This is a genomic window from Paenibacillus sp. FSL H7-0690, assembly GCF_037980415.1.
In the GTDB taxonomy this organism is placed as follows: domain Bacteria; phylum Bacillota; class Bacilli; order Paenibacillales; family Paenibacillaceae; genus Paenibacillus_AQ; species Paenibacillus_AQ odorifer.
On record NZ_CP150281.1, the window covers coordinates 922747 to 1038089 of the forward strand.

The following is a 115343-nucleotide window of genomic DNA, read 5'->3' on the forward strand; positions in this document are numbered from 1 at the left end:
CAGCCTCTATGTTCATGCACATTGTAGAGAATAAAACGTATGGCAACATCGCTTATACGAACCTTAGTGAGCAACTGTCGAAAATCTTGCGGATGGGTGCAAACGATGAAACGGTCGTTGCCCGTTTGATCTGGATGAGAGATGTGCTTGGACCGATGCTGCGTGAGGCGATGAAGTTCTCTGAGAACGGCATTGATCTACGGCTCATGTTATCACAGGCGCTCCATATGGGAGATGAATGCCATAACCGCAACAACGCTGGAACGACTCTTTTGATTCAGGCATTAACGCCGCTTATCCTGAGAACGGATTTTACTAATGAGCAGAAAATCGAAGTGTTCGATTTTGTGGCAATGAGTGATTATTTCTCCGGACCAACCTGGATGGCTCTTTGTAAATGTGCGCTTGATGCTGCCCATGGCATCGAGCATAGCACCATCGTAACAACGATGGCCCGCAATGGCGTGGAATTCGGTATTCGTGTCAGTGGAATGCCAGGCAATACCTGGTTTACCGGCCCTGCGCAAAAGGTTGTCGGACCGATGTTTGCAGGGTATAAGCCGGAAGATTCGGGACTCGATATCGGTGACAGTGCGATTACCGAAACGTATGGTATAGGTGGCTTCGCCATGGCAACCGCGCCGGCGATTGTAGCATTAGTTGGGGGAACCGTAGATGATGCCATGAACTATTCTGTGAAAATGAAGGAAATTACTACGACGGAGAATCCAAATGTGACGATTCCTTTGTTGAACTTCCGCGGAATTCCTACTGGAATCGATATTCGTAAAGTGGGTCAAACCAGCATTATGCCAGTGATCAACACGGCTATTGCCCATAAGGATCCAGGCATCGGAATGATTGGAGCCGGAATCACTCATCCTCCAATCGAGTGTTTCGAGCAAGCCATTCTCGCTTTTAGCCAGAGCATGCATTCATAGAACCACCCGCCCTTCAGGCCTATTCAAGGGCCTGAGGGCTTCATAAGCCATTGGTATGTAAGCGCTAACGATCTAGGGGGAGATTTATTATGGATCAAGTATTTATGAAGATGTTCTGGAAAAAGGGAGATTGGGCCGCGTTTTTCGGGCTGCTTGCTAACAATTTAACCAATCTGCTTACGATGATTTCATTGTTAATTTTTGTAGTAGGATTTCCGGAAGGTATGGTTTACGGCAGAGTCGTTCCTGCGTTTGGACTCGCGATTTTTATCGCAAGTATTGCTTATGGCTGGTTTGGATATCAGCTAGCCAAAAAAACAGGCCGAACGGATATAACCGCATTACCTTCAGGACCTAGTGCTCCATCGATTTTTACGGTAACTTTTCTAGTGTTAATTCCCGTATTTAGAGAAACCAATGATGCATCATTTGCGCTGCAAATTGGTCTCGTATGGTGCCTGTTCGAAGCTTTGATCCTTATTGTCGGCTCATTTCTGGGAGATGTGCTGCGCAAGGTTATTCCAAGAACCGTACTTTTATCTTGTTTATCTGGACTTGGATTGTTATTGCTGGCTATGAACCCGATGCTGCAATCCTTCGAAACACCAGTTGTTGCCTTTGTTGTACTTGTGATCATCTTTATTAACTGGTTTGGCAAATCGCCGATATTTAAAAAAATTCCTACAGGATTTCTGCTGCTGATTGCTGGAACCGCGCTGGCTTGGATATTCGGCTTGCAGAATCCAGAAGCGATCACAACGGCTCTTTCAACACTGGGGTTTAATCCACCTGAGGTGCATATTACCAGCTTAATTCAAGGGATTCCGCATGCCTTGCCATACCTGGCTTCTGCAATTCCATTGGGACTGGCGAATTATATTTTTGACCTTGAAAATATTGAGAGCGCACATGCTGCGGGAGATCCTTATAACACTCGTAACGTCATGCTAACGAACGGGGTTGCTTCAAGTATTGGTGCTTTTACAGGTAATCCGTTCCCGGTAACTGTGTACATTGGTCATGCAGGCTGGAAATCTATTGGGGCTGGACTTGGTTATACCATAGCTTCTGGTTTCTCCATGTTAATTATTTGTCTCTTTGGTATAGGAGCACTGCTGTTGTCTATCATACCTGTTGTGGCGATTGTTCCGATTCTGGTCTATGTCGGGGTCGTTACGGCGAATCAGGTGGTTCGAGAGACACCTAAAAATGAAGTGCCCGTTATCTTTATCACCTTGTTCCCATGGATTGCTAACTGGGCTTTAACGCTTGCGAACAACATTTTTAATGCGGCTGAAACTTCGGCTTCTAAGGTGGGGATTGATCTCTTATTAAGTAAAGGGGTTTATTACAACGGGCTGATGCATTTAGGAAATGGTGCACCGCTTAGCAGCTTGATTTGGGGCTCCATCACTATTTTCTCTATCCTGAATAAACCACTGCGGGCTGCTGTCTTTGCTGTAATCGCGTCTGGCCTATCTTTATTTGGGATCATTCACGCGCCGACTGTTGGATTTGCTCAAGCTTCACTTATGCCATTCGTATACGCCTATTTGATGGTTGCAGGATTATTTGTTTATAAGCATTTTTCAGACCTTCGTGACCCAGCGAACAAGCTGCAATCCGAATAAATAATTGATAAAAAGAAATAGGAGAGCTAAAGCCATGACTAATCAAACTCTGTCAGAAGATTTAATTCAAGCAGCGGATCGCGGGGATTTAGCTGCCGTAGAACAGCTTTTAGCTCGTGGTGCCGATGTTCATCATAAGGATGCCAGTGGTCGTACTGCGCTGATGGCGGCAACGCAAAAAAATCATATTCCTCTCGCTCAAAAGCTGATTGAAGCAGGCAGTGACGTGAATGCAAGAGATATCACTATGTTATCACCCTACCTGTGTGCCGGTGCCAATGGATTCCATGAGATTCTGTCTTTAACTCTTGCCGCAGGTGCGGATACAACCAGTGTAAATCGTTTTGGGGGAACTACACTGCTTCCTTCCAGCGAGAAGGGGTATCTAAGAACTGTTCAGAAATGCTTGGAAGCAGGCGTTGCAGTTAACCATATGAACAATCTGGGATGGTCTGCCTTGTTGGAGGCAGTAATTCTCGGGAATGGTGGCCGTTTATACTCCGATATTATTCAGTTGTTGGTGGATGCTGGAGCGGATGTTCAATTGCCGGATCGTGACGGCAAATCATCGTTGCAGCATGCAGAAGAGCTGGGACAGGAGAGGGTCATCCGTATTCTCAATAAAGAAAAGCTAACGATTCATCCAAGTATTCAAAGCGCTCAAGAGCTAGCTCGGGCAGAGGATTTCCTGAAAGCGAGTTTGGTTATGGAACATGCAATGCAAGAGGACAGTAATAATTCAGACTTCTATTACTATAAAGGATACTTCTTAGGGGAACTCGGGAGATATGAGGAAGCTCTGGCAGCCTATCAACAGGCACTTACTATCGATCCGGATGACCTTGATTTCTATTTCTACACCGCAAATGCCTACCGAATGATGAAGCGATCCGAGCAAGCGTTAGCAGAGTATGATAAAGCGATAGAACGCGATCCTGGCGAAAGCTTCTTCCGCTATCATAAATCCAATTATTTAAGAGAGTTGGGCAGGCATGAGGAAGCGGTTAAAGTTATGGATCAGCTTCTGGAACAGCAGCCTGAACGGTATGATTTCTCGTTTCATAAGGCGAACAGCTTGAGATCACTTGGCCGGCATCAAGAGGCAGTTGAGGCGATTGAGAACGCAATTGCTAACGATCCGAGCAATCCTTTATATCATCATCATAAGGCACAGTCACTTGGTTTACTTGGTGATCATGAAATGGCCATTCAAGAAATAGATATTGCTATCAGCTATAATCCTGCCAATCCGGATTTTCACTTCGCGAAGGAACAATTTCAGCTGGCCCTTAAACGCTAATAAATGAGGATCAACTGATCCGTCAGGAGGAATGGAATGAGTAAATTTATAGTTGTAGCCATTGGCGGTAATTCATTGGTGAAAGACAATGGCCGCGATTCTATAGAGGATCAATCTGAGGCAGTACGTGAAATTGCTGTCAATATCGCTGATCTGGTGCAAGCAGACAACGATGTGGTGGTTACTCACGGCAACGGTCCACAGGTTGGATTCGAGCTGAGACGAAGCGAGGTGGCTTCGGAAGTCACTGGAATGGATGTTACTCCGCTGGTCAATTGCGTGGCGGGCACGCAAGGGGGCATAGGCTATTTAATTCAGCAGGCCTTAACAAATGAATTCATTCATCGCAGATTAGACAAAAAGGTTGCCACAGTCATTACTCAGGTCGAGGTTAGCAAAAATGATCCGAATTTTCAGTCTCCCTCGAAACCAGTGGGCTCCTTCTTCACGCTTGAGCAAGCAGAGGAGATGAAGCGTGCCAAGCCAGATTGGGTCATCATTGAGGATTCAGGACGAGGTTACCGCCGTGTTGTTCCATCGCCTAAGCCGATTGATATCGTTGAAAAAGACGTCATTAAATCACTCATTGAGACGGGTTATGTGGTAATCGCTGTTGGCGGAGGCGGGATTCCTGTGATCAAAACCGAAAATAATACCTACGAAGGTATCGATGCAGTCATTGACAAAGACTTTGCTACAAGTCTGCTGGCCGAACAGATCGATGCAGAATCTCTTATCATTACAACAGGAGTTCCTCAGGTATGTGTGAATTTCGGTACGCCTGAGCAGAAGGCTCTTGAAGAAGTTACAGCGGCAGAAATGTTGGTATATGCGGAGCAGGGTCATTTTCCTGCTGGCAGTATGCAGCCTAAAATTGAAGCAAGTCTTAGTTTTTTGAAAAAAGAGGGACGCAGAGTTATCATTACCAATCCGGAAAATATGAAAGCTGCGATGAGCCAACAGGCTGGCACACATATTGTAAATTAATAAGATCTAATTTATCTCATCATTTCATGGAGACCGCCACTGATCTAAATCAGGGCGGTTTTTTGACATATTCATGAATTGTTATCTAACTGTTGCTTTCAGATGGCCATATTCTGGTGAATAAAAGGAAGATAAGAGGTAAAACTATGTCCACTATAGAGAAAAAAATACATTAAAATGCGGGGGTAAAAGATGATATCGAATAAAGGAACAACACAACGTTTTTCTAGGGCTACAATTCTTTGTTGTATTTGTGCATGTACGGTATTGCTAAGTGGTTGCACTAAAGCAGCGGATGAGACTCAAGTGCCTACTCCAACAGCTCAAGTAGAAACTGCAGCACCTTCTGCAGAAGCAACTACACCTGTACCTACAAATAACGCAACAGAACAACCTCTAACATCTGCGTCACCCGGCTCAAATACTGGGAAACTTCCAGAGGGGGTTAGCGTTCAGAGAGTTATCAAGGAGGTTTCGTTAAAAGATAACTATCATAAAAAGGTTGAGCTGCTAACTGACGGAGGCAAGCGGGTCACCATTACAGATCCGAATCAAAAGATTGTTTTGCAGCAGATTGAATATGACGGAAGGATCACTGCGGTTAAGGGTAAACAGGTTACCGTTCAAGTGGAGGGCGGTAAAGAGCAAACCTTAACGATTCCTGATCATATAGTCATTGAAGATGAAGACAAGCTCGGATTGAATAATGGCGTTGAAATCGAGTGGACGGTAAATGCAGATGGACAAATCGAAAGTGTGGAATTGGACGATTAAAAATTTACCGAGGTGAGCTGGATGAAATTTCTAATCGTACTTGGTAGTATTCTTGTTCCCATTGTTATGCTGATGTTACAGGGGAAATCGATAAAGTGGCGTATGGTTTTTAATGTTGTTTCGGTCTTAAGTGCGATTATCTTTGGAAATATTTCCGCCTTGGCGATTTACGAGATATTAAGAGATCGCGCTGTGTTTATGACCTCGATCCATGCGATATTTTTGAATCCAATGTTTCTTATTACCGGAGCCTATCTTGGCGTATATTTAATTTATCGGTTGATGATAATTTCGTATGACGAGGTTTATATGTGATCGGTACAATACAAATAGGGATGTTCCTGCGAAGGACACCCCTATTTGTGTTGTTAACAGGACCGATGCTTAAGAGGACTTTCCTACAACGTTTGTTCCGCTCTTCGTGATCTTGTAGGTGATAATATCCCCATTCCAGAAGTGGAACTTCAGGATAACCTCGCCGTCTTTAACATCTTTAAAGAACGCGGGAAGCAGCTTGATTTCTTTAGTGTTATAAGAAGGTGAGAAGGTATTGCCGAATTCCTTAAATGGAGTCCAGTCCTGCGGACCTGCATTGCCACCAGCGGTATACACAGCTTCCATTGTGGCAAGCTGGTTACCATTAAAGGTGGTCGGAATGGCAAAGGATTCAGTCGTGCCTTTTGCATCGCTTAATTTAGCTGTGTCATACACAATCACCTTAAGTCTCCACGCAACACCCTTGTTGAATTTCAGAGTCAGCACGGCATTTTCACCGTATTTTTGGTCAGCTGTGAGCTTTTTAAGTTGGCTGGCTTTGAGGATGAGCTCCTCACCATTTAAGGTGTAATCTTTACCTTTGGTCAGATACTTTCCGTTGGCACTAATGGTGGTTAGCTTATTGCCGTTCAGGTTCAGCTTAACCTTGGTATCTTTGATTTGTGCACCTTTTTTTAGGTAGACCAAATCGCTTTCGGTGCTGGAGGAACGCTCCTTCAGACCAGACATTAATACATTGTGGAGTTCAGGATCAGACCACTTATAAGTTTTACGGTTGAAATGCTGCCCGTTATCCCAGAGCATGGAAGTCATTTTCTTTTCTTTCAAATAATAAGTCAGATACTCGAAGAATTTAAGCTTCTCGCCCTGTTCAATCACACCCGTGTCTTTATCGAAACCTAATAAACCAAATTCGCCGACGATGACAGGGATGCCTTTAGCTACAAATGTATTGTAAACGTTATCAAAAGTTTGAGTGATATCGTTTTTTGTATCTTTTTCAAACGTGGTGTAGCCGGCAATGTTCACACTAAAAGGCCAGAAGCCATAGAAGTGAACGGTCGCAATAATATTTGGATCGTTCAGAGCCGTAATCGTCTTATAGAGATGATCCATTCTTGTTTGCGTAGGTGAAGACTCTAATGAAGGTAATACAAGTGGGCGGAGGTCGTTTTTCCCACCGGATTTCCGCACGATTTGATAGAAAGAGTTATTAAGTTCAGTAAGCATTTGCTCCATTTTTGCTTCGTCTGTGCTTCCACCATCGGTGAATCGAGGTTCATTTATGCTCTCGAACATCAGCTTATCGGAGTTGTCCTTGAAGCGATCGGCAATTTGAGTCCAAGCTGCATTATAACGTGCCAGCGTTTCATCGTGTTTTTCTTCCATATGGCTTACCCATAGCCAGGAATCATGATGGACATTAATCATGACATAAAGCTTGGCGTCCAGTGCCCAGCCGACAACTTCTTCCACACGATCGAGGTAGGCCTTTTCTAGGGTATAGTCTGGTGCCGCACCCATGTGAGTATCCCAGGTCACAGGAATCCGAATGCTTTTATAGCCTTGAGCGGCGATCTTTTTAATAAGATCTTGGGTCACACGTGGATTGCCCCAGGAGGTTTCATCCTCACCTGTAGCATCTAAAGTATTGCCAAGGTTCCATCCGGGCTGCATTTCGTCTACATAGGATTGGATCTTACTCTTTGGCGCTGCCTTAGCTTGTTGCTCGTCCTTAGTTGCAGCTGCGGCCATGGATGAGAACAGAGAGAGCAGAAGAGCGGTGACAAGTGTCAATGATAAGAAGGATTTCTGGATTCGCGTAGTCATTGAATTCTCCTTTGTGAGATAAATTTAGGATGCTTGGACCTGGCTTTGACGCTGTACTCGGTGGTTAGATGAATACAAACACCTCCAGTTTTATTTTGTAAACGCTTTCTGAATATACCCTAACATAGAATACACTTAGCGAGTACCTTACTAATTTGTGGTAAATTCATATAAGAATTAGTGATTTAAATTAATTTACCCCACACTTGGATAAAGAAATTATTTGAATAACCCTACTCGTAGAAATTGGTTATTCAATAGGATTATCTCTAGCTGCCCGTTATACAAAAAAGAAATATAACATGACAAAAGCATATATATTAGATATGATGAAGCATGAAAATTTAAAATTAGAAATAGGTGCCAACTATGAATGTTGCGGAAGTACAATCATAGATTGGTTAAATGGAAAGCGGGTGTGAATCCCGCGCGGTCCCGCCGCTGTGAAAGAGGAGTCCTTGCAAAATGCCACTGGGAAACTGGGAAGGCAGCAAGGGTGATGATACTTGAGCCAGAATATCTGCCTTTTTCTGTTACACCATCAAACTCTACGATCGATAGAGAGGTGCTTGAATAGTGTTTGCCAGCTATTACTGTGGTTCACTATCTTAACCTCTTGACGTTTATGTTGAGTGGTTTTTTTGTGGTTATGAGAAAGTTTATTCTGTTTTTTATCATAGGTATGAAGGGAAGGGTTATGGAAAAATGAAGAAAAATAAGTTTTTAGCGTGGTTACTTATTGTAGCTGTATTTATTACGACATTCTCTACAAGTGTAATCCCGGCTCAAGCAGATGGAGCAAGCTCTACCCTTAAAGGGTATGTATCTGTATCCGTAGAGAAATTCACCTTAGGCCAAGGGTATATTAAGGAACCTATTAAAGTTCCGATTTATGAAGGCGATAATGGCGCATCTTTAATAACACGTGCGCTAGGTGATGGGAATTATAGATATTTAGGAAATATAGATAGTGGTTTTTATTTATCAGAAGTTAAAGATAGTGGCAGAAGCGAAGTCAATATTCCACAATATATTTTAGATATGATTTCAGCCGATGGGAATACAGTCAGCACTAAAGCAGACCCCGAGTGGTTAAGTCAGTTTGACTACACCTCCATGTCGGGTTGGATGTATGCAGTAAATAATGTGTTTCCTCCGTTTGGGATGACCGATTATAAGCCTCAAGACGGTGACATCATTCGAACTCAGTTCACCACTTATGGCTATGGTTCTGATCTTGGCGGCTGGGGGGAAATCCCAGTTCAACTTGCCAATAAGGATGCTTTAACTGCGGAAATCGCCGAGATTAACAGTGCCCCTAATAAAGAAACTATTTTGGACAGACCAGTAGTGCAATCGGCAGTTTATGAAGCCTATTCCGTGCTCGAAAACATGGCAAGCTCTCAAATAAGTGTAGATCATGCGCTTGTCGGTCTTAATAATGCATTAGACATAGAACCCCCTGTTATTACAGTAAGTGGCATACAAGATAAACAGGAAGTATCCAATAAAGAAATAAGCTTCAAAGTAGCTGTCACAGACAATGTATATAGTGACATTACTCCAGAAGTGAAGCTGAATGGAGTTACTTTATCACCTGCAAATGGGGAGTATAAAGCTACTCTGAATTCAGGCAGTAATGCAATTACTGTAACGGCTCTTGACGGAGCTGGAAACAAAACAAATGTAACTTATCAGGTTACTTACAAACTGGAAACTTCAGTTGCCGTCAAACAACAGTTAGATAAAAACCTTGCTTATATTTTAAATACTGTAAAGAATCCAACGTTTGGAACAGGCAGCGGAGAATGGTCGATCCTTTCTCTGGCCCGGGCGAACTATACAGTACCTAACGGTTATTACGATCTTTATTACAACAATGTAGCAACGAAAATAGCATCAATCATTAAAGAGGATGGAAAACTCGACGCCAATAAAAGCACAGAGAATTCCAGAGCAATATTAGGACTTACCTCTATCGGAAAAGATATCACAAATGTTGCGGGATATGATCTGAGAAAAGCACTCGCTGATTATCAATATATCCAAAAGCAAGGCAATAATGGTCCGATTTTTGCTCTGATTGCGCTAGATAGCCATAACTATGAGATTCCTGTAGTTGATGGAGTTACAGAACAGACCACAAGAGAAAAACTAGTTCAGTACATTTTAGATAAAGAGGTTAAAAAAGGTACAGCAGAAGCTGGTGGCTGGGAATTAGGCGTAACCAAAGCCGATGTCGATATGACTGCGATGGCGATGCAAGCTCTTGCACCTTATTATGCATCCCGTGATGATGTAAAAGCTGCCGTGGATCGGGCCATCCAATGGCTGTCCGATAACCAAAACAATCAAGGCGGATTTACAAGCTGGGGAAGCACTAGCAGCGAGAGTATCTCGCAGGTAATTGTAGCCTTAACTGGTGTAGGCGTAGATCCGCACACTGACGCTAGATTTGTTAAAAGTGGAAATTCGCTTATTGATGCATTACTTAGCTTTGCTGCACCTGAGGGTGGATTTAAGCATATCCTCACAGACAAAGTGGACAATATGGCGACGGACCAAGGTACGTATGCTCTTGTGTCCTATGATCGTCTGATCAATCATAGCAACCGTCTCTTTGATATGAATGATGTGCAACTGGAACAACCAGAAGAACCGGGGCCTGGGCAACCAGAGGGTCCGAAAGAACTTCCGTTACCTTCTGGGGAGAACCCGAAAGTTGAAATCCCAAATGACGCTAATGATTATATCGTTCCGATCAGCGCTGGAGATAGCAACAAAGAAATCACAGTAGCTATTTCAGAAGAAAATCAATCAAAGGTTAGTGTCAATTTACCAAGTAACAGCGACCTTCCTCAGATAGAGGCCATAAAAGGTAACGTATCTGTAGTCATTCCTAAGGGTGCAAAAGTTACGAGTGGGGATGCCTCAACGATTGAACTGATTTCAGCTTTAACCGGTGCAGAATCTGCACTAAAAGATAGTGTGAATCAGATTATTCCTGGGGACAAGAAGCTTGATAACATTCTTCAAGCATTTTCCATGGGTGGTAGTGCAAGAGTAGAATTTAGTCAATTTATTACGTTAACCTTTAAGGACCTTAAAGGAAAAGAAGCTGCTTATATTCAAAATGGCACCCCTCATGCCATTCAAAAATTTGCAAGTGATGACTTAGGTTTTGCAAGCGGTAAGTCTGAGTATGCCTATGATAGTGGAAATGACTTAATTGTAAAAACCAATCACTTCACTGACTACATTGCGTATGCTTCCAGTGCAGTACAAACACCTGGCGGCGACGGTGGTAACGGTAATGGTAGCGGAAATGGTGAAGGAAATGGCGGCAACAATGGTGGCAACAATGGTGGCGGAACCACTCCATCGAAACCATATGTAATCCTGTCCGTGGATAAGCTTACGATTAATAAGGGATATGTTGTTCCATCTGTACAGGTAGAGCTACAATCTGGTGACACAGTGTGGTCTGTACTAAAAAGAGTGCTGGATAGCCGCGGTATCGACTATAGAGATTCCTGGAACAGTGACTTTGGAAGTGTATATGTTGAATCCATAGCTGGTGATGGGGAATTTGACCATGGCAGCGGCAGTGGATGGATGTATAATGTGAATGGGAAATATCCTAATTATGGAGCATCTTCATATGACCTAAGTTCCGGGGACAGAATTCAGTGGCGTTATACTACGAATTTGGGTGTGGATCTAAATGCACCGATACCAACTACAAGCCCTACTCCAACCCCAACGCCTAAGCCTGGTGCTACTCCTGCTCCTGGTGGGGGAGCTAATCCGGAAGCCGGCGTTGATCCAAATGTGAGTCCATCTCCAACAGTGACTCCTAAGGATCCTACCCAGAACACGAATGATATTAAACAACTGTATACAGATGCTGATAAGATCTCTTCCTGGGCCTATTCAGCGATTGAAACAGCTACAGTAAAAGGATATATCCAAGGTAATAATGGCCAGGTGAATCCGAAAGCTTATATCACAAGAGCGGAGTTCACTAAGATTCTCGTTTCTGCATTAGAACTTGATATTAAGAGTGATAAAGGCATTACCTATAAGGATGTCGCTCTAGGTGATTGGTTCTATCCATATGTGAATGCTGCGCATAAGGCAGGTCTAATCACAGGCTTTAATAATGAATTTAAGCCAAATGACAAGATTACTCGTGAGCAGATGGCAGCAATTATCGTCAGAGCATTGGCCATCCCGGCGACGAAGCCAGGAACAGCGATTAAAGATATCAACACCGTATCGGCATGGGCCAAAGCAGATGTAGAGACCGTTGTTGCGACTGGTTTGATGTTAGGTGATGATAATCAATTTAAACCTAAAGAGCTTGTAACTAGAGAAATGGCGGCTGTTGTAGCTACTAGAACCCATGATTATAAGAGTGGGAACAAAGTGGTTAGTCCGACTATTCAGAATAAAGCAGTTAGTTCTTATATTCAGAACACAGCTGCCTTTTTGCAAAAAACAGTAACAAACCCGGTTATCTCCTCGGTTGGCGGGGACTGGACAGTGTTCGGGCTGGCTCGTTCAGGCGTGAAGGTTCCAGATAGTTATTACACTAAGTACTACGCGAATGTAGAAGCAACTCTTAAAGAAAAAGCTGGGAAGCTGCATAGCGTAAAATATACGGAATATGATAGAGTTATTTTGGCATTAACTTCAATCAACAAAAATATTGATAAAGTGGCGGGTTATAACCTACTGGAACCGCTCGCGGATTTTGATACTGTAATTAAGCAAGGTATTAACGGACCTGTGTTTGCTCTCATTGCACTGGACAGTAATCATTACGACATTCCAGTGGTTAAGGATGTAAAGACGCAGACGACTAGAGAGAGGCTCATTGATTATATTTTGGGCAGAGAGATCAGCGGTGGTGGATGGGCACTAGGCAGTAATGCTACAGCGGCTGATCCAGATATCACGGGGATGGTCATTCAAGGCTTAACGCCTTATTACAAAACCAACGCCAAAGTAACAGCTGCTGTGGACCGGGGGATTGCTTGGTTATCCAAAACACAGACAGCAGACGGTGGTTTTGCAAGCTGGGAATCTACAAATTCCGAAAGCATCGCTCAGGTGATTGTAGCTTTAACTGGCCTTGGTATTGACCCGCATAAGGATTCCAGATTTATTAAAAATGGACATTCCGCAGTAGACGCATTGCTTAGTTTTGCTGCACCTGAAGGTGGTTTTTATCACGTGAAGCAGGGTGGAGTAGGCAATGGAGGCGCGCAACCAGGAGAAGTAGATCTTATGGCTACGGATCAGGCGATGTATGCACTGGTTTCCTATGATCGGCTCGTTAATGGCCAGACCCGTCTTTATGATATGACAGACGTCAAATAGAATTATATTTAGAGAGATAAGCAAGGGTAGCGTGTATACCCTTGCTTATTATTTAAGGTGGGACTAGAGAAATGAACAAGAAGAAATGGTTAACCGTGATACTAATCATAGGTGTATTGGCTATCGCCTTCTTTTGGGGCGGGGATTACCAGAAGAGCCCAAACAAGGTCGCAAATAGTAGCGTTGAGACACAGGTTATAGAGCCAGAGAACACTGCTTCCGCAACAAATGATGATGTTGAACCCACTGAGGCCATCGCTACCGAGACAACAGAGATAACACCGTCAGCTACGCCAAGTGAAACAGCTAAGCCCATTGAAACCCTAAAACCAAATGAATCGGCAACACCAACGGAAGCTGTAACACCAACAGGAACTGCAGCACCAACAGAAGTTGTAACACCGGTCGCAACAACAAAACCTGCTGCAACGAAGCAACCGACCGCAACGCCGAAAGCGGCTAAAACGTCCGTGCCGGAAACGAAAGCGACGGCAAAACCCGTAACAAAACCTGATTCAAAAGTAGCGACAACAGAAACCAAGCAGGAACCGAAAAAGGATAAATTTCTTACCGATCCAGTGCCAAGCGGGAAACCTAAACCAGTGGAATGGCAAGATGCAACGGTAGATAAGAAGAAGCAATTAACGGCTACCTTGTCCGTCTCAGCAGCAACAATTTTAGATAACATGGATATTTTTAATCAGGATAAGCTTGAAGTATTGCCGGCAGATGGTATCATTTATAAAGCGCAGAAGGTAACCTTTTATGAAGGTGAGTCTGTGTTTGATGTTTTACTAAGAGAAATGAAAAAGAATAAAATCCATATGGAATTTAGCATGACGCCGATCTATAACAGTAATTATATTGAAGGCATAAATAATCTGTATGAATTCGATGCTGGAGAGCTCAGTGGATGGATGTACAAAGTAAATGGCTGGTTCCCTAACTACGGCAGTAGCCGTTATGTTCTCAAAGATGGAGATGTCATTGATTGGGTATACACTTGTGATCTAGGTCGAGATGTGGGTGGTTATGTAGCCACAGGAGGAGCTCAGAAATAATGAAGGATAGCTTTTCTACCTTTCATCCGTTTGTGAATTTTCTATATTTTGTTGTTGTATTGCTGTTTAGCATGGTGTTCATGCATCCTATATTTCAAGTGATTGCCCTTATTAGTGCTGTAGCCTACTCAATTATGTTAAAAGGAAAAAAGGGCATCCGATTTAATCTGCTTTACATGATTCCTTTTCTGCTGTTTATGGCAGTGATGAATCCTGTTTTTAATCACCAAGGGGTAACGATCTTGTTCTATTTAAACAACGGGAACCCTATTACGAAGGAATCGATTCTTTATGGCGTGGCAGCGGCGTGTATGTTTGTGACGGTAATTATTTGGTTCTCCTGTTATAACGTCGTGATGACCTCGGATAAGTTTATTTATATATTCGGAAAAATACTGCCGGCACTGTCGTTGATTTTTTCGATGGTGCTTCGTTTTGTTCCTAGATATTTAGCGCAAATCAAGGTGATTTCGAATGCTCAAAAATGTATAGGCCGGGATGTCTCACAGGGAAATCTCCTCGCGCGTGCGCGGAATGGCATTACGATCCTCTCCATTATGACCACCTGGGCTTTGGAAAATGCGATTGAGACAGCAGATTCCATGAGATCGAGAGGGTATGGATTGCCGGGCCGTACAAGCTTTTCTATCTTTCGGTTAGATGCCCGAGACAAAGTAGCCCTCTTGATCATGACAGGCTTAATTGCGCTGGTAGCCGTAGGGGCAGTGATGGGTGAGAACACCATGAGATTCCATCCGTCGATTAAAGCGAGCGCAATTACGTCCTTTAGTATTCTTATATATATCGCTTATTTTGCGTTATGTATGATCCCAGTGCTCATCAATATGGTGGAGGCAATGAAATGGAAATCTATCGAATCGAAGAATTAAGCTTTACTTTTCCTGAACAAGAGCAAGCGGCTCTTTCGAATATTAATCTTACGATTGAAAGTGGAGACTTCATTACTATTTGTGGAAAGTCAGGCTGTGGCAAAAGCACTCTGCTTAGACAACTGAAAACAATTCTAACCCCACATGGCAATCGCCAAGGGGCAATTTATTATAAGGGTCAACCTGTAGAGGAGATTGATCAAAGAACGCAGGCAGCGGAAATTGGTTATGTACTCCAAAGTCCGGACAATCAAATAGTGACAGATAAAGTATGGCATGAGCTTGCCTTTGGGCTGGAGAGTTTGGGGTATGATCATTCTACTATTCGTCTGCGTGTGGCGGAAATGGCCAGTTTTTTTGGGATCCAGACCTGGTTTCATAAAAGTGTGACTGAGTTATCAGGCGGCCAGAAGCAGCTGCTTAACTTAGCCTCCATAATGGCTATGCATCCCTCGGTTCTAATCCTCGATGAGCCTACCTCCCAGCTAGATCCTATTGCGGCTTCCGATTTTCTGGAGACGGTCAAAAAAATAAATCGTGAGCTGGGAACAACCGTGATCATGACCGAGCATCGTCTAGAGGATGTTCTTCCGCTTACAGATCGGTTGATTGTGCTGAATGAGGGAGTTGTGATCGCCGATGATACCCCGCAAAAGGTGGGCGAGGCTTTAAGTAAGCTGAACCATCCGATGTTTCTGTCCATGCCCTCACCGATGCAGATTGTTGCAGGAGTAGATCATGACTTAGCGTGGCCTGTGACTGTGAAGGAAGGGCGCCAATGGTTGGATGCTTTTCTAAAGGGTAAGACTCCTGCAACGATGGCAGAAACTCAGCCTAGCACGAAAGAGGCCGGCCCTGTAGTCATAAAGTTTAAGGACGTATGGTTTAAATATGATAAAAATGGACCGGATATCATTAAAGATTTGTCGTTTGAAGTGAAGCAAGGGCAATTTTATTGTATTGTTGGCGGGAATGGAACAGGGAAGACATCGACGCTGTCGCTGATGAGCGGGATCCTTCAGCCATACAGAGGGAAGGTTCTTATCGGCGGGAGCAACCCTGCGAAGATGAATGCCAAAGCGTTGTTTACTAACAATCTGGGCATCCTCCCGCAAAATCCGCAAACCTTATTTGTGAAAAAAACAGTCGAGCTAGATTTATATGAAATGTTATCCCAGCTCTCTTTGACGAAGGAAGAAAAAACCGCCAGAGTTGAAGCTGTGGTAAAGTTCGCAGAACTGGAACATCTCCTCTCCATGCATCCGTATGATCTCAGCGGGGGAGAACAACAGCGTGCAGCGTTGGCGAAGGTGCTTTTGTTAGAACCGAAGATTCTGCTGTTGGATGAACCGACCAAAGGACTGGATGGACCCTTCAAAGAGAAGCTAGCCGTATTCCTGCAAAAGCTCAATGCCGAAGGCGTTACTATTGTAATGGTCTCGCATGATGTTGAATTTTGTGCCAAATACGCTGAGGTCTGCGCCATGTTTTTTGATGGAAGTATCATCACTACGAATGAAGCACAGAAGTTTTTTGCGGGAAACAGCTTCTATACAACGGCCGCCAACCGTATGGCGCGTCATGTATGGAATGAGGGAGTAACGATAGAGGGTGTGATTGATTTATGTCAAAGAAGCAGATAACGGATCGTCGTTTGAGTCGTCGAACTTTATTAGCGGCACTACTAATCCTCATAGTCATTCCAGCTACGATTTTATTAGGCATCTTTGTGCTAAATGATCGGAAGTATTATTTTATCAGTCTATTAATTGTTATCTATACGATGATTCCTTTTGCGATGGTATTCGAGAACCGGAAGCCGCAGGCGAGGGAGCTGATCGTTATAGCGGTGTTAGCAGCCATTGCCGTGGCGGGACGCGCAGCCTTTTTTATGTTGCCGCAGTTTAAGCCAGTGGTTGCTATTGTCATCATCGCAGGGGTAAGCTTGGGTGCGGAGGCAGGGTTTCTGGTTGGCGCTGTTGCAGGCTTTGTCTCGAATTTCTTCTTTGGGCAGGGGCCTTGGACGCCTTGGCAAATGTTTTGTTTTGGCATCATTGGCTTCCTGGCGGGCATTTTCTTCAAGAAGGGTCTGCTTAAAAAGAATAAGCTGTCGCTGTGTATATTCGGAGGCTTAGCGACGTTTTTCGTATACGGAGGCATTATCAATATAGGCTCGCTGATGATGTTCACTTCAGAGTTCTCATGGCCGGCTTTAATGACCACTTATATTTCAGGTTTTTGGTTTGATATGGTGCATGCGATCTCGACGGTGGTGTTTTTGTTTTTTATTGCTAATCCTATGATTGAGAAGTTGGATCGGATAAAAACGAAATATGGGTTGATTGAGCCTTAGGTTCTTGGTATTAGCTTTTGGAGGTTTGTGCGCTTTTTACGCTGGCGGACGCTCCGCTTTTCCACAATCAGTCCGTTCTCTCCGCTGCTATCAGCGCGAATTCCAAAACACAAACACACAAACACAAATACAAACTAAAGGCTCAACGCCTCCCGCTTCGGTTTTTACCGGAAGGGGGAGGGGAACTAGTGGCTACGAATCAAGCCACTGTGACAAACCACTGAAAAGAGAATATACCTAGTAGCGATGCTCTTAGGTGAAGACTTATAAAAACAGGCGATGTTCCGGTATCCGGTATCGCCTGTTTTTGTCGATTCTGTGGAGTATCTCATTCATTATGCCAAACGTCCTAGAAGTTCATATCCCTATTTTTTTATTTAATGTATAATTCAGAGTGGTTTTTAACATTTTCTTACGAAAAATGGAAGTAAACTAGGTAGCTCGCTCATTTAGAAAATTATAGAACCTTTAAATAAATAGATTAAAAATAATGGGGAGATTTATTTGAGCACACATGTTACCAAAACATTCAAGTCTTTAGACCAACAAATTGATTTATTAAAAGAAAGAAAACTAATTATTAGAGATGAAGAAAAAGCTAAACGACATTTATTAGAAAAGAATTATTTTGACTTGATAAATGGATTTGAAACATTGTTATTAACTGATTCAAAAGCTACTAATAAAGAATACAATGGTCTTTTTTTTGAAGACTTTTTATTGTTGTATGATTTTGATAAAAAATTGAATTTAGAGATTTTGAAAATTTTAGATAAATTTGAAATTCGTTTGAAATCTTCTATGGCATATCGGTTTTGTGAAAAACATTATTTAAATGCTTCTGATTCTGCATGTTACATTGATATTAATAAGTATACGAATCCACGTTCAAATCATTTGAGTTTACCTAAAGATTTAGCTAAGAATATTTCAGGACATAAAATATTTCAGGCAAATATTTATTTCAATGGGGCTACGTATAGTAATTTCATTGAGCATTGCAGAGCTAAATATCCTTATATATCTACTTATGATCACCCGCCGTTCTGGGTGACTATTAAAGTCCTTGAGTTTGGTTCTCTCTTTAGTTTATTATTAGGATTTGAAAGAGATGTTTTTGAAAAGGTCATTGAAGATATGGGGATGAAGTACATTGATAAACAAAAGTTTATCAACTCAGTACGAATTTTTATTGAATTAAGAAATACTTGTGCACATTTTCAATTAGTTAATAGATTTCGGACATCGAATCGTTTAAGGATTGATTCGGGTTTGATAAATGATTTAGGTTTAAGAACCAAAATTAATACTGCAGGAATTTCAACTTATTATGAAATAAGACTATATGACACTTTATTAGTATTTTCCCAGTTTGAAAGTCTAAAAGATATAGAAAAGCTATTTAAAGATTTTTATTTTAGACGTTGTAATTCAAAACGTGAAAAAAGCTTAATGGTAAAGATGTTCGAAAGAATGGGGCGGGGAAAGCATTCAGATTGGTTTAAACTAGGTATTAAATGATTTTTTCTTTATTAATTTTAGAATATATGTTATTATTTATACATAAAATAATCGTGCGTGACGGCGAGTTATCCGAGACAAAGGTTAACTGTATAGTCAAAAAAAGAGATGCTTATAAGCATCTCTTTTTTTTTATTCATTTCATCATAAATAATTAAAATGAATTTTTTAAACCTATTACCATCTATCGCTCAGTTACAACACTTTGCGATGAACTTTGCACCACGGGGCGCCGATGAGTGGCTTCAAGTGTGGAGAGGTCACCGTCCAGTGTTTTGAGTCCGGGGAGCAGCAAGGCTGCGCTGGCGCAGAGCATTGGAAGCAAGCCGGCGATGACAAAAAGTGCAGGCACACCATAGAGTTCAGCAATCGCGGCGCCGGCAAAAGCACCAAAAGGCTGTAAACCGCCACCGATTAAAAAACGGATGGAGTTGACTCTTCCTTGCAGATTGCTCGGAACCAGACGTCCATGGAGTGAAGAGCTTAAGGAGCCGAAGAAGGGGCCTATCGTTCCGGTGGCGAATACGGCGGCGAGAGCAAAAGAAAAACTAGGAAATAACCCCCATAATGTTGTAACTAAACCGATGGTCCCCAGACTGCCGAGCATGACAAACCGCCTCTTTTTAATTTCCCCTATCATGGAAATGACGCTTAGCCCGACTAAGGTTCCAAGTGCGAAAACTGTACTAAGTGTGCCCATCGTCGCCGCATCACGGTGGAGCACTTCGCGTACAAAAGGAACCATCATGGTCCAGACGGCAATGGAGCTTAGATTACTAATAGAGGCCATCATCATTATCGTAAGCATGGCGGGGAATTGTTTATAGAAGGTAAAGCCCTCAGCTATTTCGCGAACGTAGATGGCAATGGAGAAACGGCCTGGAGCTGGAGAGGGCTTGGGTAGCTTCTGCAGACACAGCAAGGTAGTGATGGCCGCAACGTAACATAACATGTTGATGCTAAGGGCTGGCAGCGCGCCACTGGCAGCGGTCAACGCCCCAGCCAGGGCGGGGCCCAGCAAGACTGCTGCACTTTTACTGCCATCGATGATAGCAAAAGCCCGCACCAGCTTCCGGCTATCGGCAACGCCGGGAATAACAGCCATGGCTGTTGGCATGAACAGGGCGGCGCAGGCCCCGCTGAGACCAGCGGCGACAAACAGATGCCACAGCTGCAGTTGGCCAGCCAGACCCATGCCAAGTGGCAATGCTATAGCCAGCAGGCGAATGGCTGCCAAGCAGGCCATAAAGCGTACCCGGTGGAGTCGGTCGGACAGCGGCGAGCCCAGCAAGCGCAGCAGCAGCTCAGGTATGCCGGAGCTGAGCGCGAGTGCTCCCATCGCTAGTTTGGAACCCGTCAGCTCATAGACGAGCCATTCCATAGCCAACAAGCCAAAAGCATCCCCAAAAGCACTTAAAGTTATGGTTGAGAGTAAACCATAATAGCTGCGTTTTATCATAGCCTGTTTGCTCCTTTCTTATATTTCTCGCATATACACTTACCGTCCTTATAAGGACGCTTAAGGCGTTTATGCTTGACTCTCTAGATATGACCCAATCTGCTGCGGTAGCCCATTTAAGGCTTCCAATCGCAGGCTGTACGATGTGCTTTTAACGTTGGTATGGACAATGACCAGTCCTGCTGCGCGCAGCGCGATCAGATGGTAGTGGATTGTACTTTTAGAAAGTCCGACTTCCCGCACGATTTCCGTGAAATTCAACTGCTTGCCTGTAAGCAAACGAAGGATATACAGCCGCGTCTCATCCGAGAGTGCCCGGGTAAGGCGAAGTAGTGCTGGAGCAGGCCGGCCAGCTTCCGGAGGGAGAACATCACAAGAGTAGCTAGTGAACACGAATTCATCAAACATAGAGGTGGTGACCAGTGGGCGGGCATGATATTGCGGAATGATAATGACCTGCTTCAGACGTTCGGTTGGATAGAGACGCATTCCGTCGGTTGCTGCTTCAAAGACTTCCATATCATTGTTCCCATTCAGTATCGTTCGTCTTGACTCGGCTTCCTGTTCAAGCCCTTTGAGGATATTAGGGTCGATTCCATTGAAGTAACCCGCGTTCCATTCGCGCAGGATGTCAGAGGCAGTGTCCCTTAGCTCGGAAAGATTAGAGGGGACCGATTGGCCGAAACGTCCAGATATTTCATACAGTTCACCCGAAGTTAACCCGTCAAACCAATCCAGAAAGCTGCTAACCGAACGTTCTACTGGACAGCACCAAATGTAGGGAGCCAAACTGAAATCATCAAGTTTCTTAACGACCTCTTGCATTTTACGAAGCAACATCGGGGCAAATCTTGCTTGGACTTCACGTACCCAGAGCTTACCGGAATCCATAGCAGTATGGTTCTGCTTGCTTAGAAAAACAGTCATACTGTTCACACATTCATACATGGGGGCAAAATCGACTTCTACTTTATATTTCATGAGCTTCTCCATCCTTTGAGTAAGTTACTGAAACATTTATTAGTTCTATAATTATAGAACTTTTTATTTGTTTTATTGTAAACGAACTATATTCCATTTTCAATAGCTTTTCGACTGAAAACAAAAGAAATTTTAATTACGAAAAAAAGACAGTTCCGGTAGGCACATTTTGTGCACTAGGAACTGTCTTTTGACGTCTACACAATTTATATAATTTTTAGGAGTTCTGAGTAGATTGCTCAAATATAATCAATTGATTATATAAGTGTTTGGTTATATAATAAATCTGAAACTCAGATGAAGAAGGTGTTTTTAGATTTGAAGGAATTGCAGGGCATGAATGATTTGACTCAGGGTCCTATTATGCCTACCTTAATGAAATTAACGCTTCCCATTATTGCGACGAATTTCATCTCCACAACCTATGGCCTCGTCGATATGATTTGGGTTGGAAGATTGGGAAGTGGTCCTGTTGCCGCGATTGGCACGGCGAGTTTTTTCATTAATCTAGCGATTGCATTGTCGACTATGATTACGATCGGTACAGGGATTAAGGTTGCGTTTTGTATGGGATCTGGCCAGATAGAGAAGGCTAAATCTTATATGAAAAACGGGTTTACGATGTCTATTTTATTAGGACTTCTCTATATGAGTTTAGTTCTGTTGACCAACAATCAGTTGATTGGTTTTTTTGATCTTGGAAGTGATGAAGTTGAACGGATGGCACGACAATTTTTAATGATTTCGATCTTCGGGACGGTATTTTCCATCGTAAATACTTTGTTTGCCACACTCTTAAACTCGATGGGAAATAGTAAACAACCGTTTCAGATCTTCTCTGTTGGTCTTATGGTTAATATCGTCCTTGATCCATTTTTAATTTTTGGCTGGGGCAGTTTTGAAGGTTGGGGAGTAGCGGGGGCAGCCACGGCAACATTGACAGCGAACATCTTAGTTACGGCTCTTTTTATCATAAAGACAAGAAAGTCAGAAATCATTTCGAACACATCAGCATGGGACATTCGTCAAATGAAAGAAGTAATTCGTATGGGACTTCCGATCACAATCCAACGGGTCACCTTTACGCTCATATCGATCGTCATTGCTAAGATCATAGTACGTTTTGGGGCGGATGCGATTGCGGTGCAAAAAGTAGGGATTCAAATTGAATCTATTTCTTATATGACTATTGGAGGACTACAGGGAGCTATTGCTGCCTTTTTTGGACAAAATTATGGAGCACGCCGATTGGACCGTATAGGGCAGGGATATCGTAAGGCTTTGATCTTAACCTCCATCTTTGGCGTGATCATATCGCTTATATTTATTGCGTTCCCGCAGCAGCTATTTTCCTTGTTTTTATCAGATCAGACAAGCCTGGAATTAGGCACTGATTATATGCGCGTCATTGGCTACTCTCAATTATTTATGTGTATGGAATTAATGACAGTAGGTGCGTTTAACGGCATTGGCCAAACTCATATCCCGCCGATCTTCAGTATTACATTTACTGCACTGCGAATTCCACTAGCCTTGATTTTATCCGAACCTTTTGGCCTGAATGGGGTGTGGATGTCGATTGCTCTAAGCAGTGTGTTTAAAGGGGTTATTCTTGTGTTCTGGTTTAGAAGATCTTTATTCAAAATGAACAAACAGCAGATAAACTACTAAGCAAAGGATGATCGTTGAAATGGCTTTATTAAATCGTAAACTCATACAGCTTCTGAGGGATAACCATTTGAATAAGGAGCTTTTTCACGGCGAATTTGGATTGGAAAAAGAAAATGTCAGAGTGGATCCAGAGGGAAGACTTGCGCTGACACCACATCCTAAAGCTTTTGGCAACAAAATGGAGAATCCGTATATTCAAACCGACTTCTCAGAGAGTCAAATTGAAATGGTCACCCCCTCTTTTGATTCTATTGATGAGACTTATAACTTTCTGGAGGCGCTGCAGGATATTGTGTCGCTTGAGCTCAAGGAAGAATATCTGTGGCCAAGTAGTAATCCTCCAAGGCTACCGAATGATCAGGACATCCCCATTGCCAAGATGGGTAATCCGATTGAGGATGAATACAGACATCAGCTAGCAGACAAATACGGTCGCAAAAGACAATTGCTGAGCGGAATCCATTACAATTTCTCTTTTGATGAACAATTTCTGAGACAGCTTCATGACATAGCAGATCCACAGGTGAGCTTTAAAGAATTCAAAGACGCTACCTACTTAAAAATAGCCCGTAACCTATTGCGGTACCGTTGGCTTCTTATCTATTTAACAGGCGCCAGCCCTGTTTTTGATAAGACTTATATGGAACAATGTGTTGCTCGCGGGGAATCAGATGACGACAAAAGCTTTTATTATCAGAATATGAATTCACTGCGGAATAGCGAATGTGGGTATCGAAATGAAAAACCTCTTTATGTATCTTTTGCTTCGTTAAAGGATTATGTTCATGATTTACAAGCTTTGATCGAATCGGAAGAATTATTAAGTGTAAAAGAGTTTTATAGTCCGGTTAGAGTGAAGACAGCAAGAGGCAAACATCCTTTAGAGGAACTGATGCAAGATGGGATAGCTTATTTGGAGCTTCGGTTTATTGATTTGAATCCACTCTACAAAATAGGAATCGGCAAAGAAACGATGATTTTCATTCATCTTTTTATCCTGTATATGCTGCTGAAGGAGGACGAACCGTTCGGAGTAGAGGATCAGAAGATGGCGAATCTTAATCATGATCAACTAATCATGGAAGGAATAAAGGGATGTTTGCATGATTACGGGGATTCATGTACAACGATGGAGCAGCAGGCATTAACTTGTATTCATGAGATGCAGAATATGATCCAACTGTTGAACCCGGAGAATGAAGTGTTTTTGAACGTATTGCATGGAGCTAAGAATAAAATTGTAGAGCCAGACCGGAGTTTTGCAGCTATTGTGAAGTCGGAAGTTCAACAATCCTCTTTTGTACAATACCATCTGAATAAAGCTAAACAATATGCTAAGGAAAGTCTTGCGAATGGATACCGTTTTGTGGGATATGAGGATCTGGAGCTATCTACACAGCTTCTTTTGAAGGCAGCGGTTAAACGTGGCATTAAGTTTCAATTGATCGATCGGGAAGAGAACTTTGTAGTTCTTACGCAAGGTGATCATAAAGAATATATTAAGCAAGCTACGAAGACCTCCCTTGATTCTTATAGTACGGTATTAATCATGGAGAATAAGATCGTTACGAAAGAAGTTCTTAAACAGCAAGGCATTCGTGTTCCCGCAGGAGAAGCTTTTCGAAATCTGGAAGAGGCAATGAATGCGCATGGCACTTACCGTAACAAGGCTATTGTGATTAAGCCCAAATCAACCAATTTTGGACTCGGCATTACTATTTTTACAGACGACTTCTCTAAAGAAGATTATCAAAAAGCCTTCGAAATCGCCTTCGAGTTTGATCGAACAGTGCTACTAGAGGAATTCATGACGGGTAAAGAATATCGTTTTCTTGTCATGGGTGATGAAGTAGTCGGAGTATTGCACCGGGTTCCTGCAAATGTGATTGGAGATGGTGTACATACGATTGAACAACTAGTGCACGAGAAAAATAAGGATCCGTTAAGAGGCCGTGGGTACAAGACACCACTTGAGAAAATTCAGATCGGTGAAGCAGAAGCGATGTTCTTGAACAACCACGCTCAGGCTTGGAGTGATATTCCTCCATTAAACGAAGTCATCTATCTTCGGGAGAACTCTAATATTAGCACGGGTGGTGACAGCCTGGATTTTACGGATGAGATCCCAGATAGTTATAAGGCTCTGGCGATTCAAGCGGCTAAAGCTGCGGGCGCTACTTTTTGTGGAGTGGATATGATGATTGATGACATCAAGGAAGAAGCCAATGATACGAACTATAGCGTTATTGAGATTAACTTTAATCCAGCGATTCATATTCATTGTTATCCTTATAAAGGGAAGAACCGAAAGGCGGATGAACGGATTCTGAATCTATTATTTGGGGAATAAACAGAAGCTCAACCAGTACCTTTGGTTGAGCTTCTGTTTTTAAAGGGGCAATTCGCTCCCTCACCCACTACATGTTCATGTTAGGAGTTACCCGCAGCTGCAACGCCACTAAAGTTTCTGGCTTGGACATTATTAAAGGGATCTGTTGCAGCTGCATTTGTGAAGATCTCTGCTGTGTACTGAATTTGACCTGTTGCGACAGCCGCTGGTGGTGGAATATCTACTGCTGTAAAACCGAAGGCTTCATTTTCTCTGCTGATCGCAACCCCAAATGTCGTGGTGAAAATGATCGTTCCGTTTCTGCGAACATTAACGGTATTGGTATTGAAAAGAGGATTGTTTTCTACTTTTAGAAATCCGGTCAAAAGTACGCGGACATTGCCTTGATTCTCAGCCGACACGCCTGCGGTCTGAATACCAATATCCCCAAAAACAAGGGGAGTCGCCGCTAGTGGAATAACTGCTGGTGTAGCATCCGAAGCAGCTTGGTTGGATAGTCTTAAATCTACAAACTGAATGGTCATCTTATATTCACCTCCTAGAAATAGAATATGATAGAAGGAGAGTTAACTCTTGGATTTGCTATATAATTCATCAGCTACCCACTTGCATGGCTTGATGATCAAGTGTTAAATGAAAGAAGGGTTAGAAGTTTAAGGAAAGGCGGGAGCTATTATCAAATATAGGAATAAGTCTAAAAGGATATTATTGATTTCATTGATGCTGTTGGCAGTAGTTATCATTGGTGCGGTGGTGCTTGGGGAACGCGGAGGAATAATGAGTAAATCCGAGAGCTCTTTCAAAAGTCCTGCTGAACCGTCGCCCCTTATCATTACACATGAGAATAGTACAGATGCTATAGAGAATTATGTCATTCTAAAGACGAGCTGGAATGGAGCGGACTATGATCGGGCTTCCTTTTACTATACGGCTTGGCATAGTGAACCTACGCTTCTAACGGGGCTGCATCGTTTGAAACCAGGGGAGAAACTGCAGGTCGACTTTGGAGATTACGCACCGAGTGAAGTCACAGTAAAGATGGCCTATCTAACTGAGAGCTTTGATGAATCGCAGCTTCCAATTGTAGAAGTTCCTGTAACACTCGTCGAAGGGAAATATGAATTTGTGAACCCTCCAGCATCCACCAGTGATATTCCCACTTCGGGTCGCGTCTTTAGTGTTATAGCTAGATGGGGTGAGAACATCTGCGAATATGTCTTCGCATCAGATGGCAAGTTTGATAACTATGAATATGATTTGTGAGGTTAGTCGAAGATAAGAGATGTTCTAAAGCCGGTCCGGTTTTAGAATATCTCTTTTTTGTCTCGATTTTAGACAAATCTAACGATGTGTCTATTTTTTAGACAATGTACCGTTATTGTCTAGTTGGGGAGGACTGTTAACCTGATTAACCATTTAGGGCTAAGTTTAATTAGATCGAGAGACGGATGAGAGAATACCCGTTTTTAATATTATGAAAACAACTTTAAGACGAGGGAGGAGTGAGCGTCATAGGTACAGAAACGGAAGAACTGAATTATGATGACATTCAAGGAATCGTCTTACAAGAACGGCCTACCCCCTACGTAGGAACCTATGTATTGCTGTCTATCGATCATCAACAGGACGGGAAAGTGATGCTGAAGCGGCTTCTCGACGAAGTGACGTCGGCCGGACAGTGGAATAATCCTCACGAAGGTGCTTGGGTCAACGTTGGTTTTACCTATCAAGGACTCCAGAAGCTGGGGATTCCCAAGGAGTCACTCAACAGCTTCGACCTGGAGTTCCGGGAGGGCATGGCTGCCCGGGCAGCTAAGCTAGGGGATGTAAACGAAAGCAGCCCGGAGCACTGGGAAGACCCGCTGGGTACTGACAAAGTCGATGTGGCGCTTGCTCTGTTCGCGCCCACCAAAGAAGCGCTGCTACAAGCAGAAGAAGCAGCCCGTCGAATCCACTGCGAACTGAATGGTGTATCCGTCGTTTACCAGCTGGATGTCGGAATGAATCCTGACGGACGTACTCATCTGGGCTTCATGGATGGAATCAGCAATCCGAGAATCGAAGGAAACCATATACCCAATGCGGTGGGACAGGAAGCGGAGATTAAAGCCGGTGAATTCCTGTTCGGGCATTTAAATGAATCCGGCACTATAACACAGGGACCACAGCCGGCAGAACTTGGCCACAATGGCAGTTACCTCAGTTTCCGCAAATTGCATATGAGGGTCGCGACTTTCCGTCGTTATTTGCGGGAGCATGCGGATAACCGGGAAGAGGAAGAACTTTTGGCCGCTAAAATGGTAGGAAGATGGCCGAGCGGAGCCCCTTTAAGTCTGGCTCCTGAAGCAGATGACCCGGCACTGGGCGAAGACGTCAGCCGACGGAACGCATTTACGTACGGGGATGATCATAAAGGGTTGAAATGTCCGGTAAGCTCGCATATCCGTCGTGCATTTCCCCGAGACAGCTTGCAGGATTCGGTTGTTAATGTGAACATTCACCGGTTGCTCCGGCGGTCAACGATGTATGGCCCTATACTGCCAAAAGGTGTAATGGAGGATGATGGTCAGGATAGAGGCCTTATTTTTGCAGGTATATGCAGCTCATTGTCCCGCCAATTCGAGTTTATCAAGAGCGATTGGTTAAATGGAGGCAATTTCGCGGGCATGTCAACCGAGAAAGACCCTATTACCGGTAAGAATGAGGGGGAAGGGATGTTTACCATTCCGGACAAACCTATTCGCCACCGGATGAAAGAAATTCCAAGTTTTTCAATCACCAAAGGCGGGGAGTATTTCTTTGTTCCCAGCATGACTGCATTGCGGTGGATGGCAGAGTTGGATCAACATACATCTAAGGAGGAATAAACATGTTAGAAAGACAAGATCAGACTAATCCAATTACAAGCGCTGGACGTGCCGGCCTGCGGGAAGGTGAAATATCTGAGCTTACCATCATTGCGCCGCTTAAAGAAGGTGGGGCGGATCGTCTCCGTGAGAAGCTGAAAAAAAGTGCATCGAGACAAGCCGAAACGATGGCGAAGATCGCGACCGTTCACGACATGCGCTTCGTAATCTTTGATAACGACACGCGGCTGTTGTTCGCGACGGCTTATGATGGCGACTGGGATAGTTATATCGATGATTTTGGAACTGAAATTCCAGAGTTGTTGAATAACATGTTTAATGAAGTGAAGGATTTTCCGGGAATTGAATCTTCGGAAGCGAAAGACTTCATCGCCAACCATCAGATCACTGCATCCGGCTGGTACAGTGCTTATCCCGATGCCACGGTCAGAGATATTTGGCGCGGACAGCGAATTACGAAGGCCTGGAACGACTTGCTTGACGCATCACAAAGCTAAAAAACTAGAAAAGGGGGCCTTGTCCCCTTTTCCTTCCTGATAAATTACAAAGAGGTGAACGAAAATGAACAATAATAAATCAGTGTCGTCTGAACTCGCAGAAGAAGCGGTAAACTCCATTGAGGAGGTAGCAGGCAAATATCCGGGTTATCGACGCGCGCACGCCAAAGGTGTTGTCTACCAGGCGGTGTTCACCCCTAACGGCCAAGCGGGTCCTTTAACAACAGCTGCACATTTGCAAAATCAAGAGATGCAAGCTCTCGTACGCTTCTCCAATAGCTCGACTAATCCGTCCATCCCTGATGTTTTTTCGCCTGCAAAAGGAATGGCGGTTCAGTTTGTATTGCCTGATGGGGGCGTGACAAGTTTGGTGACAATTACATTGCCGATCTTTTTTGCCAAAACACCGCAATCCTTTATTAATATCTTACGTACAATTAAAGAAAATTCGTTTGAGGGAGCGACCATTGCAGACAAATTCAAAGCCGTTATGGAGAAGTATTCGGAAAGCCGGGCTGGGCTTCAAGCCGTGAAAATGCTGCAACCGCCACTCAGTTTTGCAACCAACCTTTATCATTCCATTCATGCCTATTACTTCACCAATGCTGCTGGCGAGCGGCGGGCTATTAAATATGAGTGGGAACCGGAAGCGGGTCTGCACTTTCTGGCCCAGGAAGAGGTGGAGAATCGATCTCCCGATTATTTGGAGGATGAACTAATCGAGAGACTGTCCAAAGGTCCTGTGGCGTTTCAATTGACAGTAATCCTCGGGCAGGAGGGAGATCCTACGGATGACCCGGCGTCTGCTTGGCCTGAAGACCGGGAACGGATTGTTGTCGGCCATTTGTCGATCACCGGCGTGGCAGACGAGAAGTCTCAAGAGTACGTCTTTGATCCGACAGTTGTACCTGCCGGCATTGAATGCTCTGAAGATCCTATTCTGAACTTTCGTCATGATGCCTATGCGGAGTCACATTCCCGTCGAAGTATTAATCAGTAAGCATTTATTTTATATTCTATGAATATGATCGGGCTGTCCTAGAATGTCTGCCGACATCCTTAGGGCAGTCTTTTTAGGTATGTCTTGTGACACTCTTGTAACAGAGATTGGCTACGATAGGTTACGAGGTGAGAGAATGAAGAAGTTTAAAGGATTTATCGTATTGATTTTGTTGGCAGTCGTAGGATGCAGTGCAGCAACACCACAAGCAAATCTTGAACCGGAGAAGGAGGTAAAGAAAGAGGTCAATGAGAAGATCGCTTTCTGGGATCAACAGCGTAAAGGAACAAATTTCATGAATTCCAAATCTATACCCGAAAATTATGATGCAGCGAAAGAAAATAATATAGAGTTCATTCGACTTGCGCCAGATAAATGGGCAAAAGATAGTGATTTCCTGTTTAACGATCAACCGGATGCTACTCCAGATAAAGACTTTTTAATAGGGAATGCAGATAAATACGAGGGGCTTGTTGAGGATGATTTTACAGCGTTAAAAGCAGACTTGGATGCAGCCGAGGCGCGGGGTTCAAAAGTAGTGCTGACAGTCCTTAGTCTGCCTGGAGATCGGTGGCGACAGTTTAATGATTATACAAATGATGATCGAATCTGGAAGGATTTCAGTTATCATGAACAAGCGGCAACGTTTTGGAAGGATCTTGCGGAAAGATTAAAGGATCATCCTGCGGTGGTCGGCTATAATCTGATTAATGAGCCACATCCTGAACAAGCTACTGGATTTAATGATTTCTGGACAGAGGATTACAACGAATGGTATAGCTCAGTGGAGAATACTCCGGCGGATTTGAATCTTTTATATGAGACTATTGTGACAGCGATTCGAACCGTAGATACGGAAACCCCTATTATCGTCAATTCTGGTCTGTATGCTACACCATGGGCCTTTAAATATTTGAAACCCATCGATGATGCGAATGTATTATATGCTTTTCATATGTACGAACCCTACGAACTCACCAGCCAAAATAAGAAAAAAGGCTTAACCTATGAATATCCTGGAACAGTTAAAGTAGGTGAGGAGAAGACGGAAAAAGCATTCAATAAGAAAGCCTTAAAGGATTTTCTAGAACCTATCGCACAGTGGGCAGAAAAAAATAACATCCCTGCTAATCGTATTGTCGCTGAAGAATTTGGCACGAACCGGCTTGTAAAAGGTGCAGATCAATACTTGGCTGATTTAATCTCGATTTTTGCTGATTACGGCTGGCACTGGGCGTTTTATGCGTTCCGGGAGGATACTTGGGATGGCATGGATTATGAACTTGGCACTGAGCCACCAACCTGGGAGTATTGGGAAGCGATAGAGAAGGGTGAACAGCCTGATCGAAAGACGGTCGATAACCCGATATGGAACGTACTGACGAAGGGATTAGGTGTAGAGAAGTTGCAATAACGTAGCATGAAAATATATGAAAAGGTGAAACCTGTAAAGGATTTCGCCTTTTTCTTCTGATAATTATAGGAAGGAGAATCTACTTTGAATATTTTAATTGCGGATGATGAGAAACATATGACCACTATATTGAAGACTTATTTTGAAAAAGAAGGCTATAACGTTTGGACAGCAGCGGATGGTGAAGAGGCGCTTGAGCTCTTTTTTTCGAATAGGATCGATCTGGTGGTGCTGGATTGGATGATGCCTAAGCGAAGCGGGCTTGAGGTTTGTAATGAAATCAAGAAGGTTAGTTTGGCTAAAGTTGTAATGCTGACCGCAAGGTCTTCCCATGATGATGAGTTCAGTGCCTTGGATATAGGGGCAGATGAATATATAAGAAAACCATTCGACCCAAGGATTTTGATGCTTAGAATTAAAAAAATGCTAGGCACTGAAAAAGTGGCTGCGATTAGGGATTTAGAAATCGATTTTGAGCGGAAGAAAGTGTACAAGAATGGGGTCGAACTGGCGTTATATAAAAAAGAATTTGAATTGCTAACCTTCCTGTATGAGCATAAAGGACGTATTTTATCCAGAGATGCCTTATTGTCTGCGGTTTGGGGAATGGATTATCTGGGCGAAGAAAGAACGGTAGATACGCATATTAAGAGGCTGCGCGATAAAATTGGGGCTGACCACGTGATCACGCATAGGGGAATGGGGTACAGCTTCCATGATAAAAATTCATAAAATAAGTACGAAGTTATTGATCATGGTGAGCATTATTTTGCTGATTGTTTTTGGTACGTCTTATTTCCTGCACAACTATTTCTCAGCAGATTATTACCTATACAAAATGAAAACCAAGATCAACACCATTTATGACGAAGTAAAGGATCTCCGTTTGGATCAACTCATGGAAAATGAAAGCAGGATCGAGAACAATAATAACGTAACGATTGTTAGGGTTGAAAACAGTGGAAGTACAGCAGAAATTAACGAAAATATTCAATTTACGTTGTTTAAAGATAAGGTGGCACTTAATAAATTTTGGATCACAGATGAGGTATTACAAAAAGTAAAACAAGGCAACACGGTTAATCTTTTATTTAATCAGGGCAAATTGAAATCGAGTCTGTTAACGAAAATATACGAGCAGGATAGCAGTCTAATCCTCATAGGAACTGTGGTTGTGCACAATACAGATGCCTTGACCCTCGTAAATCAATTCAGCTTTTACTCCATTCTACTGGGGATTATTATCAGTTTGCTGTTAGTGGCTTATTTTTCAAAAAAGATCATTACGCCGTTAGAGCAATTACAGGATGTCGCGAAGGATATATCCAATCTCGATTTTAAACAAGTGACGATTCAAACCGGGGATGAAATCGAAGAGCTCTCGAAAAGCATCAATCAGATGAGTCAGCGTCTAAAGAGCACCCATGCCAAATTAGAGGAGAAAAATCAAAGTTTAAATACCCTTATCTCAAGCATTTCGCATGAAGTGAAAACACCATTATCCTTAATCCAAGCCTATACGATTGGCATTCAGGACGGTCTGGATGATGGCACGTATACGGATATCATTTTGGAGCAAGTGAAGTATACGTCGGATATGGTGGATTATTTAATTAAATTGTCCAAGATCCAGAAGTCAGAAGTGCATAAAGAGCCTTTTGATCTTAAAGAGCTTCTGCTAAAAGTGATCTCACAATATAATATTACGTTAAAAAATAAAAACATAACCTTAATGAGCGACTTTCATTCGCTTGAATCCTCAATCGTTGAAGAAGATATCAGCCAAATCGAGATAGTATTCAACAACTTAATTAGTAATGCCATTAAATATGGTGAAGAGGATTTTTTTGAAATAAAACTAGGGAGTGACACTACTCGTACATTAAAATTTACGATCTCCAATAAAACCACTCGCCTGAAAACGGAGCATTTAGCGTATATCTGGGACCCATTCTATGTAATTGAAGAGTCTCGAAATAAAGAAATCTCCGGTACTGGACTTGGTCTGTCCATCGTCGCGGAGATTCTTGGCAAAAATGATCTGAAATACGAGTCCAAATTAGAGGACTCATATATTAGTTTTAGTATTTGGTTTGAAGTAACGGAGGGAATTTTGGAACTTTAGGAGCGTTAGCGTTCGCCTGAAAGCTTTCCGAAGGAAAGCTCGCATCGGAAGCATAAGCTGTCTCCGGAGGTTATCCGCTGATAGCGGTAAAATCAAAAACATCTGGAGACAACAGCGACCGAAAGTCCAACATTCCCGCAGTTACGCACAACACCTATTAAAGATCTTTTCACCGCATCCATCGCAATATCATTAATTTAACTTCAATAGCGCCGCATTATCAATAAAAGTAGCCGTATTAAAAAGCAGCAAGACATCCTTGATATCATTTTGAGCCATATAATCACTGATGTTTCCATTATAATAACGGATATCGATCACATGGATTTCAGGCACATGCTGAGTTAGGAAAGGAATAACGCTATGTGCATAAGAGTCCTTGATGACGAGCAGCTTTTTCTGTTTGACCGTTGTTGGATCAAGCTGGCTGGTGATTTTCATGAGCGCATGTACGCCCCCTAGGAAATAAGAGTACTTATCCTTTTTCACCAGATAACTTAGGTCATACATACTTTTTAAAGTCTCACCGGTATCTTGAATGTACATTTGGGTGGATACCTCATGATTAGGTTTGTACATTTGAATGGAATCAGGTGTGACCCCGATAAATTGCCCCCGGGTATGATAGCTTCCGAGAAATGAATTACTCACAGTCTGAATCTGGTATTCGCTCTGGGACAGAGGCTGCCAGCCCATGCTTTGAGCATAGGCTACATAAGCTAAGTAGGCACCGTAGGTTGTCCAGTGATGGTCGGTCCGATAGTAAATGGGCTCTGCGGCATGTGGGCTAAGAACATCAAATCCATTTATAAAAGTAAGGCTATCTCCTACATCCTTAGCTATTGTTTGATTCACCTCAGCTTGCGAGTAGACAGGAGCTAACCAGGGTAGACGTTCCTTGTACAAGCCAACCGATGTAGGTGCCAATAAGAAAGTGGTGTTTGCATCGGGATTGTTATCGGCAAAGCGTTTCACAGCTGCTGCATATTGCTGAACTTTAGTGTAATCAGGTGCTGCGAATTTTTCGAAAAGATAGCCGTCTTTTCCTTTATAGATTCCGTTATTCTCTTGCTGCAGCCTCATCTGTTCCACCGCCGATTTCACCCATACCCATTTGGCCCGAAATGGAAAATGATCAGTTACAAAGCTTTCGGCCTCTTCCGCATAGGTGTGGGATAATAAATTGTCCCATGTCAGATGTGGGGCCTTTTGCAAATACCGGTTCTCAAGCTCAGAGAAACGCTGAACAGGCAGTAAGAAAAAGAGGATAGCGACCAGAAATAACGTTGCAACAAATCCCCCAGCCAGGATTCGATCCGTCTTCTGCTTCATAAACAATCACCCCCTAATGGTTAGAACCGGAAATATAAAAATGGATTAAAGGTTGCATCTACTAAGTAGGCAACAGATAGGAAAAATAACACGCCATACCAAACAAGAGCAGGAACCGATCTAGAATTCATCCGCTTGGAGAGCTTCACAGGTGTAGAGGCAAAGGTTAACACCACGAGTAGAATCGCGTTCGTGTAAGTGAAGTATAAAGTGGTGTTATTCCATAACGGCTGTCCATTAAAGCCAAGCATCGCTTGTAAGTAGCCAATGACCAGAGGAAGTTCTTCAAAAGCGAATAAGACCCATCCGATGAGTATAAGTACTACAGCATATAAATGTCTTGTCCAACGGGGGAGGCGGCTTAATAGCTTTAATCCCCACCATTTTTCAAAGATAAGAATGACCCCGAAGTATAATCCCCAGAGCAGAAAATTCCAGCTTGCCCCGTGCCAGATTCCCGTGAGCAGCCACACGATGAGAATGTTGCGCACTTGAACGCTTAACCCCCGGCGGTTGCCTCCAAGCGGGATGTAGACATAGTCACGAAACCAACTGCTAAGGGAAATATGCCATCTCCGCCAAAAGTCAGTAATACTCTGAGAGATATAAGGTTTGTTGAAGTTCTCGTTAAAGCGGAAGCCGAACATGAGACCGAGACCAATAGCCATATCCGAATACCCGCTGAAGTCAAAATAGATCTGAAAAGCAAACGCAATAATCCCAAGCCAAGCGGTAAAAGCAGGCAGGGAATCTAGATTGGAGCTGGATATGGTGTGCCAGAGCATACCGATGTTGTTGGCGAGCAGTACTTTTTTGGCTAATCCGATTATGAATCTCCGTACACCTTCTGCGAACATGGGGATATCGACCGAACGTTCACGTAGTTGCCCGGCAATGGTGTTATATTGAACAATCGGACCTGCTACTAACTGTGGAAACAGGGCTACAAATGTACCGAAATCAATCCAATTGCGTTGTGCTTTCGTAGTTCCTCTATAGACGTCAATAATGTAGGACATGGATTGAAAAGTATAAAATGAAATCCCAATAGGTAAAGGTAAATCCGTTAAAGGAATATGTGTACCGAGGAGTCCATTTATATTTTGGATGAGAAAATCTGCGTATTTAAAATACGACAATAAGCCTAGATTAATAATGACGGAACTAACCACAATCCACTTGCGCTGCACCGCAGTCAGCTTTGGTCTGCTGAGCAGTAGACCAAAGCTGTAATCTGTAATGGTGGACAGCAACATGATTACAATGTAGACAGGTTCGCCCCAAGCATAAAAAACCAGGCTGCTTAAAAACAATATGAGGTTTTTGATTCGCCAGGGCGAAACATAATAGAGCGCTAGGACAGCCGGCAGGAATAGGAAAAGGAAAAGTAGGCTGCTGAATACCATGGTTATTTATTTTTCTGTGAAGTAAGTATCGAAGTCTGCTACGAGTTTATCTTGATCCGCAGGATCAGCAATAACGAACAGGAAATAGTTACCCTTTTTAATAAGTTTATAGTTCTTGGCATTTTCGTATTGATCAGGCAGATAGGTTTCGAATTGTTTTTGAACATCTGTTGCACGCGCTTTGATGGCATCCTCAACAGTAGTCATATCTTTTACATCTTTAACTTTCAGAACGGCGATTTCGTTAGTTTTCACATTCATCATAGGCATTCTAATGCTATAATCTTCAAGCAATTCTGGGTTGAGATGATATAGCTGTTCGACTGTAGCCGCATCAAGCTCCATTAATGATGGCTGCTCTACTTTGCTCAGCATTTGATCGACCATTTCTTTTGCAGTTAGATTCGTTTCAATGGCAGCTCCATTGTTACTGTTGTTGCTGGAACAGGCGCCAAGCACCACACTTAGTACAATGGTTAACGCTAGCATGAAGGTATGCTTTTTCAACTTAGGTCACTCTCCTTGATGTATTGTCTGAATTTCTCTAGTTACTAACGTATATAGTCGATAGAATGTTGCGCTGGGGACTTACTCCGGATACTTTACCCATATTTTTGCGGAAATATGATATTCACATGAATTCATGCAAAGATCTTCCTCTCTTAGCTTGCGCAATGGTTGGTTATACTGTTACTGTAAGATAGATAGTTTTTAATAGAAGGGGATTGAACGGAATGATCGAAGAACTGAACAATGAACTACCGGAGAATTATGAGGAATTAAAGAAAGCTGCCAACCGCTCTGCGGATTGGAGAGCGCGTCTAGAAGCAGTTGAAGAGCTGGGACAGACCAACCACAAACAAATTATCGATATCCTGACGCGTTTAATGGAGAGCGATCCTGTATATACAGTTCAAGAAGCTGCTTACCTTAAGCTGAAGGCTTTTGGTGAAGACGTTAAGGTGCCATCGAAGAACAAGCCTGAACTAGTTAAAGGCGTATCCAAGATCCTGCTGAGAATTAAAAAGAGCTTGCCAAGAGATCATTCTTACGAGGACTTCAAAGAGAAGCTGAAGAAGATGAGAGTTGACGTGTACGACGTTTATGAAGGTGAAAAAGGCGCTGACTTCGATACGTGGCTGATGAAGATGTGGACTTCCGCAAATAAGTAAAGGATGACAATATGCACACCAATAAATTGACAGAACAATTTCAAGAATACCTTAAGCTGTCCGCAGAATTACGCCCTGATTATATTGCCAGCTTGGGCAAGGGTGGTAACGAAGCAAAGATTACGGCTGTTTTGCCGGAGACTCCTGAACTGTTGAAAGCTATTTATAGCACTGTCTCAGGGACAAGCAGTGAGGAAGAGGAACCAAGCCTTATCGAATTTATTCCAGGGTACCGCCTGATTCATATGGATGAATATGAAGAGGAGATGAAGGTATTAGCTGGGATATTGGAGGAAAAAGGTCAACATCCTGATGGAGTTATCTTGCCTATCTTAACGAACTATGGCAGTGATTTCATTTGTTATTATAAGTCTGCTGAGGGTGTGGAACAGGTATGTGACCTGCTCCATGATTTCGGCGATTTAATTGTGATGTATGATTCGCCTGATAAATTCCTGGAGACCTTATGCGAGTTCTACAAGCAGGAGGTTTATTTCCTGGATGAAGAGGGCTACCTCGATTGCGATTTAGTATTAGAAGGCGAAGTTGGTGCGGCGCTGAACCCGGATGCGAAATATTGGTCCGAGTAACGGCCTGATGCCAAATAAACAAGAGCAGCAGTCCATTATGGATTGCTGCTCTTGTTTATTTTTTAATAAGGTGAATTTTATATGGCTATGTTTATTCCTGCGCAGCTTGGTTCTCCTGCTCACGAAGCTCTACTCGCCGTATTTTACCGGAGGTCGTCTTCGGAAGATCCTGAATAAACTCGATTTTGCGCGGATATTTATAAGGGGCTGTCCACTCTTTAACATGGGATTGCAGCTCTTTTACAAGCTCTGGTGAACCAACAATCTCATCCTTAAGCACGATAAATGCTTTAACAATGTGCCCACGGATTTCATCTGGACTGGCAACGACCGCACATTCCTTAACGCAGGCATGCTTCATCAATGCTTCTTCTACCTCGAAAGGACCGATAGTATAACCTGAGCTAATGATGATGTCATCCCCACGACCCTCGAACCAGAAATAACCATCTTCATCCTTCTTTGCCCGGTCGCCGGTTATGAAGAATTCGCCGTGTGTGGAGCTTTCTTTTCTACCGGGATCTTTGTAATAAGTGTGGAACAGGGCTGGCATACTCAAATGTACGGCAATATCACCAACCACTCCAGCAGGCAGTGGCTTACCCTCTTCGTCCACAACCTCGACTAAGCCGGGAGCGATTGATTTACCCATAGAACCAATGCGTATTGGAGTATCTTTGAGTGTTCCGATAATTAGGGTGCTTTCCGTCTGGCCGTAACCATCACGGATTGTGATATCGAACTCACGCTGAAAGGTGTTAATGACCTCTTGATTTAATGGCTCTCCGGCAGATACTGCACAGCGCAGGGTAGACAAGTCGTAACGACCTAAGTCTTCTGTTTTAGCCATTAGACGATATTCCGTTGGGGTGCAGCATAATACTTGAATTTTGTGATCCTGCAATAGCTGCAAATATTTTTTGGGATGAAAGGATCCACTATATACAAAACCTGTAGCTCCGTTGCCAAGAACGGTTAAGAAGGGACTCCAGATCCACTTTTGCCAGCCGGGAGCTGCTGTTGCCCAGACGGTGTCAGATCCTTGAATATCCAGCCATTGAGGTGAGGTGATCCGCAAGTGAGCATAACCCCAGCCGTGACTATGAACGACCGCTTTAGGGTTGCCAGTGGTACCTGAGGTGTAGGCGAGAATAGCCATATCATCCCGGCGGCTTGCGACTGCTGTGAAGGTCTCTGGTTGTCCAACCATCAGACTTTCTAGATCCAGCCAGCCTTCACCGAGTTCGTCTGAGCTGCCAGATACGGAAAGACGGTAATCGAGAGCAGGAAGATCCTCTGAGATTTTATTCACTTCCCCGGTTACTTCGGACCAAGCAATAACGGCTCTGGCTTCAGAATGGCGCAGGCGGTAGGATAAATCTTTGGCACGCAGCATTTCTGAGGATGGAATGATGGCAAGTCCTTGTTTCAGACAAGCTAAATAGATGACATAAGCGATGATGCGGCGTGGAACCATAACAAGAACACGATCCCCTTGTTGCAGCCCAAGCTTCGCAAGTCCTCCGGCCAGCCGGTTAGCTTGTTTGCGTAATTCACCGTAAGTAATTTCCTCATAATCTCCTTGCTCATTTAACCACTTAAGCGCAATCTTCTCAGGAGCATGGCTTTCCATTTCCGAAGTGAGATTGTAGAACTCAGGTGCGATCCATTGCTGATTATCCAATATGAACCTCTCCTATATCAAACAAGATGTGTATAACTGTTCTATTTAGTATATCACGTTATCCTAGTACCAGGTACTAGTACCTTGAGTTCTTAATGAATTTCGGGTTAAGATAATATGTGTAAGGTAAACTTATAATAGACCACAAATCCAGAAAGTGAGAACTTATGTTATGAATCACACAACTTTTGATGAAATATTCGCTATTATGGAAGCCTCATTTCCTACTTCTGAGATCAGAACCTTTGAGGGACAACAGGAGTTATTGGACGTTCCAGATTATCGTCTCATTACCGAGATGAATTCTGAGGGTAAAATTGTTGCTTTTATGGCCTGCTGGGAGTTTCCCGGCTTTCGTTTTGTAGAACATATAGCAGTCGACCCGAGCATCAGAGGTGGAGGAATTGGCAAAAAGCTGATGACTGAATACATCAGTCTATCTAACAAGCCTGTCCTTTTGGAAGTTGAGCGGCCACTGGGTGAAATGGAGCAGCGGAGAATCGGCTTTTATGAGCGGCTGGGCTTTCATTTGAACCCTTACGATTATGTGCAGCCTCCTTTGCGTGAAGGAAATGAAGATTTACCACTCTTAATTATGACTTACCCTAACCCTGTTGATGAAGAAGAATTCCAACTTTATAGAGAAATTTTATATTCAGAAGTGTATAAGGTTACAACTCCGTATCAAGGTTAAAGCCCTCAGCAATCCGTTAAATCCTTATGGGATAAGCGGGTTGCTGTTTTTCTTATACAAACCAGAGCTCCAGATGAATAGTTTCTTTACAAATTGGGTACAAGTTAAATACAACTTAGAGACATATTCCTTTAAAACTTGAGCTAAAGTAAAAACCGAGATTGATCTTCTAAGGAGGCATAACATATGAAAAGTAAAAAGTTCATTATAGCAACGATGGTATTTGGGATGGCAATTACAGGTTCGGCTGGTGTGTACGCAGGAACTAAGCTGCAAAAAATCACCGCATACCTCAATCACAGCATTGGATTTAAAGTGAATGGTGCAGCTTATACGCCTGTTGATAATAAAGGTAACACATTAGCTCCGATTACTTATAACAATACAACCTATCTTCCTGTACGTGCCTTGGCTGATGTGTTGAAGGTGCCAGTGACTTTTGATGCGGCAGCGAATCAGGTCATTCTGGGTACTGGAACTGTGGTGCCGGATAAAGATACATTAACACCAGTACAGTACAGCAACGCTCAAAAAGAACAAATTTCTAAAGCTTTTGCAAATTTCGATGGGTTTAAAACGGTTTATGCACCAGCACAAATGGTGAGTGGAGATGCTTTTCAAAAAGCAGCTAGCTCTGAAGATGGAGTGTACTTTTTGTTCGACCATATGAGGGTGAACGTTTCTCCACGTGACTACTCCTATGATTACAAAGGCGATACCGTAAAGCTTTCCAATGGTACAGAAGCTAAGTGGTACAGCCCTACCAGCGATTCATTGTTTTTGACCTATAAACTGGATGATCGTTTTGTGACGATTAGTTCTCCAGACAAGGCTTTGAGCAAGGCACAAATAGAGAAGGTAGCCGTGAATGTGGTGAAATGGAGTAAATAACTCCTTTAAAAGCAAAGCTCAATATACAAAAAGTAAAGCAGCAAGTCACTCCGATCCGGGAGGGCTTGCTGCTTTTTTTGTTTTCGTGTAGGCGTGTTCTATTTACTGTGCTGTTTATTAGGCAGCTTTTGGCTTGGTGTTCCTTTACCGTGATTCTGTTTGTTCTTTTCTGCTTTCTTCTGGGTGTCGTGTACTTTGTCTACAAAAGCCTGAGTATCGTCCATGTTTGTCCTCCTTGATCATAACCTTGCCGTTACTGTAACCACTTTTGCCTGATTAAATACACAAGCCGTTTTTACAAACTAGTGGATCAATCCGTACATTGTGAAAATATTTAGTAGTTACTATGAATGGATGCAAGCATTTCATAATAACAGTAAGGGAGACTGATTATGAACAGGTTATTAAAACAAGCAGTATCCATGACACTAGCCTTCGTTATGGTACTGGGACTTACATTTACAGGAATGCCAGCTTTTGCAGAAGACAGCAATGAGGATGCTGGATTACTGCAATTACAAACGCTAGAGCCAATTACACTACTGGCGGGCAATTCTACATGGAAATATCTAGATAACGGAACGGATCAAGGTTCGGTATGGCGGTCTGTTTACGATGATTCTACATGGGCATCAGGCCAAGCGCCGCTTGGTTATAAAGATTCTGGGGCCGGAGTCAGCAGCAAGCAATTTGGTGCTCTGAATACAAATATAAGCTACGGCACGGATAAAAAGAAGAAATATCGTACTTCCTATTTCCGGACAAATGTAACTGTGAATAAGGAAGAAATTACGAAATCGGATAAAGTATTAGGTAATTTTGCATTTGATGACGGAGTAGTGCTGTATCTGAATGGTGCAGAAATCTACCGCGAGGCTATGCCAGCTGGTGAAATCGACTATCAGACACTTAGTACAACTAATGGCAGTGATCCAAATGAGTATACAAAGGTTGACCTAACGGAAATCGTAAAAGCCAATCTGAAGGATGGAAGTAATGAGCTTTCAGCTGAAGTTCACCAGACGGGCGACACTAGCTCTGACCTTTATTGGGATATGAGCCTGATTGCTTATCCTGTAGTGGAGACAGTAGAACCTGGAGTTGGGAAGCCTGATTCTATCGCAATTACTTTTAATGGCAACCCGCAGACTAGTATGGGATTCAACTGGTATGCACCTGAAAGTGTGACTGGCACCAAACTGGAAGTAGTAGAAGCTTCTAAATTGGAGAATGGCCAGTTTCCTGCGGCAGGCGCTCAATCTTATGAAGGGACATCCGTTACAACTAGTGTGTATATGACAAAAGCGGATAAATCAGCTAAAAAACCAGTTGTGCTAACCAGCCATAAGGTAATAGCGGATCATCTGCAGCCGGGAACGGAATATGCTTACCGTGCTGGGGATGGACAAGCTGATAACTGGAGCGACGTAGGAACTTTTAAGACAGAAGGCTCCAGTAATCAGGCTTATAAATTCTTATATACAACGGATTCCCAAGGAACAACTGAAGAAGATTTTGATATCTGGAATCATACCCTTCAAGAAGGATTAGCTAAATTCCCGGAAAGTGAGTTTATCCTGAATTCTGGTGATTTGGTGGATAACGGTGATATTGAGGAGCAATGGGGATGGTTTTTCAATAAGCCTAAGGATATTTTAGCGAATATTCCGTTGGTTCCTTTGGTAGGCAACCATGAAAGTAAAAATTATAGCAATTATAGCTCTCATTTTAATTTGCCGAACGTATCGAATACAGGTGCGAAACCTGATGGTTCTGTATATTCTTTTGACTACGGTTCAGCACACTTTATGGTAATTAATACAGAATATTATGGTGCAAGCTCGAATCTTGAGAATAACGAAATTTACAATAAACAAGTGGAGTGGCTTCGTAGCGAAGCGGCAAAAAGCAATCAGAAATGGAAGGTTGTGCTTCTGCATAAATCTCCTTATTCCGTTGCCAATCACACCAATGATACAGATGTACTTTTTTACAGAGCGCAATTAACGAAGGTATTTGACGAGCTTGGCATTGACATGGTAATTGGCGGGCATGACCACACCTTTGCTAGAAGCTATCAGATGTACAACAACAAGCCATTGACGGATATTGTTCCGGACTCAAACGGAGTAGTAACTGATCCTAAGGGTACTTTATACCTGATTACAAATGCAGCGGGCAACAAGAAATACAACGTAGCTTCAGGAACATTCCCGTTTGCAGCTAAATACGGACAGCCTGGTAAGGAAATGTTCACGGGGATGACGGTAACGAATGATGAGCTTTCTTACGAAGCCTACACCACAACAACTGGTGGTTCTACAGACTTGTATGATAACTACAGCATTCATAAATCGGAAGTAGCAGTTAAACCTGTGCAAAATGCAAAGGCTACTGCAGCAGATGGTGGTAAAATAACGTTGACTTGGGATGCGCCAGCTTCCGGTGCACCAGTGTCTGGATATCGTATTTATGAGCAAAATGATCTGGTATCGGCAAATTGGACGGTCAGTGTTCCTAATGAAGAAGGTAAAGCTTCTTATACTTACACTGTAGAAAATACTAATCCAAACCAAACCTATCAATTTGTTATCAAAGCTGTAAGTGACAGAACAAATTCAGAAGCTGCTATCGCTTCAACGGATTCGATTAAAAAAGTTACAGTTACCTTTAATGGCGACCCAGTGAGTGCAAAAGGCTTCACTTGGTACACAGCGTTGAAGTCTACTGGAAACGATCTGCAGGTTGTAGAAAATACGGGCGTTACTCCAGACTTTGCTAAGGCTTCTGAGTTTACAGGACGTTCGGCGGTTTCCAGAAATTCAAAGGACGAATTAGTTCATAAAGCGGAAGCTTCGGGCCTGAAAGCTGATACAAAATACTACTTCCGTGTAGGTGATAAAGCACTAGGTCTGTGGAGTGCAGTGGGAACTTTTGAAACTGCCGCTAAGACAGGAGCATTTACTTTCATCGATTTGGCTGATACACAGGCTAAGACCGAAGATGAAGCGATTCTTTCCGGTGAAACGATGGCAAAAGCACTTACGACGTTCCCGAATGCTGAGTTTGTGGCGATTAACGGAGATATCGTGGATACCGGAACTAATGAATCCCAATGGAATTGGTTGCTTGGTCATTCGCAAGATACCCTGCTTAACACGACCATCGTGCCAGTGGCAGGGAATCATGAGGATAAGGCAAATGCCTTTTATGAGCACTACAATATTAAGGAAGCACCGGGCTCTGCAACAGAAACAGGAGCTTATTATTCCTATGATTACAGCAATGCTCACTTTGTAGTCCTGAATACAAATGAGAATTCCGATGAATTTGCTAACTTCAGCCAAGCACAGTTGGATTGGATGAAGGCTGACGTAAAAGCAGCGAAAGCTGCTGGAGCGAAATGGATTATCGTAGCTATGCATAAAGGTCCGTACACAACCTCTAACCACGCTACTGACAAAGACATTATGGGTACAAATGGAGAAAGAGCGAAGGTTGCTCCAATGATGGCTGAACTGGGCATTGACTTGGTTCTTCAAGGCCACGACCATATTTATGCCCGGACCAAGCCAATTAAAGCTGATGGAACTGCGGCAGACACAGTGAAGATCAAGGAAAGCTTCAATGGTCAAACTGTAGAGTACACAGTAAATCCAGATGGAACGATCTATCTGATCCCGGCTACAGCGGGAGCGAAGGTTTACTACAAGAACATGAAACCAGAATTGGGAGATGCGTATTATAATCTCTTTGAAGTAGCAAATGAGAATACAGCTGCTAAATACGGGCCGGACCCAAGTGATGCTACGCGTCCCAAACGCGGTCAAGTTCAGACCTTTGTAGGTATTACTGTAGATGTTGGCAAATTAACAGCTGTATCTTATGAGATCGATCAGAATATTAATGATGCTAAACCATATGTTCTGGAAGAGTTCGGTATTATTAAGGAAGCAGATCCTGAAGTAAACCCAACACCAGAACCTACAACAACGCCGACAACAGCGCCAACGACAGCACCAACAACGGAACCTACAACGGAACCTACAACGGCGCCAACAACGGCACCAACAACGGAACCAACAACAGGATCATCAACAGGACCAGTGACAACAACAAAACCAACAGCAACACCAACGCCAACAGTAGCACCAACAGCTACACCAGCACCAACAACGGTGCCTACACCAACTGCAACACCAGTAGTCAAACCATCATTGACGGATACTGGCAGCCATTGGGCAGCAGCGGCTATTGAGAAAGCAGTAGCAGGGGGCTTCGTTAGCGGTTATCCGGATAATACTTTCCGTCCTAATCAGAAAGTAAATCGGGTTGAATTTATCACTATGCTGGCTCGTGCCCTGCAATTGCCGGACAGTGGTAGCACTTCAAGCTTTAAAGATTCAGCGAAGATTCCGGCATGGGCTAAGTCTTTTGTAGCTCAGGCAGTAGCTTTGCAAATTATCAGCGGCTATGATGATGGTACCTTCCGTCCTACGCAGGAGCTTACTCGCACTGAATTAGCAGTTATGGTTGTTAGGGCTCTGGGTATTACAGTAGATCCAAAAGCGACCTTAACCTTCAATGATGCTAAGGATGTACCCGCATGGGCAGTACCATATATTGCGGCAGCAGCAGAAGCGGGCATTGTGAATGGCATAGGACAAAATCGTTTTGCACCTAACCAGGTAGCGTCCCGGGCCGAAGCAGTAACAATCATTCTGAACCTGCTGGAGAAGCAAGGAAAGTAACTAAATCGGATGGTTTGAAAAAAGATTGCCTCAAGGTCATCGTTGATGACGGAGAGGCAATCTTTTTTTCGTAGCTGGGTAGTGTGAGGGAGGAGGCGATACGGTGGTGCGGCGGAAAAGAGAGGCAAAAGTGCCTCAGAAATGAGCGAATGCAGCGGACTGGCGTGAAAGAGAGGCAAAAGTGCCTCTGATCTGAGCGAATGCGGCGGATGGCCGTGAAAGAGAGGCAAAAATGCCTCTGATTGGAGTGAATACGGCGGATGGGCGTGAAAGAGAGGCAAAAATGCCTTTGATTGGAGTGAATGAGGCGGAGTGGCGTAAAAGAGAGGCAAAAGTGCCTCTGATTGGAGTGAATGAGGCGGAGTGGCGGACATGAGAGGCAAAAGTGCCTTTGAAATGAGTGAATGCGGCGGAGTGGCGGAGATAAGAGGCAAAAGAGACCACGCTCCTTCATCCTCTTTATATTTTCAACCAACATATGTTTAACGACCCACTCATTGCCAGGATATCGAGCCCTGATAGCACGATAATCTTTAATTTATCCAGCATATCTTTAATTTTGCGGCTATTTGTAAGGAAAGATCTGGGTTAGATTAGGGTGGACTAATCAAAGTAAGGCGGGAGGGGTGCCGACAAAATTGAATGCGCTTGCACGATCGGGGTTGAATACAGAATGTGCTTGCACGAATGTGGTTGGATACAGAATCTGTAGGCAGAAGAGAGTAGAAGTAGAAGAAGAAGAAGAAGAAGTAGAAGTAGAAGTAGAAGAGGGTAGGAGCAGCAGAGGGACGGGACAACAGAAGTAATCTACTTGCTGTTCGGCGACATAGTGAGACACATTACGCTTCATGGATGAGAGTAACCGAAACAACTACAGGACGAGGAGAGTGGAAAATGAACCTTCACACCGGTAAAAAGGCGCGTCGTAAGCTGACATCAGCTGTTCTGGCGGCAGCTTTGCTAGTTTCAGGACTTCCCCTAACGGCTTACGCCGGCGATACGTGGCCTTTTACAGGAGACAGTGCGCCGGGTGCCAATCAGCCTAATGTACATGGATATACGAGCAGCCATATTGCGAACTGGAGTCCGGCAACCGATCCGGATGCAGAGCTGTTGAGATCGCGGGTGCCGCTGCAGAAGCGGAATGCCCCATTTGCTGCAACCCAAGCTAACCCAGCACTTAGCGCAGATACACAGATGATCAACGTTGCTGGCGACTACGGGAATGCTTTTATTGAGAACGCGCCGTATACGAACAAGTTTGCGCAGTATCACTTTAACTTTTGGCAATATATCGATTACTACTCCTATTGGCACGGTACAGCGACTGCGTACACCCCGCCGGAATATTATGATGAATTGGCCCAGAAGGACTGGCAGCAAAAATGGTTCGAATTCGGCATGCTGAACATCCCGAACCCTACCTACACCGATGCAGCGCATAAGAACGGCGTGTTGTCATTGGCGGGAATCTTTTTTTCCAATAATGACCGTGGACAGCAGACGTACAAACAAATGATAGTTAAAGACGAGAATGGTAATTTTCCGGTGGCGGATAAACTGATCGAGATGGCCGGGTATTTCGGGTTTGACGGTTATTTTGTAAATCAGGAAGAGATGAATCCGAATGTAGCGACCCAGGATATCCCCGATTACATCGCTTTTATGAAGGTGCTGCAAGAGGGCGGCCTGTATGTACAGTGGTACGACTCGTTGAACACCAATACCGGTGCTAATACGTTCGCCCGGACGATTAATGATACCAATATCTCCTTTTTAGTGGATAAAAGCACCAAGGAACCCGTCTCCAATTCGTTTTTCTTCGACTACGGGGCTGGCAATACACAGATTACCAACGCGGCTAATTACTTAAGCAATCTGAATGCCAGTCTGGGAACAAGCTACAACTTGTTTGAAGTTGGTTTTGCAGGGCTGGAAGCAGGTCGTGACCGGTTCAAGTCCGTTAACGGAACAGCGTTGATGAACAAGCTGGACAGCAATGGCTTGCCGCGGCTCAGCTTGGCTACACTCGGTGCGGACTTTGTTCATGCCGGTCTGGATGAGGACATGAACCTGTCTTACCCGGTCTCGCACAGATCCGAAAATGACTACCAATGGATGACAAAACTGCGTGAGCAGCTATGGTGGTCAGGCCCGAACGTGGACCCTAAGAATACGGTCAAATCGGCAACCAATACCGTTGCCGATGTTTATGCCGACAACCGTTACTGGCCGGGAATCTCGTCCGTCATTGCGGAGCGTTCGGTGATTAAGGACAAGAACTTTTACACCAATTTTAACACTGGACAGGGCTTGTCCTATTCCGTGAACGGTGAAGTATCGAACCCGGATGAGTGGTCTAATATGAGCCTGCAGGATATCCCAGTGACTTGGCAGTGGTGGCAGGATACTGCTGGCAATAAGCTTACTGTAGATTTTGATTATGGACCGGAGTACAACCTTGCGAGTACAAACCGTTACAACTATGAGCAGATCGGTGCGTATAACGGTGGCAGTTCACTGGTGGTGAACGGCAATCTGAATGCGAAGAACTTCTTGCGTCTGTACAAAACAGAGTTGGGGGTCAATGGCAACTCCAAGCTGTCGATCAGCTTCAACAAGCCATCTGCCACAGATGCTTCGGCGATGGCAGTAGGACTCATCCTGGCTGATGATCCGAATACCGTCGTAGAGGTCGCTGTTCCAAACAGTGGTCAGCACTCGGACGGTTGGTTGACAAAGGAGCTGGACCTCAGTGCATACGCGGGTCATAATATTGCAGCCCTTGGACTGGTCTTCGATCCCGGGCAAGGAACAGCGTCCACCTACCAGATGAACGTCGGACAGCTGCGCGTCTATGACGGGTCTGCCGTAAAGCCCGCAGCTCCTGCGGAATTAGCAGTTGCGGAAGCTTTTACAGATACAGGTGAGATGGTTGTGAAGTGGAAGCTAGATCCCGATTACACTAAGATCAAGCAATATAATGTGTACGTGAATGATGTATTTATGGGCGGCAAATACGATGAGGTGTTCTACCTGAAGCATCTCCCGGTGAAATCCGGAACCCTTAAAGTGGTTGCAGTGGGTGCGGATGGAGTGGAGGGTGAAGCGGCAACGCTGGCTTTTGATCTGGATGCGGCGGTTTCCGGAGTGAAGGTGGATTCAAGTCCGGACGGGGAGTTGACTGTGAACTGGACGAACTCCGCCCAAGCTTCCGGTGACATTACCGTTCGAGTGCAGTCTTTGAATTGGATTACGACATCCGAACCGGTGTCACAGCAAGTGGTTGTCCCGGCAGGTGCAAGCACTGCGCTGTTCACGGGGATGCCGGTAAACGGCGATGATTACATTGTCACCGTTACCGCAGGCAACACCGATCCAGTCTCGGTCAGCGGCCAGTTCATCGACACGGTCGCGGAACCTTACGCGGAAGAATGGTCCTGGACGGACGGTAAGCTGAATCTGCCGATGCCGAATACCAGAGACTGGCGGTATATGTATGTGTATGAGGATGGGAATGCAAAATCTTTTGCCACAACGTATAGCTCTGGCAATAAGCCGATGATTATCCGTGGACGGACAACTAAGGCGAGCTTAAGCTTCACCTCCTCGGCAAAAGTTGTGCATGTGGTGATGGAGGATTATGCAGGCAACCGCTCCAAACCTGTCTATCTGAAAGGAAGCTATCCCGTTCTCTTTGATGCTAATGGGGGAGAGCCAGCAAATACTGTGGCCGAGGCTGTGTATGGCACTTTGCTGATGGAGCCTACAGGCATTGCCAGAGAGGGTTATGACCTGGAAGGCTGGTATGTTGGAGAAGGAGAAGGTGCGCGAAGATGGAATTTTGCCGAAGATCTAATAACCGGTGAACTGAACTTGCAGGCGAAGTGGGCCTTGCAAGCTCCAAAGGTGCAGATCGTAGGGGAAGGTTCCTTCCGTGAAAATACGTCCGCGACACTAACGGCAGTTGCCACTGGCGCAGGGCAGCTGACTTATGCCTGGTATGCGGACACAGGCAGCGGTTATGGAGATGTGCTGGGAATGTCCGCCTTCTATACTATCCCGGCTTTGACTACCGGGATGAATGGCAATAAGTACAAGGTCATCGTCACCAATGAATCTGGTGACAGCAGTGAAGCAGAGTACACACTTAACGTAACTCCGGCTGAAGCACCATGGGAAGCGCCTGATTTCATAACCGATCTTCCGTCTGCACTTGATGTCATTACTGGTGAAGAAGTGAAGCTGTTCGTACAGATCCGCGGAGATGTGGAATCGGTTTGCTGGGAGACGAAGGCAGCAACCGCAGAGGAATGGACTGTGGCGGAGAGCGTGACTTCGGCGGTATACGCATTTACTGCTTCTGAAACAGACAGCGGTACGCAGTTCCGTGTGGTTCTGACTGGAAAAGAGGGAACGGAGCCTTCAACAAGAACCGGTAATGAACTTACGGTGACAGTACATCCGGCACCCGATGCGCCAATTATCACCTCTAATAGTGTAGATAAGAATCCGGCAGTTGTAGGTGATAAGGTCTCTTTTGCCGTAGTAGCTTCTGCAGTTTATGGCGAGTTAAGCTACCAATGGTTGAAAGATGGGCAGGCCATTGAAGGTGCTGTGGAGCGTGATTATACCATTGCTTCTGCAAAAGAAACGGACAGCGGCGAGTACACGGCCGTAGTCACTAACACCAAAATACTGAATGGCCACCCTTATACGGCTGTTCAAAAGAGCGGAACTATTGATTTCAAGGTCCACAATACTCCTGTATCTACACCGCAGCCGACATCGGCTCCAGGGACAGGTACGGGAACTGGTGGGACGACTCCGGCAGCGACAGCAACGCCGCTTCCAAGTCCTACTAGCACAACTTTGACAGTTCCAGCAAGTGCACTCAGTACATCTACTGAGAACGGCAAAGTGACGGTAAATGTGCCGGCAGGCGTTACAGCTATCGAGCTGCCTGTGAATGCAGGTGAATTGCTAGGGATCCATCAACTTGAATTGGCTGCCTCGGGAACCATACTTGGTATTGCGCCGGAATTGCTGGTGCAATTGAAGGCTCTGCTTAATGAAGCCCAAGCTTCAGGCGGCAAGATTCTGGTGAAGCTCAGCCCGGAGACTTTGAACATGAGCACACTGAAAGCAGAGCGTGGGGTGGTCTTGCGGGGTACAGGTATGACGTTTGATCTGAGCATCATCGCGGGGAATGGCACATCTAGCCGTCTTCCAAGCTTCAGCAAACCAGTAACCTTACAATGGAATGCAGCAAATACGGATTATAATACTAATTTTCTTGGTTTATATGCTATTGCTGAAGGAGGTTCGCTTACCTATCTCGGCGGAGTGTACGCGAATGGCTTCCTGCAAGGGGAGTTTAGCGGAACAGGCAGGCTGGCTGTGCTGGAGTACAATAAATCCTTCGCTGATGTTCCGTCTACTCACTGGGCTGCGGACACTATCCGCCAGCTGGCGGCTAAACATCTGGTACAAGGCACTTCCGAAAATGGATTTGAACCCGCCCGCAGGATTACAAGAGCGGAATTTGTGAAGCTGCTGGCTGGCGTGCTGGGACTGCAAGATCAGGCGGAATTGAAATTTAGTGATGTGCCTTCTGGTGTCTGGTATGAGCAGGACCTGGCGCGTCTGGTCCGGGCAGGTATTGTAGGTGGACGCACTGCTGAGCACTTCGATCCGAGTGCGAACATCAGCCGCCAGGAGATTGTCACTATGCTAATGCGTGCCTATGTACTGGAGCATGGATCGCTTCAGTCATCAGCCCCGGCAACATTCACCGATTCCGGTGAGGTAGCAGCCTGGGCGGCAGACAGCGTGAATGCTGCGTCATCAATGGGTCTGGTGAATGGCCGCACGGACGGGAATTTTGTTCCCGGTGGCTTGGCGACCCGTGCCGAGGCTGCGCAGTTCATCTTGAATTACATCCGGTAGATTATATAGCCCCACCACGGTCTGCCCAAGGAGCCCTTTGCTCCATGGGCAGACTGTCTTTGCTTGGCGGAGGATTGCAAGCTTTTACCAGCCACAGGCAGGAAGCACCTCATGCTATACTTTATTCATAATGACAAGCAGCGAAGCTTAGTCTTCCCCCTGCTGTAGGAGGTTGCTGATGTTTCCGGGGAAATTGTACAGAAAGTATCTGAAGAATAATCTGTTTATGAAAATCATCCTGCTCTTCTCAGTCATTGCCGTGGTCACCATTATCACCTTCTCCTACCTGATGTTCTTGCTCATGTCTCAGGCTGTAGTGCAGCGGCAGATGGAGATTCAGAAACGTACCGTGGAGAGCATCAACAGCTATATTGAGCAGAAATATGACTCTGTACAGTCTATGATGCGGGACGTGTACCGGGACACGGAGCTGACTGCTAATACGTCGTATTTGCTGGAGCATCCGTATGAAGATTACGTGAGGTACCGGCTGGACCGCTATTTCAACGAAAGTAATGCTACGACGGATACCGTGCAGTTTTTTCGCAATCAAGTTGAAGATGATCCTGATATCCGCAGTTTAATGCTCTACAGTGCAGCTGAGCAGCAGTTGTATGTCTATAACGACCAAGGCAAATTTCAGATTATTTCCACTAATGCAGCCCACTCTTTTGTACCGGATGCGCTGTATCTGGAGGAGGAAGGCAGTGTCACCGCTCCAAACACTTGGGTCAGTCAGGCGATCTCATCTCCGGAGGGGCCGATGTTTACGGTTCGTACCCCGGTCAATAACAAGATATCACTGCGCAACATTGGTCAGCTTCTAGTCTATTTTGATGCCAGCGAGGTCTGGGGGAGTATGGGCAATTATAAGGATGACTTCAAGGGAAAGATTCTGGTGCTGGCAGCGGATGGGGATGTGTTATTTGATACCTCGGGCACCTATTATGGAAAGCGCTATCCTTATCCCGAGCAGATGAATTCTGCCTATACAGATGGTGAAGAAGTCGGCGGGATGATCATTACTAAGCAGACTCACACCCAAGGCGGATTTACTGTGTTGAGTGCTGTACCTAAGCAGGAATTAGCCGCCACTTATAGGGGATTGCGGAACATGATCTTCATTATCTGCTTGATCTGCCTGTTGTTTGCGATTATTACACCCACTTTATTTATCAATAATTTTGCCAGACGGACTCATAAAATTATCAAGTTCACCCGCAAAGTGAAAAACGGTGACCTGGATGCCCGGATTACCGATGTCAGAGAAGACGAGCTGGGGCAGATCTCCAAGAGCTTCAACGATATGCTGGATGAGCTGAATCTTCATATAGACCGTGTGTTCAAGGCTGAAATCAAGCAAAAACATACCGAAATCGCCGCGCTTGAAGCCAGGGTAAACCCACATTTTCTCTACAATACCTTGGAGGTGATCCGAATGAGGGCAATCTCTCAAGGAGCTTCAGATGTCGGGGAGATGATCTACAGCTTGTCGGTGTTGTTCAAAAGCTATGTTCACCAGAAACCCAAGCATACGATGAAGGATGAACTAGAGGCCTGCCGTTTATATCTGGAGCTGTTCCGCATCCGTTATAAGGATAAATTCTCTTATACAATGGAATGCGGGAAAGAGCTTACCGGAAGAGTTGTACTCAAAATGTCGCTGCAGCCTATCATTGAAAACTACATTCTACATGGGATGCGCGTGGACAAGAATGATAATCACATCAGTGTGGCTGTGGCCAAGGATGGCCAATATTTGCGTGCGGTAGTTACAGACAATGGGCGGGGGATTGCGCCGGACAGATTGGTCCAGCTCAAAGAAGGTCTTTTGCAGCCAGATGAACAATCGGAATCATTCGGCCTGCGCAGTATTCATGAACGTTTGAAGCTGCTTTATGGCAGTGAGTATGGCATTGAATTACAAAGCGAAGCGGGTACCGGCACAACCGTGACTGTGTATTTTCCCGATCTGGGAGAGGATGATCCAAACCATGTATAAAATTTTCATTGTGGACGACGAGCCTTTTATTATCGAAGGATTATATGACATTGTGGATTGGGCAGCACTGGGGATGGAGATTGTCGGCCACGCCGAGAACGGACAGGAAGCGCTGGAGTCGTTGCGGTTTGTTCCAGCGGATATTCTGATTACGGATATTTCCATGCCGCTGATGAACGGGCTGGATCTGATCCGGGCCGTACGGGAGATTCAGCCGGAGATCAAAGTTGTTATCCTCAGCGGCTATGATGAGTTCGGTTATCTTAAGGAAGGAATGGCGCTCGGCATTGAAAATTATCTGCTCAAGCCTATTAATTTGCAAGAGTTCCGGGCAACATTAGTGACTGCCGCCGAGAAGCTGGGTGTCTCCCGTCAAGAGAGTCAATTCAATGCGCATAGTATTTCCATTCTGCGCGATAATGTGATGTACCGCTGGCTGCGGTGCCAGATTGGGCCGAAGGAATTCAGTGAACGGACTGATTTTCTGGGACTTAGACTAGATAAGCCGCTGGTTCAGGTAGCCCTGCTTCGCCCTGAACAGGACGCTGCCGAGCTATTTCAGGCGGTGGAAGAGGTTGTAGGCGGTAACCCGTCTTTGATTGCATTCCGGGATATGGATGGAGATACCGTGCTGCTGCATCTGCTTAGTGAGTATCAGCAGGGTAAAGAAGCGGTGGAAAGGCTTCATGCGCAGCTGCTGTTATCCCTAACTGGCGGTCCGCCAATGCGTCTGTCCGTAGGAACGGTGGAGGAGATGGAGGAGGCGGCGGCTCAGAGTTATGCCCATGCAAAGATGACTCAGGAATATTTCATGCTGTTTCCAGAGCGGAATTTGCTGCATTATGAGGAAGTTCAGGACAGGCATGAGGTTGCCGTCCAAGGCATGCCGCTGAATTGGGAAGATGATCTCAAGCTGATTATGGCGAAGGATAAGGAAGCGCTGCTGGTGCGGATCCAGGATCATTTTGAGCAGCTGCGGCGGATGGAGGGGATTACACCTGTGCTGCTGCAAGGCATTGCCATGGAATGGTTGATCCGCTTCAAGATGCAGCTGCAGGAGATTCGTCATGTGGAAGAACCGGAGCTTTTCGCAGACGGTTTTGGCCTCATTCGCTCTACAGTTTCCATAAATGAACTGACTCAGATTATTCAGGAAGCCGCTACCATTACGGTAGACGCCTTAGTTCGGGACGTAAAGAGTCCAGTCGTGCAGCAGGTGCTGAATTATATCCATGAGTCCTACAATGAAGATGTGTCGCTGAAGACCCTCGGTGCCCAATACCATATTCACCCGGTGTATTTGGGACAGCTGTTCCATAAAGAGGTGAATGAGTCATTCACCGAATATATCAATAAATACCGGATTGAGAAGGCGAAGGAGCTGCTGCGGAATACCTCACTTAAAGTTCATGAAATCGCTCTCAAAGTAGGCTATTGGGAGACCGGCTATTTTTACAAACAATTTAAGAAGCATGTCGGGATATCTCCTACGGAGTACAAAGGGCTTGTCTAGCGGACCCCCGCTGCAAGCTTTTTCTTTATTTTCTACATGATTTATTTAGTTTAGCTTCTGTTTGAAAATGCTTTCATAAATTACAGTAAAGATAGTCCTTGAAGGAGAAAGCTGCTGGTTTAATTCCGGATTAGGCCAGCGATCTTGAGGTAAACAAAGGGGAGGTTATACAGGAATGGGCAACAACAAAAGAAAAAGGTTTTCCCTGTTACTGACATCACTTATGGCATTCTCGCTTGCGCTCAGCGCATGTGGCGGCGATTCAAACAACGCGGCAACTAACAGTTCAGGAGCGGGCGGCGACGGTGCATCATCCGAGAAACCGGTCGAACTGATCTGGTACACGATCGGCGGACCGCAGAAGGATCTGGACCGTGTCGTGGAAGAAGTCAATAAGTACACTAAAGAGAAGATAAATGTCACCCTGAAGATGAATATGATTGATTTTGGCGATTATACACAAAAAATGCAGGTCAAAGTAGCCGCTGGCGAACCCATGGACATTCTCTTTACGTGTTCCTGGGCGTTCGATTATGTGCAAAATGCCCGCAAAGGCGCTTTTATGGAATTGGACAGCCTGCTTAATGAATATGGAAAAGGCATCGTAGACACCATTGATCCGGCGTTCCTGGAAGGCTCCAAGGTAGATGGACATAATTATGCCGTACCTGCCAACAAAGAGCTTCCGGCGCAAGAAGTTTGGCGCTTTAATAAAGAGCTGCTCGACAAATATAACCTCGACATTTCCGGGGTGAACACAATGGAAAGCATTGAACCACTGCTGAAGACGATCAAAGAGAATGAACCGGGCATCACGCCTTACGCTATGGTGAAGGATTTCATGCCAGTACTGCCGTTCGATTACATCATTGAAAAGATGCCAATGGCTGTTTATATGGACACAAAGGATTACAAGATCGTGAACATTCTGGAAACACCTGAACTCAAAAGTACTCTTGAAACCGTTCGCAAATATTACAAGGCAGGTTATATCTCGCCGGAAGTAGCAACTACAACTTCGGTGGATGATCTCTATAAATCTTCGAACTGGTTCATGGATCGTGCGGCTACCCAGCCGATGGCGGATAATCTGTGGTCGGCAAGCTACGGCTATCCTGTAGTTTCCACGCCAGCTGGCAAACCTTACATTTACAACTGGTCCGTTATGGGTTCGATGCAAGCCATCTCGGCTAACTCCGCATATCCGGAGAAAGCGATGGAGTTCCTGAACCTGCTCAACACCGATCCGGTGCTGCGCAACATGATTGACTCCGGAATCGAAGGCGTGCACTACGAGAAGACTGGTGAGAATTCCATGAAGAACCTGGACGAATCCAAGAACTATGACATGCCAACCTTCTCGCTGGGCAATATCATGATCAACTATTTGAACGAGGGTGACCCTGAGAACAAATGGGAAGAGTTCAAAAAGTTTAATGAATCCGGTGTGAATGCACCGCTGCTTGGTTTTAACTTCGACACTTCCAAGGTGACCACTGAAATCGCTGCGGTTCAGAACGTAAAAGAAGAATACTGGTCACCACTGATGACTGGAACCGTTGATCCTGACGAGTATCTACCGAAAGCTATTGAGAAATTCAAGGCAGCTGGTTTGGACAAAATTATCGCTGAAGCGCAATCGCAAATTGATGCCTGGAAAGCGTCCAACAACAAGTAAAACATCAACGTAAGAGAAGATCGGGGCAGGGGCGTGGCCTCTGGACCCGGTCTTTTTTTGAAATATAAGGACATACAGGAGGGATCTAAGTGTGAAGACAATCAGCGGATTTATAAAAAATATTATGAATAACAAGATTATGCTGCTCATGGTTTTACCAGGTGCGCTTTGGTTTCTCTTTTTCTCTTACCTGCCGATGATAGGGACGATTATTGCATTCAAGGAATACCGCTTTAGCCGCGATGGCTTCTGGGCGAGTATTATCAACAGCAAATGGGTGGGGCTAGACAACTTCAAGTTTTTGTTCACCACCAATGACGCGTACATTATTACCCGCAACACCTTGCTCTACAATGGAGCATTTATCCTGCTTGGCTTGATCTTGTCGGTTCTGATGGCGATTGTGCTGTCCGAAATTGTGAACAAGAAGCTGGCCAAAGTGTATCAGACCGGCATGTTCCTGCCCTACTTCCTGTCATGGGTCGTTGTCGGCTATTTTGCATTTAGTTTCCTGAGCTCCGAACGCGGGATGCTGAACCAGATCATGGGCTTTTTTGGCGCAGAGTCAATTCAGTGGTACTCGGAAAAAGCCTACTGGCCGTTCATCCTGATCCTAGTCTATCTGTGGAAAGCAGTTGGTTACAACAGCGTAGTTTATCTCGCAGCTATTATGGGGATCGACAAGTCGCTGTATGAAGCGGCGATGATCGACGGAGCTAGTAAGTTCCAACAGATTCGCAATATTACACTGCCGTTGCTGAGTCCAATTATCACGATCATGACCCTGCTGGCCATCGGTAAAATCTTCTACGCCGACTTCGGTCTCTTTTACCAGGTGCCTCGTAATTCCGGTACGCTCTACAGTGTCACGAATGTTATTGATACCTATGTCTATCAAGGCCTCAAAACAACGGGTGAGATTGGTATGAGCACTGCCGCAGGTCTGTATCAATCGGTTGTCGGCTTTACGCTAGTCATGACCTCCAACTATATTGTCCGCAAATACAATAAGGATAGCGCTTTGTTCTAGAACCTCATGAAAGGAGTGGGCCATATGTCTTCCATTACTAAGACTAAAAAAGAACGTGATTTCCACCATCTCTCAACGCCCTGGAATATCACTTTTAATCTGATAGCCGGCATCTTTGCGTTTCTGTGCGTGTTTCCGTTTCTGTTCGTCGTGATCATCTCCTTCACCGATGAGGTGGCGCTGGCGCGGGATGGCTATAAGCTGATTCCGGCAAAATGGAGTCTCGGCGCATACCGTTATGTGTTTGAATCCGGAGATATGCTGCTGCGTTCTTATGGTGTGACGATTTTTGTAACGGTGATAGGGACGATTATCAGCCTTTTGTTTATCGCTTTTTATGCGTATGCCATTTCCCGGAAAAGCTTCCGTTACCGCAATTTTTTCTCGTTCTTCGCGTTTTTTACCATGCTGTTCAACGGTGGACTTGTGCCGACTTATATTATCGTTACGCAGTTTCTAAGCCTGAAGGATACGATCTGGGCGCTGATTTTGCCGCTGGCGGTGAATGCTTTTTACATTATGATTCTGCGCACCTTCTACAGCACGAGTGTGCCTGATGCCATTATCGAATCCGGCAAAATCGACGGGGCGGGCGAGTTCCGTATCTTCCTGAAATTGGTGTTGCCTTTATCACTGCCCGGTCTGGCTACGATTGCTTTGTTCAGCACCCTCGGCTATTGGAATGACTGGTTCAATGCGCTGCTGTACATCGACAACCCGAATTTAGTCCCGCTGCAATCGATGCTGATGCGGATCGAGACCAGTATGCAGTTTATTTTGCAGAACTCCCAGAACAGTTCGCTCAGTCTGGAAGCTCTTCGCTCCATGCCGCAGGATACATCGCGGATGGCGATGGTCGTGCTGGCGACAGGACCGATTATTTTTGCCTATCCGTTCTTCCAGCGTTATTTCATTCAAGGTCTTACCGTAGGGGCTGTTAAGGAATGAGTTATACAAACCCGAATTTACCTGCTGAAGAACGGGCGGAGCATCTGCTCGGACTGATGACTTTGGAAGAGAAGGCCGGTCAGCTGATTCAGCCTTTTGGCTGGCAGGCCTATGAACATAGAGACGGTAAGATGACCTTGACAGAAAGCTTCAAGGAGAAGGTTGCCGGGGGCGGCGTTGGTTCGCTTTACGGGATGTTGCGCGCTGACCCGTGGACCGGTGTGACGCTGGCTACTGGCCTGTCTCCGCGTGAAGGTGCGGAAGCGGTGAATACGCTCCAGCGGTATGTGCTGGAGCATTCGCGGCTGGGCATTCCGGTATTGATCGGCGAGGAATGCTCGCATGGCCACATGGCGATCGGGGCCACCGTATTCCCGGTGCCCCTGTCGCTCGGCAGCTCCTGGAATGTAGAGCTGTATCGTGAGGTCTGCCGCGCCGTAGCGCTGGAGACACGCAGTCAGGGCGGCGCGGTTACGTATTCGCCGGTGCTGGATGTGGTGCGCGATCCCCGCTGGGGCCGCACCGAGGAGTGCTTCGGCGAGGACGCTTACCTGATCAGCGAGATGGCGGTTGCGGCTGTTGAAGGTCTGCAGGGGGAATCCTTGCAGAGCGGCGGCAGCGTGGGGGCTACGCTGAAGCATTTTGTGGGATACGGCAGCTCAGAAGGCGGCCGGAATGCCGGGCCTGTGCACATGGGCTGGCGTGAACTGCTGGAAGTGGATCTGCTGCCCTTCAAAAAAGCGGTCGAAGCGGGTGCAGTCTCCATTATGCCTGCTTATAACGAAATAGACGGCGTGCCTTGCACGACAAATACAGAGCTACTAGAGGATATACTCCGCGAAGCTTGGGGATTTGAGGGTCTAATCATTACCGACTGCGGAGCTATAGAGATGCTGGCCTCTGGCCATGATGTGGCTGAAGATGGCATGGATGCAGCAGTGCAGTCACTGGAAGCCGGCATCGACATGGAGATGTCCGGAGAGATGTACGGCAAATACCTGGTGGATGCCGTTCGTGAAGGCAAGCTGGACCCGGCACTGCTGGATCGTGCGGTCCGCCGTGTGCTGACGCTCAAGTTCAGGCTGGGCCTGTTCGAGCAGCCATTCGCTGATCCCGATGCGGCTGAACGCGTCATCGGCAGCAAAGCGCATCAAGAGCTGGCCCGGCAAGTGGCGGGCGAGAGCATCATCCTGCTGAAAAATGAAGCAGGTGTGCTGCCATTGTCCAAGACCGCCGGCACGATCGCCGTCATTGGCCCTAACGCCGATGCCGGGTATAACCAGCTCGGCGATTATACCTCACCGCAGCCTCCGGCTAAGGTAGCGACCGTGCTCAGCGGCATCCGCAGCAAGCTGGCTGCAGAGCCGGAGCGGGTGCTCTATGCACCGGGCTGCCGGATCAAAGGCGATTCGCGCGAAGGTTTTGAAGCCGCGCTCGCTTGTGCAGAGCAGGCCGATACCGTTGTTATGGTCGTCGGCGGCTCCAGTGCACGCGATTTCGGGGAAGGCAGTATTGATCTTAAGACAGGCGCGTCCAAGGTGACGGAGAATGCCTGGAATGATATGGACTGCGGCGAAGGCATTGACCGGGTGTCATTGACCCTGTCGGGAGTGCAGCTGGAACTGATCCAGCAGGTTCATCAGCTCGGCAAACCTGTGATCGTTGTTTATATTAACGGCCGTCCGGTGAGTGAGCCTTGGATTGACGAGCATGTACATGCCATTCTGGAAGCCTGGTATCCAGGCCAAGAAGGCGGGCACGCTGTTGCGGATATCCTGTTCGGCGATGTGAACCCGTCCGGGAAGCTGACTGTATCCGTGCCGAAGCATGTGGGCCAGCTCCCGGTCTATTACAACGGTAAACGTTCCCGTGGCAAAAGATATCTGGAGGCCGATTCCCAGCCTCAATATCCGTTCGGCTTCGGGCTTAGCTACACTGAATTTACGTACTCCGGGTTGAAGGTGGAGCCGGAAGTAATTGCGGCTGGGGAGGGGGCTATAGTTTCCGTGGACGTTCAGAATACAGGAGACCGTGAGGGCGCAGAGGTGGTGCAACTGTACATTTCCGATGTCGCCAGTAAGGTCACCCGTCCCGCCAGGGAATTGAAGGCTTTTGACAAAATCAAGTTGGCTCCGGGTGAGAAGCAAACCGTGTTGTTCACGGTAGGGCCGGAGCAATTGCAATATATCGGACCGGATTTAAGACCTGTTGTAGAGCCAGGAGCGTTTAAAGTGCTGGTGGGTAAGCATGTAAATGATACACTGAGCACCGATTTGACGGTGAGGGGGTAAAGACATGGAACGCATTAAACGCTTCATCCGCGAGCTCTCCGAGCAGCAATGGCTAGAGGTGCAGGAATTGCGCGATTGGGAGATTCTGTCCTCGGTGTATCAATTGCCGGGACAGTATGACAAGCTGCAGCCTTATAAGGACGGCAGCAATTATGATCTGTTCCCGAGTGTGCAAGGAACGACCTATTTCTTCCGCCGTACTTTGGAGATTCCGGCTAACTGGCTGCCGGGCCACATCGGGTTGATTTTTGCTTCAGGTGGGGAAGGGCTGCTGCGGGTGAACGGTGAATCGCGGCAAGGACTCGACCGCAATCATACCTTTGTAACTCTGGCAGGTGATCCATCGGGCCGTCCGTTGGACCTGGAAATCGAACTCTTCGATCCGGTCCCCGAGCCGGTGGACCCATTAAATCAACAGGCGGTGATCCAGCCGCCGATTCGGATGATCCACAGCCAGCTGGTGCTAGTGAATAGACCTGTGCAGAGTCTAATGTACACGGCAGTAGTGATTCGCGATTCGGCAATTCTGCTGCCTGAGCAGGACCAGCGCCGTAACCGGATGCTGGAAGCTTTGTATGTAGCAATGGATGAATTCGTTGGCCTTACCACGCAGGAGATCCGCGAGGGTGGTGAGATTACGCGAATCGAGCAGAAGCTGCGGGGCAGAGTCGGGGAGATCGGCGGTCATGCCGAAGGAACAATCCACATGGTGGGCCAGTCCCATATCGATATTGCCTGGCTGTGGCCTGCGCGCGAGACCGTGCGCAAGACGAGCCGGACATTCTCGACGGTGAATGCCCTGATGGACGAATATCCTGACTATCAATATGCGCAGAGCCAGCCGCTGCTGTTCGAATATTTGAAAGACAATGACCCGGTACTCTATGAGAAGGTCAAGGCACGCATCCGTGAAGGACGCTGGGAACTGGTCGGTGGGATGTGGATCGAACCGGATCTGAACATTCCGAGCGGAGAATCTTTGATGCGGCAAATGCTATATGGTCAACGCTTTTATCTCGAAGAGTTCGGGCGCACCTCGCAGATTGAGTGGCTGCCGGATACCTTCGGCTACTGCGCTTCTCTGCCGCAGATTCTGCAGCATGGTGGCATCAAATATTTTATGACCACCAAGCTGGGCTGGAATGACACCAATGTCTTCCCTTACGATCTGTTCCGTTGGGTCGGCATTGACGGCACGCCGATGTTGTCTTACCTGAATCATGGGGTCAATGAGAATACGCTGCCCAAAGATGTGCATGAACACTATCAGTCCTTCCGCGAAAAAGATAAACATAATGAGCAGATGCTGCTCTATGGGCATGGTGACGGCGGCGGCGGGGTCACCCGCGAGATGCTGGAATATATCCAGCGTGCCGAGCTAATGGTCGGCCAGCCGGAGAGTAAATACAGTAATGCCGCGGATTTCTTCGCAGGCATTACACGCTGTCAGCCGCAGCTGCCGCAGTGGCGGGGCGATCTGTATCTGGAGCTGCACCGCGGCACCTACACTACGCACGGCCGCAACAAGCGGAACAACCGCAAGGCGGAAGTGTTGTACCGTGAAGCGGAGCTGTGGCAGACATTAGCTTCGCCGCAGCTGGACACGGAGCAACATGCCGTAGTTGCCGGGCAGCTGCATCAGGGCTGGAAGCTGATTTTGTTGAACCAGTTCCATGATATTATTCCGGGCTCGGCGATTACCGAAGCATACGAGACCTCGGAGAAGGAATACGCAGAGGTGTTTGAGCTTGGCCGTGTTGCGCTTCAGCCAGGGCTTGCGGCATTGGCCGGGAACATTAACACGTCAGGCGAGGGTACACCTTACATTGTTTTTAATGGTTTGGGTTGGACGCGGGATGCCGTGGTCGAACTTGCTCTCAGCGAAGAAGTAGCCGCCAGCGGAAACTTTGCGGTGTATGGCGAGGATAACGTACTGCTGGAAGCAGATGTCCTGACGGAGGAGGCAGCAGTTTCTGGTGTCGCGGTTCTCGTTCCGGAGATTCCGGCCTTTGGCTACAAAACAATCTGGATTCGTGATCTGTCTCAGAAAACATCCGATGAAAGTAATGTAGAATCTGCCGCTGCTGAACATAATCAAACTGCTGTAGGAGCTATTCCCTTCGGCGACCGTTGGGAGACGGACTATTATCGTATTACCTTTAACGAGCGAGGAGAAATCACCAGTCTTTTTGATAAAAAAGGAAACCGGGAGATCGTAAAATCCGGTGAGCCGGCGAACCGCTTCCACTTTTTCCATGACCGTCCGACGCTTTGGGATGCCTGGGACATTGACAACCGTTATGAAGCCCAACCCGCCGGGGAGGCTGAGCTTATAGAAAAGGCAGTGGTTCGCACTGGTGCGGTGCAGGATATTTTGCGCTTCCGCTGGAAGCTGGGCCAATCCGAGATTACTCAGGATATGATTCTACATCACCATAATCCCCGGATTGATTTCCAGACGCATGTGAGCTGGAACGAAGCCCATAAGCTGCTTAAGGTAGGGTTTCCGATTGATGTTGTGACGGATAAGGCGACTTACGAGATTCCATTTGGTGCGCTGGAACGTCCGACCCACCGCAACACCAGCTGGGAGCAGGCGCAGTATGAGGTTTGCGGGCATCGTTTTGCCGATGTATCGGAACGTGGATATGGCGTCAGTCTGCTGAATGATTGCAAATACGGCTATGACATCCAAGGCAGTACCATTCGTTTGTCGCTCCTGCGCGCGCCGAAATGGCCGGATGCTACTGCGGATCTCGGCGAGCACGACTTCACCTATTCGCTATATCCGCACCGTGGGGATTGGCGGGAGGCTCATACTGTTCGCCGTGCAGCAGAGCTAAATCATGAGCTGTATACTTTTGCCCCTTCATCAACACAGGGGCAGCTGCTGCCAACAGGCTCATTTATCGGATTCTCCGGTGAGCACGTGGTGCTGGATACGATTAAGCCATCCGAGGACGGGCAGGGGACTGTTCTCCGTTTCTACGAATCCTCGGGAGGCCGCGAGCGGGTTCAGCTCAAATGGCAGTATCCAGTTCAGAGCGTCTACCTGTCCAATGCTCTGGAAGAGCAGCTGGAACTGATCGAACATACGGCTGGCGGTGAATTGGAACTTCACTTTGCCCCTTACGAGATCAAAACAATCTACATCAGAAATTAAATAATCACATCACAGATGCAAAGGAGCATATCTCACTTGGAACAATTCCGATTACCCAAAATAGCAATGCCCCAGCTGCCGCTGCCGCAGGCTGTACAAGAAGTACTTGCCGAAGCAGAGGAGAAGCTGGCACATCGCCCGAAGCTGTTGCAGCTGTTCAAGAACTGTTTTCCGAATACGCTGGAGACGACGACTAAACTGCTGGATGACGGAACCACCTTTGTGATTACCGGCGATATTCCGGCCTCCTGGCTGCGTGATTCAGTGGAGCAGGTAATTCAATACGTGCCTCTGGCCAAAAACGATCCCGATCTCCAGCGCATTATCGGCGGTCTTATCAAACGCCATATTCAGTATATTCATATCGATCCTTACGCCAATGCATTTAATGAGTCGGCCAATGACTGGCACTGGAACACTACGGATGTGACCGAGATGTCGCCATGGGTGTGGGAGCGTAAATTTGAGATTGATTCGTTATGTTTTGTTGTGCGCCTCGCTTATACCTACTGGAAAGAGACGGGCCTGACTAATTTCTTCGACGCTGGGTTCAAGTCGGCCATGCGCCAGATTTTCGATTTGTTCAAAAGAGAGCAGCGGCATTTCGAGCAGTCTCCGTACCGGTTCAGCCGCAATAACGGCATTCCGGAAGATTCTCTGCGCAATAGCGGTCTCGGTATGCCGGTGAACTATACCGGAATGATCTGGTCGGGCTTCCGGTCGAGCGATGATGCCTGTGATTTCCACTACAACATTCCTGGCAATATGTTCGCTGTTGTCGCGCTGCGCCAGATGCAGGAATTCGCGGAGTGGGTCTTCCGCGATCTAGACTTCCTGGCTGAACTTAAAGAGCTGGAATTTGAAGTGGATCATGGCATCAAGCTCTATGGCATTTATCGCCATCCGGAGTTTGGTCCGATTTATGCTTATGAGACCGACGGCTTCGGCAATTACTGCCTAATGGACGATGCGGGAACGCCCGGACTGATCTCCATTCCGTATCTGGGTTACGCTTCGGCGGATGATCCCATCTACCAGAACACCAGACGTTTCGCATTGAGCAAAGAAAATCCGTTCTATTATGAAGGCACAGCTGCCAAAGGGATCGGCAGCCCGCACACTCCGGAGAACTATATCTGGCATATGGCGTTGTCTATGCAGGGCATTACGGCTCAGACTGCCGAAGAGAAGCTGGAACTGATAGCGATGCTGGAAAGTACGGATGCCGGAACCGGATATATGCATGAAGGCTTCCATGTGGATGATCCTAGTGTATTTACCCGCAGCTGGTTTGCATGGTCGAACAGTTTGTTCTCGCAGCTTGTCTATCGGGCGATGAAGGAAGGTATTCTGTGAGCGGGGGCCGTATCATCCTGTTCGCGGACCCGTCTTTTCCCGGGTATACCGCAGCGGGCGGACTGACAGCGGAACAGGCACAGTCTATAGGAATACATCATACTGACCCTCCTGTTCATGCAGCACAGCTGGCCGAAACGCTGGACAGCGCCAAGGCCGGGGACTGCTTCGTTAGCTTCCATGCTCCGTACTTCCCGAAGGAGGCTTGGCCTTCCATCGTCGCCTATTTGAGCAGAGGCGGCAGCTTGATCAGCATTGGCGGTGCCCCGTTTAAGCATCCAGTCCGCCTAGTCGCTGAAGAGTGGCGGATCGAAGCTGAGCAGACTGCCTATCACCGCCAGCTGCATATCCATGAAGCGCTGCAGGTGAGCAGCGCAGATCGCATACAGCAGCATGTCGCGCTTAGAGACATTCCGCTCTTCGTAGGCGATGAGCAGCTGCTGGCCCTGTCGGATACCTGGAACCTGGTACCGCATGTCACTAAAAGCAGTGACCTGCCGGAGCAGATGGGTTCCAGTGGACCCATGGACACGCGGATCTACCCGCTGCTTAAGGGCATTACCGCCGCCGGGCGGGAAGTTTCAGCTCCAGCTGTGCTGTGGGAGCATATCGGCGGGCCTTTTGCCGGTGGCCGCTGGATCTTTATCGGCCAACCGCTTACGCCTGATTTCTGGAATCAAGGCGGAACGGAAGCATTAACCCGCTGGGCAACCTTTGCCGCTCGGGGAGTAACAGAGCTGTGGCTGAAGCCTAACTATGCTTCTTATGAAAAAGGCGAGCGGCCGCTGCTGTTTTTGCAGGGTCAGCGGCTAAGCCGTAGCCAATCGTCACCGACAGCAGCGCAGTGGACCCTGAACATCACTCTGAGCAAAGACGGGGAGTCTATCCCATGTTTCACTCACGAGTGCAAGCTTGAGGTCAGTCGCGAGCTGAACTTCCTACGTGTACCGCTTGCTATAGAAATTCAACCTGGCCTGTATCATCTTTCTTGCCATGCTGTATCGGAAGAAGGCGAAGTGCGGATGTTGCGTCAAGGCTTTTGGGGATATGACGTGGGCCTGTTATCGCAGGGGGAACCGATTAAGGCTGGAAGAGATTATTTTATCAAAGACGGTCAGCCTTTACCTGTTGTCGGCATGACTTATATGACCTCTGACGTAGCGCGGAAGTTTCTATTCCTGCCAAATGCTGATGTCTGGGATCGGGATATGGCACAGATGCGGAAGGCAGGCATCAACTGGATTCGTACCGGTATCTGGACAGCCTACCGCAATATTATGCAGGTAGACGGTCATGCCTCGGAAGAAGTGCTGCGGGCGATTGATGCTTTTCTACTGACTGCGAAGCGGCATGAGCTGCAGGTTACCTTTACGTTCTTCTCCTTTACGCCCGAGACTTGGGAAGGGACGAATCCTTATCTCGATCCGCGCAGTGTAGAAGCGCAAAAACGGTTCATCCGCTCGATCGTTGCACGGCATCGCACGACAACCCATGTCGATTGGGATTTGATCAATGAACCGTCAATGTTCGATCCGCCGCGGATTTTCTCGGACGGACCGAGCTCGGCGCGTGATAAATATGAACGCGCTGCTTTCTCTGCTTGGCTGGAAGAACGCCATGGTGATATAACTTCGCTGCAAGAGCGCTGGAATATGACGCCGCTGGAATTGCCGGATTTTGCGGCTGCACAACCTCCTGAGCAAGAAGAGATTAACTTTAGTGTGCAGGATATTCATTCCGGAAAGCGCGGCACACGTTGGCTCGACTACTGCCTGTTCTCCATGGACATGCACAACGTATGGGCAAGGGAGCTTAGCGGGACTATCAAGGAACTCTGCCCAGATCATTTAGTGACCGTAGGGCAGGATGAGGCTTTGGGTGCCCAACGACCGTCGCCGTTCTTTTATGAGCGCGATGTCGATTACACCACTGTTCACAGCTGGTGGTTGAATGACAATCTGCTCTGGGATGGAATTTTTGCCAAAACCTATCACAAACCGAACCTCATTCAGGAGACCGGCATCATGTACGTAGAGACGCCAGACGGACGGGCTAAACGCAGTGAGGAAGAATTGCGGGCCATGCTGGAGCGCAAATATGCCTATGCGTTTGCTTCTGGAGGTGCCGGGGCTGTGCAATGGATATGGAACACGAACTTTTATATGGATAATGCCAATGAATCGCAGATCGGTGCGCTGCGGGCCGATGGGACTGAGAAGCCGGAAGCGGATGTGTCTTATGATTTTGGGCGGTTCATCGGCGAAGCCGGGGGATTATTTGACGGGCGGAAGCTGGAAGAGATTGCCGTGGTTTTCCCTTACTCTAATGACTTCTCTAACCGGAAGCTCGCCTATGATGCGACTACCCGCCTGACAAGGATCTTATCTTATCAGCTTCATTTGCCTTTCCGCGCCGTATCGGAATACGAGCTGGCTCCGCTGGAGGCAGAGCCGGCTAAGTTGATTCTCCTGCCGAGTGTGCACAATCTGGATAATGACGCCCTTCAGCAATTGCTGGACATAGTGGAGCGTACAGGTGCCGTTCTGCTCATTACTGGAGCATTGGGGGTTGATGCGTATTGGCAGCCTTCGGATCGTATGGACGCAATAGTAGGAGCCCGTAAACTTGGTAACATGCGCCGTGAGGAGCAGCTTCTATTGAACGGACGCAAGTTTGCGGTGTCCTATGGACAGAAGCGAATCGCGGAGCTAGTCAAAGAAACGCCAGCAAATGCAGATGTTGATTCGTCTAGCTCAGGTGGTGTGGGTGATCACCTCATCGAACGCCAGCTTGGCACAGGTCGCCTGATCTGGTGCCCGCTACCTTTAGAACTGAATGACCGCGACGAGCCGATCGCCGCGCTCTACCAATATGCTGCACAAGCCGCAGGTATCGAAACCGGGCTGGAATGGATCAGCGGTGGAGACCTGCCAGGTGTGTACGGGCGAAAGCTTGCTTTTGCAGAAGGTTCATTGTATATCTTCGTATCTGAATACGCCTGGGATGCCGAACTTGAAATAAAAGATCCTGCAACTGGAGCTCATTACTCATTTTTACTGGAGAAAGAACGTTCGGTGTTGTTTGCAGCTGATTCAGCGGGCAAGCTGGTAGCTGTCTACAGACCTGAAGAGGTTAACATTACGCTTAATAAATGCTGAAGAACTGAGGTGTACACACAGATGACCCACACAACAACCAAAACAGCCCATATCGTGTCCCATACTCACTGGGACCGTGAATGGTATTTGCCCTATGAGAAACACCACGTCCGTCTGGTTCAGCTGGTGGATGCACTGCTTGCGAAGCTGGACGGAGATTCCGCCTTCCGCAGTTTTTACCTCGATGGGCAAACCATTATTCTGGAGGATTATCTTCAGGTTCGGCCAGAGAACAAAGAGAAGCTGGAGAAGTATATCCGGGATGGGCGAATCTTGATTGGACCTTGGTACATTTTGCAGGATGCGTTCCTGACGAGCGGCGAGGCAAATGTGCGGAATATGCAGATCGGCCATCAGGATGCCGAGAAATACGGCGAGCCTTCCAAAATCGGCTATTTTCCTGATACGTTTGGATTGGTCGGACAGACTCCGCAGCTGATGTTGCAGTCAGGGATTACGAATGCTTTTTTTGGACGCGGGGTGAAGCCTACGGGATTTAACAACACTGTATCGGATGCAGGTTATGAGTCCTCTTTCTCCGAGCTGATCTGGGAAGGGCCGGATGGATCCAAAATTCTCGGTATCCTATTTGCCAACTGGTATTCTAACGGCAATGAAGTTCCTGTTGAGGAAGGTGCGGCTCGGGAATTCTGGGACCGTAAGCTTGCGGATGCAGAGAAGTATGCTTCAACGGGGGAGTTATTGTTCATGAACGGGTGCGACCACCAGCCTCTGCAATTGGATTTGCCGGAAGCTATCCGCACCGCCGAAAAGCTATACCCTGAAGTGAAGTTCGTGCATTCAAACTTCCCGGACTATCTGCAAGCCTTGGATCAGCAATTATCCTCGGGTCAGCGGGAGCTCTCCACCGTTACAGGGGAACTGCGCAGCCAGCGTACTGACGGATGGGGCACCTTAGTGAACACAGCCTCAGCCCGGGTTTATTTGAAGCAGATGAACCAGCTGGGCCAGACTCTTTTGGAAAAAGTAGCCGAGCCGCTGGCCTCCATCGCCCGCCTGTCCGGACAGGACTACCCGCACCATCTATTCACCTATGCCTGGAAGACGCTGATGCAGAACCATCCGCATGACAGTATCTGTGGTTGTAGTGTGGATGAAGTGCATCGTGAGATGGTAACTCGTTTTGATAAAAGCCGGCATGTTGCTGAGAGCATCATAGATGACAGTGCTAAGTTTATCGCAGATCAAGTGGAGACTTCTGGCTTTTCCGCATACGGGGAAGATGCAGTTCCTTTTATAGTGATGAATACCACGGGGTGGAAGCGTACGGGAACGGTAACTATAGAGCTGGATGCTGAACGGTTATATCTGCGCGAGGGTTATCCTTTGGACGAGACCGCCCGCAGAATGCTGGCTGTTGATTTGTCCGGCCGGATTCTCGTCGATCACACAGGGGAGGAATTAGCGTCTACAGTGGAAGACCTGGGTTTAAGCTTTGGTTACGATCTGCCTGATGACCAATTCCGCCAGCCGTATATGTGCCGCAAAGTGAGACTTACTTTTGAAGCACGCAATGTGCCTGCGCTTGGGCTCTGTACTTACGCTTGGGTACAATCAACTACGGAATCCGCTCAGGGAAGCTCTTTAATAGAAGGAGAGCGCAGCTTGGAGAATGCAACTCTCAAGGTAGTTGTTGCTGAGGATGGTTCATTTACGTTATTGGATAAGCATAGCGGTACCACTTATCGTGAGTTGGGGATTTACGAGAATACCGGAGACGTAGGCAATGAATACATGTACAAGCAGCCAGAAGGTGAACAAGCGCTGACGACCAAAGGCCAGCCTGCAGTCATTAAGGTGATTGAAGACTCTCCCTTCCGTGCGGCCATTGAGATCCGAATAGACTGGGAGATTCCGGCTTCGGCGGATGACACCTTGGAGGCGGAACAGCGTGCACTTGTGTATTATCCTGAGCGTAAAGCGCAGCGGAGTGTAAATACGGTGGTTTTGAAGCTTCGTACCGTCGTATCGCTGGAGCGGGAAGGCAAAGGTGTGCATATTGAATCCACAATTAATAACCAAGCCAAGGATCACCGGATACGAATGCTGTTCCCGACCGATCTGTCTACCGATGTGCATCGTGTGGATTCTATGTTTGAAGTGGCTACACGGGACAATAATCCGGCACCAGAATGGGCAAATCCGAGCAACACTCAACATCAGCAATCCTTTGTCGATGTCAGCAATGGTAATGTAGGACTTACGATAGCCAACCAGGGATTGAACGAATATGAGGTTCTGCGGGATGGACGCAATACTATTGCCGTCACCTTGCTACGCAGCGTAGGGGAATTGGGGGATTGGGGCTGGTTCCCAACTCCGGAAGCTCAGTGCCTGGGCGAATACACAGCACTACTGGAGCTGATTCCTCATTCTGGTGAGGGAAGTGAACAACGGACATTTACAGAGGCCTATCAATTCCAGACTCCTTGGACGGTATGTCAGACCGGCCTGCATAGCGGGAAGTTGAACTCTGGATATACCCCATTGGTTTGGGAGGGAGATAACATGGCCTTCTCATCCATGAAAATGAACGGAGCTTCCGGCGACTTGTTTTTGCGTTGGTACAATATGACCGCTCAGCAGACACAATTGCAACTGAAAGTGAACAGTCCTCAAGAGTATTTATTTAAAAGTAATATCTTAGAGCAGCCTAACCCTGCTTTACAAGGAGCAACGTCTTCGGTTCACCACTTAGAGGTCGGACCATCTGAGATTGTAACTGTAGGTGCGAAATTAAGCTTCTAGGTAAAAAGATGCCCCGGCGCTTCCCTGCCAGGGCATCTTTTGATTTACTTTCTTCTATAAGACTTGTGCCAATCTTGAATGGCCTCTTGGCGGGAGGGGAATCTCAACTGGATCCAATTGTTTGTTTCCCATTCATGAATCGCTTGCTGTTTAGTTTGGTAAAAGCTATAGTCGCAATTGTTCCAGCTGTTATACAGTTTCTGATACCATTTCCCTTTAGGGATGTCGCCAGGATAGCGGCGGACGGCTTTATTGGCTTGTTTTTTAGCCCATGAGGAACCGTGTTTCTGTTGGTCGCTGCACACGGGTTGCTTTTTCACACTTCTGCTCATTGATTCTCCAACCTCCTTTTAGAGGGAAGCTAGAGATCATGCAAGGTCTTTATATGAATCACCTCTTTGCCAAAAAATAATGGAATTGATACCTATGTATGAAGGGGGCTCTGATGTTAATAGATAGACGCGGAAAAGGGGAATGCGGTTGCGATACAATTGCGGAGAAGTATGTGTTTAGTTTTTTAAAAATAAAGCTTGCAATGCATCTCCATACATGATATATTCTAAGTCCGGCCAAGAAGTACACATGCCGAGCTCGAAAAAGAAGTTGAAAAAAGAGCTTGACATTAAATAGCCGAACATGATATAGTATAAGAGTTGCTGCTGAGACATTAAACGGCGCCAACGAGAACTTGATCTTTGAAAACTGAACAACGAGTGAGTAGGAAATCACGTAAGTGAAATCCAAAATTAGAGAATTAATTTTCTCGTCAGATGTTTCAAAATGAGCATATCGCTCTTTTCAATACTAATTGGAGAGTTTGATCCTGGCTCAGGACGAACGCTGGCGGCGTGCCTAATACATGCAAGTCGAGCGGAGTTACTTTGAAAGCTTGCTTTCAAAGTAACTTAGCGGCGGACGGGTGAGTAACACGTAGGCAACCTGCCCTTCAGACTGGGATAACTACCGGAAACGGTAGCTAATACCGGATAATTTCTTTTTTCTCCTGAGAGAAGAATGAAAGACGGAGCAATCTGTCACTGAGGGATGGGCCTGCGGCGCATTAGCTAGTTGGTGGGGTAACGGCCCACCAAGGCGACGATGCGTAGCCGACCTGAGAGGGTGAACGGCCACACTGGGACTGAGACACGGCCCAGACTCCTACGGGAGGCAGCAGTAGGGAATCTTCCGCAATGGGCGAAAGCCTGACGGAGCAACGCCGCGTGAGTGATGAAGGTTTTCGGATCGTAAAGCTCTGTTGCCAGGGAAGAACGTCCGGTAGAGTAACTGCTACCGGAGTGACGGTACCTGAGAAGAAAGCCCCGGCTAACTACGTGCCAGCAGCCGCGGTAATACGTAGGGGGCAAGCGTTGTCCGGAATTATTGGGCGTAAAGCGCGCGCAGGCGGCTATTTAAGTCTGGTGTTTAAACCTTGGGCTCAACCTGAGGTCGCACTGGAAACTGGGTGGCTTGAGTACAGAAGAGGAAAGTGGAATTCCACGTGTAGCGGTGAAATGCGTAGATATGTGGAGGAACACCAGTGGCGAAGGCGACTTTCTGGGCTGTAACTGACGCTGAGGCGCGAAAGCGTGGGGAGCAAACAGGATTAGATACCCTGGTAGTCCACGCCGTAAACGATGAGTGCTAGGTGTTAGGGGTTTCGATACCCTTGGTGCCGAAGTTAACACAGTAAGCACTCCGCCTGGGGAGTACGGTCGCAAGACTGAAACTCAAAGGAATTGACGGGGACCCGCACAAGCAGTGGAGTATGTGGTTTAATTCGAAGCAACGCGAAGAACCTTACCAGGTCTTGACATCCCTCTGAATCTGCTAGAGATAGCAGCGGCCTTCGGGACAGAGGAGACAGGTGGTGCATGGTTGTCGTCAGCTCGTGTCGTGAGATGTTGGGTTAAGTCCCGCAACGAGCGCAACCCTTAACTTTAGTTGCCAGCAGGTAATGCTGGGCACTCTAGAGTGACTGCCGGTGACAAACCGGAGGAAGGTGGGGATGACGTCAAATCATCATGCCCCTTATGACCTGGGCTACACACGTACTACAATGGCCGGTACAACGGGAAGCGAAGCCGCGAGGTGGAGCCAATCCCATCAAAGCCGGTCTCAGTTCGGATTGCAGGCTGCAACTCGCCTGCATGAAGTCGGAATTGCTAGTAATCGCGGATCAGCATGCCGCGGTGAATACGTTCCCGGGTCTTGTACACACCGCCCGTCACACCACGAGAGTTTACAACACCCGAAGTCGGTGGGGTAACCCGCAAGGGAGCCAGCCGCCGAAGGTGGGGTAGATGATTGGGGTGAAGTCGTAACAAGGTAGCCGTATCGGAAGGTGCGGCTGGATCACCTCCTTTCTATGGAGAATCGTTCTCTGCAATGAGAACATTCAAATCGGAAGCTAAGCTTCCAAAACTCAGGTTTAGGCCTGTTACTCACTCGTTGCTCAGTTTTGAGAGTTTAAGCTCTCAAGTAAGACTTGATCCTTGAAAACTGGATACCGAAACGAATTTGCGTTTTAGAACATCTTTTAGCAACTTGTGCAAACAAGTAAATGTTATTAGTGAGATGATTCCAAAGAGAATGTCATCGTATGATATTTTCCTGCGGAAAAATCAAGGTTAAGCTAATAAGAGCACACGGAGGATGCCTAGGCGCCAGGAGCCGACGAAGGACGTGGCGAACAACGAAACTGCCTCGGGGAGCTGTAAGCAAGCTTTGATCCGGGGGTGTCCGAATGGGGAAACCCAGCTGTGGTAATTCGCAGTTACTCATTTCTGAATACATAGGAAATGTAGAGGCAGACCAGGGGAACTGAAACATCTAAGTACCCTGAGGAAGAGAAAACAATAGTGATTCCGTCAGTAGCGGCGAGCGAACGCGGAACAGCCTAAACCTAAGAGCTTGCTCTTAGGGGTTGTGGGACGTCTCACATGGAGTTACAAAGGAATATGGTAGGTGAAGAGGTCTGGAAAGGCCCGCGATAGAGGTAAAAGCCCTGTAACCTAAACTGTGTTCTCTCCGAGACGGATCCCGAGTAGTGCGGGGCACGTGAAACCCCGTATGAATCCAGCAGGACCATCTGCTAAGGCTAAATACTACCTGGCGACCGATAGTGAAACAGTACCGTGAGGGAAAGGTGAAAAGCACCCCGGAAGGGGAGTGAAATAGAACCTGAAACCGTGTGCTTACAAAAAGTCAGAGCCCTATTAATGGGTGATGGCGTGCCTTTTGTAGAATGAACCGGCGAGTTACGTTTAACATGCAAGGTTAAGCCGAGAAGGTGGAGCCGCAGCGAAAGCGAGTCTGAATAGGGCGAATTAGTATGTGGACGTAGACCCGAAACCGTGTGATCTACCCCTGTCCAGGGTGAAGGTGCGGTAACACGCACTGGAGGCCCGAACCCACGTACGTTGAAAAGTGCGGGGATGAGGTGGGGGTAGCGGAGAAATTCCAATCGAACTCGGAGATAGCTGGTTCTCCCCGAAATAGCTTTAGGGCTAGCCTCGGTATAAGAGTAGTGGAGGTAGAGCACTGATTGGGTGCGGGGTCCGCAAGGATTACCAAGCTCAGTCAAACTCCGAATGCCATATACTTATTGCCGGGAGTCAGACAGTGAGTGCTAAGATCCATTGTCAAAAGGGAAACAGCCCAGACCATCAGCTAAGGTCCCCAAGTGTGTGTTAAGTGGGAAAGGATGTGGAGTTGCACAGACAACCAGGATGTTGGCTTAGAAGCAGCCACCATTGAAAGAGTGCGTAATAGCTCACTGGTCGAGTGACTCTGCGCCGAAAATGTAACGGGGCTAAACACACCACCGAAGCTATGGCTAGATACTATGTATCTGGGGTAGGGGAGCGTTGTGTAGGGGTTGAAGGTGTACTGAAAAGAGCGCTGGACACTACACAAGTGAGAATGCCGGTATGAGTAACGAAAAGATCAGTGAGAATCTGATCCGCCGAAAGCCCAAGGTTTCCTGAGGAAGGCTCGTCCGCTCAGGGTAAGTCGGGACCTAAGGCGAGGCCGAAAGGCGTAGTCGAAGGACAACAGTTTGAAATTACTGTACCACCGTAATCCGCTATGAGCGATGGGGTGACGCAGGAGGGTAGTGACGCGGACTGATGGATGTCCGTCTAAGCAGTGAGGCTGATGTGTAGGCAAATCCGCACATCGATAAGGCTGGGCTGTGATGGGGAGCGAAAATTATAGTAGCGAAGGTCATGATCTCACACTGCCAAGAAAAGCCTCTAGCCAGGAGAAGGTGCCCGTACCGCAAACCGACACAGGTAGGCGAGAAGAGAATTCTAAGGCGCGCGGAAGAACTCTCGTTAAGGAACTCGGCAAAATGACCCCGTAACTTCGGGAGAAGGGGTGCCCCGGTAGTGTGAATAGCACGAGGGGGCCGCAGTGAAAAGGCCCAAGCGACTGTTTAGCAAAAACACAGGTCTGTGCGAAGCCGCAAGGCGAAGTATACGGGCTGACGCCTGCCCGGTGCTGGAAGGTTAAGGGGAGTGGTTAGGGGTAACCCGAAGCTATGAACCGAAGCCCCAGTAAACGGCGGCCGTAACTATAACGGTCCTAAGGTAGCGAAATTCCTTGTCAGGTAAATTCTGACCCGCACGAATGGCGTAACGACTTGGGCGCTGTCTCAACGAGAGATCCGGTGAAATTTTAATACCTGTGAAGATGCAGGTTACCCGCGACAAGACGGAAAGACCCCATGGAGCTTTACTGCAGCTTGATATTGAATTTGGGTACGATCTGTACAGGATAGGTGGGAGCCGTAGAAATCGGAGCGCAAGCTTCGGTGGAGGCGCCGTTGGGATACCACCCTGATCGTATCTAGGTTCTAACCTAGTGCCCTTACCGGGTACGGGGACCGTGTCAGGCGGGCAGTTTGACTGGGGCGGTCGCCTCCTAAAGAGTAACGGAGGCGTTCCAAGGTTCCCTCAGAATGGTTGGAAATCATTCGCAGAGTGCAAAGGCATAAGGGAGCTTGACTGCGAGACCTACAAGTCGAGCAGGGACGAAAGTCGGACTTAGTGATCCGGTGGTACCGCATGGAAGGGCCATCGCTCAACGGATAAAAGCTACCCTGGGGATAACAGGCTTATCTCCCCCAAGAGTCCACATCGACGGGGAGGTTTGGCACCTCGATGTCGGCTCATCGCATCCTGGGGCTGAAGTAGGTCCCAAGGGTTGGGCTGTTCGCCCATTAAAGCGGTACGCGAGCTGGGTTCAGAACGTCGTGAGACAGTTCGGTCCCTATCTGTCGTGGGCGCAGGAAATTTGAGAGGAGCTGTCCTTAGTACGAGAGGACCGGGATGGACGTACCGCTGGTGCACCAGTTGTTCCGCCAGGAGCATGGCTGGGTAGCTACGTACGGACGGGATAAGCGCTGAAAGCATCTAAGCGTGAAGCCCCCCTCAAGATGAGATTTCCCAATTAGTAAGACCCCTTGAAGACGACGAGGTAGATAGGTTGGAGGTGGAAGTGCAGTAATGCATGGAGCTGACCAATACTAATCGGTCGAGGGCTTATCCTAAAAATACCCCAAAAAGTGAAGAAGAAGCTGCGAAGCTAATTCCGAATACTTTCCGGGGGCCCCGTAAGAAGGGCAAACGCAAATTCGTTTCGGATTCAGTTTTCAGGCGATTAAGCCTGAGCATTTACGCTGTAAATGCCCGTTTGGTGGCGATAGCGGAGGGGTTCCACACGTACCCATCCCGAACACGACCGTTAAGCCCTCCAGCGCCGATGGTACTTGGACCGAAGGGTCCTGGGAGAGTAGGACGCCGCCAAGCGGACAACCACATTACCCGTGGTATTTTTTTTGCCCTTAATATTAATATGTCTTAGAAGGGCCTTTAGCTCAGCTGGTTAGAGCGCACCCCTGATAAGGGTGAGGTCGGTGGTTCGAGTCCACTAAGGCCCACCATATTCCCTGATAGCTCAGTTGGTAGAGCACTCGACTGTTAATCGAGTTGTCACAGGTTCGAGTCCTGTTCGGGGAGCCATTTATGGAGAGGTGTCCGAGTTTGGCCGAAGGAGCACGATTGGAAATCGTGTAGGCGCCACAAGCGTCTCGAGGGTTCGAATCCCTCTCTCTCCGCCATAAAAATTATTAGCATGGCCCGTTGGTCAAGGGGTTAAGACACCTCCCTTTCACGGAGGTAACATGGGTTCGAATCCCATACGGGTCATATCATGGAGGCTTAGCTCAGCTGGGAGAGCATCTGCCTTACAAGCAGAGGGTCGGGGGTTCGATCCCCTCAGCCTCCACCATATTATTTTCACTGACGCGGGGTGGAGCAGCCCGGTAGCTCGTCGGGCTCATAACCCGAAGGTCGCAGGTTCAAGTCCTGCCCCCGCAACCAATTTACTCTTATACATTATGTTTAGGGATAAGCTGGTATGGTGAAAATGAATAGTATATACTAATTAATGACGCGGGGTGGAGCAGCCCGGTAGCTCGTCGGGCTCATAACCCGAAGGCCGCAGGTTCAAATCCTGCCCCCGCAACCAATTTACACTTATGCATTATGTCTATGGAACCGTGGTGTAGTTGGCCTAACATGCCTGCCTGTCACGCAGGAGATCGCGGGTTCGAATCCCGTCGGTTCCGCCATTTAGTTAATTATTATTGGGGATTAGCCAAGCGGTAAGGCAACGGACTTTGACTCCGTCATGCATAGGTTCAAATCCTATATCCCCAGCCATTTATGAGAGCCATTAGCTCAGTTGGTAGAGCACCTGACTTTTAATCAGGGTGTCGAAGGTTCGAGTCCTTCATGGCTCACCATTTTCTTTAAAGTGTGCGCGTGTGGCGGAATTGGCAGACGCACCAGACTTAGGATCTGGCGTTTCACGACGTGGGGGTTCGAGTCCCTTCACGCGCACCATGTTTTTGCGGACGTGGCTCAGCGGTAGAGCATCGCCTTGCCAAGGCGAGGGTCGCGGGTTCGATTCCCGTCGTCCGCTCCATATAGATTTTGCGCCCTTAGCTCAGCTGGATAGAGCGTTTGACTACGAATCAAAAGGCCGGGAGTTCGAATCTCTCAGGGCGCGCCATTTTTATTACTAAGCAGTTATAGTATTGTTAACGGGATGTAGCTCAGCTTGGTAGAGCACCTGGTTTGGGACCAGGGGGTCGCATGTTCAAATCGTGTCATCCCGATTTTATACCTTTGCGGGTGTAGTTCAATGGTAGAACTTCAGCCTTCCAAGCTGATAGCGTGGGTTCGATTCCCATCACCCGCTTATAAAGAGAAACACTTGCCGGTATTAGGCGGGTGTTTTTTTGTATAGTTAAGCACGTATGGATACAATAGGAACTAGAGATTTTATTTGAGGAGGGGCCAATGTTTGAATTTGAAGCAAGGTTAGTCAGACCAGATACGAATGGGAGTTGGACATATCTTACGGTTCCTTTTGACGCTGAACAAATATATGAAACTAAATCAAGGATACAAGTTAAAGGAAGCCTGAATGACATTCCCTATAGAGGAACACTCATGCCGCATGGTAATGGGAAACATTTTATGGTCGTGAAAAAAGAACTGCGAGACTTAGCCCATGCTCAACCTGGAGATATAGTTCGGGTGACAATGGAACAAGATCATCAATTGCGAGAGATAGAAGCTCCAGAAGATTTTCTGGACGCACTAAGCAGCAATGAGCAGGCAGAGGTATATTATAACAGCTTGGCTTATTCCTATCGGAAGGAATATGTGAGCTGGATCGAAGGGGCGAAAAGACCGGAAACCAGAGCAGCAAGGATCCAGAAGTCAGTTAATAAGCTGGAAGAAGGTTTGAGGCTTAAATAATAGAACAGCGTCCTCCTCCTTAATATCTGGAAAGGGACGCTGCTGTAGTGGGTATATAAGGAATCGTCCTTATATAAGAACGCCTACTTCACCATTATTCACGAACTTAATGCTTTCGATCTTCACCTCTAGTTGACCTGAAGGAATCGCTAGCTGACAAGTACTGCCGAGCTCAGCCAGCAGCAGCTGCATGCCTATAGGTGACAACATAGAAATCTTGTTATCGTTAGGTTCTGCTTGGTTAGGAAATACGATGGTATAGATATCTGTAGTATTATCGTCCAAGTAACGAAGCTGCAGCTGACTTCCGATAAAGACCTGTGAATTTAAATCTTCACCATTGAACTCAGTTAGTAATTGTTCCAGCTCGGAGCAATAACGGGATAACAGCGTTTCAGCGTTGCTTCTATCCTTGCTCCGTACCGGAAAGTATTGATTTAGAAATGCGATTTTTTCCTCATCAAAATAGATAAGCTGCTGAAGCAGCTGTGTCCGTGAGCCTTCATAGATAAGACTATGGTTCATAGTAGATTTCACCCCCTCTAAGTAGCACATTCCTTGTAAACCTGTTATGGTGTGTTGCCATCTTAAAATCCCTCCTATACAAATAGAGGTCCCCCAATGGAGACCTTCTGATCAGTATACCAGCTTCTATTTGTAAATCCAATCCATTTTAAAAGGGGAATTAAAACCTTCTAAATATTGTAATGAAAACCTTTGACTATTACATACTTGGGTGCTATGATAGGCTGATGCATAGGCATTTCGTAGAAAACTGCGAAATGCCTATACTGTATTTTGAAGATATTTTTACATTAATTGTTACCTGGGGAGTGATACGCCATGTACATTTCGTTGAGTTCACATATAGATTCCAGAACTATAAAATAACTACTTAATTTATTAAAGGAGGAGATCAGGATGATTCAAGTTAAAGAGTTTGTAGATGCTGACAATTCTTATGCAGAGAATAAAGCTAATGAGTTCCTGGCAGGACTACGGGAGGAACAGATTGTGAATATCTGTTACGGTTCGGTAGTTAAATCATCACGTGATGGGGCAGAGCACCAAAGAACCACTATACTGGTCGTGTATAAGACAAATGAAAGGCAATAACTGGAACACGTTTTTTTCATGTCTATCCATTGTCTCCACGCTGGGCGTTGTGATTGTCATCATTTATTATGTTTTCAGCTAATTAGCAAAAAGAGGACCTTTCCCATCTACGGGCAAAGGTCCTCTTTAGTTTATAAGTGCATTTACAATCTTACATTCCGTCTGGTACAGATAAACCCAAACCGGATGCGATACGCTGTCCCAAGTCTGGATCAGCTTTAAAGAAATGCTCAATCTGGAGACGTTTGATATCGTTACTTTCAACAGGAGTCATAGCGCCAACGATATTTTGAACTAGACGGGTACGTTCTTCTTCAGACATTAGACGGTACAAGTCACCTGGTTGTGTATAGTGATCGTCACTATTGTAGGAGACACTATCCGCATAACCAGAGACTTCGAACGGCGATGTTTTATGCTGCGGTGATTCTTTAGGTCCTCCTAAGCTGTTAGGCTCGTAATAGGCACCGGAACCGCCATTGTTGCCCAAGGCCATGCCACCATCACGTTGATAGTTCTTCACTTCTACTTTTGGACGGTTGATAGGTAAACCGTTATGGTTGGGACCAACCCGGTGACGGTGTGCATCACCATAAGCGAACAGACGGCCTTGTAGCAATTTATCAGGCGAAGCTTCAATACCAGGAACGAAAGAGCCGGGGGAGAATGTAACTTGTTCTACTTCAGCAAAGTAGTTCTCCGGATTGCGATCCAATACCATACGTCCAACCTCGATTAACGGATAATCTTTTTGCGACCAGACCTTTGTTACATCAAATGGATCAAAACGGTAAGTCTTCGCATCCTCGATTGGCATAATTTGCACGTAGAGCTTCCAAGCAGGGAAATCTCCTTTATCAATAGCATTAAACAAGTCCTCTGTATGATAATCCGGGTTTTCCCCAGCGATTTTGGCAGCAAGGTCTGCATCTAGATTCTTAATGCCTTGTTCTGTTTTGAAATGGTATTTCACCCAGACTGCATTGCCCTCGGCATTTACCCACTTGAAGGTATGGCTACCGAACCCATGCATATGTCTCAGCGTAGCTGGAATTCCGCGATCCGACATCAAAATCGTTACCTGATGCAGAGATTCAGGCGATAAAGACCAGAAGTCCCATACAGCGTTCGGGTTCTTCAGATGTGTCTGTGGATCACGTTTTTGTGTATGAATAAAGTCCGGGAATTTAATCGCATCACGAACGAAGAATACAGGCGTATTGTTACCTACGAGATCATAGTTTCCTTCTTCAGTATAGAACTTCACGGCAAATCCACGAGGGTCGCGTACGGTATCAGCAGAACCTAATTCACCAGCTACAGTAGAAAAACGAATGAACAACGGTGTACGTTTGCCTACTTCAGACAAAAAGTTAGCTTTTGTGTATTGGGTTAGATCTTTTGTAACTTCAAAATACCCGTGAGCGCCAGCACCTTTAGCATGAACGACACGTTCAGGAACACGTTCTCTGTTAAAGTGGGCTAATTTCTCAAGCAAATGGACATCTTGTAGTAAAGTGGGACCGCGGTCACCGGCTGTCATTGAATTCTGATTGTCGCCTACTGGAGCACCCCAGCTGGTTGTAAGATTATTATTATTGGAGCTCATTAATAGAATCACCTCATGAGATTTGATTTTAGATTTAGTATAAGTTCTATATTAATGTTTTTTAGAGAAATTGCAACACTTTTTAAATAATTGACTCATTACAATATGTGGTAATCGTCAATACATCGTTGGCACATTCAGATATATATGATAGACAAAGTGATTAATTACTTAGCAGAATTAAAAAAGAAACAGCGCATCCCTACCATCACTGAAGGGGTGCGCTGCATTTTTTGATATAGAAGATATTCGGTTCTTGTACTTAGGCTTTAATGTACATACTGTTGTAATATTCATCTAACATTCTTTTGGTGGCAAACTCCGTACGGGTGGTTTCGATACTCTTTTTCATCATTTGTACCCACTGTTCACGATTCTCGTAAAAGGTTGGGAGTACACGTTTCAATAAGGTGTCGTACAGTGCATCACTATCATGCTTATCCAGCACCTCAAAGTCTGTAGTTTCGAAGCCGTCTCCAATCTGCCAGCCATTCTCACCATCGATGCAGGCTTCCGGCCACCAGCCATCCAGAATAGAACAGTTCAATACACCGTTCATAGCTGCTTTCATCCCGGAGGTGCCGCTGGCTTCCAATGGTCTGCGTGGATTGTTGAGCCAAATATCAGCACCGCGCGTCAGCTGGGCACCAATCGTCATATCGTAATTCTCGAGGAACACAACACTCTTTGGATACTTTTTCATCATCGCTACTAGGTTACTGACGATTTTTTTACCGTTATCATCGAGTGGGTGCGCTTTGCCGGAGAATACAATTTGTATCTTTCCAGACTCCAGATAAGGTTCGATAATTTCTGGCTGCGAGAAGATCAGGTCGCTTCGTTTATATGGAGCTGCTCTGCGTGAGAAGCCGATGAGTAAATTGTCAGCATTTAAGCTAATGCCGGAACGTTCTTTGATGAACTGGATCAGTTCGCCCTTGATCTCTTTATGCACTGCCCATAAGTCTCCATCCTGTTCGTAGGCTTGCGTCATTCTATCATCTACCCAGGTAGGAGTATGGATGGCATTAGTAATGCCTATAATTTCTGATCTTCCGGCTACTTCCTTCCACATTTTATTAGCCGTATCGGCGTGTAGCTGGGCTACTGCGTTGGAAATACGTGATAGTCTTAGACCTGCAACCGTCATATTAAATGGCTCGCCGCCGATCCGCTCCATCTGGTCACGGGTTAAGCCGTTGAACGCACTCATATACTCAAGTCGGTCGAGAGGATGGGTTTCGTTGCCTTCTTTGATTGGTGTGTGGGTAGTGAATACGACTTCTTCGCGAGTGGCTTTCCACGCTTCTTCGAAGGTATGGCCTCCGGACATTTTTTCACGGATTAGCTCGATAGCCGCTAGAGCCGCATGACCCTCATTGAAGTGATAGACATCAATAGGGATTTGCAACGCACGCATAGCTTTGACTCCACCAATCCCAAGCACGATCTCTTGTGCGATCCGTTCTTCGCCGAACCAGCCGTACAATTGGCCTGTGATCCAGGCATCATTATTCTCGGGAATATCCGTATCCAGTAAATACAATGTGCTGTTGCCAAAATAATCAGTTTTCCATACTTTGCATACCACATCGGTTTTTCGGACTTTAACAGTTACCTTAACCCCTGTATCTTCAAGAAACTCATAAACATAATTGTGATAGGAGTCGTACGGATTGCCATTGGCATCAATCTTTTGGTCCGTGTAACCTTGTTTCCACTTCAGCCCAATAGGGATGATAGGGGCGTTGATATCTTTTGCACCCTTGATGTAGTCTCCGGCAAGAATGCCCAGACCTCCGGCATACATTTTGAAATCGGAATGCAGCCCGTACTCCATACTAAAATAAGCGACTGACGGTAATTTTTGTTCGTTCACTTGATAAGCCTCCTAATCACGGATTAGATTAAATTGCAGTGAAGCTGCGGGCATTATCTTAGGTGCAAACGTTTGCTCAAAATAGTGCAGGCAATCATTGTGGAAGCGATTGCACCACTATTCTAGCACACTCGATGAATAAAAGCATAACGTCAATTTGGTGAAAACAACCATTTTGAATCCAATTGAGCGGAATTGATTGATAAAGTGGACAGAAGCCCCTAAGATAAAGAGATTGAAGAAATAATTAATGGTGGTGTCTAAGTTGGATATAGTTGTGATTGGAAGCTTGAATATGGATATGGTGGTACGTACAAACCGGTCACCAAATGCAGGAGAAACCCTGATTGGACAAGCCTTTGCTCTATCTCCTGGCGGAAAAGGGGCAAATCAGGCCGTTGCCGCAGCACGTCTGGGTGCAGAGGTTAGTATGATCGGAAGAGTTGGAAAAGATACCTTTGGTAGCGAAATGCTGGAGATTATCAGGAATGAAGGCATTCATATAGAGCATATTTCTGTAAGTGAACATGAGGCAACAGGAGTCGCCTCAATCGTTATTGAAGAAGATGGAGAAAATCGGATTATCGTGGTACCTGGAGCGAATATTGAGCTTACGGTAGAGGATATTCAGGCATTGGAGGCTGTGATTAGCCAGGCTAAGATCATTGTGCTGCAGCTTGAAATGGATCTGGCGATGAGTGAGCAGGCGATTGCGATTGCCCATCGTAAGGGGATTCCGGTCATCCTTAATCCTGCACCAGCTAGAGTGCTAAAGGATGAGATGCTGGCTCAGGTATCTTACCTGACACCTAATGAGACGGAAGCCGGGATTTTGTCCGGAATGACTGTGGATAGCGCAGAGACTGCTGAGCAGGCAGCCCGTATTTTGCTGCAAAAAGGAGTACAGAACGTAATTGTAACCTTGGGTTCAAAAGGTGCCCTGATTGTGAATGCTGAAGGTGCCAAGGCTGTTCCAGGCTTCCCGGTAAAGGCGGTAGATACAGTTGCTGCCGGTGACTCATTTAATGGCGCATTAGCCCAGCAGCTGGTCATAGGGAAGACCTTGGAGAAAGCCGTGAGCTTCGCTAATGCTGTAGGTGCATTGGCTGTAGGGAAAGAAGGGGCGATCCCTTCATTGCCGCAGTTGTCCGAGGTCGAGCAATTTCTAAAACTTAAATCGCTGTAGAATAGACAGTACAGGATATTCAAGATCTATACTAGATGAGATAGGATAAGGAGCTTAAATAATGAGCAGAACAGTAACCGTTAAAAATGTGATCATCGGCGAAGGAATCCCTAAGATATGTGTTCCGCTAATTGGAGCGACCTTGTCTGAGCTGAAGCAGGAAGCGGAAGCGCTGAAAGTACTGCAACCTGATTTGGTGGAGTGGCGGACGGATTTTTTTGCTGAAGTGGAAGACGTTGCAGCTGTAAAGAACGCACTAAGCGAAATCTGTTCTGTGATTCCAGATCTGCCGCTGATTTTTACTTTTCGGAGTGCAAAAGAAGGCGGAGAGAAGCAAGTCAGCACGGAATATTACACAGCACTGAATAAAGCTGCTGCCGAGAGCGGTCTAGTAGATATAATAGATGTTGAACTATTTAATGATGAGCAGGATGTAAAGCTACTGGTCGAAGCTGCTCATGCTCATAACGTGTCTGTCATTATTTCAAATCATGATTTTCAGGGTACACCTCCTAAAGAGGAGATCATCTCACGGTTATGCAAGGCGCAGGAGCTTGGCGGGGATTTGCCCAAAATTGCCGTTATGCCCCAAGATGCAGGCGATGTGCTAACTTTGCTGGAAGCTACACACATCATGAAGGAAAAATATGCAGACCGTCCGATTATAACGATGTCTATGGCGGGAGCCGGGGTGATCAGCCGTTTGGCAGGTGAAGTTTTTGGTTCAGCGCTTACCTTCGGAGCTGCACATAAACCTTCTGCACCTGGCCAGGTAGCTGTCGCTGAGCTTCGGAATACATTGTCGCTGCTGCACCACAGTCTGTGATTTCTGCTGATTGCTATTGCCTCAAAAAAAAGGCATCCGGAGTATCCGGATGCCTTTTTCTATTTTAAAATATTGTTCGTGCGCTTACGCATTTTTTCCCGTATATACATGTACGGCATCTCTTAGAAACGCAGCGAGTCCAGGGCGGCGTTTGTCATAGTATTCGGTAAAACGTTCATCATCAACATACAATTGTGCAACACCAGCATGAGCTTCTTTGGAATAGGAATTCCAGTAGAAGGAGAGCCACTCACGGTGTAGGTCTGCACTTTTTTGCGCTAATACACTGGCAGGATCTCCATGCTCCATTGCTTGCAAGAGTGTTTCGAACATCTCTTCCTCAAGCTGTTGTATAGCGGCATATTGATCTTCTGTCATTCCTTTAAGCTTTTGGTTGGATTGATTAATGGTGTCATCTCCGTATTTCTCCCTTATTTCTTGGCCATATTTCTTTTCGTTGTCATCTACCAGCTTTTGTTTAAAGCCTTCGAATTTTTCAGTATCACTCATGGTAATTCTCCCTTCTTTTTGAGCCAGCGTCTTTTCGACGTTAGCGATTAATAGATCTAATTGCTGTCTTTTTTCCAGTAGCTTGTCATGATGCTCCCGCAGCGCTTTGGCTCCGTCGAATGAGGGCTCTGTCATAATAGCCTTGATACGTTCCAGACTTAAGCCAAGCTCCCGATAAAATAAAATTTGCTGTAGTAGATCTACTTCGGTACGGCCATAGATACGATACCCCGAAGAGTTGATTCTCGCCGGCTTAAGAATGCCAAACTCATCGTAGTAGCGCAGGGTCCGTGTGCTGATTCCAGCTAACTCTGCGAGCTTCTGCACTGTGTATTCCGTAGTATCACCTCCTACAAACCAAATGTACACCTTTACGTAACGTGAAGGTCAAATGGTTTTTTTAGCATATCCAAAACAGCGACAGCTACCCTCTGAATGATCATGGGGAAGTCTGCCGCTGCTATGAATAAGTCTATAATGTTGAGCTATGTTGAGCTTTGCTGCTGCTTGAATTTATTTATGACCCATTTGTGCTGTGAAATAATTGTGCAATTCCTCCAGCTTACGAGGGTCCGCAAGGGTTGCTTTGTCTGAGAAGTAGTGTTCAACGACAAGGTCCCAGGTAGGTACAATTTTTTGTGAGGTCATAGCCTTTATGGCTACCTTAACTGTTTTGCGTTCTTTGGCATTGGAGAAGGTATCTACGTAATGCTGTGAACGCTCAAAATCCAGATCCTTAAACACGGCGCGGAAGATCTCTGATGTCATCTGTGCATCATCCAGCGCCCGGTGTGCAGATCCAGTAGGCTCAAGCTCAAACAATGCCATCGCGCTTTCCACGCTGACATCATTGCTAAGACCACGCGCACGAAGAACTCCTTTGAGCAAATCGAAATACGTAGCGGACATCCAGTAGGATTCGTCCATCTTGTGCATGCGCACATCCTGAATGATTCGCTTCATGTCTTCGCCACCCCAGGTAAGCAGCAGAACTCCGTCTGTGCTTAGATCAAGCCACTCTCTAAAAGCAGTGATGACTTTGGGGAAGCGAGCGGCAATATCGATTTCCTCTTGAGGGATACCCGTTTTTTTCTTAATAAAGGAATTCAGGGTGGAGAAATATATAGGTTTGATCAAGGAAGAAAATTCATCCTTATACTGCAGTGAAGAGTCTAACCGGACGGCTCCAATCTCAATGACCTCCATAGGGTGCTCGCTGGCAAACTTACGGCCGTTGAATTCGATGTCCAGAATAATATAATCCACAGGTACTTGCCTCCGTTTCCATGACTGACGCTGTAGTGCTTAATACGTCGACTTCTCTATTTTAACAAAAAAAGTGATGTAATGGGGAATATGGAGACAAGCTAATATTTGCACAAAAAAATGAACCAGCGTAACATCTGCGCACTGGTTCATTTAATCACTATTAAAATTTAATCCTATAAAAGATTAATGTCCTGAATCGGCAGCAGGTTCAGGCATATGAATCGGCTGTTCATTTATAACGGATCCGTCATCAAGACGAAGCCAGGTATTGAAGTCTTGAGTGCCTTTGACCAGTTCGATGACGCGTGCTCCCCGCATAAAGCCTTCTTTTCCATAAGTATTGTAGCCGGTAGCACGGCCATAAGAAAGACGTATGCCATACAGGCTGCCGCTAAAATCGTTGATATGGTCATGTCCGCAGAAGGTGCCAAGCACATCACCCATTTCCAGCAAAGCTGAGAATAAGCCCGAGTTCACCTCAGGTGAGCATACACGCTCAAACTTATGCCCATGACAGACTTGTGTAGACCAGACATCCCGATATTCGGGAATTGGAATATGGAAGAAAGCCAAGGCAGGCAGCCTGTTCTCAGCAGTCTTCGGATTCAGCCGCACAGATTCAGCCGTCAGCCAGTTGATCTGATTCCGCCCAATCCAATTGTAGCCCGGGATATCCTCATACTCGGAGTAGCCGCCAGAGTCCAGAAAATACAAAATAGCAGCCGAGTCGTCCTCCTGATCTTTAATTTCAAGAGTGTAATTGCCCGAGCCTTCCAGCTCTTCTGGACCGGCTTCGGTCAGGCAGTGGGGATGTTCCAGGGCAATTTGCATCAGTTCACTCTTTGAAATCAGAGTTTCTGTGTCATGGTTGCCAAATACAAAGGTCCAAGGGATGCCGGATCTCTCCACGGCAGCGACAGCCTCACGAAAAGCTTGTGCGGGGTGCTCGCATGCCTTGTTTCCCGGTGATACAGGACCCGTGTAAATAAGATCTCCCGTGAAAACCACAAGATCAGGTTGTTCCGCATCCAGAATGCGTTCCATCAGTACCTCGGTAAGCTGATCCTCAGCTCTTCCATCCATCCAGTGCAGATCGGTAAATTGTACGATTTTAAAAGTGCCATCTTGCTGAAATGATAAACTGTGTCTCATTAGAATAATCTCCCTTACTATCGAATATTGAATAGCAAGCTGTGGAGGCGCCAACCCCTCATTGCGCCAAGAGGGCAATAAGGGCTGACGTCGTTAGAAGCATAGCTATACGCAGGTCAGCCGATCCAGATCCGCTGAGTGCAATGATCTCCAGAGTTTCTACCGATCATAATATCATATTCCCCAGGCTCGAAGACCAACTGATCGTCTTTTCCGTAGAACATTAACATTTCTCTGGTGATTTCGAAGGAAACCACCTGTTTCTCATGCGGTGCGAGTGTAATCTGCTGGAAGCCTTTCAGTTCCTTGACCGGGCGCACGACACTTGCGCTGACGTCGTGGATGTAGAGCTGAACGGTTTCCTTGCCGGCGATGTCCGAAGTATTCTCTACTTCAATGGAGGCAACCACCCGATCCGCAGCTTCAACATTGAAGCTGTTGTAAGCAAACTTGGAATAGCTCAGGCCATAACCAAAACAGAACAGCGGGTCATTCGGGCAGTCCAGATAACGGGTCACGTAACGCACATTAGGATACATAGGATCATAAGGACGTCCCGTTTGATAAGCATTGTAATAGACAGGAATTTGCCCAACCGAGTAGGGGAAGCTCATCGATAAACGTCCGGAAGGATTATAATCTCCGAACAGCACATCGGCCAGCGAATTTCCTGACTCTGTACCCAGAAACCAAGCCTGCAGCAGAGCGTCGCTGGCATCAAGAACGGGTTTCAGCTCCAGTGGTCTGCCGCTGAATACAATGGTGACGACCTTTTTGCCGGTAGCCTTCAGACGCCAGATCAGCTTCTCCTGATTGGCTGATAGGCGGAGATTGGATTTGCTTCCGCCTTCCCCGGTATCCTGCTGGTTCTCACCGACAGCGGCGAGAATTACATCACAATCCTTCAGCGCCTGGTAGGCGTCTTCAATTTCATCCTTCACATCAAAAACACCCTCAAGCATGCTTCCCAGCTCACCAGTCATGGCCGTAAAAATATTTTCGGCAGATGTTTTTTGCGAAATGCCGGTGTAGAGTGATACAGCCGGATCTTTTTCTGTCCCGGCCCAACCGCCCAGCACATGAATGGAGGTGGCGAAAGGACCAGCCAGACCAATCTTCATGCCACGTTTAAGGGGCAAAGCATCATTGTCGTTTTTGAGCAGTACAACTGAGCTAGCTCCAAGCTCCCGTGCGGCCTGCAGATGCTCCGCGCTAGGTTTCGGAGCCTCATCCACCAGCGGATCTGCATCCTTAAATGGATTATCGAACAAGCCAAGCGCGTCCTTGAGCTCAAGCACCCGGATAACAGCTTCATCGATCAAGGCGATATCAAGCTTTCCTTCCTCGACCAGAGCAGCGCCGTGGTTTAGATAGTGAGTGGACATCATCTCAATATCCAGCCCAGCAGCCAGACTTTTCTCGGCTGCCTCACGGCCATCTATCGCGGCGCCATGGGGAATCAGCTCATTAACGGAATTGAAATCGGCGATGGTAACGCCGTTGAAGCCCCATTCTTCCCGTAAAATCCCGCGAAGAAGTTCGGAATTACCACTTGCCGGGATACGGTCAATGGTATTAAATGCGGCCATCACCATGGCCACACCAGCATCTACGGCAGCCTTATAGGCTGGCAGGTAGAACTCACGCAATACGCCGGAAGACATATCCACCGTGTTGTATTCCCGTCCGCCTTCGGGAGCACCATAACCAGCGAAGTGCTTCACACAGGCGGCGATGCGTCCTTTTTCTTTTAGGTCCTTGCCCTGATAACCCCGCACCATACTTTCGGTGACACGGGCATTCAGATAGGGATCCTCACCAGATGTCTCCATGACACGTCCCCAGCGCGGGTCGCGTACGAGATCAGTCATGGGCGAGAAGGTGACGTGAATGCCGGCAGCCGCACTCTCCTTGGCGGCGATTTCAGCAAACCTTTCACAGGCTTCAAGGTCAAAGCTGCTGCCCATGGCCAGCGGAATCGGGAGGATGGTCCGGTAGCCGTGAATGACATCCGCCATGAAGAGCAGAGGAATCTTTTGTCGGCTGGTTTGCAAATGTCGGGTCTGTTGCTCGATTACATTCCGGGCTCCAATACCGTTCAGAACACTTCCGATGCTCTCCATTACCTGCGGCTTAATGTTCAGTTCCTTAAATGGTCCGGTTAAATCCACGGTATCGTCCAAACCCCAATAGTGAGGACCTAGCTGGGTTAATTGGGCCAGCTTTTCGTCCAGGGTCATATCGTTCACAAGATCTTGGATAAACGTTTTAGTCATGGTTAACTCCTTCCTCGTGAGCGCATTGAAAGTTAGTTTGTTAAATAGATGTGTAGTTCCCCGCCAGGCAGCGTAAGCATGATTTTATTAGCAAAACTTACGTTAGATAGGCGATAAGGATGGGAGTGAACCGTTAACTCTCCTGGCACACAGCTCCGAGATGCGGAATGGGCCTGAGCTATAATCAGGTTCAATTGTTGTGAAAATCATAGCATTTCTCTCTTCGGATACAGGATGAGACATGAATTAAATTAGAAGAGGATTGCATCATTAAGATGTTACATATGGAGACTGACATGTCTATGAAAGAAAAGAATAAAAACGTTTCCACAAACGATACACCTCGATATTAGTCTGAACACCAAAAAAAGTCAATCGCCTTTAGAAAAACAGCTAATTTATATTTTTTTACGTGAAATATGTAACTTTAGTACTTGTAATTCAAAAATAAAATGAATTGACAGCGCATACATTTTGGGAGTATGCTTCTCACACAGAGAGTTTTACAGAAACACTGGAAACGTTTCTACAACGCTCGATACACTTTTTTATGAAGGTTGGGCAAACTGTTTTTATTCTGGCTGCTGGACAAGAAAGGAAGGTAATTTATGCATGTGACTGAATGCATCTTTCAAATTGGAGGTGGGCACTTTGGCGAGACTGAAGCTTGTGGGTGGAAACATTGTTCGGGAAGTCATTAAGAACAAAGTTCTTTTTCTAATGTTGCTGCCTGTAATCGTATATTTCGTTATCTTTCACTATGCTGTAATGCCTGGAGCTTACGTCGCATTTGTAGATTACAAGCTCAATAAGGGGATTTTTGGAAGTGACTTTATCGGCCTTAAGAACTTTGAGTTTCTGGTTCAAAATGGGGATCTATGGAATATTACCAAGAATACGCTGCTCTATAATATCGTCTTCCTGGCTTTAGGTAATATCATTCAAATAGTATTTGCCATTATGTTGTCTGAGATCTCAGGCAAGTGGTTCAAAAAAATATCACAATCCGTTATCCTGTTACCGAATTTCATCTCCATGGTTATCGTCGGTGTGTTTGCCTACAATATATTCAATTTCAATTCCGGGTTTATCAATACGATGTTAACTGGAATGGGGCTAGACCGTTACGAGTTCTATTCCGATCCGGGCATCTGGAAATATATTATTGTGGCTTTCAAGATCTGGGCGGGTACCGGATATGGAATGATTGTTTATCTGGCAACGATCACAGGGATTAATCATGATCTGTACGAGGCTGCTTATATGGATGGAGCGACTACCTGGCAGCGAATCCGTTATATGACCTTGCCGATTCTGAAGCCAACCTTTATTCTGCTTCTACTGTTCGGTATGGGTGGAATTCTCAAGGGATCCTTTGACCTTTTCTATAATCTGATCGGTACGAACTCTGTACTGTATCCGCAGACAGATATCATCGATACCTATGTCTTCCGTTCACTGGTGGGACAATTCAACTTCTCTATGGGTGCCGCAGTGGGCTTCTACCAATCCTTATTCGGTCTGATCCTGGTGCTTGTAGTTAACTTTATTGTACGCAAGGTAGAACCGGACAGCGCTTTGTTCTAAGACTAGACACGAAACAGGGGTGATAAATATGGAAAAGAGTACAATCAAACAGGATTCCGGAAGCATTCTCATAAAAGCAGTCAGTTATATCTGTATCGCTATCTTTGCGCTATTCTGTTTATTTCCCTTCGCGTTGATGATCTCCTCATCGTTCATGAACGAGCAGGAAATTGTTCGTGAAGGCTACAAGCTGCTGCCGAAGGCATTTTCCTTTAAGGCTTACGAGATGCTATTCAACAACTCTACTCAGCTGGTGAATGCTTATCAGGTAACTATCTTCATCACCGTAGTGGGTACGGTACTCGGACTGTTTATGATGTCGATGGCCGGATTCGTGCTCAACCGTAAGGATTTCAAGTACCGCAACTTCTTTTCCTTCTTGATTTACTTTACAACACTATTCAGTGGCGGCTTGATTCCGACATACATCCTGATGGTTAAGCACCTGCATATGAAGGACAGCTTATTCGCCATGATTCTTCCGGGTGTAGTTGGTGCATGGTCCATCTTCCTGATGCGTAATTTCATGAAGGCGATTCCGGATTCCTTATATGAATCCGCTACCATTGACGGTGCTGGCGACTTTCGCATCTATTGGCGGATATTTATTCCGCTGGCGGTTCCATCCTTGGCTACTATTGGGCTTTTCTCAGCACTAGGCTTTTGGAATGAGTGGTATAACGGGATGTTGTATATTGACAGTCCGACGAAATATCCGCTCCAATACTTTTTGCAGCGAATGGTCAATCAGACGAACTTAGGAGCGTTAATCAACTCGGGAGCGGTCATCAATACTGCTGATCTTCCGACGCAATCCATCAAGATGGCTACAGCTGTGCTGGCCACTGGACCGATTATTCTCCTGTATCCATTTGTACAGCGTTATTTCGTAACAGGCCTCACCATCGGGGCTGTAAAGGGTTAATGGACGCAATCTTCTTTTCGAAGAGCGTTTATTATAAATGAAAGTTTCATAAATAGAAGAGAAAAGGGAGGCTTACCTAAATGAAAGGTAAAAAGATCGCGTCTTCTTTAATTGCTGTCCTCATGCTTACTGGAGCACTGACAGCCTGCACATCCAAGAACAACAATGAGCCGAGTAATGATCCGGCAGCCACGAAAGCTCCAGAGGCTTCAGCCAATGCAGGCGGAGTGGATACTTCCAAGGAAGCTAAGCTGGTGTACTACCTGTGGGGCAGCGAAGGAGTTAAAAATAAAGAAATCCTCGCTGAGATTAACAAGAAGCTCAAGGCTGATCTAAACGCTACGATTGAAGTGAAGTATATTGACTGGCCGGATATCGCTACTAAGTACCCGCTGCTATTTGCTTCAGGCGAAGAATTTGATATGTCGCATGCATCTCCCGGAGCTCCGGTGTCTTATTTCACATTGGCTAGTGAAGGCGCTCTAGTGGACCTTACAGATATGCTGGATAAAGTTGCTCCTAAGCTAAAAGCGGAAATCCCGGAAAGTGTGTGGGAGAATACAAAATACAAAGGCAAAATTTATGGTGTACCAAGTCTTTATAGCGAATACACACCTGCCGGTTATGCCTATCGTTCTGACTTGCTGAAGAAATATGGAATGGACAAAATCACTTCCATTGATGATATGGTTAAATACATGGATAATGTGGTTGCTAATGAGTCCTTCCCACCAATTAACGGCAAGGCAGAAGATGCAGCCAATATGTTCAGAATGCTCGTAGATACTACAGGGATGTGGCTTAACGCTCCTGGTATATCTTTGAATGAGCTGAATCTTGTGACCAAAAGTCCAGAGGACTACAAGACCGTCTTCCATCCAGCCTTCACTCAGGAATTTGAAGATTGGGCTGTGAAGATGCGTGAATGGGCGGATAAGGGTTACTGGAGTAAAGATGTGCTGTCTGCGACCCTAGGCAGCAAGGATAACTTCAGAGCAGCTAACTCCGCAGGTTATTTGACTCATGCTCAGGACTGGATCGGCCAATACGGTGCGGATTTGAAGGCACAACCGGAATCAGATCCTTACTTCTTTACTTTTGCGGAAGCTAATAAGAAGATCAAACGTAAGATGGGCGTTGACAACTCGACTGTAATCAGCACGAACTCAGCTAATCCAGAGCGCGCTCTGATGGTGATCGAGAAGTTCATGACCGATGAAAGCTACTACAACCTCATCCAAAACGGTATTGAAGGCAAACAATATGTGATGGAAAATGGTGTTAAAAAGCAGCCTGCAGGCTTCAACGATAAAACGGACGGCGGAGGTTTCGCTGCTTGGTCACTTCGTAATGACAAATTCGTAGTTCCTACGGATACAGAAAACCCAATCCGTAACTCCTTATTCGCAGAATGGGATAAAGTGGCTATCGATGATCCTTACAATGGCTTCAGCTTTGATCCAACCAATGTTACAACTGAAATTGCTTCGATTTCCAACGTGAATTCACAGCTTGGTATTCAATTGATGCTTGGTAAAACAAGCAAAGATCCAAAAGCAGCTGTTGCAGAGTACCGCGATCAGCTGAAAAAAGCAGGAGTTGACAAGGTCATTGCCGAAGTAGAGAAGCAATTGGCTGCGTTTGTTCCTGTCAACTAAAGAAAGTTAAGGGGTGTAAGGGAGCTATAATTCGATATAGCTCCTTTACCCATAAATGGGGGAGTAAAGTGGATGTAAATATCAAGGATATCGCGCGGATTTCCGGTGTGGGCATCTCGACGGTCTCCAGGGTAATCAATAACAAGGGACCGGTGAGCAAGTCTACACGTGAGAAAGTGATGAGTGTGGTTAAGGAATACAATTATATTCCCAATTCCAACGCGCGGAATTTGAAAACTACACAATCTAAGAACATTGCACTTATGGTCAAGGGGATTACCAATCCTTTTTTCTCTAATATGATCAGAGAAATTGAACGGCAGGTCAATCTGCGGGGCTACCCGTTTCTTATCCAGCAAGTAGAGGATGGGACCGATGAAATCAATGCTGCAATTCAACTGGTGAAGGAGAAGAATCTGTGCGGGATTATCTTCATGGGTGGAACCTATGATCATTCTGAAGAGAAGTTCAAACAACTGACGGTTCCGTTTGTGCTGACAACGATCACCTCAACGCAGGAGGTGAACCCGCTTATTTTTTCCAGCGTTATTATCAATGAAACGAAGGAAGCCTATAAGGCTACCAATTATTTGATCTCATTAGGTCATACGAATATCGGCTTTTTAGCCAAGTCTCCATTATTGGATGAAACCACGGGCAACCGGCGGTATTTAGGCTACAAAAAAGCACTCGAAGAGCAGGGTCTGCCCTATGATTCAGGGTTGGTTGAGGATTGTGAATACAGTCCCAGCTCGGGATTTAATGCTGCGCGAAGACTGCTCAACAAGAACAAGGGAATTACAGCTATATTTGCCGCTTCCGACACAATTGCCATCGGTGCTGCCAAAGCGGTGCTTACCGCGGGGTTATCTATCCCTGATGACATTTCGATCATTGGCTTTGACGGGATCGAGATGGCTGAATATTATCATCCTTCTCTTGATACAATCAGCCAGCCGGGTACGGAAATGGCCTTATCCAGTGTAGGTGTTCTGTTCGACCTCATTTCCGGACGATCAAACCATCAGCATATTGTCTATGATGCGGTATTGCTCAAGCGTGGTTCCTGCAAGATGATTAAACCTCGTTAAGATCACACTATAAACCTTTATTGGAGTGGAACCCAAATGCAAGATACACTGAGAATAGGTACGATTGTTCGTGGTGGAGAAGCCGTTAAGGTCATTCCACAAATTGTGGGGCATGGATTTGAATCATTTAATCTGAACTTTTGGCAGACCACCGGCGAAACCGATTTGATAGAAACGGCTGCACGACTGAGGGAGTTAGCTGCTGAACATGATTTTGTCATCTCTTCTGTGGGCATCTATGGCAATCCGCTCGCAGGCAGCGGCGACAATGCCGACACGTTGGCCAGCTGGGAGCGGCTGATTGATCATGCACATTTATTTGGCACAGATATTATAGGCGGCTTCACTGGCCGATTGCCAGGTTTGTCCATTGATGAGTCCATCCCGAAGTTTACAGAGGTGTTCGGAGAACTGGCGAAGAGAGCGGCAGATCGTGGCCTGCGGATTGCTTTTGAGAACTGCGCTATGGGCGGAAATTGGAAGAGCGGAGAGTGGAACATCGCTCACAATCCTTCGGCCTGGGAGAAGATGTTCAATGCCGTTCCGGCGGATAATCTGGGATTGGAATGGGAGCCTTGCCACCAGATGATCGCATTGATTGATCCGCTTCCGCAGCTGCGCAAATGGATGGATAAAGTATTCCATGTGCATGGCAAGGATGCGACCATCGCTTGGGACATCGTCAAGGAATACGGTATTCATGGCCCCAAACCTTATGTATGGGACCGGACCCCTGGCTTCGGGGATACCAATTGGGTAGATGTAATCACCATCCTGCGCCAAGCGGGTTATAAAGGTACGATTGATATCGAAGGCTGGCATGATCCAGTGTATCGTGATGAGCTGGAAATGACCGGCCAGGTGCATGCATTGAATTACTTGAAATATTGCCGTGGTGGCAGCTTTGTGCCTAATCCGGTTTAAATGGTGCCGTATGAAAACAACCCAAAAATGACCTCGAAATCCACAGTGAAGTGGAGGATGAGGTCATTTTTTATAGTTAATCCTGATTTAATCCTGAATCAGATATCCTTGTCCCAGCTGTATTTCTTTGAAGCCAGCCAAATGGCGGGCTTGAAAGCGGATAGGGGTGCTGCCGCCAACCATAATGATATTTTGGATATCGGCGGCCCCTTCTGAAGGCAGGGAAAAGGCTCTGATATAGGCGTACTCTTCGGCTAGCGTTGTATAAATCGCGTTGATCAGCGGGTCATGTTCACCTTTTCCCATTAGATTCATGAGAATATATCCGCTTGTGTTCAACTTCGAACGGGTAATACTGAAAAATTCACGGGAGATCAAATGCCTTGGTGTACCAGCGGCAGTAAAGGCATCCAAAATGATGTAATCATATACCTGCGGGGCTTCGCCTTCAAGGATCTGACGTCCGTCACCGATCACTACGTTATCTTGACTATATCCAAAGCAGCGGCGGCTTAATTCGACTACTTGTTTGTCTAGCTCGGCTACTTTAAATCTTTTATCCGGAAAATGTCCGGCAATTGTTCCAATTCCATGCCCAATAAGAAAAACATCCTCAAAAGAGGGGAGGTTGAACTCCATGAAGTGAATGATGGCCCGCGGATATTCAAAGAGAATTCGTTGCGGGTCATTAAGATCCATCGCACCTTGAGTGGCATGATTCGAGAACTGCATAACACGGAAGGAGCCTTTTTCACCATATAGTTCTGTTGTGTCGTAGACGGTTATTTCATGATTTTCGCTATTTCTTTGAAGCTCTGAATGCAAGTGATCGATCTCCTTATACAATACTAATTCGTTTATATTCATTGGGTGTAACCCCGACAACACGTTTAAAAAGCTTGTTGAAGTAGGCGGGATCGCCATATCCAACCTCTGCCCCAATCTCGTGAACCTTCAGGTCGGGAGCATTCTTGAGCAGATGTTTGGCTTTGCGCAGCCGAATTTCCGTGATGTAGTCCGTCAGTGTAAGTCCGGTCTCTTGCTTGAACAGCTTGCTTAAATAGCTTGGAGTCAAAAAAACCATATTTGCCAAAGTGTTCAGATCCGCATGCTGATTATAGTTAGCGGATATCCAGCGTTTTATGGTTTCTATGGCTGTGCCGGACATCTCCAGACGATGGGTTCTGATTTCGGTCAGAATGTTTGTGAAATGAGCGGTAAACATCTCCTCAATGTCGCAAAAGCTCATACTGGACGCGATTCTGTCGTCCAACCTGAGGTCGGGAGCACTTTTATTGCGGGCCTCGAATTCTTGCAGTTCCTTTTGTGCAGTTTCTTCAACCCATCGACAGACCCGGAGAATTTGGTCAGGACCGGCTTGTTGTGCTTTCAGCACTGAGAACAGGTCATGAATCCATTCTAAGACGCCTGTCACATTTAGAATCTGCAGGTTATGGATCAGCGGTTCTCTAATTGTATTAAAGTGATCCAGGAGGTTCATCTCCGGCTGTTGAATATTCTGAATATTCGCGTAATGTACAGGCCCCGGATTATATATGCCCATGTTGCAGGCTTGTTTAGCATCTAGGTATGCCTGTCTAAGCTTGGATACCTCATTATAACAACCGCTGGTACCTACATGTAGGATCTTTCCGTGTGCAGATATCCGCATAATGTCACCGATATCTTTTAAATCGTTGTCTGACAGCGGCTCAGCAGAATATACAATCCAGACGTAGAGTCCTTTTTGAATCTCCAAGCTGTCGAAGCTCAACGCCTTCTCTTGCCGCAGACTGTCTGCGCAGGAGCAGACGGTTTCTCTGGCGCTCCCTTTGAGGACAAAGACCGAGAAATAAGGCTGGGGCAAGGTAAGGCTGGATAATAGGAGAGGGGAAGAGGGCTCTTCGATATGTAAGACTGTCAATAAAAGCCCGGAACGGTGGCGTTCTTCCTTGTCGCGCGCGAGCTGCCGTTCTTTGTCTAGCCGATAAAGCAACTCGAACAGCTGCTCTTTATTAATTGGTTTTAATAAATAGTCTACAGCTGAGCTGCGGATGGCTTCTCGGGCATAATTAAATTCAACAAATCCACTCATTAGAATAGAGTAGATCTGCGGATGGGTGGCTTTTAACTGTTTAATCAGCTCCAAGCCATTGATTTGCGGCATACGAATATCTGTAATCACAACATCAAGTTGAAGTGTGCTTAACTTATCTAATAGATGTTTTCCGTCGGAGTAGGTGCCGATGACCAGAAATTCGGCGCTTTCTTTACTGATCATTCGGGCCAGTCCTTCGCGGATTAAGATCTCATCATCCACAATCGCAATACGCAGCAATCTGAGCAGCCCCTCTCCTAAATAAATTCATCTTCACTGTATTTAGCGTTAATATCCGCAATGCGCAGGGTAACACGAGTGCCGATTCCAAGCTCACTCTCAACAAGCAGACCAAACGAACTGCCGTAATGCAGGCGAATTCTTTCATTTACATTTCGTAGTCCAATCCCGAACCTTTCATTGTCCGTTCCAGTCTGCAGACTATTGTTTAAGGAACGAAGGGTGGCTTCATCCATACCGATCCCATCATCTTCTACACAGAATACGGCATCTCCATGCTCGCTCCATGCGGTGATGCTCAAGGTGCCCAGTCCTACCTTTTGATCCAAACCGTGAAAGACAGCATTTTCTACGATCGGTTGAAAGACAAGCTTAATAACAGAAAGATGAAGGAATTCGTCCGGCACGTCGATGTTAAGTCTGAACTTGTCTGGGAATCGGATTTCCAGCAGCTGATAATAATTTCTCACATGATCCAGCTCTTGTCTAATTGTAACAGCCTCTTCGTTTCGGACAATGCTGTAACGCATTTGAAGCCCAAGTAAATAGGTTAGCTTCGCCACACGTGGATCATCATTGCTCTCTGCAAGCATGCGGATGGATTCCAGCGTATTATAAATAAAATGGGGATTAATCTGGTTTTGAAGCGCCCGCATATCAGCCTTTTGCTTCCGTTTCTCCGTGATGGACACTTCTTGTAACAGATCTTTGATCCTTATGATCATCCGATTAAAATGACTGCCCAGCATCCCAATTTCATCATTATATTTGGAATGCTGCCAGACATCCAGATTACCATGCTGCACCCGTTTCATTAAGCGGACCAAGGATTTAAGGGGTTTGGTCAGGGCATGGGAAATTATAGTCGCAACAAAAAGTGCAAAAGCAATGATAATCAGTGTGGTCAAGATAAGCGTATTACGATTCTTTTGTACAGGGGACAGGATACGTGTTAAAGGAATCGTAACCATAGTGGTCCACCCGGTCTGTTTCGAGACGGTATACACTGCAAGATAAGACTGGCCATTCAAGTCTATTTGAAAATGATCCTGCTGCTGATTTACTTGCTGCAGCAACAGCTTTGTATTCAGAGTTTGTGTATCGGCAGCCAGATTCGGAACCGCGGAATCTTCACTGGCATAAATCAGATCTCCATTGTTATCTACAATGAACGTGTTTCCTTGCGTAACTGCATTTACGGGATCGATAATGCCCTTAAACAGATTGATGTCTACATCGAAAACGAGAATTCCTATATTCTGCAATGTGCTTACAGAGTTAATCGTACGCAGAACACTAAAGACCTCTTTATGGACATTCGAGTTGGTGCGGATCGTATGTCTGCCCTGAATGACAGGCGCTGCTCCGGCATCTTCACTCATGGTTCTCCATTTGGCTAATCGTTCCTCTGGATACAGTTCATTAATTCCAGCGTCTTTATCATAAAAGACAGAACCGTACTGATCCACCAAATACACGGCAATGATCTCTTCCTTAGTATGATTCAAATAGCTAAGGAACATCGCCATGCCCGTATTTTTTTCCCAGTCGGTATTTTGCTGTGTCAGGTAGACTTGCACATCGGTGTTATACAGCGGCAGGGCTGTATATCTTTTGAGGTCGGCAATATATCGGTCGATGGTATCTGAAGCATTCGATGTCATTTGACCCGCACCGTCAGTCGCATTCACAAGAACCGAGTTGAACATGGAGCGGGACGATAGATAACTTACATAAGTGATCGGCAGAGAGATCAGAAAGACAAAGATAACGATCAGCTTGCGCTCCATCGGTAGATTGGCAAGGAACAACCACATTTTGCGTAAAGTTAACCGGATGTATGATAGCATTTGCGTTGTTCCTTTCCTGTAATAAGCTACCTACCTTATTTGACCGCTCCACTGGTTACGCCTTCAAAGATGTAACGCTGCAGGAAGAAATATAGAATTACTGTTGGCAGCAGGATAAGCAGAATAGCCGCACAGATTAAATTCCATTCCCCCGAATTGACCCCTTGAAAACGCATTAGGATCGTCGTAACTACACCAAGGCTTTGTTTCGGCATGTAGAGGTAAGGGATGTACATGTCATTGTAAATGCTAATGGTTTTCAGAATAATCAAAGTAGCCGTAGCTGGCGTAAGTAAAGGGAAAATAATCGACCGATAGATTCTGAACAGAGAGGCACCTTCTACCATCGCACTTTCATCGAGATCCACGGGAATATTACGGATAAATTGCAGATATAAAATAATTTGAATTACATCCGCTCCAATATAAAGCACGATCGGGGCGCCAAGTGTATTGTAAAGCCCCATGCTTTTGATGATACCAAAAGTCGCCACTTGTGTCGTGATACTAGGAATAATGGTGGCTACTAGATATGCACCGAAGACAACGGGTTTCAATTTGAAAGAGAAGCGTCCCAATACAAATGCTACCATAGTGCCGAACAGAATGTTCAGAATTAAAGTAATAGCTATAATGATTAACACATTACCAAATCCGTTAAGTAGACCCCCACGCTGGAAGACGGCAGTGAAATTATCGAAATTCAAAAAGCTTTTTGGCAGTGCCATGGAGCTGCTGCTGTTAAATTCGTCAGTGGATTTAAAGGCATTGACGATGACCACATACGGAGGAAAGAGTACAACAAATACGCCGATAAGCAGCGAGAAGTATTTAATAACATCTGTGAAGCGAAATTTGGAGTATGTCATATCTATTTGTCCCCTCCCCGGCTTAGAACTAGTTGCTGTACCAACAGTACGATGACGACAAAGAAAAGCAAGATAATACTCATGGCAGAAGCGAGGCCATAATTATTGTAAGCAAATGCTGTATCTACAACTTTTTGTACGTATGTTTCGCTGGCGCCTGCGGGGCCGCCCTTGGTCAACACGAAGGGGAGATCGAATACTTCCAGTGCCCCTGTGACGGTAAGAAATAAGTTAAGCTGGATGACTGGCTTCATATTCGGTAAAGTAATTCTCCAAAGTGTTTGAAAAGGTCCGGCACCATCGATCTTTGAGGCCTCATAGATATCGTTTGGAATGGCCTGCAAGGAGGCGATGTAAATTACCATGTTATAACCCATGAAACGCCAAAATCCTGTGGACGCCAGAGAATAGTTAACCAGTCCTTCTGTTCCAAGCCAACTGGTCTGTCCTAGTCCGGTAAGACCGATGCTATTCAGGAACATATTCAGAGAGCCATTGGTGGTGTCAAAGACATAACCAAACATAAAGGCGACGGCGACACCGTTCATAATGTAAGGGAGGAACAATAAGATTCGAAATGCATTTTTTCCTTTCAACTTACTATTGAGCACAATCGCAAAATAAATAGCGACGATATTCTGGAGAATTCCCATCGCGAAATAAGCAAAGTTATGGGTAAATACCTTGAAAATATCGGGGTTGGAGAAGACTTCGCGGTAATTATCGAGACCGACCCAAGGCTTTTCAGGGCTATAGCCATCCCAATTCGTAAAGCTGTAATAAATCAGCTTGAGTGCCGGATAATACGTGAATGTTGCGAGCAGCAACAAAGGAATCGTGAGGAAGGATACAATGATAATCGTCTTCTGTTTGTTATAGGAAAGTGTTCCGAACATCGCTAGCCCTTCTTTCATAAAAACGTGGTATGGAAAGGCAAAATGGATTATCCGTAAAAGCAATAATCCATTTTGCTCCGTAGTGTACTTCGAATCAAAAGCTCAAATTAATAACCGAGGTCCTTCTTGGCTTTAGCCCAAGCTTTATTCCACTTGTCTAATACGGTTTGTGGATCTTTGGCAAGTACAAATTCCTGTACAACAGCAGGGAGATCCAGTTGTGCCTTGTTGCCGATCTCTGTAACCTTTGCATCGTCAACAGTTCCTTCTACCAGTTCTACTCCGGTAGCTTGGAATTCTTTCAGCTGAGTCAGATTGGATTCCTTGCCTTTTAATGGAGAGATAAAGCCGGCGAAATCCTCATAACCTGAATCTTCAATCATCCATTTTACGAAGGCTTTAGCTGCCTCTAAATTTTTGCTGTTTTTGGCAACGGCATAGAAGAAGTCAGGGCTAAGGGTAGCAGATGGTTTACCCGAATTGTCATAAGGGAATGGGAAGAAGCCAACATTGTCTGAAGAAGCGCCTGCTCCGATAACTTGGTTAATAACCCAGTTGCCAAGATAGTACATAGCGAATTTGCCGGAAGCGATGTCCTTTTTCGATTGCTCCCAGTTGGTGGAGTTGATGTCTTTTTCCAGATAGCCTTTTTCATTGAGCTCTCTAAGTAGGCTGAAAGCTTTGCCATAACCGTTGTCCATAGTGAATGGTGTTTCAGAGTTCAGCTTAGCATTTGGAAAATCAGGATTGCCTTCAATTAAGCGTGGTGTGTCATAAGCCCAAGTACCAAGTGGCCATTTGTCTTTAAAGTTAGAGGACATTGGAATAACACCTTTTGCTTTCAGCTTCTCGCAGGCAGCCAGGAATTCATCCCAAGTCTTAGGCGTTTCGGTGATGCCGGCATCAGTGAATGCTGTTTTGTTATAAACAATACCGGAAGTAGAGTTCCCTGTAGTAATTCCGTAAAGCTTACCATCAAAGGATTTGAAGTCTTTAAAGGTGATCTGATCGTTCAAGCCGAGATCATCCAGTGAAGCAAAATATTTCGGCAGGTCGGAGTTAGGGATGGAAGGAATAAACATAACGTCTGGAAGCTCGCCGCTGGCCATTCTGACTTTAGCCTGTTGGTTATAGTCGGTTTGGGAAGCTTCGAATTCGACTTTAATGTTCGGGTATTTTTCATTAAAGCGCTTTAAATATTCGTCATATTCTTTGCCGATCATGTCTGTTCTGTTAGTTAGGAAGGTGATTTTGCCGCTGATATCAGCTCCTGCTGCAGGTTCGGCAGTTGCATTCGTGTCACCGCCGGTATTCTCTGCGTTAGTTGCTGCGGGCTTTTCAGTTGCGGCAGCACCGTTATTCGTGGTGTTGTCATTATTCGAACCACAGCCAGCAAGTGTTGAAGATAAGACCATAATCATAACAAAGGATAACGAAAATAACTTATTTCTCATAGCTTAATCCCCTTTTCGTTTTTATTGTTAGCGTTTACATGAACATTATAGCTTTATCGAAGCCGTTAATAAATGTATTGTATTATTATTTATTGTCTTTATTTGTTTTGTTTCTGCGTTTATAATTAGCATGTACCTAACAATCAGATAACAAAATACAAAGAATATCAAAAGGGTTCAATGAATTAATTGAAGTCTTATGCTATTTTTGAGAAGTCTATGCTTACAAAACTTTAGGCATCTGCTTCCGAAGCGAGTTTTGCGCGAAGTCATTCAGAGAAGTCTATGCTTACAAAACTTTTAGGAGGTATTATGAAACATTTGCATATGAATCTTGCGAAGTGGGAATTTAGAGGCTGTGGTGATGAGGAGTGGCTTCCGGCGACTGTGCCAGGTACAGTCCATACGGATTTACTAAAGAACGGGAAGATTTCAGACCCCTTTTATGGAACAAATGAACATGATCTACAGTGGATCGATAAGAAGGACTGGGAATATCAAACCTCGTTGCAGTTGGGGGAAGAGTGGCAGGAGCTTGCTTGTACGGAGCTAGTTTTTGAGGGACTGGATACTTATGCAGATGTGTACGTGAATAATGTACATGTGCTCGCTGCTGATAATATGTTTCTGGCATGGAAAGTGGATGTCAAAGATCAGTTAAAGACTGGAGAAAATAATATACGGGTGAAGTTCCGCTCTGTGGTTAAGGAAGATTTACCGAAATTAGCGAAGCTGGGTTACGCGCTGCCTGCCTCGAATGATCAATCCGAGCTTGGGGGATTAGATGAACAACGGATTAGTATTTTTGCGCGCAAAGCACCTTATCATTACGGCTGGGATTGGGGCCCGCGTTTCTTGACCAGTGGAATATGGCGTGCGGCAGCTCTGGTGGGACGTGACACCGTTCAAATTACAGACCTCTATATCCGTCAAAATGTGATTGCTAAGGAAGAAGCTCGCCTGACCGCAATTGTAGAAGTGGATGCTCCTGCTGCTTGGCGGGGAATGCTGCGAATAAGTGCCGATGGTTTGGAGTGGATGCAAGCGGTTACTTTAGAAGAAGGCAAGCAGCAATTAGAGATGAATATTGTTATATCCGAGCCACAGCTCTGGTGGTGCAGAGGGCTCGGAGAGCCTCATTTATATACATTCCAGGCAGAATTGATACAAGATGCGGAAGTAGAGGTTAGCAAAAGTGTGCGGACTGGGCTTCGCAGTATTGAATTGATTCGGGAGCGTGATGCCAAAGGAGCTTCGTTTTCTTTTGCGCTGAATGGAGTTTCCGTCTTCGCCAAAGGTGCCAATCATATTCCAAATGACAGCTTCACCACAGAAGTAACCGAGGAGCGGTATCGGCATGAAATTGCCACGGCAGTAGAATCGAATATGAATATGCTGCGCGTTTGGGGCGGCGGTATATATGAAGAAGATATTTTTTATCAGCTCTGTGATGAATACGGACTGCTGGTCTGGCAGGACTTTATGTTCGCTTGCAGTATGTATCCCGGAGACGAGGCGTTCCTTGAAAATGTGAAAAAAGAAGCCGAATATAACGTCAAAAGATTGCGCAATCATCCCTGCATCGCCTTATGGTGTGGCAACAACGAGATTGATTCGGCCTGGTCACAGTTCGAGGAAAATATGGGCTGGGGCTGGAAAGAAAAACTCGGCGCTGAGCAAAGAGCGACAATGTGGGCCGATTATATTAAAATCTTCCACCGTATTCTGCCGGAGGCTGTAGCCGCGTTCCATCCGGGAGTGGACTACTGGCCGTCTTCGCCGTTGCGGGAGCTGACTGGCGATATTAATCAGCATGCGACGCGGATTGTGGGCGAAGGGGATGTGCATTACTGGGGCGTGTGGCACGGAATCGAACCTTTTGAGAACTATAATACAAAGGTTGGCCGCTTCATGAGTGAATATGGCTTCCAGTCGTTCCCGGAACTAAAAACGGTAATGAGCTATGCGGAAGAGCAGGATTTGGAGCTTACCTCAGAGGTGATGCTGGCGCATCAGAAGAATGGTCGCGGTAATCTGCTGATCAAAGAATATATGGATATGTATCTGCCGCAGCCAAAGGACTTCAAAGCTTTTTTATATATGAGTCAAATCCTGCAGGCCGAAGCGATCCGAATCGCGATTGAAAGCCATAGAAGAAATAAACCTTATTGTATGGGCACTTTATACTGGCAGATGAATGATTGCTGGCCGGTGGCTTCTTGGGCGGGCATGGATTATAACGGGCGCTGGAAAGCCCTGCAATATACCGTGCGTTCAAGCTTCAAAGATGTTCTGTTGTCTATCGACGGTACAGACCGTGAGAAGGTAGACGTTCATGTCGTATCTGATTTAAGAACAGCAGTGAGCGCTGAGTTGGTGCTTACTTTGTATCAGTTTAACGGTTCGGTGCTGCGAGAGTGGGCACATCCCGTTGAGCTGGGAGCTGATTCTGCTGCTATCGTATTCTCGTCTCCTGTGGCAGAGCTGCTAGAAGGTCAAGGGGTGGGTGATGTATTGCTTGGAATTGGCTTGCAGGCGGATGGCCAGGTGATAGATCACAAGCTGCATTATTTTACTCCGGAAAAAGAAATTCCATTGCAGCGCTCAGTAATTACCGTGCTGGAAACTCCAGAGAGCAGTGGATTAAGCTTCACCGTGACCAGTGATGTATTGGCTAGAGGTGTATACCTGACTTCGGAAGAGGAAGGAATATTCTCTGACAATTATTTTGACCTTCTCCCAGGTCAGACCAAGACGATAGAGTTCTCACAACGCGGGAACGATGGAAGAGACTGGATTCCTGCCGCACCTAAAGGGCTAAAGGTTCAATCGATGGTTGATTTTGTGAGCGAAGATTTGCTGTAAATCCTAAGGAGAGAAGGACTGGCACATGGGGATTTTAGTTCAGGAAGATAAGGGATTATTCCATTTACAGAGCGCAGGGATGAGTTATATTCTTCAGCTTGTTAATGATTATCCGGCACATGTGTATTGGGGCAAGAAGCTGCGTAGTGGCAGCAATTTGGAAGGGCTGTTGAATCTGGGAGGAAATACGGGTCTCGACCGGCTCCCGCAGGAATATCCCCAATACGGCACGGGAGATTTCAGAACACCTGCTTATCAAGTTCGGCTCGAAGACGGCACTCGTATTACAGAGCTGAAATACAGCGGGTACCGGGTAGTTGAGGGTAAACCCTCACTGCCGGGTCTGCCATCTGTATATGTTGAGTCTGCGCAAGAAGCACAGACGTTGGAGCTTACACTTAAGGATGATTACGCCAAGCTGAGTGTTATTTTGCGCTATACGGTTTTTGAACATACCAACGTAATCACCCGCTCTGTGGAGTTCACCAATGCGGGGGAAACACAGCTGCGATTGCAGCGTGCACTGAGTGCTAGTGTCGATTTCTCGTCTGGCGATATGGATATGATCTATTTGGCAGGAGCTTGGTCAAGGGAAGGTAATCTGACCCGTAGACGTCTGGTGCAAGGGGGTACGACCATTGGGAGCCGCAGAGGGATGAGCAGCCACCAGTTTAATCCATTTGCAGCGCTGGTGAAACCTGAAACGGATGAAAATCATGGAGAGGCCTACGGCTTCAGTCTTGTATATAGTGGAGGCTTTGAAGCTGAGGCAGAGGTCGACTCCTTCGGGATGACCCGGTTTACGATGGGGCTGAATTCATTTGATTTCTCCTGGCTGCTGGAGCCGGGCGAACAAATCCAGACCCCAGAAGTAGTGATGGTGTATTCTTCCGAGGGGATCGGGGAAATGTCGAGAACCTATCATCGCCTGTACCGGACCCGTTTATGCAGAGGGTTATATAGAGATAAGGAACGGCCCATTCTGGTCAACAATTGGGAAGCCACCTATTTCAACTTCGATGCGGATAAATTGGAGTCGATTGCGGCGGAAGGAGCGAAACTCGGGATAGAGCTATTCGTACTGGACGACGGTTGGTTTGGCAAAAGAGATGCAGATAACTCCTCTCTCGGAGACTGGGTAGAGGATCTGCGCAAGCTTCCAGGCGGATTGTCTGATGTGGCGCAGCGTGTGAACAATCTAGGCTTGCAGTTTGGCCTCTGGTTCGAGCCGGAGATGATCTCGCCAGACAGCGAGCTCTATCGTAAGCATCCCGACTGGTGTCTGCATGTGCCGGGACGCCGCCGTAGCGAAGCCCGCTGGCAATTGGTGCTGGACTATACTCGGGAGGATGTACGTCAGTACATTTATGAGTCACTGTCCCGGATTTTCTCGACCGTGCCTATTAGTTATGTGAAATGGGATATGAACCGTTGTTTAACGGAGATTGGCTCTGCAGAGTTACCTTCTGAACGCCAAGGGGAAACCGCACATCGTTATGTGCTTGGTCTGTATGAGCTATTGGAGCGAATAACTTCAGAGTTTCCGCATATCCTGTTCGAGAGCTGCTGTAGTGGTGGTGGCCGCTTCGACCCAGGCATGCTGCATTACATGCCGCAGACCTGGACCAGTGACGATACCGATGCTGTGGAACGACTGAAGATTCAGTATGGAACAAGTCTGGTGTATCCGGTTAGTTCGATAGGCGCGCATGTGTCTGCCGTGCCGAATCATCAGGTAGGACGGATCACCCCGCTGTCTTTTCGTGGAGATGTAGCTATGTCCGGTAATTTCGGTTATGAGCTGGATCTTACGAAGTTTACAGACGAAGAGAAGGAACTTGTGAAGGAACAGGTTGCGAACTATAAACAAATCCGCAGTCTTGTGCAGCAAGGGAATCTGTACCGGCTGCAAAGCCCATTTGAGGGCAATGAGACAGCATGGATGTTCGTGTCCGATGATCAGCGTGAGGCATTAGTTTATTACTTCCGGGTAATGGCTGTGCCGCACCCGCCCCGCCGTAGCCTGAAGCTGAATGGTTTAAATCCGCAGCTGGATTACATTCTGGAGGCAAGTGGTGAGGTTTACGGTGGTGATCGGCTAATGCAGGCTGGACTGGCTCTGCCGGATATCCAGCAGGATTTTGTTAGCGGATGTTATAAATTGAAGGTGCAGGAATAGAGTTTATTGCAAGTCATCAGCAAGCCATGAGCCTAGCTCGTGGTTTGCTTTTTTTGTTCAAAGATGAATTTGAATCAGCTGAAGCTGCGGATGGCAAGGCAGCCTTGATCGTATCCACCTCCACACATATATTCCTCCTGTTATGGCATCCTGTGCAGCTACCCTTGTGCATGACACTATAGCTTTTTTTGCATGTTCATATTCCGTTCATATTGAGGTCATAGAGAGTACATCTTCATTGGTTAATCTTAGCTTAGCAGTTAGTTATGGTAGTCCAAAACACAGCTGATGACAGGAGAAGATACGAGTGGAAATAAAAGAAAGAATGAAAATGAAGGCGGGCACGAGAACAAGTAAAATACTAAACATACTACTTAAAGTAGTAGGAGCAATAATCATCGCAATCGTGCTTTTTCTCGCTATTGTCTATACAGTTAATTTGATCAGCAATAAATCGGAACAAAATAAAATAGAACCCTATGGTCAGTTAGTACCCGTAGATGGGAAAAACATGAATGTTTATATTCAAGGAAAAGGTGAAGAAACAGTCGTGCTACTACCGGGTTATGGCACAGCAGCGCCAGCTCTTGATTTTAAAGCATTAATAGATGAACTGTCGCCGTTTTACAAAGTTGTCATGATTGAGCCTTTTGGGTATGGATTAAGTGATCTGACCAAAAAGGAGCGCAGCACAGAGAATATTGTAAGTGAAATTCATGAAGCTTTACAGGCTCTTAATATTGACCGTTATATTCTAATGGGCCACTCTATTTCAGGCATATATGGACTAGATTATGTTAACAAGTATGAAAATGAAGTGAGTGCATTTGTCGGGCTTGATAGTAGTGTTCCATCGATAAGCGAGAGGAAGATCGAAGCTTCGGAATTAAGAGCTATAAATCTGCTCAAAAAATCAGGTTTAATCAGATTGCAAATGAAATTTAGTGCTGACCCAATTGCTGAACTACCATTTGATGATAAAACAAAAGAACAAATGAGACTGATCAATCGCAAAAACATATTTAATCCTACCCAATTAAATGAAGCTGGAATGATGTATTCTAATTTTAAATCAGCTGAAAGCTTAACATTTCCTAAAAATCTTCCTCTTATTTTCTTTATACAAGCGAATCAACCAGCAACGGATAGATGGATACCAGAGCATGAAAAGCAAATCAAGGACTCTGTGCATGGAAAAATAGTGAAGTTTGAAGAGGGACATTATTTATATCGCACTAAAGCAAAAGAAATCGTAAAAGACTTTCAGGCATTTATGAAAGAAATAAAATAAGTGCTGCCGTCGAGCCGACCGGATTTCAGGATTTCCTCTGATTTTCGTTCGGTTTTTTATTAGTCCGTAAGATATGGGGGAGTGCCACCAGTAACGATGGTCTAATCTTTAGGTTTGGTCTGGGATAAGAATGAGAAGGCGTCGGCTACATTTAATGGAGAGTCCCTTGGTTGCTGCTAGGTTCCTAGGTACCCTGCTTCGGATCGGACTCAGTAGTCCTTATTTGCTAGAAAAGAGGCAATTGAGGTTACTTTCGGACCCCAGCGACGTTATTGGCTAATTATCGCGACCGCAGGGGGTGTTTTGGAGTAAATAGCTGCACCTGAGTCCGATACCATCTCAAATATGCGTTTTTTTCGCGAATAGAGGCTATACGGTCCGTAAGTAAATAGGAAGTAGGGGTGGTATGAGAGAGTATGAGAGAGTATGAGAGAGTATGAGAAAGTATGAGGAAGTATGAGAAAGTATGAGAAAGTATGAGAAAGTATGAGGGAGTATGAGGTAGTATGAGGTAGTATGATGGGGTTCCACCAGTTAACGATGCTCCAATCATTATGGTCTGGTCTGGGATAAGAATGAGAAGGCGCCGACTACATATGATGGAGAGTTCCCTTGGTTGCTGCTAGGTTCCTAGGTACCCTGCTTCGGATCGGACTCAGAAGTCCTTATTTGCTAGAAAAGAGGCAATTGAGGCTACTTTCGGACCACAGCGACGTTATTGGCTAATTATCGCGACCATATGGGGTGTTTTGGAGTAAATAGCTGCACCTGAGTCCGATACCATCTCAAATATGCGTTTTTTTCGCAAATAGTGGCTATACGGTCCGTAAGTAAATAGGTGAGTACGACCCGTGGAGCGTGACCAACTAATCGAATGGGTGAGTACGACCCGTGGAGCGTGACCAACTAATCGAATGGGTGAGTACGACCCGTGGAGCGTGACCAACTAATCGAATGGGTAAGTACGACCCGTGGAGCGTGACCAACTAATCGAATGGGTGAGTACGACCCGTGGAGCGTGACCAACTAATCGAATAGGTGAGTGCGACCCGTGGAGCGGAACCAACTCATCGAATGGGGGAGCCTCACCAGTGGCACACGGAGCAACTCATCGAATGGTGATTCCAATGATCGCCGGCTGACTCGCTAATTATCCGTAGTTTCCAGTAATCTATGGTGAGCCCTATCTTTCCACAACCTCCATAAATCCCACAATGAACCCCACGGTAGCCTTTTTTAAGCAAGAGCATGTCCTATTTCCCTATAATCCACATTGACTTGGGTTTGTCACACCCCTATGATGATTATTAATATAAAAATATATGACACGAAGAGGAGCGAAACATCATGGCTTTGGAGATCGAACGCAAGTTTCTGCTGCCGGAATTTCCGGAGCAGCTGATTCAAAAGGGAGAATTGAAGATTGTTACCCGTCATAATATCGATCAGACATATCTGGCAATAGATGGTGGTCAAGAGCTTCGTGTGCGTAAAATTACGGATCTGGACTCAGGTGAGGTAACCTACACGCATACGTTTAAGGATGGCAAAGGGATCAAACGCGAAGAGATCGAATATTTTATCTCAGAGGGTTTATATAATCAGATGATCGAAGCGGTAAATGCGGTAGCTTTGGTCAAAGAGCGAATTACAGCGGTGTGGAATGGCACAACGGTTGAGATCGACGTATATTCCCAGCTGAAATTGTCCGTATTGGAGGTTGAATTTGAATCTCTGGAGGAAGCGGAAAGCTTTAAAGAGCCGGAATGGTTCGGTAAAGATGTTAGTACAGAACGGCAGTACAGCAACAAAACGGTCTGGAGAGAGCTGCAAAATAAGACAAAGAATTAACGGACTTTAGCGCGTAAACGTGGTAGTATATAGGGAAAACAAGCAGAAATAGCTTTATCATCCCTAACTAGCTTAAGGATAACGTTTAGGGTGAAACTTATAGTTAATTATAAGAATTTATAAGTGGTGCAACTATAATAGCCTTATATTTCTGCGAGAAACAGTTGTCTTCTATATTGGACGACAACGTTGTTTCTTCTTATCATATATTCTTGTCATATATTAACGAGGGGTTCAGGAGGATGAGCATGAAGTTTATAAGCACAAGAGGTAATGTGGAACCTAAAGGTTTTATTGATACGGTGTTGATGGGACTTGCGGACGACGGTGGGCTGATGGTTCCATCCGAGATTCCAGTGGTTTCAGCAGCAACGTTGGAAGAGTGGAGAAGTCTCAGCTATCAGGAGTTGTTCCTGAAGATTGTTGCCTATTACACCAATGATGAGATTCCTTACGAGGATTTGCAGGAAATGGTCAACACCAGTTATGCCAATTTCCGCACACCTGAAGTAACGCCTATACACCAAGTGGATGATTCTTTATATGTCCTTGAATTGTTCCATGGGCCTACTTTTGCTTTCAAGGATGTAGCGCTGCAGTTTATGGGTGAGCTGTATTCATATATTTCCAAAAAACAAAACAAAATCATCCACATCCTCGGTGCAACCTCTGGGGATACTGGAGCGGCGGCCATTCAAGGTGTACGCGGCAAAGAAGGCATCAAGATCTGTATTCTCCATCCACATGGCAAGGTAAGTAAAGTGCAGGAGCTGCAGATGACTACGGTGGACGACAGCAATGTACTGAATCTGTCTGTTCATGGTAACTTTGATGATTGCCAGAAGGTGATTAAGGATCTGTTCGCAGATCTGGACTTTAAAGGTCGGTATCATCTGCGTGCAATTAATTCCATTAACTTTGTGCGGATTCTGGCGCAGACTGTTTATTATTTCTATGCATATCTGCATGTCGATGGCAGCAACGAGAAGAAGATTAATATCAGCGTGCCTTCCGGTAACTTCGGTAATATTTTCTCGGGTTATTTGGCTAAGCAAATGGGGCTTCCTATTAACAAGCTAATCATTGCTACGAATGAAAATAATATTTTGGAGCGTTTCGTGAATACTGGCGAATACAAACCAGGTAATTTCACAAGCACTTACAGCCCTTCGATGGACATCCAAGTGGCAAGTAATTTCGAACGGTATCTGTATTATCTGGTAGGCGAGGATTCTGAGAAGTTATCCGCGTATATGTCCAAGCTGCAAACCGAAGGCAAGATTACGGTTGAAGGCGAGGCGCTTCAGCAGGTGCAGAAGGATTTTGCAGCGCTGGGTGTGAAGAATGATCAATGCTTGAATACGATCGCTAAGTATCAAAAAGAACACGGCTACCTGCTTGATCCACATACAGCATGTGGAATCGCGGCTTACGAAGCTTTTAATGGCCCGGATGAGATTGGCATTACCTTTGCGACTGCACATCCAGCTAAGTTCGATGAGGCAATTACTTTGATTGATATTAAGCAGGAATTCCCGGCACAGATTAAAGCATTGTTCGAGATGCCACAACATCAAACCGTAGTGGATCATGACAAGGATGAAATCGTGCGTCAGCTGCAAGCTTTTTACGGATTGTAATATCATATACTGTTCTACTTCACAGCACAGCCCCCGTTCTTGGGATAAGAACGGGGGCTGTTTGTGTGTTTATAGTAGCTTCTAACATTAACGTTGCGGCGTACGGGTCTGCTCCCTAACTTTTTCACAAAAAGCAGCGACCTTGTAAGAGACATAGTACGACAGCATTTTTTCAGAATCGGTAAAGTCGGTGTCCAGCAGTCTGCTGATAAGATCGAGCTTATATCTGAGTGTATTCCGGTGAATGTACAGCTCGTCTGAGGTAATCTGCATGTTCCGGTTATTTTTGAGATAAACGTAAAAGGTATGATATAGATTGGACTGGTGCACAGTATCGTATTCTTGAAGCTTGAGCAGCTCTGGATGGTAGTAGTTATTATCCTCGTTAAACACAACATCAGCAGAGAGCATCTCATAGAGCTGGATATCTGAATAGTAAGTCAGCTGCTGCTGCGGGCTGAGAATGGTACCGATCCGAATAGCGTTTCGGGAGTGAAGATAGTGTCTCCTACATTGCGTAAGATTAGTGAACATATTGCTGATGCCAAGCGAGATGCCGGTTTGGGCTAGAAATTCCTGC

Annotated in this window: 77 protein-coding genes, 15 tRNA genes, 3 rRNA genes and 1 riboswitch (2 of these 96 only partly in view); of the genes, 71 read left to right on the forward strand and 24 right to left on the reverse strand. The window is 46.1% G+C overall.

Features of this window, described 5'->3' with window-relative positions:
* The 6 genes from MHI32_RS04140 to MHI32_RS04165 all read left to right on the forward strand — a co-directional run.
* Positions 1-941, forward strand: the 3' portion of a protein-coding gene (locus tag MHI32_RS04140) for a DUF1116 domain-containing protein (protein ID WP_076098692.1). The gene continues 490 nt to the left of window position 1, outside the view; 941 of the gene's 1431 nt are visible here — the last part of the coding sequence; its start codon lies beyond the left edge, outside the window; the stop codon is at positions 939-941.
* 89 nt (positions 942-1030) lie between these two features.
* On the forward strand, positions 1031-2572 hold the full coding sequence (locus MHI32_RS04145; RefSeq protein WP_036684876.1) for a hypothetical protein: 1542 nt from the start codon (positions 1031-1033) through the stop codon (positions 2570-2572).
* A gap of 34 nt (positions 2573-2606) precedes the next feature.
* Positions 2607-3872: a tetratricopeptide repeat protein gene (locus MHI32_RS04150; RefSeq protein ID WP_076308505.1), complete on the forward strand. Its 1266-nt coding sequence runs from the start codon at positions 2607-2609 to the stop codon at positions 3870-3872.
* Positions 3873-3908: 36 nt separating this feature from the next.
* On the forward strand, positions 3909-4859 hold the full coding sequence (locus tag MHI32_RS04155; protein ID WP_340011936.1) for a carbamate kinase family protein: 951 nt from the start codon (positions 3909-3911) through the stop codon (positions 4857-4859).
* A 192-nt stretch (positions 4860-5051) separates the two neighbouring features.
* Positions 5052-5633 (forward strand): hypothetical protein, encoded by a 582-nt coding sequence (locus MHI32_RS04160; protein ID WP_340011937.1) that lies wholly within the window; start codon positions 5052-5054, stop codon positions 5631-5633.
* A gap of 21 nt (positions 5634-5654) precedes the next feature.
* Positions 5655-5948, forward strand: coding sequence for a transposase (locus MHI32_RS04165; protein WP_076128620.1), 294 nt, complete (start codon positions 5655-5657; stop codon positions 5946-5948).
* A 69-nt stretch (positions 5949-6017) separates the two neighbouring features.
* Here the strand turns inward: MHI32_RS04165 and MHI32_RS04170 are convergent, their stop codons facing one another.
* Positions 6018-7739 (reverse strand): cellulase family glycosylhydrolase, encoded by a 1722-nt coding sequence (locus MHI32_RS04170; protein ID WP_340011938.1) that lies wholly within the window; start codon positions 7737-7739, stop codon positions 6018-6020.
* A 341-nt stretch (positions 7740-8080) separates the two neighbouring features.
* Positions 8081-8282: riboswitch (cobalamin riboswitch) on the forward strand.
* Positions 8283-8444: 162 nt separating this feature from the next.
* Between MHI32_RS04170 and MHI32_RS04175 the strand changes: the two genes are divergently transcribed.
* The 6 genes from MHI32_RS04175 (at position 8445) to MHI32_RS04200 (ending at position 18949) form a co-directional block, all read left to right on the forward strand.
* Positions 8445-13124: an S-layer homology domain-containing protein gene (locus MHI32_RS04175; protein WP_340011939.1), complete on the forward strand. Its 4680-nt coding sequence runs from the start codon at positions 8445-8447 to the stop codon at positions 13122-13124.
* Between the two features lie 71 nt (positions 13125-13195).
* The gene (locus MHI32_RS04180; RefSeq protein ID WP_340011940.1) at positions 13196-14185 is read left to right on the forward strand and encodes a DUF4430 domain-containing protein; all 990 of its coding nucleotides are present in this window, start codon (positions 13196-13198) and stop codon (positions 14183-14185) included.
* Positions 14185-15075 carry an energy-coupling factor transporter transmembrane component T gene (locus MHI32_RS04185; protein WP_081391938.1) on the forward strand — a complete coding sequence of 297 codons (891 nt, stop codon included), beginning with the start codon at positions 14185-14187 and terminating at the stop codon, positions 15073-15075. Before MHI32_RS04180 ends, MHI32_RS04185 begins: the two co-directional genes overlap by 1 nt.
* Positions 15048-16718 (forward strand): ATP-binding cassette domain-containing protein, encoded by a 1671-nt coding sequence (locus MHI32_RS04190; protein WP_076305187.1) that lies wholly within the window; start codon positions 15048-15050, stop codon positions 16716-16718. Before MHI32_RS04185 ends, MHI32_RS04190 begins: the two co-directional genes overlap by 28 nt.
* A complete protein-coding gene (locus MHI32_RS04195; RefSeq protein ID WP_036684891.1) occupies positions 16700-17428 on the forward strand; it encodes an ECF transporter S component in 729 nt (242 codons plus the stop codon). The genes MHI32_RS04190 and MHI32_RS04195 overlap by 19 nt, the downstream gene beginning before the upstream one ends.
* A gap of 504 nt (positions 17429-17932) precedes the next feature.
* Positions 17933-18949, forward strand: coding sequence for an Abi family protein (locus MHI32_RS04200; protein WP_340011941.1), 1017 nt, complete (start codon positions 17933-17935; stop codon positions 18947-18949).
* A gap of 184 nt (positions 18950-19133) precedes the next feature.
* Here the strand turns inward: MHI32_RS04200 and MHI32_RS04205 are convergent, their stop codons facing one another.
* Entirely contained in the window at positions 19134-20408 is a 1275-nt protein-coding gene (locus MHI32_RS04205; protein ID WP_339171432.1) for an MFS transporter, read from the reverse strand.
* A 69-nt stretch (positions 20409-20477) separates the two neighbouring features.
* Positions 20478-21389, reverse strand: coding sequence for a winged helix-turn-helix domain-containing protein (locus tag MHI32_RS04210; RefSeq protein WP_340011942.1), 912 nt, complete (start codon positions 21387-21389; stop codon positions 20478-20480).
* 318 nt (positions 21390-21707) lie between these two features.
* Here MHI32_RS04210 and MHI32_RS04215 point away from each other — a divergent pair, with 318 nt between their 5' ends.
* Both MHI32_RS04215 and gshAB read left to right on the forward strand, forming a co-directional pair.
* Positions 21708-23060, forward strand: a complete 1353-nt coding sequence (locus MHI32_RS04215; RefSeq protein ID WP_340011943.1) for an MATE family efflux transporter — start codon at positions 21708-21710, stop codon at positions 23058-23060.
* Between the two features lie 19 nt (positions 23061-23079).
* Positions 23080-25410 carry a bifunctional glutamate--cysteine ligase GshA/glutathione synthetase GshB gene (gene gshAB, locus MHI32_RS04220; protein WP_340011944.1) on the forward strand — a complete coding sequence of 777 codons (2331 nt, stop codon included), beginning with the start codon at positions 23080-23082 and terminating at the stop codon, positions 25408-25410.
* 80 nt (positions 25411-25490) lie between these two features.
* On the opposite strand, the gene MHI32_RS04225 is transcribed toward gshAB, so the two are convergent.
* Complete coding sequence (locus tag MHI32_RS04225; RefSeq protein WP_036684901.1) at positions 25491-25934, reverse strand: hypothetical protein; 444 nt, start codon at positions 25932-25934, stop codon at positions 25491-25493.
* 184 nt (positions 25935-26118) lie between these two features.
* Between MHI32_RS04225 and MHI32_RS04230 the strand changes: the two genes are divergently transcribed.
* The 7 genes from MHI32_RS04230 (at position 26119) to MHI32_RS04260 (ending at position 33313) form a co-directional block, all read left to right on the forward strand.
* Positions 26119-26673, forward strand: a complete 555-nt coding sequence (locus tag MHI32_RS04230) for a hypothetical protein (protein WP_076179117.1) — start codon at positions 26119-26121, stop codon at positions 26671-26673.
* 239 nt (positions 26674-26912) lie between these two features.
* On the forward strand, positions 26913-28277 hold the full coding sequence (locus MHI32_RS04235; RefSeq protein ID WP_081383601.1) for a Dyp-type peroxidase: 1365 nt from the start codon (positions 26913-26915) through the stop codon (positions 28275-28277).
* 2 nt (positions 28278-28279) lie between these two features.
* On the forward strand, positions 28280-28774 hold the full coding sequence (locus MHI32_RS04240) for a hypothetical protein (protein WP_076179118.1): 495 nt from the start codon (positions 28280-28282) through the stop codon (positions 28772-28774).
* A 64-nt stretch (positions 28775-28838) separates the two neighbouring features.
* Positions 28839-29774 (forward strand): catalase family peroxidase, encoded by a 936-nt coding sequence (locus MHI32_RS04245; protein WP_340011945.1) that lies wholly within the window; start codon positions 28839-28841, stop codon positions 29772-29774.
* 136 nt (positions 29775-29910) lie between these two features.
* Positions 29911-31188, forward strand: coding sequence for a cellulase family glycosylhydrolase (locus MHI32_RS04250; RefSeq protein ID WP_340011946.1), 1278 nt, complete (start codon positions 29911-29913; stop codon positions 31186-31188).
* 84 nt (positions 31189-31272) lie between these two features.
* On the forward strand, positions 31273-31920 hold the full coding sequence (locus tag MHI32_RS04255; RefSeq protein ID WP_340011947.1) for a response regulator transcription factor: 648 nt from the start codon (positions 31273-31275) through the stop codon (positions 31918-31920).
* Positions 31904-33313: a HAMP domain-containing sensor histidine kinase gene (locus tag MHI32_RS04260; protein WP_340011948.1), complete on the forward strand. Its 1410-nt coding sequence runs from the start codon at positions 31904-31906 to the stop codon at positions 33311-33313. The genes MHI32_RS04255 and MHI32_RS04260 overlap by 17 nt, the downstream gene beginning before the upstream one ends.
* A 192-nt stretch (positions 33314-33505) precedes the next feature.
* Here the strand turns inward: MHI32_RS04260 and MHI32_RS04265 are convergent, their stop codons facing one another.
* The 3 genes from MHI32_RS04265 to MHI32_RS04275 are packed head-to-tail and all read right to left on the reverse strand — an operon-like array spanning position 33506 to position 36558.
* Positions 33506-34645 carry a DHHW family protein gene (locus MHI32_RS04265; protein WP_076190138.1) on the reverse strand — a complete coding sequence of 380 codons (1140 nt, stop codon included), beginning with the start codon at positions 34643-34645 and terminating at the stop codon, positions 33506-33508.
* A gap of 20 nt (positions 34646-34665) precedes the next feature.
* Positions 34666-36051 (reverse strand): MBOAT family O-acyltransferase, encoded by a 1386-nt coding sequence (locus MHI32_RS04270; RefSeq protein ID WP_340011949.1) that lies wholly within the window; start codon positions 36049-36051, stop codon positions 34666-34668.
* Positions 36052-36057: 6 nt separating this feature from the next.
* Positions 36058-36558 carry a DUF4358 domain-containing protein gene (locus MHI32_RS04275; RefSeq protein WP_036684911.1) on the reverse strand — a complete coding sequence of 167 codons (501 nt, stop codon included), beginning with the start codon at positions 36556-36558 and terminating at the stop codon, positions 36058-36060.
* 227 nt (positions 36559-36785) lie between these two features.
* On the opposite strand from MHI32_RS04275, the gene MHI32_RS04280 reads away from it, so the two are divergent.
* Positions 36786-37223: a HEAT repeat domain-containing protein gene (locus tag MHI32_RS04280; protein WP_076306721.1), complete on the forward strand. Its 438-nt coding sequence runs from the start codon at positions 36786-36788 to the stop codon at positions 37221-37223.
* A gap of 11 nt (positions 37224-37234) precedes the next feature.
* A complete protein-coding gene (locus MHI32_RS04285; protein WP_076190140.1) occupies positions 37235-37813 on the forward strand; it encodes an SMI1/KNR4 family protein in 579 nt (192 codons plus the stop codon).
* Between the two features lie 91 nt (positions 37814-37904).
* On the opposite strand, the gene MHI32_RS04290 is transcribed toward MHI32_RS04285, so the two are convergent.
* Complete coding sequence (locus MHI32_RS04290) at positions 37905-39500, reverse strand: AMP-binding protein (RefSeq protein WP_076306722.1); 1596 nt, start codon at positions 39498-39500, stop codon at positions 37905-37907.
* Between the two features lie 169 nt (positions 39501-39669).
* Between MHI32_RS04290 and MHI32_RS04295 the strand changes: the two genes are divergently transcribed.
* Together MHI32_RS04295 and MHI32_RS04300 are read left to right on the forward strand one after the other, a co-directional pair.
* Positions 39670-40191, forward strand: a complete 522-nt coding sequence (locus tag MHI32_RS04295) for a GNAT family N-acetyltransferase (RefSeq protein WP_036684918.1) — start codon at positions 39670-39672, stop codon at positions 40189-40191.
* Between the two features lie 186 nt (positions 40192-40377).
* A complete protein-coding gene (locus tag MHI32_RS04300; RefSeq protein ID WP_340011950.1) occupies positions 40378-41082 on the forward strand; it encodes a hypothetical protein in 705 nt (234 codons plus the stop codon).
* 98 nt (positions 41083-41180) lie between these two features.
* On the opposite strand, the gene MHI32_RS04305 is transcribed toward MHI32_RS04300, so the two are convergent.
* Positions 41181-41306, reverse strand: a complete 126-nt coding sequence (locus tag MHI32_RS04305) for a DUF4023 domain-containing protein (RefSeq protein ID WP_051491363.1) — start codon at positions 41304-41306, stop codon at positions 41181-41183.
* Positions 41307-41474: 168 nt separating this feature from the next.
* Between MHI32_RS04305 and MHI32_RS04310 the strand changes: the two genes are divergently transcribed.
* The 14 genes from MHI32_RS04310 to MHI32_RS04375 all read left to right on the forward strand — a co-directional run bounded on the left by MHI32_RS04310 (position 41475) and on the right by MHI32_RS04375 (position 71690).
* Positions 41475-45833: an S-layer homology domain-containing protein gene (locus tag MHI32_RS04310; RefSeq protein WP_340011951.1), complete on the forward strand. Its 4359-nt coding sequence runs from the start codon at positions 41475-41477 to the stop codon at positions 45831-45833.
* Between the two features lie 232 nt (positions 45834-46065).
* Complete coding sequence (locus MHI32_RS04315; protein ID WP_175617344.1) at positions 46066-46209, forward strand: hypothetical protein; 144 nt, start codon at positions 46066-46068, stop codon at positions 46207-46209.
* A gap of 250 nt (positions 46210-46459) precedes the next feature.
* The gene (locus MHI32_RS04320; protein ID WP_139329905.1) at positions 46460-46639 is read left to right on the forward strand and encodes a hypothetical protein; all 180 of its coding nucleotides are present in this window, start codon (positions 46460-46462) and stop codon (positions 46637-46639) included.
* A gap of 88 nt (positions 46640-46727) precedes the next feature.
* On the forward strand, positions 46728-51782 hold the full coding sequence (locus tag MHI32_RS04325) for an S-layer homology domain-containing protein (RefSeq protein ID WP_340011952.1): 5055 nt from the start codon (positions 46728-46730) through the stop codon (positions 51780-51782).
* 178 nt (positions 51783-51960) lie between these two features.
* Entirely contained in the window at positions 51961-53784 is a 1824-nt protein-coding gene (locus MHI32_RS04330) for a sensor histidine kinase (protein ID WP_076208103.1), read from the forward strand.
* Positions 53777-55297 (forward strand): response regulator transcription factor, encoded by a 1521-nt coding sequence (locus MHI32_RS04335; RefSeq protein WP_076105357.1) that lies wholly within the window; start codon positions 53777-53779, stop codon positions 55295-55297. Before MHI32_RS04330 ends, MHI32_RS04335 begins: the two co-directional genes overlap by 8 nt.
* A 175-nt stretch (positions 55298-55472) precedes the next feature.
* Positions 55473-56975, forward strand: a complete 1503-nt coding sequence (locus MHI32_RS04340) for an ABC transporter substrate-binding protein (RefSeq protein WP_076130103.1) — start codon at positions 55473-55475, stop codon at positions 56973-56975.
* 100 nt (positions 56976-57075) lie between these two features.
* Positions 57076-58005, forward strand: a complete 930-nt coding sequence (locus tag MHI32_RS04345; RefSeq protein ID WP_036684959.1) for an ABC transporter permease subunit — start codon at positions 57076-57078, stop codon at positions 58003-58005.
* A gap of 24 nt (positions 58006-58029) precedes the next feature.
* Entirely contained in the window at positions 58030-58953 is a 924-nt protein-coding gene (locus MHI32_RS04350) for a carbohydrate ABC transporter permease (protein ID WP_036684927.1), read from the forward strand.
* A complete protein-coding gene (locus tag MHI32_RS04355) occupies positions 58950-61244 on the forward strand; it encodes a glycoside hydrolase family 3 N-terminal domain-containing protein (protein WP_340011953.1) in 2295 nt (764 codons plus the stop codon). Before MHI32_RS04350 ends, MHI32_RS04355 begins: the two co-directional genes overlap by 4 nt.
* 4 nt (positions 61245-61248) lie before the next feature.
* Positions 61249-64407 (forward strand): alpha-mannosidase, encoded by a 3159-nt coding sequence (locus MHI32_RS04360; protein ID WP_340011954.1) that lies wholly within the window; start codon positions 61249-61251, stop codon positions 64405-64407.
* A gap of 36 nt (positions 64408-64443) precedes the next feature.
* Positions 64444-65763, forward strand: a complete 1320-nt coding sequence (locus MHI32_RS04365) for a glycoside hydrolase family 125 protein (RefSeq protein ID WP_076185072.1) — start codon at positions 64444-64446, stop codon at positions 65761-65763.
* Entirely contained in the window at positions 65703-68921 is a 3219-nt protein-coding gene (locus MHI32_RS04370) for an alpha-amylase family protein (RefSeq protein ID WP_340011955.1), read from the forward strand. Before MHI32_RS04365 ends, MHI32_RS04370 begins: the two co-directional genes overlap by 61 nt.
* A gap of 21 nt (positions 68922-68942) precedes the next feature.
* A complete protein-coding gene (locus tag MHI32_RS04375; protein WP_340011956.1) occupies positions 68943-71690 on the forward strand; it encodes an alpha-mannosidase in 2748 nt (915 codons plus the stop codon).
* Between the two features lie 44 nt (positions 71691-71734).
* On the opposite strand, the gene MHI32_RS04380 is transcribed toward MHI32_RS04375, so the two are convergent.
* On the reverse strand, positions 71735-72022 hold the full coding sequence (locus tag MHI32_RS04380; protein ID WP_076306728.1) for a hypothetical protein: 288 nt from the start codon (positions 72020-72022) through the stop codon (positions 71735-71737).
* Between the two features lie 473 nt (positions 72023-72495).
* Between MHI32_RS04380 and MHI32_RS04385 the strand changes: the two genes are divergently transcribed.
* From MHI32_RS04385 to MHI32_RS04475, 19 genes are all read left to right on the forward strand, one after another.
* Positions 72496-74053: ribosomal RNA gene (locus MHI32_RS04385) — 16S ribosomal RNA — on the forward strand.
* Between the two features lie 262 nt (positions 74054-74315).
* A 23S ribosomal RNA gene (locus MHI32_RS04390) occupies positions 74316-77241 on the forward strand.
* 142 nt (positions 77242-77383) lie between these two features.
* Positions 77384-77500, forward strand: a 5S ribosomal RNA gene (rrf, locus tag MHI32_RS04395).
* Together the 16S, 23S and 5S rRNA genes with 15 tRNA genes alongside form the textbook arrangement of a ribosomal RNA operon.
* A 57-nt stretch (positions 77501-77557) precedes the next feature.
* A tRNA-Ile gene (locus MHI32_RS04400) sits at positions 77558-77634 on the forward strand.
* 3 nt (positions 77635-77637) lie between these two features.
* Positions 77638-77713 (forward strand) — tRNA-Asn (locus MHI32_RS04405).
* Between the two features lie 5 nt (positions 77714-77718).
* A tRNA-Ser gene (locus MHI32_RS04410) sits at positions 77719-77811 on the forward strand.
* A gap of 16 nt (positions 77812-77827) precedes the next feature.
* Positions 77828-77899 (forward strand) — tRNA-Glu (locus MHI32_RS04415).
* Between the two features lie 6 nt (positions 77900-77905).
* A tRNA-Val gene (locus MHI32_RS04420) sits at positions 77906-77981 on the forward strand.
* 15 nt (positions 77982-77996) lie between these two features.
* Positions 77997-78073 (forward strand) — tRNA-Met (locus tag MHI32_RS04425).
* A gap of 71 nt (positions 78074-78144) precedes the next feature.
* Positions 78145-78221: transfer RNA gene (locus MHI32_RS04430), tRNA-Met, on the forward strand.
* 25 nt (positions 78222-78246) lie between these two features.
* Positions 78247-78324: transfer RNA gene (locus MHI32_RS04435), tRNA-Asp, on the forward strand.
* 16 nt (positions 78325-78340) lie between these two features.
* Positions 78341-78415: transfer RNA gene (locus MHI32_RS04440), tRNA-Gln, on the forward strand.
* Positions 78416-78422: 7 nt separating this feature from the next.
* Positions 78423-78498, forward strand: a tRNA-Lys gene (locus MHI32_RS04445).
* Between the two features lie 15 nt (positions 78499-78513).
* Positions 78514-78598 (forward strand) — tRNA-Leu (locus MHI32_RS04450).
* A 7-nt stretch (positions 78599-78605) separates the two neighbouring features.
* Positions 78606-78680, forward strand: a tRNA-Gly gene (locus tag MHI32_RS04455).
* Positions 78681-78690: 10 nt separating this feature from the next.
* Positions 78691-78767: transfer RNA gene (locus MHI32_RS04460), tRNA-Arg, on the forward strand.
* A gap of 32 nt (positions 78768-78799) precedes the next feature.
* Positions 78800-78873, forward strand: a tRNA-Pro gene (locus tag MHI32_RS04465).
* A gap of 12 nt (positions 78874-78885) precedes the next feature.
* Positions 78886-78956, forward strand: a tRNA-Gly gene (locus MHI32_RS04470).
* 101 nt (positions 78957-79057) lie between these two features.
* Positions 79058-79522 carry a YdeI/OmpD-associated family protein gene (locus MHI32_RS04475; protein ID WP_076279888.1) on the forward strand — a complete coding sequence of 155 codons (465 nt, stop codon included), beginning with the start codon at positions 79058-79060 and terminating at the stop codon, positions 79520-79522.
* A gap of 69 nt (positions 79523-79591) precedes the next feature.
* Here the strand turns inward: MHI32_RS04475 and MHI32_RS04480 are convergent, their stop codons facing one another.
* The gene (locus tag MHI32_RS04480) at positions 79592-80047 is read right to left on the reverse strand and encodes a GreA/GreB family elongation factor (protein ID WP_036686880.1); all 456 of its coding nucleotides are present in this window, start codon (positions 80045-80047) and stop codon (positions 79592-79594) included.
* Positions 80048-80443: 396 nt separating this feature from the next.
* On the opposite strand from MHI32_RS04480, the gene MHI32_RS04485 reads away from it, so the two are divergent.
* A complete protein-coding gene (locus tag MHI32_RS04485; RefSeq protein ID WP_036686883.1) occupies positions 80444-80638 on the forward strand; it encodes a sporulation protein Cse60 in 195 nt (64 codons plus the stop codon).
* A 151-nt stretch (positions 80639-80789) separates the two neighbouring features.
* On the opposite strand, the gene katA is transcribed toward MHI32_RS04485, so the two are convergent.
* Positions 80790-82247 (reverse strand): catalase KatA, encoded by a 1458-nt coding sequence (gene katA, locus MHI32_RS04490; RefSeq protein ID WP_340011957.1) that lies wholly within the window; start codon positions 82245-82247, stop codon positions 80790-80792.
* A gap of 262 nt (positions 82248-82509) precedes the next feature.
* Entirely contained in the window at positions 82510-84126 is a 1617-nt protein-coding gene (gene glgP, locus MHI32_RS04495; protein WP_340011958.1) for an alpha-glucan family phosphorylase, read from the reverse strand.
* 256 nt (positions 84127-84382) lie between these two features.
* Between glgP and rbsK the strand changes: the two genes are divergently transcribed.
* Both rbsK and aroD read left to right on the forward strand, forming a co-directional pair.
* Positions 84383-85312, forward strand: a complete 930-nt coding sequence (rbsK, locus tag MHI32_RS04500; RefSeq protein ID WP_340012701.1) for a ribokinase — start codon at positions 84383-84385, stop codon at positions 85310-85312.
* Positions 85313-85373: 61 nt separating this feature from the next.
* Positions 85374-86138 (forward strand): type I 3-dehydroquinate dehydratase, encoded by a 765-nt coding sequence (gene aroD, locus MHI32_RS04505; RefSeq protein WP_340011959.1) that lies wholly within the window; start codon positions 85374-85376, stop codon positions 86136-86138.
* A gap of 84 nt (positions 86139-86222) precedes the next feature.
* Here the strand turns inward: aroD and MHI32_RS04510 are convergent, their stop codons facing one another.
* From MHI32_RS04510 to bglX, 4 genes are all read right to left on the reverse strand, one after another.
* Positions 86223-86975: a MerR family transcriptional regulator gene (locus MHI32_RS04510; RefSeq protein WP_076187440.1), complete on the reverse strand. Its 753-nt coding sequence runs from the start codon at positions 86973-86975 to the stop codon at positions 86223-86225.
* Between the two features lie 186 nt (positions 86976-87161).
* Positions 87162-87914, reverse strand: coding sequence for a 3'-5' exonuclease (locus MHI32_RS04515; protein ID WP_076279885.1), 753 nt, complete (start codon positions 87912-87914; stop codon positions 87162-87164).
* A gap of 186 nt (positions 87915-88100) precedes the next feature.
* Complete coding sequence (locus MHI32_RS04520; protein WP_340011960.1) at positions 88101-89069, reverse strand: metallophosphoesterase family protein; 969 nt, start codon at positions 89067-89069, stop codon at positions 88101-88103.
* A 116-nt stretch (positions 89070-89185) separates the two neighbouring features.
* Positions 89186-91345 (reverse strand): beta-glucosidase BglX, encoded by a 2160-nt coding sequence (gene bglX, locus MHI32_RS04525; protein WP_340011961.1) that lies wholly within the window; start codon positions 91343-91345, stop codon positions 89186-89188.
* A 642-nt stretch (positions 91346-91987) separates the two neighbouring features.
* On the opposite strand from bglX, the gene MHI32_RS04530 reads away from it, so the two are divergent.
* From MHI32_RS04530 to MHI32_RS04550, 5 genes are all read left to right on the forward strand, one after another.
* The gene (locus tag MHI32_RS04530) at positions 91988-92932 is read left to right on the forward strand and encodes an ABC transporter permease subunit (protein WP_305953820.1); all 945 of its coding nucleotides are present in this window, start codon (positions 91988-91990) and stop codon (positions 92930-92932) included.
* 28 nt (positions 92933-92960) lie between these two features.
* On the forward strand, positions 92961-93857 hold the full coding sequence (locus tag MHI32_RS04535) for a carbohydrate ABC transporter permease (protein WP_076105429.1): 897 nt from the start codon (positions 92961-92963) through the stop codon (positions 93855-93857).
* An 80-nt stretch (positions 93858-93937) separates the two neighbouring features.
* Positions 93938-95515: a DUF3502 domain-containing protein gene (locus tag MHI32_RS04540; protein WP_076105428.1), complete on the forward strand. Its 1578-nt coding sequence runs from the start codon at positions 93938-93940 to the stop codon at positions 95513-95515.
* Positions 95516-95583: 68 nt separating this feature from the next.
* Positions 95584-96606 (forward strand): LacI family DNA-binding transcriptional regulator, encoded by a 1023-nt coding sequence (locus tag MHI32_RS04545; RefSeq protein ID WP_036686912.1) that lies wholly within the window; start codon positions 95584-95586, stop codon positions 96604-96606.
* A gap of 36 nt (positions 96607-96642) precedes the next feature.
* Positions 96643-97530, forward strand: a complete 888-nt coding sequence (locus MHI32_RS04550) for a sugar phosphate isomerase/epimerase family protein (protein ID WP_076279882.1) — start codon at positions 96643-96645, stop codon at positions 97528-97530.
* 87 nt (positions 97531-97617) lie between these two features.
* Here the strand turns inward: MHI32_RS04550 and MHI32_RS04555 are convergent, their stop codons facing one another.
* From MHI32_RS04555 to MHI32_RS04580, 6 genes are all read right to left on the reverse strand, one after another.
* The gene (locus MHI32_RS04555) at positions 97618-98397 is read right to left on the reverse strand and encodes a fused MFS/spermidine synthase (RefSeq protein WP_081387266.1); all 780 of its coding nucleotides are present in this window, start codon (positions 98395-98397) and stop codon (positions 97618-97620) included.
* Positions 98369-99868 carry a response regulator gene (locus MHI32_RS04560; protein WP_312149585.1) on the reverse strand — a complete coding sequence of 500 codons (1500 nt, stop codon included), beginning with the start codon at positions 99866-99868 and terminating at the stop codon, positions 98369-98371. The genes MHI32_RS04555 and MHI32_RS04560 overlap by 29 nt, the downstream gene beginning before the upstream one ends.
* A gap of 17 nt (positions 99869-99885) precedes the next feature.
* Positions 99886-101718 carry a sensor histidine kinase gene (locus MHI32_RS04565; RefSeq protein WP_076309262.1) on the reverse strand — a complete coding sequence of 611 codons (1833 nt, stop codon included), beginning with the start codon at positions 101716-101718 and terminating at the stop codon, positions 99886-99888.
* A 35-nt stretch (positions 101719-101753) separates the two neighbouring features.
* Positions 101754-102587 carry a carbohydrate ABC transporter permease gene (locus tag MHI32_RS04570; RefSeq protein WP_076130664.1) on the reverse strand — a complete coding sequence of 278 codons (834 nt, stop codon included), beginning with the start codon at positions 102585-102587 and terminating at the stop codon, positions 101754-101756.
* 2 nt (positions 102588-102589) lie between these two features.
* A complete protein-coding gene (locus MHI32_RS04575; RefSeq protein ID WP_076105422.1) occupies positions 102590-103483 on the reverse strand; it encodes a sugar ABC transporter permease in 894 nt (297 codons plus the stop codon).
* A gap of 107 nt (positions 103484-103590) precedes the next feature.
* The gene (locus tag MHI32_RS04580) at positions 103591-104937 is read right to left on the reverse strand and encodes an extracellular solute-binding protein (protein ID WP_076130663.1); all 1347 of its coding nucleotides are present in this window, start codon (positions 104935-104937) and stop codon (positions 103591-103593) included.
* Between the two features lie 312 nt (positions 104938-105249).
* Here MHI32_RS04580 and MHI32_RS04585 point away from each other — a divergent pair, with 312 nt between their 5' ends.
* From MHI32_RS04585 to thrC, 5 genes are all read left to right on the forward strand, one after another.
* On the forward strand, positions 105250-107802 hold the full coding sequence (locus MHI32_RS04585) for a glycoside hydrolase family 2 protein (protein ID WP_340011962.1): 2553 nt from the start codon (positions 105250-105252) through the stop codon (positions 107800-107802).
* 25 nt (positions 107803-107827) lie between these two features.
* Entirely contained in the window at positions 107828-109981 is a 2154-nt protein-coding gene (locus MHI32_RS04590) for an alpha-galactosidase (RefSeq protein WP_340011963.1), read from the forward strand.
* A 325-nt stretch (positions 109982-110306) separates the two neighbouring features.
* Positions 110307-111272 carry an alpha/beta hydrolase gene (locus tag MHI32_RS04595; RefSeq protein ID WP_076194460.1) on the forward strand — a complete coding sequence of 322 codons (966 nt, stop codon included), beginning with the start codon at positions 110307-110309 and terminating at the stop codon, positions 111270-111272.
* Between the two features lie 1347 nt (positions 111273-112619).
* Positions 112620-113123, forward strand: coding sequence for a CYTH domain-containing protein (locus MHI32_RS04600; protein ID WP_036680734.1), 504 nt, complete (start codon positions 112620-112622; stop codon positions 113121-113123).
* Between the two features lie 248 nt (positions 113124-113371).
* Positions 113372-114763, forward strand: coding sequence for a threonine synthase (gene thrC, locus MHI32_RS04605; RefSeq protein ID WP_076184992.1), 1392 nt, complete (start codon positions 113372-113374; stop codon positions 114761-114763).
* Positions 114764-114850: 87 nt separating this feature from the next.
* On the opposite strand, the gene MHI32_RS04610 is transcribed toward thrC, so the two are convergent.
* Positions 114851-115343: the final stretch of a helix-turn-helix domain-containing protein gene (locus tag MHI32_RS04610; protein WP_340011964.1), read on the reverse strand. The gene runs 782 nt beyond the window's last position; the window shows 493 of its 1275 coding nt (coding positions 783-1275); the start codon falls outside the window, past its right edge; it ends in the stop codon at positions 114851-114853.

Bases quoted from the DNA above. Each gene is read 5' to 3' on its own strand.
- MHI32_RS04145 (WP_036684876.1), top strand. From the start codon at position 1,031: ATGGATCAAGTATTTATGAAGATGTTCTGGAAAAAGGGAGATTGGGCC.
- MHI32_RS04150 (WP_076308505.1), top strand. From the start codon at position 2,607: ATGACTAATCAAACTCTGTCAGAAGATTTAATTCAAGCAGCGGATCGC.
- MHI32_RS04155 (WP_340011936.1), top strand. From the start codon at position 3,909: ATGAGTAAATTTATAGTTGTAGCCATTGGCGGTAATTCATTGGTGAAA.
- MHI32_RS04160 (WP_340011937.1), top strand. From the start codon at position 5,052: ATGATATCGAATAAAGGAACAACACAACGTTTTTCTAGGGCTACAATT.
- MHI32_RS04165 (WP_076128620.1), top strand. From the start codon at position 5,655: ATGAAATTTCTAATCGTACTTGGTAGTATTCTTGTTCCCATTGTTATG.
- MHI32_RS04170 (WP_340011938.1), bottom strand. From the start codon at position 7,739: ATGACTACGCGAATCCAGAAATCCTTCTTATCATTGACACTTGTCACC.
- MHI32_RS04175 (WP_340011939.1), top strand. From the start codon at position 8,445: ATGAAGAAAAATAAGTTTTTAGCGTGGTTACTTATTGTAGCTGTATTT.
- MHI32_RS04180 (WP_340011940.1), top strand. From the start codon at position 13,196: ATGAACAAGAAGAAATGGTTAACCGTGATACTAATCATAGGTGTATTG.
- MHI32_RS04185 (WP_081391938.1), top strand. From the start codon at position 14,185: ATGAAGGATAGCTTTTCTACCTTTCATCCGTTTGTGAATTTTCTATAT.
- MHI32_RS04190 (WP_076305187.1), top strand. From the start codon at position 15,048: ATGGAAATCTATCGAATCGAAGAATTAAGCTTTACTTTTCCTGAACAA.
- MHI32_RS04195 (WP_036684891.1), top strand. From the start codon at position 16,700: ATGTCAAAGAAGCAGATAACGGATCGTCGTTTGAGTCGTCGAACTTTA.
- MHI32_RS04205 (WP_339171432.1), bottom strand. From the start codon at position 20,408: ATGATAAAACGCAGCTATTATGGTTTACTCTCAACCATAACTTTAAGT.
- MHI32_RS04210 (WP_340011942.1), bottom strand. From the start codon at position 21,389: ATGAAATATAAAGTAGAAGTCGATTTTGCCCCCATGTATGAATGTGTG.
- gshAB (WP_340011944.1), top strand. From the start codon at position 23,080: ATGGCTTTATTAAATCGTAAACTCATACAGCTTCTGAGGGATAACCAT.
- MHI32_RS04225 (WP_036684901.1), bottom strand. From the start codon at position 25,934: ATGACCATTCAGTTTGTAGATTTAAGACTATCCAACCAAGCTGCTTCG.
- MHI32_RS04240 (WP_076179118.1), top strand. From the start codon at position 28,280: ATGTTAGAAAGACAAGATCAGACTAATCCAATTACAAGCGCTGGACGT.
- MHI32_RS04245 (WP_340011945.1), top strand. From the start codon at position 28,839: ATGAACAATAATAAATCAGTGTCGTCTGAACTCGCAGAAGAAGCGGTA.
- MHI32_RS04250 (WP_340011946.1), top strand. From the start codon at position 29,911: ATGAAGAAGTTTAAAGGATTTATCGTATTGATTTTGTTGGCAGTCGTA.
- MHI32_RS04260 (WP_340011948.1), top strand. From the start codon at position 31,904: ATGATAAAAATTCATAAAATAAGTACGAAGTTATTGATCATGGTGAGC.
- MHI32_RS04265 (WP_076190138.1), bottom strand. From the start codon at position 34,645: ATGAAGCAGAAGACGGATCGAATCCTGGCTGGGGGATTTGTTGCAACG.
- MHI32_RS04270 (WP_340011949.1), bottom strand. From the start codon at position 36,051: ATGGTATTCAGCAGCCTACTTTTCCTTTTCCTATTCCTGCCGGCTGTC.
- MHI32_RS04280 (WP_076306721.1), top strand. From the start codon at position 36,786: ATGATCGAAGAACTGAACAATGAACTACCGGAGAATTATGAGGAATTA.
- MHI32_RS04285 (WP_076190140.1), top strand. From the start codon at position 37,235: ATGCACACCAATAAATTGACAGAACAATTTCAAGAATACCTTAAGCTG.
- MHI32_RS04295 (WP_036684918.1), top strand. From the start codon at position 39,670: ATGAATCACACAACTTTTGATGAAATATTCGCTATTATGGAAGCCTCA.
- MHI32_RS04300 (WP_340011950.1), top strand. From the start codon at position 40,378: ATGAAAAGTAAAAAGTTCATTATAGCAACGATGGTATTTGGGATGGCA.
- MHI32_RS04305 (WP_051491363.1), bottom strand. From the start codon at position 41,306: ATGGACGATACTCAGGCTTTTGTAGACAAAGTACACGACACCCAGAAG.
- MHI32_RS04310 (WP_340011951.1), top strand. From the start codon at position 41,475: ATGAACAGGTTATTAAAACAAGCAGTATCCATGACACTAGCCTTCGTT.
- MHI32_RS04315 (WP_175617344.1), top strand. From the start codon at position 46,066: ATGCCTCTGATTGGAGTGAATACGGCGGATGGGCGTGAAAGAGAGGCA.
- MHI32_RS04325 (WP_340011952.1), top strand. From the start codon at position 46,728: ATGAACCTTCACACCGGTAAAAAGGCGCGTCGTAAGCTGACATCAGCT.
- MHI32_RS04330 (WP_076208103.1), top strand. From the start codon at position 51,961: ATGTTTCCGGGGAAATTGTACAGAAAGTATCTGAAGAATAATCTGTTT.
- MHI32_RS04335 (WP_076105357.1), top strand. From the start codon at position 53,777: ATGTATAAAATTTTCATTGTGGACGACGAGCCTTTTATTATCGAAGGA.
- MHI32_RS04340 (WP_076130103.1), top strand. From the start codon at position 55,473: ATGGGCAACAACAAAAGAAAAAGGTTTTCCCTGTTACTGACATCACTT.
- MHI32_RS04350 (WP_036684927.1), top strand. From the start codon at position 58,030: ATGTCTTCCATTACTAAGACTAAAAAAGAACGTGATTTCCACCATCTC.
- MHI32_RS04355 (WP_340011953.1), top strand. From the start codon at position 58,950: ATGAGTTATACAAACCCGAATTTACCTGCTGAAGAACGGGCGGAGCAT.
- MHI32_RS04360 (WP_340011954.1), top strand. From the start codon at position 61,249: ATGGAACGCATTAAACGCTTCATCCGCGAGCTCTCCGAGCAGCAATGG.
- MHI32_RS04370 (WP_340011955.1), top strand. From the start codon at position 65,703: ATGGTCGAACAGTTTGTTCTCGCAGCTTGTCTATCGGGCGATGAAGGA.
- MHI32_RS04375 (WP_340011956.1), top strand. From the start codon at position 68,943: ATGACCCACACAACAACCAAAACAGCCCATATCGTGTCCCATACTCAC.
- MHI32_RS04380 (WP_076306728.1), bottom strand. From the start codon at position 72,022: ATGAGCAGAAGTGTGAAAAAGCAACCCGTGTGCAGCGACCAACAGAAA.
- MHI32_RS04475 (WP_076279888.1), top strand. From the start codon at position 79,058: ATGTTTGAATTTGAAGCAAGGTTAGTCAGACCAGATACGAATGGGAGT.
- MHI32_RS04480 (WP_036686880.1), bottom strand. From the start codon at position 80,047: ATGAACCATAGTCTTATCTATGAAGGCTCACGGACACAGCTGCTTCAG.
- MHI32_RS04485 (WP_036686883.1), top strand. From the start codon at position 80,444: ATGATTCAAGTTAAAGAGTTTGTAGATGCTGACAATTCTTATGCAGAG.
- katA (WP_340011957.1), bottom strand. From the start codon at position 82,247: ATGAGCTCCAATAATAATAATCTTACAACCAGCTGGGGTGCTCCAGTA.
- aroD (WP_340011959.1), top strand. From the start codon at position 85,374: ATGAGCAGAACAGTAACCGTTAAAAATGTGATCATCGGCGAAGGAATC.
- MHI32_RS04520 (WP_340011960.1), bottom strand. From the start codon at position 89,069: ATGAGACACAGTTTATCATTTCAGCAAGATGGCACTTTTAAAATCGTA.
- bglX (WP_340011961.1), bottom strand. From the start codon at position 91,345: ATGACTAAAACGTTTATCCAAGATCTTGTGAACGATATGACCCTGGAC.
- MHI32_RS04535 (WP_076105429.1), top strand. From the start codon at position 92,961: ATGGAAAAGAGTACAATCAAACAGGATTCCGGAAGCATTCTCATAAAA.
- MHI32_RS04540 (WP_076105428.1), top strand. From the start codon at position 93,938: ATGAAAGGTAAAAAGATCGCGTCTTCTTTAATTGCTGTCCTCATGCTT.
- MHI32_RS04550 (WP_076279882.1), top strand. From the start codon at position 96,643: ATGCAAGATACACTGAGAATAGGTACGATTGTTCGTGGTGGAGAAGCC.
- MHI32_RS04555 (WP_081387266.1), bottom strand. From the start codon at position 98,397: ATGAATATAAACGAATTAGTATTGTATAAGGAGATCGATCACTTGCAT.
- MHI32_RS04565 (WP_076309262.1), bottom strand. From the start codon at position 101,718: ATGCTATCATACATCCGGTTAACTTTACGCAAAATGTGGTTGTTCCTT.
- MHI32_RS04570 (WP_076130664.1), bottom strand. From the start codon at position 102,587: ATGACATACTCCAAATTTCGCTTCACAGATGTTATTAAATACTTCTCG.
- MHI32_RS04575 (WP_076105422.1), bottom strand. From the start codon at position 103,483: ATGTTCGGAACACTTTCCTATAACAAACAGAAGACGATTATCATTGTA.
- MHI32_RS04580 (WP_076130663.1), bottom strand. From the start codon at position 104,937: ATGAGAAATAAGTTATTTTCGTTATCCTTTGTTATGATTATGGTCTTA.
- MHI32_RS04585 (WP_340011962.1), top strand. From the start codon at position 105,250: ATGAAACATTTGCATATGAATCTTGCGAAGTGGGAATTTAGAGGCTGT.
- MHI32_RS04590 (WP_340011963.1), top strand. From the start codon at position 107,828: ATGGGGATTTTAGTTCAGGAAGATAAGGGATTATTCCATTTACAGAGC.
- MHI32_RS04595 (WP_076194460.1), top strand. From the start codon at position 110,307: ATGAAAATGAAGGCGGGCACGAGAACAAGTAAAATACTAAACATACTA.
- MHI32_RS04600 (WP_036680734.1), top strand. From the start codon at position 112,620: ATGGCTTTGGAGATCGAACGCAAGTTTCTGCTGCCGGAATTTCCGGAG.
- thrC (WP_076184992.1), top strand. From the start codon at position 113,372: ATGAAGTTTATAAGCACAAGAGGTAATGTGGAACCTAAAGGTTTTATT.